Annotated in this window: 95 protein-coding genes (2 of these 95 cut by a window edge); 49 read left to right on the top strand and 46 right to left on the bottom strand. The window is 67.7% G+C overall.

Going from position 1 to position 115,343, the window contains the following annotated elements; all coding sequences use genetic code 11:
- Both ACJH71_RS03845 and ACJH71_RS03840 read right to left on the bottom strand, forming a co-directional pair.
- Positions 1-853: the start of a fatty acyl-AMP ligase gene (locus tag ACJH71_RS03845; protein WP_406756722.1), read on the bottom strand. 1,037 nt of this gene lie to the left of the window's left edge; 853 of the gene's 1,890 nt are visible here — the first part of the coding sequence; it begins with the start codon at positions 851-853; its stop codon lies beyond the left edge, outside the window.
- A gap of 43 nt (positions 854-896) precedes the next feature.
- Positions 897-1,445 carry a hypothetical protein gene (locus ACJH71_RS03840; RefSeq protein WP_406756721.1) on the bottom strand — a complete coding sequence of 183 codons (549 nt, stop codon included), beginning with the start codon at positions 1,443-1,445 and terminating at the stop codon, positions 897-899.
- Between the two features lie 77 nt (positions 1,446-1,522).
- Here ACJH71_RS03840 and ACJH71_RS03835 point away from each other — a divergent pair, with 77 nt between their 5' ends.
- From ACJH71_RS03835 to ACJH71_RS03810, 6 genes are all read left to right on the top strand, one after another.
- The gene (locus ACJH71_RS03835; RefSeq protein ID WP_406756720.1) at positions 1,523-2,905 is read left to right on the top strand and encodes an FAD-binding protein; all 1,383 of its coding nucleotides are present in this window, start codon (positions 1,523-1,525) and stop codon (positions 2,903-2,905) included.
- Complete coding sequence (locus ACJH71_RS03830) at positions 2,906-3,670, top strand: decaprenylphospho-beta-D-erythro-pentofuranosid-2-ulose 2-reductase (RefSeq protein WP_406756719.1); 765 nt, start codon at positions 2,906-2,908, stop codon at positions 3,668-3,670.
- Positions 3,670-5,535: a galactan 5-O-arabinofuranosyltransferase gene (locus ACJH71_RS03825; RefSeq protein WP_406756718.1), complete on the top strand. Its 1,866-nt coding sequence runs from the start codon at positions 3,670-3,672 to the stop codon at positions 5,533-5,535. Before ACJH71_RS03830 ends, ACJH71_RS03825 begins: the two co-directional genes overlap by 1 nt.
- Before the next feature lie 34 nt (positions 5,536-5,569).
- Positions 5,570-8,767, top strand: coding sequence for an arabinosyltransferase domain-containing protein (locus ACJH71_RS03820; RefSeq protein ID WP_406756717.1), 3,198 nt, complete (start codon positions 5,570-5,572; stop codon positions 8,765-8,767).
- Positions 8,768-8,921: 154 nt separating this feature from the next.
- Positions 8,922-12,200 (top strand): arabinosyltransferase domain-containing protein, encoded by a 3,279-nt coding sequence (locus ACJH71_RS03815; RefSeq protein WP_406756716.1) that lies wholly within the window; start codon positions 8,922-8,924, stop codon positions 12,198-12,200.
- Entirely contained in the window at positions 12,197-15,376 is a 3,180-nt protein-coding gene (locus ACJH71_RS03810; protein ID WP_406756715.1) for an arabinosyltransferase domain-containing protein, read from the top strand. The genes ACJH71_RS03815 and ACJH71_RS03810 overlap by 4 nt, the downstream gene beginning before the upstream one ends.
- Before the next feature lie 78 nt (positions 15,377-15,454).
- On the opposite strand, the gene ACJH71_RS03805 is transcribed toward ACJH71_RS03810, so the two are convergent.
- The 13 genes from ACJH71_RS03805 to glf all read right to left on the bottom strand — a co-directional run bounded on the left by ACJH71_RS03805 (position 15,455) and on the right by glf (position 37,829).
- Positions 15,455-16,888 (bottom strand): MFS transporter, encoded by a 1,434-nt coding sequence (locus tag ACJH71_RS03805; protein WP_406756714.1) that lies wholly within the window; start codon positions 16,886-16,888, stop codon positions 15,455-15,457.
- 212 nt (positions 16,889-17,100) lie between these two features.
- On the bottom strand, positions 17,101-18,393 hold the full coding sequence (locus ACJH71_RS03800) for a PE-PPE domain-containing protein (RefSeq protein ID WP_406756713.1): 1,293 nt from the start codon (positions 18,391-18,393) through the stop codon (positions 17,101-17,103).
- A gap of 233 nt (positions 18,394-18,626) precedes the next feature.
- On the bottom strand, positions 18,627-20,180 hold the full coding sequence (locus ACJH71_RS03795; RefSeq protein ID WP_406756712.1) for an acyl-CoA carboxylase subunit beta: 1,554 nt from the start codon (positions 20,178-20,180) through the stop codon (positions 18,627-18,629).
- Positions 20,177-25,519 (bottom strand): polyketide synthase Pks13, encoded by a 5,343-nt coding sequence (gene pks13, locus ACJH71_RS03790; protein ID WP_406756912.1) that lies wholly within the window; start codon positions 25,517-25,519, stop codon positions 20,177-20,179. The genes ACJH71_RS03795 and pks13 overlap by 4 nt, the downstream gene beginning before the upstream one ends.
- A 24-nt stretch (positions 25,520-25,543) precedes the next feature.
- The gene (gene fadD32, locus ACJH71_RS03785; protein ID WP_406756711.1) at positions 25,544-27,454 is read right to left on the bottom strand and encodes a long-chain-fatty-acid--AMP ligase FadD32; all 1,911 of its coding nucleotides are present in this window, start codon (positions 27,452-27,454) and stop codon (positions 25,544-25,546) included.
- Positions 27,455-27,732: 278 nt separating this feature from the next.
- Positions 27,733-28,689 carry a cutinase family protein gene (locus ACJH71_RS03780; protein ID WP_406756911.1) on the bottom strand — a complete coding sequence of 319 codons (957 nt, stop codon included), beginning with the start codon at positions 28,687-28,689 and terminating at the stop codon, positions 27,733-27,735.
- Positions 28,690-28,898: 209 nt separating this feature from the next.
- A complete protein-coding gene (locus ACJH71_RS03775) occupies positions 28,899-29,792 on the bottom strand; it encodes an esterase family protein (protein WP_406756710.1) in 894 nt (297 codons plus the stop codon).
- 170 nt (positions 29,793-29,962) lie between these two features.
- Complete coding sequence (locus ACJH71_RS03770; RefSeq protein ID WP_406756709.1) at positions 29,963-30,958, bottom strand: esterase family protein; 996 nt, start codon at positions 30,956-30,958, stop codon at positions 29,963-29,965.
- A gap of 285 nt (positions 30,959-31,243) precedes the next feature.
- Entirely contained in the window at positions 31,244-33,268 is a 2,025-nt protein-coding gene (zomB, locus tag ACJH71_RS03765; RefSeq protein ID WP_406756708.1) for a flagellar motor control protein ZomB, read from the bottom strand.
- Positions 33,246-34,169, bottom strand: coding sequence for a decaprenyl-phosphate phosphoribosyltransferase (locus ACJH71_RS03760; protein WP_406756707.1), 924 nt, complete (start codon positions 34,167-34,169; stop codon positions 33,246-33,248). Before ACJH71_RS03760 ends, zomB begins: the two co-directional genes overlap by 23 nt.
- On the bottom strand, positions 34,166-34,738 hold the full coding sequence (locus ACJH71_RS03755; protein ID WP_406756706.1) for a phosphatase PAP2 family protein: 573 nt from the start codon (positions 34,736-34,738) through the stop codon (positions 34,166-34,168). The genes ACJH71_RS03760 and ACJH71_RS03755 overlap by 4 nt, the downstream gene beginning before the upstream one ends.
- Complete coding sequence (locus ACJH71_RS03750; protein ID WP_406756705.1) at positions 34,735-36,630, bottom strand: glycosyltransferase; 1,896 nt, start codon at positions 36,628-36,630, stop codon at positions 34,735-34,737. The genes ACJH71_RS03755 and ACJH71_RS03750 overlap by 4 nt, the downstream gene beginning before the upstream one ends.
- Positions 36,627-37,829 carry a UDP-galactopyranose mutase gene (gene glf, locus ACJH71_RS03745; protein ID WP_406756910.1) on the bottom strand — a complete coding sequence of 401 codons (1,203 nt, stop codon included), beginning with the start codon at positions 37,827-37,829 and terminating at the stop codon, positions 36,627-36,629. Before glf ends, ACJH71_RS03750 begins: the two co-directional genes overlap by 4 nt.
- Before the next feature lie 288 nt (positions 37,830-38,117).
- On the opposite strand from glf, the gene ACJH71_RS03740 reads away from it, so the two are divergent.
- Entirely contained in the window at positions 38,118-38,996 is an 879-nt protein-coding gene (locus ACJH71_RS03740; RefSeq protein ID WP_406756704.1) for a hypothetical protein, read from the top strand.
- Positions 38,997-39,165: 169 nt separating this feature from the next.
- Positions 39,166-40,911, top strand: coding sequence for an N-acetylmuramoyl-L-alanine amidase (locus ACJH71_RS03735; protein WP_406756703.1), 1,746 nt, complete (start codon positions 39,166-39,168; stop codon positions 40,909-40,911).
- A gap of 116 nt (positions 40,912-41,027) precedes the next feature.
- Here the strand turns inward: ACJH71_RS03735 and ACJH71_RS03730 are convergent, their stop codons facing one another.
- From ACJH71_RS03730 to ACJH71_RS03715, 4 genes are read right to left on the bottom strand one after another with little or no spacing between them, the layout of a single operon-like run.
- Positions 41,028-41,858: an HAD family hydrolase gene (locus ACJH71_RS03730; protein ID WP_406756702.1), complete on the bottom strand. Its 831-nt coding sequence runs from the start codon at positions 41,856-41,858 to the stop codon at positions 41,028-41,030.
- Positions 41,858-42,652 (bottom strand): lysophospholipid acyltransferase family protein, encoded by a 795-nt coding sequence (locus tag ACJH71_RS03725; protein ID WP_406756701.1) that lies wholly within the window; start codon positions 42,650-42,652, stop codon positions 41,858-41,860. The genes ACJH71_RS03730 and ACJH71_RS03725 overlap by 1 nt, the downstream gene beginning before the upstream one ends.
- A gap of 3 nt (positions 42,653-42,655) precedes the next feature.
- A complete protein-coding gene (locus tag ACJH71_RS03720) occupies positions 42,656-43,441 on the bottom strand; it encodes a lysophospholipid acyltransferase family protein (protein ID WP_406756700.1) in 786 nt (261 codons plus the stop codon).
- Positions 43,442-43,448: 7 nt separating this feature from the next.
- Positions 43,449-44,237: a lysophospholipid acyltransferase family protein gene (locus tag ACJH71_RS03715; RefSeq protein ID WP_406756699.1), complete on the bottom strand. Its 789-nt coding sequence runs from the start codon at positions 44,235-44,237 to the stop codon at positions 43,449-43,451.
- 83 nt (positions 44,238-44,320) lie between these two features.
- On the opposite strand from ACJH71_RS03715, the gene ACJH71_RS03710 reads away from it, so the two are divergent.
- Positions 44,321-45,880 carry a Rieske 2Fe-2S domain-containing protein gene (locus ACJH71_RS03710; RefSeq protein ID WP_406756698.1) on the top strand — a complete coding sequence of 520 codons (1,560 nt, stop codon included), beginning with the start codon at positions 44,321-44,323 and terminating at the stop codon, positions 45,878-45,880.
- Positions 45,877-46,215 carry a hypothetical protein gene (locus ACJH71_RS03705; RefSeq protein ID WP_406756697.1) on the top strand — a complete coding sequence of 113 codons (339 nt, stop codon included), beginning with the start codon at positions 45,877-45,879 and terminating at the stop codon, positions 46,213-46,215. The genes ACJH71_RS03710 and ACJH71_RS03705 overlap by 4 nt, the downstream gene beginning before the upstream one ends.
- 9 nt (positions 46,216-46,224) lie before the next feature.
- Here the strand turns inward: ACJH71_RS03705 and ACJH71_RS03700 are convergent, their stop codons facing one another.
- Positions 46,225-47,781, bottom strand: a complete 1,557-nt coding sequence (locus ACJH71_RS03700; RefSeq protein ID WP_406756696.1) for a phytoene desaturase family protein — start codon at positions 47,779-47,781, stop codon at positions 46,225-46,227.
- A 67-nt stretch (positions 47,782-47,848) separates the two neighbouring features.
- Positions 47,849-48,433 carry a TetR/AcrR family transcriptional regulator gene (locus ACJH71_RS03695; RefSeq protein WP_406756695.1) on the bottom strand — a complete coding sequence of 195 codons (585 nt, stop codon included), beginning with the start codon at positions 48,431-48,433 and terminating at the stop codon, positions 47,849-47,851.
- A gap of 81 nt (positions 48,434-48,514) precedes the next feature.
- Here ACJH71_RS03695 and ACJH71_RS03690 point away from each other — a divergent pair, with 81 nt between their 5' ends.
- Entirely contained in the window at positions 48,515-48,988 is a 474-nt protein-coding gene (locus ACJH71_RS03690; protein ID WP_406756694.1) for a DUF2834 domain-containing protein, read from the top strand.
- A 57-nt stretch (positions 48,989-49,045) separates the two neighbouring features.
- Entirely contained in the window at positions 49,046-49,606 is a 561-nt protein-coding gene (locus ACJH71_RS03685; RefSeq protein ID WP_406756693.1) for a TetR/AcrR family transcriptional regulator, read from the top strand.
- 4 nt (positions 49,607-49,610) lie between these two features.
- Here the strand turns inward: ACJH71_RS03685 and ACJH71_RS03680 are convergent, their stop codons facing one another.
- Genes ACJH71_RS03680 through ACJH71_RS03660 form a run of 5 tightly spaced genes read right to left on the bottom strand, consistent with a single transcriptional unit; the run spans position 49,611 to position 53,965 of the window.
- Positions 49,611-50,051 (bottom strand): DUF5078 domain-containing protein, encoded by a 441-nt coding sequence (locus ACJH71_RS03680; RefSeq protein ID WP_406756692.1) that lies wholly within the window; start codon positions 50,049-50,051, stop codon positions 49,611-49,613.
- The gene (locus ACJH71_RS03675) at positions 50,048-50,380 is read right to left on the bottom strand and encodes a DUF732 domain-containing protein (RefSeq protein WP_406756691.1); all 333 of its coding nucleotides are present in this window, start codon (positions 50,378-50,380) and stop codon (positions 50,048-50,050) included. Before ACJH71_RS03675 ends, ACJH71_RS03680 begins: the two co-directional genes overlap by 4 nt.
- Positions 50,380-53,325, bottom strand: a complete 2,946-nt coding sequence (locus tag ACJH71_RS03670; protein ID WP_406756690.1) for an RND family transporter — start codon at positions 53,323-53,325, stop codon at positions 50,380-50,382. The genes ACJH71_RS03675 and ACJH71_RS03670 overlap by 1 nt, the downstream gene beginning before the upstream one ends.
- A complete protein-coding gene (locus ACJH71_RS03665) occupies positions 53,322-53,747 on the bottom strand; it encodes an MmpS family transport accessory protein (RefSeq protein WP_125078644.1) in 426 nt (141 codons plus the stop codon). The genes ACJH71_RS03670 and ACJH71_RS03665 overlap by 4 nt, the downstream gene beginning before the upstream one ends.
- Positions 53,744-53,965 carry a hypothetical protein gene (locus ACJH71_RS03660; protein WP_125078643.1) on the bottom strand — a complete coding sequence of 74 codons (222 nt, stop codon included), beginning with the start codon at positions 53,963-53,965 and terminating at the stop codon, positions 53,744-53,746. The genes ACJH71_RS03665 and ACJH71_RS03660 overlap by 4 nt, the downstream gene beginning before the upstream one ends.
- A 152-nt stretch (positions 53,966-54,117) precedes the next feature.
- On the opposite strand from ACJH71_RS03660, the gene ACJH71_RS03655 reads away from it, so the two are divergent.
- Positions 54,118-54,675 carry a TetR/AcrR family transcriptional regulator gene (locus tag ACJH71_RS03655; protein WP_406756689.1) on the top strand — a complete coding sequence of 186 codons (558 nt, stop codon included), beginning with the start codon at positions 54,118-54,120 and terminating at the stop codon, positions 54,673-54,675.
- A 12-nt stretch (positions 54,676-54,687) separates the two neighbouring features.
- Here the strand turns inward: ACJH71_RS03655 and serS are convergent, their stop codons facing one another.
- Positions 54,688-55,950, bottom strand: coding sequence for a serine--tRNA ligase (gene serS, locus ACJH71_RS03650; protein ID WP_406756688.1), 1,263 nt, complete (start codon positions 55,948-55,950; stop codon positions 54,688-54,690).
- 82 nt (positions 55,951-56,032) lie between these two features.
- Here serS and ACJH71_RS03645 point away from each other — a divergent pair, with 82 nt between their 5' ends.
- Genes ACJH71_RS03645 through ACJH71_RS03635 form a run of 3 tightly spaced genes read left to right on the top strand, consistent with a single transcriptional unit; the run spans position 56,033 to position 57,737 of the window.
- Positions 56,033-57,142, top strand: coding sequence for a septum formation family protein (locus ACJH71_RS03645; RefSeq protein ID WP_406756687.1), 1,110 nt, complete (start codon positions 56,033-56,035; stop codon positions 57,140-57,142).
- The gene (locus tag ACJH71_RS03640; protein WP_406756686.1) at positions 57,139-57,489 is read left to right on the top strand and encodes a metallopeptidase family protein; all 351 of its coding nucleotides are present in this window, start codon (positions 57,139-57,141) and stop codon (positions 57,487-57,489) included. The genes ACJH71_RS03645 and ACJH71_RS03640 overlap by 4 nt, the downstream gene beginning before the upstream one ends.
- A 59-nt stretch (positions 57,490-57,548) precedes the next feature.
- Positions 57,549-57,737, top strand: a complete 189-nt coding sequence (locus ACJH71_RS03635) for a hypothetical protein (protein WP_406756685.1) — start codon at positions 57,549-57,551, stop codon at positions 57,735-57,737.
- Here ACJH71_RS03635 and ACJH71_RS03630 read toward each other — a convergent pair.
- Both ACJH71_RS03630 and pheA read right to left on the bottom strand, forming a co-directional pair.
- Positions 57,734-58,423 carry a histidine phosphatase family protein gene (locus ACJH71_RS03630; protein ID WP_406756684.1) on the bottom strand — a complete coding sequence of 230 codons (690 nt, stop codon included), beginning with the start codon at positions 58,421-58,423 and terminating at the stop codon, positions 57,734-57,736. The genes ACJH71_RS03635 and ACJH71_RS03630 overlap by 4 nt on opposite strands.
- Positions 58,420-59,286 carry a prephenate dehydratase gene (gene pheA / locus ACJH71_RS03625; RefSeq protein WP_406756683.1) on the bottom strand — a complete coding sequence of 289 codons (867 nt, stop codon included), beginning with the start codon at positions 59,284-59,286 and terminating at the stop codon, positions 58,420-58,422. The genes ACJH71_RS03630 and pheA overlap by 4 nt, the downstream gene beginning before the upstream one ends.
- A 180-nt stretch (positions 59,287-59,466) precedes the next feature.
- On the opposite strand from pheA, the gene ACJH71_RS03620 reads away from it, so the two are divergent.
- Positions 59,467-60,303, top strand: coding sequence for a DUF2470 domain-containing protein (locus ACJH71_RS03620; protein WP_406756682.1), 837 nt, complete (start codon positions 59,467-59,469; stop codon positions 60,301-60,303).
- Between the two features lie 69 nt (positions 60,304-60,372).
- Entirely contained in the window at positions 60,373-61,125 is a 753-nt protein-coding gene (locus ACJH71_RS03615; protein ID WP_406756681.1) for a CPBP family intramembrane glutamic endopeptidase, read from the top strand.
- Between the two features lie 24 nt (positions 61,126-61,149).
- Here ACJH71_RS03615 and ACJH71_RS03610 read toward each other — a convergent pair whose 3' ends face one another.
- Positions 61,150-63,459 carry a cellulase family glycosylhydrolase gene (locus ACJH71_RS03610; protein ID WP_406756680.1) on the bottom strand — a complete coding sequence of 770 codons (2,310 nt, stop codon included), beginning with the start codon at positions 63,457-63,459 and terminating at the stop codon, positions 61,150-61,152.
- A gap of 189 nt (positions 63,460-63,648) precedes the next feature.
- Between ACJH71_RS03610 and ACJH71_RS03605 the strand changes: the two genes are divergently transcribed.
- A complete protein-coding gene (locus ACJH71_RS03605) occupies positions 63,649-64,839 on the top strand; it encodes an LCP family protein (RefSeq protein ID WP_406756679.1) in 1,191 nt (396 codons plus the stop codon).
- Between the two features lie 126 nt (positions 64,840-64,965).
- Positions 64,966-65,502, top strand: coding sequence for a ferritin (locus tag ACJH71_RS03600; RefSeq protein WP_406756678.1), 537 nt, complete (start codon positions 64,966-64,968; stop codon positions 65,500-65,502).
- Positions 65,503-65,519: 17 nt separating this feature from the next.
- On the opposite strand, the gene ACJH71_RS03595 is transcribed toward ACJH71_RS03600, so the two are convergent.
- Positions 65,520-66,335, bottom strand: a complete 816-nt coding sequence (locus ACJH71_RS03595) for a glycerophosphodiester phosphodiesterase (RefSeq protein ID WP_406756677.1) — start codon at positions 66,333-66,335, stop codon at positions 65,520-65,522.
- A 4-nt stretch (positions 66,336-66,339) separates the two neighbouring features.
- Entirely contained in the window at positions 66,340-67,419 is a 1,080-nt protein-coding gene (locus tag ACJH71_RS03590) for a DUF4328 domain-containing protein (RefSeq protein ID WP_406756676.1), read from the bottom strand.
- A gap of 522 nt (positions 67,420-67,941) precedes the next feature.
- Between ACJH71_RS03590 and ACJH71_RS03585 the strand changes: the two genes are divergently transcribed.
- From ACJH71_RS03585 to ACJH71_RS03535, 11 genes are all read left to right on the top strand, one after another.
- The gene (locus ACJH71_RS03585) at positions 67,942-68,100 is read left to right on the top strand and encodes a hypothetical protein (RefSeq protein WP_406756675.1); all 159 of its coding nucleotides are present in this window, start codon (positions 67,942-67,944) and stop codon (positions 68,098-68,100) included.
- Positions 68,101-68,309: 209 nt separating this feature from the next.
- A complete protein-coding gene (locus ACJH71_RS03580; protein ID WP_406756674.1) occupies positions 68,310-68,930 on the top strand; it encodes a superoxide dismutase in 621 nt (206 codons plus the stop codon).
- A gap of 253 nt (positions 68,931-69,183) precedes the next feature.
- Positions 69,184-69,720, top strand: a complete 537-nt coding sequence (locus tag ACJH71_RS03575; RefSeq protein ID WP_406756673.1) for a peptidase — start codon at positions 69,184-69,186, stop codon at positions 69,718-69,720.
- A 121-nt stretch (positions 69,721-69,841) separates the two neighbouring features.
- Positions 69,842-70,531 (top strand): TMEM165/GDT1 family protein, encoded by a 690-nt coding sequence (locus ACJH71_RS03570; RefSeq protein ID WP_406756672.1) that lies wholly within the window; start codon positions 69,842-69,844, stop codon positions 70,529-70,531.
- A gap of 342 nt (positions 70,532-70,873) precedes the next feature.
- The gene (locus ACJH71_RS03565) at positions 70,874-71,272 is read left to right on the top strand and encodes a transcriptional regulator (RefSeq protein WP_406756671.1); all 399 of its coding nucleotides are present in this window, start codon (positions 70,874-70,876) and stop codon (positions 71,270-71,272) included.
- 64 nt (positions 71,273-71,336) lie between these two features.
- Entirely contained in the window at positions 71,337-71,996 is a 660-nt protein-coding gene (locus ACJH71_RS03560) for a DUF6474 family protein (protein ID WP_406756670.1), read from the top strand.
- Positions 71,993-72,679, top strand: coding sequence for a YcnI family protein (locus ACJH71_RS03555; RefSeq protein ID WP_406756669.1), 687 nt, complete (start codon positions 71,993-71,995; stop codon positions 72,677-72,679). Before ACJH71_RS03560 ends, ACJH71_RS03555 begins: the two co-directional genes overlap by 4 nt.
- A complete protein-coding gene (locus ACJH71_RS03550; RefSeq protein WP_406756668.1) occupies positions 72,676-73,212 on the top strand; it encodes a copper resistance protein CopC in 537 nt (178 codons plus the stop codon). The genes ACJH71_RS03555 and ACJH71_RS03550 overlap by 4 nt, the downstream gene beginning before the upstream one ends.
- 100 nt (positions 73,213-73,312) lie before the next feature.
- The gene (locus tag ACJH71_RS03545; RefSeq protein WP_406756667.1) at positions 73,313-73,792 is read left to right on the top strand and encodes a nucleoid-structuring protein H-NS; all 480 of its coding nucleotides are present in this window, start codon (positions 73,313-73,315) and stop codon (positions 73,790-73,792) included.
- A gap of 6 nt (positions 73,793-73,798) precedes the next feature.
- Positions 73,799-74,272, top strand: a complete 474-nt coding sequence (gene rraA, locus ACJH71_RS03540) for a ribonuclease E activity regulator RraA (protein WP_406756666.1) — start codon at positions 73,799-73,801, stop codon at positions 74,270-74,272.
- A gap of 13 nt (positions 74,273-74,285) precedes the next feature.
- Positions 74,286-75,005: a YggS family pyridoxal phosphate-dependent enzyme gene (locus ACJH71_RS03535; protein ID WP_406756665.1), complete on the top strand. Its 720-nt coding sequence runs from the start codon at positions 74,286-74,288 to the stop codon at positions 75,003-75,005.
- Here the strand turns inward: ACJH71_RS03535 and ACJH71_RS03530 are convergent.
- Positions 75,002-76,471, bottom strand: a complete 1,470-nt coding sequence (locus ACJH71_RS03530) for a flavin-containing monooxygenase (RefSeq protein WP_406756664.1) — start codon at positions 76,469-76,471, stop codon at positions 75,002-75,004. The two genes, ACJH71_RS03535 and ACJH71_RS03530, sit on opposite strands and share 4 nt — an antisense overlap.
- A 76-nt stretch (positions 76,472-76,547) precedes the next feature.
- Here ACJH71_RS03530 and ACJH71_RS03525 point away from each other — a divergent pair, with 76 nt between their 5' ends.
- A complete protein-coding gene (locus tag ACJH71_RS03525; protein WP_406756663.1) occupies positions 76,548-77,183 on the top strand; it encodes a TetR/AcrR family transcriptional regulator in 636 nt (211 codons plus the stop codon).
- A gap of 22 nt (positions 77,184-77,205) precedes the next feature.
- Here the strand turns inward: ACJH71_RS03525 and ACJH71_RS03520 are convergent, their stop codons facing one another.
- A complete protein-coding gene (locus ACJH71_RS03520) occupies positions 77,206-77,628 on the bottom strand; it encodes a hypothetical protein (RefSeq protein ID WP_406756909.1) in 423 nt (140 codons plus the stop codon).
- A 104-nt stretch (positions 77,629-77,732) separates the two neighbouring features.
- Here ACJH71_RS03520 and ACJH71_RS03515 point away from each other — a divergent pair, with 104 nt between their 5' ends.
- A complete protein-coding gene (locus ACJH71_RS03515; RefSeq protein ID WP_406756662.1) occupies positions 77,733-78,593 on the top strand; it encodes an LLM class F420-dependent oxidoreductase in 861 nt (286 codons plus the stop codon).
- A gap of 338 nt (positions 78,594-78,931) precedes the next feature.
- Here the strand turns inward: ACJH71_RS03515 and ACJH71_RS03510 are convergent, their stop codons facing one another.
- On the bottom strand, positions 78,932-79,540 hold the full coding sequence (locus ACJH71_RS03510; protein WP_406756661.1) for a TetR/AcrR family transcriptional regulator: 609 nt from the start codon (positions 79,538-79,540) through the stop codon (positions 78,932-78,934).
- An 87-nt stretch (positions 79,541-79,627) separates the two neighbouring features.
- On the opposite strand from ACJH71_RS03510, the gene ACJH71_RS03505 reads away from it, so the two are divergent.
- The 5 genes from ACJH71_RS03505 to ACJH71_RS03485 are packed head-to-tail and all read left to right on the top strand — an operon-like array spanning position 79,628 to position 83,904.
- Positions 79,628-80,161, top strand: a complete 534-nt coding sequence (locus tag ACJH71_RS03505) for a DUF4242 domain-containing protein (RefSeq protein WP_406756660.1) — start codon at positions 79,628-79,630, stop codon at positions 80,159-80,161.
- On the top strand, positions 80,158-81,204 hold the full coding sequence (locus tag ACJH71_RS03500) for an acyl-CoA dehydrogenase (RefSeq protein ID WP_406756659.1): 1,047 nt from the start codon (positions 80,158-80,160) through the stop codon (positions 81,202-81,204). Before ACJH71_RS03505 ends, ACJH71_RS03500 begins: the two co-directional genes overlap by 4 nt.
- Entirely contained in the window at positions 81,180-81,920 is a 741-nt protein-coding gene (locus ACJH71_RS03495) for an ABC transporter ATP-binding protein (protein ID WP_406756658.1), read from the top strand. The genes ACJH71_RS03500 and ACJH71_RS03495 overlap by 25 nt, the downstream gene beginning before the upstream one ends.
- The gene (locus tag ACJH71_RS03490) at positions 81,917-83,086 is read left to right on the top strand and encodes an ABC transporter substrate-binding protein (RefSeq protein WP_406756657.1); all 1,170 of its coding nucleotides are present in this window, start codon (positions 81,917-81,919) and stop codon (positions 83,084-83,086) included. Before ACJH71_RS03495 ends, ACJH71_RS03490 begins: the two co-directional genes overlap by 4 nt.
- Positions 83,083-83,904, top strand: coding sequence for an ABC transporter permease (locus tag ACJH71_RS03485; RefSeq protein WP_406756656.1), 822 nt, complete (start codon positions 83,083-83,085; stop codon positions 83,902-83,904). The genes ACJH71_RS03490 and ACJH71_RS03485 overlap by 4 nt, the downstream gene beginning before the upstream one ends.
- A 16-nt stretch (positions 83,905-83,920) precedes the next feature.
- Here the strand turns inward: ACJH71_RS03485 and ACJH71_RS03480 are convergent, their stop codons facing one another.
- Positions 83,921-85,372, bottom strand: a complete 1,452-nt coding sequence (locus tag ACJH71_RS03480) for a glutamate synthase subunit beta (RefSeq protein WP_406756655.1) — start codon at positions 85,370-85,372, stop codon at positions 83,921-83,923.
- Positions 85,365-89,978 (bottom strand): glutamate synthase large subunit, encoded by a 4,614-nt coding sequence (gene gltB, locus ACJH71_RS03475; protein WP_406756654.1) that lies wholly within the window; start codon positions 89,976-89,978, stop codon positions 85,365-85,367. The genes ACJH71_RS03480 and gltB overlap by 8 nt, the downstream gene beginning before the upstream one ends.
- 264 nt (positions 89,979-90,242) lie before the next feature.
- Here gltB and glnA point away from each other — a divergent pair, with 264 nt between their 5' ends.
- Positions 90,243-91,667 carry a type I glutamate--ammonia ligase gene (gene glnA / locus ACJH71_RS03470; protein WP_406756653.1) on the top strand — a complete coding sequence of 475 codons (1,425 nt, stop codon included), beginning with the start codon at positions 90,243-90,245 and terminating at the stop codon, positions 91,665-91,667.
- A gap of 111 nt (positions 91,668-91,778) precedes the next feature.
- The gene (locus tag ACJH71_RS03465; RefSeq protein ID WP_406756652.1) at positions 91,779-92,852 is read left to right on the top strand and encodes a MinD/ParA family protein; all 1,074 of its coding nucleotides are present in this window, start codon (positions 91,779-91,781) and stop codon (positions 92,850-92,852) included.
- Here ACJH71_RS03465 and ACJH71_RS03460 read toward each other — a convergent pair.
- Both ACJH71_RS03460 and ACJH71_RS03455 read right to left on the bottom strand, forming a co-directional pair.
- Positions 92,840-93,295: a MaoC family dehydratase gene (locus ACJH71_RS03460; RefSeq protein WP_406756651.1), complete on the bottom strand. Its 456-nt coding sequence runs from the start codon at positions 93,293-93,295 to the stop codon at positions 92,840-92,842. The two genes, ACJH71_RS03465 and ACJH71_RS03460, sit on opposite strands and share 13 nt — an antisense overlap.
- 18 nt (positions 93,296-93,313) lie before the next feature.
- Positions 93,314-94,537 carry a CoA transferase gene (locus tag ACJH71_RS03455; RefSeq protein WP_406756650.1) on the bottom strand — a complete coding sequence of 408 codons (1,224 nt, stop codon included), beginning with the start codon at positions 94,535-94,537 and terminating at the stop codon, positions 93,314-93,316.
- Between the two features lie 201 nt (positions 94,538-94,738).
- On the opposite strand from ACJH71_RS03455, the gene ag85C reads away from it, so the two are divergent.
- Positions 94,739-95,731 carry a diacylglycerol acyltransferase/mycolyltransferase Ag85C gene (ag85C, locus tag ACJH71_RS03450; protein ID WP_406756649.1) on the top strand — a complete coding sequence of 331 codons (993 nt, stop codon included), beginning with the start codon at positions 94,739-94,741 and terminating at the stop codon, positions 95,729-95,731.
- A gap of 137 nt (positions 95,732-95,868) precedes the next feature.
- Here ag85C and ACJH71_RS03445 read toward each other — a convergent pair whose 3' ends face one another.
- Together ACJH71_RS03445 and ACJH71_RS03440 are read right to left on the bottom strand one after the other, a co-directional pair.
- Entirely contained in the window at positions 95,869-96,546 is a 678-nt protein-coding gene (locus tag ACJH71_RS03445) for a YoaK family protein (protein ID WP_406756648.1), read from the bottom strand.
- A gap of 17 nt (positions 96,547-96,563) precedes the next feature.
- Positions 96,564-97,610 carry a S1C family serine protease gene (locus tag ACJH71_RS03440; protein WP_406756647.1) on the bottom strand — a complete coding sequence of 349 codons (1,047 nt, stop codon included), beginning with the start codon at positions 97,608-97,610 and terminating at the stop codon, positions 96,564-96,566.
- Positions 97,611-97,783: 173 nt separating this feature from the next.
- Between ACJH71_RS03440 and ACJH71_RS03435 the strand changes: the two genes are divergently transcribed.
- The 3 genes from ACJH71_RS03435 to ACJH71_RS03425 are packed head-to-tail and all read left to right on the top strand — an operon-like array spanning position 97,784 to position 101,202.
- The gene (locus tag ACJH71_RS03435) at positions 97,784-99,895 is read left to right on the top strand and encodes an elongation factor G-like protein EF-G2 (protein WP_406756646.1); all 2,112 of its coding nucleotides are present in this window, start codon (positions 97,784-97,786) and stop codon (positions 99,893-99,895) included.
- A gap of 20 nt (positions 99,896-99,915) precedes the next feature.
- A complete protein-coding gene (locus ACJH71_RS03430; RefSeq protein ID WP_406756645.1) occupies positions 99,916-100,398 on the top strand; it encodes a hypothetical protein in 483 nt (160 codons plus the stop codon).
- A 48-nt stretch (positions 100,399-100,446) separates the two neighbouring features.
- Entirely contained in the window at positions 100,447-101,202 is a 756-nt protein-coding gene (locus ACJH71_RS03425; RefSeq protein ID WP_406756908.1) for a L,D-transpeptidase family protein, read from the top strand.
- A gap of 84 nt (positions 101,203-101,286) precedes the next feature.
- Here ACJH71_RS03425 and ACJH71_RS03420 read toward each other — a convergent pair whose 3' ends face one another.
- From ACJH71_RS03420 to ACJH71_RS03405, 4 genes are all read right to left on the bottom strand, one after another.
- Complete coding sequence (locus tag ACJH71_RS03420; protein WP_406756644.1) at positions 101,287-101,463, bottom strand: hypothetical protein; 177 nt, start codon at positions 101,461-101,463, stop codon at positions 101,287-101,289.
- Between the two features lie 328 nt (positions 101,464-101,791).
- Positions 101,792-105,313 (bottom strand): carboxylic acid reductase, encoded by a 3,522-nt coding sequence (gene car, locus ACJH71_RS03415; protein WP_406756643.1) that lies wholly within the window; start codon positions 105,311-105,313, stop codon positions 101,792-101,794.
- Positions 105,314-105,455: 142 nt separating this feature from the next.
- Positions 105,456-107,531, bottom strand: coding sequence for an acyltransferase family protein (locus ACJH71_RS03410; RefSeq protein ID WP_406756907.1), 2,076 nt, complete (start codon positions 107,529-107,531; stop codon positions 105,456-105,458).
- 146 nt (positions 107,532-107,677) lie between these two features.
- Positions 107,678-108,478, bottom strand: a complete 801-nt coding sequence (locus tag ACJH71_RS03405) for a rhomboid family intramembrane serine protease (protein ID WP_406756642.1) — start codon at positions 108,476-108,478, stop codon at positions 107,678-107,680.
- Between the two features lie 54 nt (positions 108,479-108,532).
- On the opposite strand from ACJH71_RS03405, the gene ACJH71_RS03400 reads away from it, so the two are divergent.
- Together ACJH71_RS03400 and ACJH71_RS03395 are read left to right on the top strand one after the other, a co-directional pair.
- Positions 108,533-109,174 (top strand): class I SAM-dependent methyltransferase, encoded by a 642-nt coding sequence (locus tag ACJH71_RS03400; protein ID WP_406756641.1) that lies wholly within the window; start codon positions 108,533-108,535, stop codon positions 109,172-109,174.
- A gap of 53 nt (positions 109,175-109,227) precedes the next feature.
- Positions 109,228-109,677: a hypothetical protein gene (locus tag ACJH71_RS03395; protein ID WP_406756640.1), complete on the top strand. Its 450-nt coding sequence runs from the start codon at positions 109,228-109,230 to the stop codon at positions 109,675-109,677.
- 295 nt (positions 109,678-109,972) lie between these two features.
- Here ACJH71_RS03395 and ACJH71_RS03390 read toward each other — a convergent pair whose 3' ends face one another.
- Positions 109,973-110,590 (bottom strand): TetR/AcrR family transcriptional regulator, encoded by a 618-nt coding sequence (locus tag ACJH71_RS03390; RefSeq protein WP_406756639.1) that lies wholly within the window; start codon positions 110,588-110,590, stop codon positions 109,973-109,975.
- Between the two features lie 123 nt (positions 110,591-110,713).
- On the opposite strand from ACJH71_RS03390, the gene ACJH71_RS03385 reads away from it, so the two are divergent.
- From ACJH71_RS03385 to ACJH71_RS03375, 3 genes are all read left to right on the top strand, one after another.
- Entirely contained in the window at positions 110,714-111,160 is a 447-nt protein-coding gene (locus ACJH71_RS03385; protein WP_406756638.1) for an MmpS family transport accessory protein, read from the top strand.
- Positions 111,157-114,111: an RND family transporter gene (locus ACJH71_RS03380; RefSeq protein ID WP_406756637.1), complete on the top strand. Its 2,955-nt coding sequence runs from the start codon at positions 111,157-111,159 to the stop codon at positions 114,109-114,111. The genes ACJH71_RS03385 and ACJH71_RS03380 overlap by 4 nt, the downstream gene beginning before the upstream one ends.
- 85 nt (positions 114,112-114,196) lie before the next feature.
- Positions 114,197-115,343, top strand: the 5' portion of a protein-coding gene (locus ACJH71_RS03375) for an FAD-dependent oxidoreductase (protein ID WP_406756636.1). It continues 203 nt past the right edge of the window; 1,147 of the gene's 1,350 nt are visible here — the first part of the coding sequence; its start codon is at positions 114,197-114,199; its stop codon lies beyond the right edge, outside the window.

Here is a 115,343-nt window from a genome sequence, read left to right as displayed (position 1 = left end):
TGCGCTTGACACACCAGTCGTAGGCGAAGTTGGGTGCGCCGGAGATGACGGCCCCGTGCCGGGACATCGCCTCGAGCCAGCGCATGGGGCGCATCAGGAAGGCGCCCGGCGACATCACCACCGTGGTCGTCCCGACGTACAGCGTCATCAGGACACCGCCGATGAGGCCCAGGTCGTGGTACTGCGGCAGCCAGGTCACCGAACCCACCGGGCGATGGAACACCGGGTTGTCCGGCGTGGGGTTCCAGGTCTGGCGAACGGTCTCCAGGTTGTGCATGAAGTTGCCGTGGGTCAGCACCACACCCTTGGGCGCCTTGGTGGTTCCGGAGGTGTATTGAATCGCCGCAACGGTCGCCGCGGTCACCGGCGGCAGCGCCCAACGGTCGGCAGCGGACTCATCGCCGCTCAATTCTTCGGTGGCGAACCACTGCAGCGGCGCTAAGCCCGCCGCCTGGGCTGCGCGGTCCGCCGCCGCGCGGATCCCCTCTTGGGTTTTCGTGGTGGCCAAGGCAGTTTCGGCGCGCGCATCGGGCACGATTGCCTCGATCCGCGCCGAGGTCCACTGCGCGTCCACCGGAATCGCGATGGCGCGGGCATACAGGCAACCGAAGAAGGCGACGATGCTGTCCAGGCCCGGGCGGCAGAAGATCAATACTCGCTGGCCCGCCGCCCCGTGCTGCTGCAGACCGGCGGCGACGGCCCGGGCCCGACGGTCCAGCTCGCGATAGGTCAGCCGGTCGTGTTCGTCGTCGCCCTCCGGGCAGAACCGGAAGGCGACCTTGTCGTCGTGGCGGTCGGCCTGCTGCGCAAGCAGGTCCACCAACGTAAATGCGCTGGGCTCTGTCGTTGACATCGCCCAGCGCACCTACGGATCGAACGGATTTACTGCTGCTGAATTACTGCTGCTGGCAGAGGTTGTCCAGGACGTCGATCTGACCGCGCAGCTGGTCGCGCAGCGGCTGCTGGACGGCGTCCTCGGGCGAGTGCCCAGCCAGGTAGTTGATGCTCAGCGACTCGAGGGTGTCGGCCATGTCGCCAACGGCCTTCGACAGGTCGGCCGGGGTGGCCGGGTTGGCCTCGAGGTTCTGGTGCAGGAAGGCGCCACCGGCGAACAGCGAAAGCCGCGCGTTGGTGCCGACCGCCAGGTCACCGGCCAGGTCGCCCGGGACCGGGTTCTGCAGGTTGGTGTTGAACTGGGTGCCCTGCCGCACGACGCCCTGCGCCTCGCAGATCTTGCCCTTGGCGTCGGCACGCTGGTCGTCCGAGAACTTCTGGCTCGTCGACGGGTGGAACCAGCCGAAGATGGCCAAGACGATGCCGATCACGGCCAGCGCCAGCGCGGCGATCGTGGGCACCGACAACGCCGACGACGAGGTGGAAGATTGCGGAAAACCCGCGGTCTTGGGCTTGGCAGAGGAGGATTCGCTCGCAGAAGTCTCAGGCATTGCGCGATCGTAGCGGGACAGATCGCATTAGTCACGCTGAACCGGGATCCGGCGCGTTGGCGGTACCCTCATGTGCGATGTTGAGCACCGAGTTGCAGACCACAACGCGCCGCCTCACCGGCTGGGGCCGCACCGCGCCGAGCGTGGCGCAGGTGTTGTCGACCCCGGATGTCGAAATCATCGCCAAGGCGGTGGCTCGCTCGGCCGACGACGGAAGTCGCGGCGTGATCGCCCGCGGCCTGGGCCGTTCATATGGCGACAACGCCCAAAACGGCGGCGGCCTGGTGATCGACATGACCGCGTTGAACCGGATCCACTCGATCTCGTCTGACCGCGGCGTCGTCGACGTCGACGGTGGAGTGAGCCTGGATCAGTTGATGAAGGCGGCATTGCCGTTCGGGTTGTGGGTGCCGGTGCTGCCCGGGACGCGCCAGGTCACCATCGGCGGGGCGATCGCCTGCGACATCCACGGCAAGAACCACCACAGCGAGGGCAGCTTCGGCAACCACGTGGTGTCGATGGAGTTGCTGACCGCCGACGGCTCGGTGCGCCAGCTGACACCCGACGGCCCCGAGGCTGCATTGTTCTGGGCCACGGTCGGCGGCAACGGTCTGACCGGGATCATCCTGCGCGCCACGATTGCCATGACGCCGACCGAGACGGCGTACTTCATCAACGACGGCGACAACACCGCAACTCTCGATGAGACCATCGCCTTTCACAGCGACGGCAGCGAAGCCAACTACACCTATTCCAGTGCGTGGTTCGACGCGATCAGCCCGCCACCGAAACTGGGCCGCGCCACCATCACCCGCGGGCGCCTGGCCCTGCGCGACGAGCTGCCGGCCAAGCTGGCCCGCAACCCGCTGAAGTTCGACGCGCCGCAGTTGATGACGGTGCCCGACATCTTCCCCAACGGGTTGATGAACAAGTTGAGCCTGAGCGCCATCGGCGAGCTGTACTACCGCCGCGGCGGCCACTATCGCGGCAAGGTGCAGAACCTAACGCAGTTCTATCACCCGCTCGATCTGCTGGGTGAGTGGAACCGCGGCTACGGTCCGGCCGGCTTCGCCCAGTACCAGTTCCTGGTGCCCACCGAGGCCGTCGAGGAGTTCAAGAGCATCATCATCGACATCCAGGCCAGCGGGCACTACTCGGCGCTCAACGTGTTCAAGCTGTTCGGACCGGGGAATGAGGCGCCGCTGAGCTTCCCGATGCCCGGCTGGAACGTGTGCCTGGACTTCCCGATGAAACCCGGCGTCAACGAGCTGCTCAACTCCCTCGACCGCCGGGTGCTGGAGTTCGGCGGTCGGCTCTACACCGCCAAGGACTCCCGCACCACCGCGGAGAATTTCCACGCCATGTACCCGCGTATCGACGAGTGGATCGCGGTGCGACGCAAGGTCGATCCCGACGGGATCTTCGCCTCCGATATGGCCCGACGTTTGGAGCTGCTCTAGATGGTGTTCGACGCGACCGGTAATCCCCAGTCGATTCTGCTGCTGGGCGGCACGTCCGAGATCGGTTTGGCGATCTGTGCGCGCTACCTGCGCAACGCCTCGGCCAGCGTGGTGCTGGCCTGCCTGCCCGGTGACCCCGGCCGCGACGGCGCCGTGGCGGCGATGGAGGCGGCCGGCGCCAAGTCGGTGCGGATCGTCGACTTCGACGCGCTGGACACCGCAAGCCACCCGGCGATGATCGACTCCGCGTTCTCGGGCGGCGATATAGATGTGGCGATCGTGGCGTTCGGCATGGACGCCGACGCCGAGGAGCTCTGGCACAACCAGGCCAAGGCGGTGCAGGTCGCCGGGATCAACTACACCGCAGCGGTTTCGGTGGGCGTGTTGCTCGCGGGCAAGATGGGCGCCCAGGGCTTCGGCCAGATCATCGCGATGAGCTCGGTGGCCGGTGAGCGGGTTCGCCGGACCAACTTCGTCTACGGCTCCACCAAGGCCGGGCTCGACGGCTTCTATCTCGGCCTGGGTGAGGCGCTTCGCGAAGACGGGGTGCGGGTGCTGGTGATCCGACCCGGCCAGGTGCGCACCCGGTTCTCCGCGCACGTCAAGGAAGCCCCGTTGACCGTCGATAAGGAAGACGTCGCCGAACTGGCGGTGGCCGCGGCCGCCAAGGGCAAGGAGATCGTCTGGGCGCCAGGGGCGTTCCGCTACGTCATGATGGTGCTTCGGCACGTCCCGCGGGCGATCTTCCGCCGGCTGCCCATCTGATGCGCACCGCGCTGACCACCGTCGGTCAGATGATGCTGGCCGCCACGCTGGCCGTCGTCGTCGCGGTGGTCGCGCTGATGGCGATCGCCCGGGTGCAGTGGCCCGCGTATCCGTCGTCGAACCAACTGCATGCGCTGACCACCGTCGGGCAGGTCGGCTGCCTGGCCGGGCTGGCCGCGGCGGCCATGCTGTGGCGACGCGGCCGCCAGACGTTGGGCTGGCTGGCCGCGGTGGTGTTCACCAGCGCGTTCTCGGTGGTCACGCTGGCGATGCCGCTGGGGGCCACCAAGCTCTACCTGTTCGGGATCTCGGTGGACCAGCAGTTCCGCACCGAATACCTGACCCGGCTGACCGACAGTCCCGCATTGGCCGACATGACCTACCTCGGGCTGCCGCCGTTCTACCCGCCGGGCTGGTTCTGGCTCGGCGGGCGGGCCGCGGCCTGGACCGGCCTGCCGGCCTGGGAGATGTACAAGCCGTGGGCCATCACCTCGATCGCCGTGGCGGTCGCGGTCGCGCTGGTGCTGTGGAACAAGCTGATCCGCTTCGAGTACGCGCTGCTGGTCACCATCGCCGGGGCCGCGGTGACGCTGGCCTACAGCTCCCCGGAGCCCTACGCGGCGATGATCACCGTGCTGCTGCCCCCGGTGCTGGTCCTGACCTGGTCGGGTCTGCGGGCGTCCGGTCGCGGCTGGGGAGCCATCGTCGGCGCCGGTGTCTTCCTGGGCTTCGCCGCCACCTTCTACACCCTGCTGGTGGCCTACACCGCATTCACGGTGACGCTGATGGCGGTGGTGCTGGCGGCGTCCCGGGCGATCAAACGCGCCGGCGCCAAGGCCGCGCTGAGCCCGCTGGGGCGGCTGGCGGTGATCGGCGTGATCGCCGTTGCCATCGCGTCGATCACCTGGACGCCCTACCTGCGGCAGGCGCTCTACCACCCGCCCGGCGAGTCCCGCAGCGCCTTCCACTACCTGCCCGGCGACGGCGCGGAGCTGAGCTTCCCGATGCTGCAGTTCACGCTGCTCGGCGCGCTGTGTCTGCTGGGCACGGTGTGGCTGGTGGCGCGGGCCAGCAAGTCAACCCGCGCCGGGGCGCTGGCGGTCGGCGTCGTCGGCGTCTACCTGTGGTCGCTGCTGTCGATGCTCTCGACCCTGGCCCTCACTACCCTGCTGAGCTTCCGACTCCAGCCGACGCTGACGGTGCTGCTGGCCACCGCCGGAGTATTCGGCTTCGTCGAGGGCGCCCAGGCGCTCGGCCGGGCCGCGCAGGGCTGGCACACCATCGTCTACCCGGTCGCGACCGCGGTGGGGTTGGCCGGGGCGCTCGCGTTCAGCCAGGACATTCCCGACGTGCTGCGGCCTGACATCACCGTCGCCTACACCGACACCGACGGCCACGGCGACCGCGGCGACCGACGCGCACCGGGGGCCGCGAAGTATTACGAGGCCGTCGATGCGGCCATCACGAAGGCCACCGGCAAGGCTCGCAACGAGACCGTGGTGCTCACCGCCGACTACAGCTTCCTGTCCTACTACCCCTACTGGGGCTTCCAGGGGCTGACGCCGCACTACGCCAACCCGCTGGCACAGTTCTCCGCGCGCGCCGCCGCGATCGAGGCCTGGTCCAAGCTCGAGACCTCGGAGCAGTTCACCCGCGCGCTCGACGACTTGGCGTGGCCGGCGCCGACGGTGTTTCTGATGCGCCCCGGCGCCGGCGACACCTACACGCTGCGGCTGGCCAAGGACGTTTACCCCAACCATCCCAACGTGCGGCGCTACACCGTAGAGCTCGATGCGGCCCTGTTCGCCGGGCCGCAGTTCCACGTGCAGAAGATCGGCCCGTTCGTGCTTGCCATCCGCACCTGACGGACGCCATCGGCCGCACCGATAGCATCTGTCCGTGACCGATACGCGCGCCGACTTCCGGATCGCTCGGGCCGTCGCCGTCGTCGCCGGCGTGCTGGGCACCCTACTGGCGATCCTCACCCCGTTATTACCGGTCAAACAGACCACTGCCGAACTCAACTGGCCGCAGAACGGTGTCCTGGCCAGTGTGCAGGCACCACTGATCGGCTACGTCGCCACCGACCTGGACATCAGCGTGCCGTGCCAGGCCGCGGCGGGCCTCACCCCCGCCAAGTCGGTGCTGCTGTCCACGGTGCCCAAACAGGCCCCCAAGGCCGTCGACCGCGGACTGCTCATCGAACTCGTCAACGACGACCTGGTTCTGGTGGTGCGCAACGTGCCGGTGGTGGTGGCACCGCTGTCCCAGGTACTCGGCCCGGACTGCCAGAAGCTGACCTTCACCGCGCACGCCGACCGGGTGACCGCCGAGTTCGTCGGCCTCAAGTACGGACCGCACGCCGAGAAACCCGGCTCCCCGCTGACCGGGACCCGAAGCGGCTACGACTTCCGCCCGCAGATCGTCGGCGTCTACACCGACCTGGCCGGCCCGGCGCCGGCCGGCCTGGACTTCACCGCCACCGTCGACACCCGGTTCTCCAGCGCACCCACCCCGCTCAAGCTGGCCGCGATGATCCTCGGGGTGACGCTGACCATCGTCGCGCTGATCGCCCTGCACATCCTCGACACCGCCGACGGCACCCGGCACCGGCGCTTCCTGCCGGCCCGCTGGTGGTCGGCCTCACCGCTGGACGCGTTGGTCACGCTAGTCCTGGTCTGGTGGCACTTCGTCGGCGCCAACACCAGCGACGACGGCTACATCCTGACCATGGCGCGGATCTCCGAGCACGCCGGCTACATGGCCAACTTCTACCGCTGGTTCGGTACGCCGGAGGCGCCGTTCGGCTGGTACTACGACCTGCTGGCGGTGTGGTCGCAGGTCTCCACCACCAGCATCTGGATGCGGCTGCCCACCCTGGGCATGGCGCTGGCCTGCTGGTGGCTGATCAGCCGCGAGGTGATCCCTCGCCTGGGCCACGCCGTCAAACACAGCCGGGCGGCGGCCTGGACCGCGGCCGGCATGTTCCTGGCGTTCTGGCTGCCGCTGAACAACGGCCTGCGTCCCGAGCCGATCATCGCGCTGGGCATCCTGGCGACCTGGTGCTCGGTGGAGCGGGCGGTGGCCACCAGCCGGCTGCTGCCGCTGGCGATCGCCTGCATCATCGGCGCGATGACGCTGTTCTCCGGCCCGACCGGGATCGCGTCGATCGGCGCGCTGTTGGTGGCGATCGGGCCGCTGCGCACCATCTTGCATCGGCGGTCCAAGCAGTTCGGGCTGGCGCCGTTGCTGGCCCCGATCGCCGCGGCGGTCAGCATCACCGCGATCGTGATCTTCCGCGACCAGACCCTGGCCGGCGAGATCGAAGCCAGCACGCTGAAGTCCGCGGTCGGGCCCAGCCTGGCCTGGTTCGAGGAGCACGTCCGCTACGAACGGCTGTTCCTGGCCACCCCCGACGGCTCGGTGGCGCGCCGATTCCCGGTGCTGGCACTGGGCGTCGCGCTGGCGGTCTCGGTGGCGATGGCGCTGCGCAAGGGCCGGATTCCCGGCACCGCGGCCGGACCCAGCCGGCGCATCATCGGGATCACCATCATCTCGTTCATCGCGATGATGTTCACGCCCACAAAGTGGACGCATCACTTCGGTGTGTTCGCCGGCCTGGCCGGATCGGTGGGGGCGCTGGCCGCCGTCGCAGTGGGGGCCGCGGCCATGCACTCCCGGCGCAACCGGACGCTGTTCACCGCAGTCGTGCTGTTCATCACCGCGCTGTCGTTCGCCAGCGTCAACGGCTGGTGGTACGTCTCCAACTTCGGGGTGCCGTGGTCGAACGCCTTCCCCAAGTGGCATCTGGCGTTCGCGACCATGGGTGTGGCGCTGACGGTATTGACGGCGCTGGTGGCGGCCTGGTTCCACTTCGTCAACGGCGCCGAGCGGCCGCCGCGCTGGACGGCGCTGTCCGGCTATCCCCTGGCCATCGCCTCCTGGGTGCTGATCGTGTTCGAGGTGGTGTCGCTGACCGCCTCGATGCTCGGCCAATACCCGGCCTGGACGGTGGGCCGCTCCAACCTGGCTGCGATTCCGGTGCTGGGTTCCGGGCGGACCTGCGGACTGGCCGACGACGTGCTGGTGGAGCAGGACCCCACCGCCGGGATCCTCACCCCGATCGATGCTCCGGTCGCCGACGCGCTCGGCGCCACGTTCTCGGTCGGGTTCACCCCCAACGGGATTCCCGCCGACGTCTCGGCCGACCAGGTGATCGGCCCGCCCGGATTGGGCCGGCTGGCCGACGACGACGCACAGACCGCCGGCGGCGAGGCCGGTACCGAAGGTGGCACCACCGCCGCCGAGGGTGTGAACGGCTCTCGCGCCCGGCTGCCCTACAAGCTGGACCCGGCCCGGGTGCCGGTACTGGGCAGCTGGCGCCCCGGCATTCAGGTCCCCGCGCTGCTGCGTTCGGCCTGGTACCGGCTGCCCGCCGACCGGGCCGACGCCGGGCCGCTGCTGGTGGTGACGGCCGCCGGCCGCTTCGACCGCGGCGAGGTCACCGCGCAGTGGGCCACCGAGTCCGGCGCCGCGAACGACAAGCCCGGCGGGACGGTCGAGTTCGGTGACATCGGCGCGGTCCCGGCGTGGCGCAACCTGCGCGCACCGATGTCGGCGATCCCGCCCGAGGCCACCCGCATCCGGTTGGTGGTCCGCGACGACGACCTGGCCCCACAGCACTGGATCGCGGTGACGCCGCCGCGCGTGCCGCAGCTGCGCACCCTGCAGGACGCGGTCGGCTCCTCGGATCCGGTACTGCTGGACTGGCTGGTAGGCCTGGCGTTCCCCTGCCAGCGGCCGTTCGGTCACCGCAACGGGGTGACCGAAGTGCCGAAGTGGCGGATCCTGCCGGACCGGTTCGGCGCCGAGGCGAACTCCCCGGTGATGGACAACAACGGTGGCGGTCCCTTGGGCATCACCGAGTTGCTGGTGCGCGCGACCACGGTGCCCAGTTATCTGAACCACGACTGGTTCCGCGACTGGGGCGCCCTGCAGCAGTTGACGCCGTACTACCCGGCGGCCACCCCGGCGCAGCTGGATCTGGGCACCGCCGTGCGTTCCGGGCTGTGGAGCCCGGCACCGTTGCGGCACTGATTTCTTGCCGCCGAGTGGGAATCTCACGACGCTCCGTCGGCGTGTCACGTCGTGAGATTCCCACTCGCGGGGGCTGGAGCGCCCCCGAACGCATTCGACGCCGGGCGGGACGGGTTCCCCGCGCGGCCGGCCGGGTCGCCTAACATCAGGGCTCGTGTCCTCCACCTACGACCAGCCCAAGCAGCGCTATCGGATCGCCCGGCTGATCGCGGTGGTGGCCGGCGTCACCGGCGTGCTGCTGTGCGGCATCACCCCGCTGCTCCCGGTCAAACAGACCACCGCCACCATCGCCTGGCCGCAGGGGCTCAACGCCGACGGCCACGTCAGCGACGTCACCGCTCCCCTGGTGTCCGGTGCGCCGCGCAGCCTGGACATCACCATTCCCTGCTCGGCGATAGCCACCCTGGGCGAAAAGGGCGGCCTGGTGTTGTCGACCGTGCCGGCCGGCGGCGTCGACGCCACCGCGCACGGCCTGTTCGTGCGGGCCAACAAGACGGCAGTGTTCGCCGCCTACCGCGACCACGTGGCCGCGGCCGCCCCCCGCGCCAAGATCGCCGACTGCAGCCAACTGCACCTGTGGGCCAACGCCGGCGAGGTCGGCGCAGATTTCGTCGGGATCCCCGGCGCGGCAGGCACCCTGCCCCCCGAGAACAAACCGCAGGTCGGCGGCGTCTTCACCGAGCTGGAGATCGGCCCGCAGCCCGGCCTGAGCGCCCGCATCGACGTCGACACCCGGTTCATCACCGCACCCACTGCCCTCAAGACCGCGGTCATGGCGCTGGGGGTGCTGGCAGTGCTGGCTGCCATCCTGGCGCTGGCCGTCCTGGACCGCCGCCAGACCCACCGCACCCCGCGCAGCTGGCGGCACTGGCTGCGGGCCAACCCGATCACCTGGCTGGCCGACATCGGCGTACTGGCCACCCTGGCGCTGTGGCACGTCATCGGCGCCATCTCCAGCGACGACGGCTACAACCTCACGATGGCCCGCAACGTCGCGCACGCCGGCTACGTGGCCAACTACTACCGGTTCTTCGGCGCCACCGAGGCCCCGTTCGACTGGTATCCCTCACTGCTCGGCCAGCTGAGCACGATCAGCACCGCCGGGGTGTGGATGCGACTGCCCGCCACACTGGCCGGCATGGCCTGCTGGCTGATCATCAGCCGCCGCATCCTGCCCCGGCTGGGCCGGCTGTCCGGCAACCGGGTGGCGGTGTTCACCGCCGCGGCCATGTTCGCGGCGGCCTGGCTGCCGTTCAACAACGGCCTGCGCCCCGAGCCCCTGATCGCGCTGGGCACTCTGCTGGTCTGGGTGCTGGTGGAACGCACCATCGCCACCCGCCGACTGGTGCCCACCGCGCTGGCGATCGTGGTGGCGGTCTTCACCGTGACGCTGGCGCCGCACGGACTGATCGCACTGGCCCCCCTGCTGACCGGCTCCCGGGCCATCGAGGCGGTGATCCGCAAGCGCCGGGCCACCGACGGCCTGTTCGCACCGCTGGCCGTGCTGGCCGCAGCCGGATCGGTGATCGCTGTGGTGGTCTGCCGGTCTCAGACCCTGGCCGCGGTCGCCGAAGCGGCCCGGATCAAGTACGTGGTCGGTCCGACCATCGCCTGGTACCAGGAGTTCCTGCGGTACTACTTCCTGACCGTCGAGGAGAACGTCGACGCCTCGCTGACCCGCCGGTTCGCCGTGCTGGTGCTGCTGTTCTGCATGTTCGCCATGCTGGTGGTGCTGCTGCGGCGCGGCCGGATCAACGGGGTGGCCAGCGGCCCGGCCTGGCGGCTGATCGGGTCGACCGCCGTCGGCCTGTTGCTGTTGACGTTCACCCCCACCAAGTGGGCGGTGCAGTTCGGCGGGTTCGCCGGGCTCGCCGGTGCGCTGGCGGCGCTCACCGCGTTCACCTTCGCCCGGGTCGGGCTGCACAGCCGACGCAACATGACTCTGTACGTGACCGCGCTGCTGTTCCTGGTGGCCGTGGCGACCTCCGGGGTCAACGGCTGGTTCTACGTCGGCGGCTACGGGGTGCCGTGGTTCGACATCCCACCGGTGATCGCCAGCCGCCCGGTGACGTCGATGTTCCTGGCTGCGTCCATCGCCACCGGCCTGCTGGCCGGCTGGCAGCACTTCCGGCTGGACTACACCGGGCACACCGAGGTGACGCCCAACCGGCGCAACCGGATTCTGGCCTCCACCCCGCTGCTGATCGTCGCGAGCCTGATGGTGCTGCTGATGGTCGGCTCGATGGCCAAGGCCGCCGCCGGGCGCTACCCCGCCTACACCACCGCCAAGGCCAACGCCGACGCGATCACCTCCGGCCTGGCCGGTTGCGCCATGGCCGACGACGTGTTGGCCGAACCCGACGTCAACGCGGGTCTGCTGCAGCCGGTGCCGGGCCAGAAATACACCGAGCTCGGCCCGCTCGGCGGGTCCGACCCCTACGGCTTCGACCCCAACGCCGTCGACGAGGACCTCACCTCGCTGGCCGTGATCGCCAAGCCCGGGGTGCCCAACGCGGACGCCTCCCCCAACAAGCCCAGCGCCAACCAGAGTGACGCGGCGGGCACCGCCGGCGGCAAGATCCCCGACGACGCCCCCGACGGGGTGAACGGTTCCCGGGTGGCGCTGCCGTTCGGCCTGGACCCGGCCGTCACCCCAGTGCTCGGCTCCTACAAGGAGCAGGTCGCGGCGCACGCCACCTCGGTCTGGTACCGACTGCCCGAACCCGACCGCACCGCCACCCGGGCGCCCATCGTCGTCGTCACCGCCGCCGGGGCCATCTGGTCGCACGGCGAGGACGGCAAGCTCGACTACGGCCAGCCGCTGAACCTGGAGTGGGGCACCAGCAACCCCGACGGCACGTTCAAGGCGCTCGGCCAGACCGAACCGATCGACATCGGGCCGCAGAACTCCTGGCGCAACCTGCGGTTCCCGCTCGCGTGGGCGCCGCCGGGCACCGACGTGGTGCGCATCGTCGCCAACGACCCGAACCTGTCCACCGAGCAGTGGATCGCCTTCACCCCGCCGCGGGTGCCGGTGGTGGCGACCATCACCGAGTTGATGGGCTCGCAGACCCCGGTGCTGATGGACATCGCCGTGGCGGCGAACTTCCCGTGCCAGCGGCCGTTCACCGAGCACCTGGGCATCGCCGAGCTGCCGAAGTACCGGATCATGCCGGATCACAAGCAGACCGCGGCGTCGTCCAACCTGTGGCAGTCCGCCGAGGACGGTGGGCCGTTCATGATCACCCAGGCCATGCTCTGGACGACCACCCTGCCGACCTACCTGCGCAATGACTGGTATCGCGACTGGGGTGCGGTCGAGGCCTATCACCGACTGATCCCCGCCAAGGATGCGCCCGACGCCGACATCGAGCAGGGCACCGTCACTGTTACCGGCTGGAGCCGGTCCGGACCGATTCGAGCACTGCCATGACGCCGCCTGTGACCGACCGTGACCTGAAACTGACCCGCTGGGTGGCCGTCGTCGCCGGCCTCGTGGGCTTCCTGCTGTCGGTGGCCACCCCGCTGCTGCCGGTGGTGCAGACCACCGCCACGCTGAACTGGCCGCAGCACGGCGAGCTGGGCAGCGTGACCGCCCCGCTGATCTCGCAGACCCCGATCTCGATGTCGGTGAAGGCGCCGTGCGCGCTGGTGCGCCAGTTGCCCGCCGAGGGCGGCACGCTGCTGGCGACCGCACCGGCCAAGGGCAAGGACGCCGCACTCAACGGGCTGTTCATCACCGTCACCGAGAAGCGGGTGGACGTCACGGACCGCAACGTGGTGCTGGCCACCGCACCGCGGGCCAAGGTGGAAGGGCCCGGCTGCACCGACATCGAGGTCACGTCGTCGCACGCCGGAACGTTCGCCACCATCGGCGGGATCACCCAGCGCTACGGCTGGCCCGACCCGAACCTGCGCCCGCAGATCGTCGGGGTGTTCACCGACCTGGCCGGTCCCGCCCCGGCAGGTCTGGAGTTGACCGCCGACATCGACACCCGGTTCTCCACCAAGCCGACCCCCTTGAAGCGGGCCGCGATCTACGTTGCCATCCTGGCCACCGTGATCGCGGTGCTGGCGCTGTGGCGCCTGGACCGGCTCGACGGCCACCGGATGCACCGGCTGATCCCGAGCCGTTGGCGGTTCTTCTCACTGGCCGACGTGGCGGTGGTGTTCGGGTTCCTGCTCTGGTACGTGATCGGCGCGAACTCCTCCGATGACGGCTACATCCTGGGGATGGCCCGGGTGGCCGATCACGCCGGCTATATGAGCAATTACTTCCGTTGGTTCGGCAGCCCGGAGGACCCGTTCGGCTGGTACTACAACCTGCTGGCGCTGATGACGCACGTCTCCGACGCCAGCATCTGGATCCGGCTGCCGGACCTGGTCGCCGGGCTGGTGTGCTGGCTGCTGCTGAGCCGCGAGGTGCTGCCCCGGTTCGGTCCGGCGGTGGCGGCCAGCAAGCCCGCGCTGTGGGCGGCCGGCCTGGTGCTGCTGGCGGCATGGATGCCGTTCAACAACGGCCTGCGCCCCGAGGGGATCATCGCGGTCGGTGCGCTGATCACCTACGTGCTGGTGGAGCGGGCGATCATCTCCAGCCGGCTGACCCCGGCGGCGCTGGCGATCATCTGTGCGGCCTTCACCCTGGGTATTCAGCCCACCGGCCTGATCGCGGTGGCCGCGCTGCTGGCCGGTGGCCGGCCGCTGCTGCGGATCCTGGTGCGTCGCCACCGCATTCACGGCACCAGGCCGCTGGTGGCGCCGCTGCTGGCCGCCGGTGCGGTGATCCTGACCGTCGTCTTTTCCGACCAGACCATCCGCACCGTGCTGGAAGCCACCCGGGTTCGTACCGCGATCGGCCCCAGCCAGGCCTGGTACACCGAGAACCTGCGCTACTACTACCTGATCCTGCCGACCGTCGACGGCTCGCTGTCGCGGCGGTTCGGTTTCCTGATCTGCGCGCTGTGCCTGTTCACCGCGATGTTCGTCATGTTGCGGCGCAAGCGCGTTGCCGGGGTCGCCAGCGGCCCGGTGTGGCGGTTGATGGGCGTGATCCTGGCGACCATGTTCTCGCTGATGTTCGCGCCCACCAAGTGGGTGCATCACTTCGGCCTGTTCGCCGCGGTGGCCGGGGCAATGGCGGCGCTGACCACGGTGCTGGTATCTCGACAAGTGGTGCGCTGGTCGCGAAACCGGATGGCCTTCGCGGCGGCGGTGCTGTTCATTCTGGCGTTGTGTTTCGCCACCACCAACGGCTGGTGGTACGTCTCCAGCTACGGCGTGCCGTTCAACGCCGACATGCCGCGCATCGGCGGAATCACCGTCAGCACAATTCTGTTCGCCATGTTCGCCGTGGCGGCCGGTTGGGCGGCCTGGCTGCACTTCGCGCCGCGTGATCGCGGCGAGGGCCGGGTGGCCCGGGCGCTGACCGCCGCTCCTATTCCGGTGGCGGCCGGCTTCATGGTGTGCGTGTTCGTCGCCTCGATGGTGGCCGGGGTCATCCGTGAGTACCCGACCTACTCCAACGGCCTGGCCAACGTGCGGGCGTTCGTGGGCGGCTGCGGGCTGGCCGACAACGTACTCGTGGAGCCGGACCCCAATGACGGCGCGCTGACGCCGCTGCCCGGTGAATACGGCGATCTCGGACCGCTGGGCGGGGTGGACCCGGTCGGTTTCACCGCCAGCGGGGTACCGGAGAAGGTGGTCGCCGAGGCGCTGCGGATGCCGATCACCCAGCCCGGCACCGACTACGACTGGGACGCCCCGAAGAAGCTGAAGACGGCTGGGATCAACGGCTCGACCGTCCCGCTGCCCTACGGTCTGGACCCGGCCCGGATTCCGTTGGCGGGCAGCTACAGCACCGACGGCCAGCAGGAGTCCAAGCTGACGTCGGCCTGGTACGCGCTACCCCCCGCTGATGACGGGCACCCGCTGGTGGCGGTGACCGCGGCAGGCACCATCGCCGGCAACAGTGTGCTGAAGGGTTACACCACCGGCCAGGACGTGCAGCTGGAGTACGGGCTGCCCGGTCCCGACGGCGCTCCGGTGGCCGCCGGCCGGCTGGTGCCCTACGACCTGTTCGGCGAGTGGCCGCGGATGTGGCGCAACCTGCGCTACCCGCGGGCCCAGATCCCCGCCCAGGCCGTCGCGGTCCGCATTGTGGCCGTGGACAAGTCGCTGAACCCGCGGGACTGGATCGCGTTCACCCCGCCGCGGCTGCCCGAGGTGAAGACCATCCAGGAGTACATCGGCTCCGACAAGCCGGTGCTGCTGGACTGGGCGGTGGGCCTGGCCTTCCCGTGTCAACACCCGATGCTGCACGCCAACGGCGTTACCGAGGTCCCTCAGTACCGGATCACCCCGGACTACAACGCCAAGAAGCAGGACACCGACACCTGGCAGGACGGAGTCAACGGCGGACTGCTGGGCATCTCCGACATGCTGCTGCGCGCACATGTGATGGCCACCTACCTGAACTACGACTGGGGCCGGGACTGGGGCTCGTTGCGCCAGTTCGACGTGATCACGCCGGCAACGCCCGCGGAGTTGGACCTGGGCAGTGCCACACGTTCGGGCTGGTGGTCACCGGGCCAGATCCGGATCAAGGCGTAATCGGTCTCCCGATCGGGGCCTCCCGCGAGCTGGGGGTACCTCCCGCGAGCGTGCGTGTCTGTACCCCGACACGCCGCGTCAGGCGTCATTCTGTGCACGCTCGCGGGGCCCGTCGGCTTGCCTGGCGATCACAGCCGCCAGCTCACGTTCGAGTTCACCCTGCACTCCGGGGATGCCGGTACCGCGTAGTGAACACCCAAGGGTCTCCGGAAGGAACCGCAGGGCGACCAATCCGAGCACCGCGGCGAGCACCAGATACGCCGCCGGAAAGAGCTGCCACCCGGTGTGCTCGATGACCGAGTCGGCCAACACCGGCGCGGTGCCGCCGAAGACCGCGACGGCCGCGTTGTCGGCGATCGCGAATCCCGCATAGCGCACCTGGGTGGGGAACATGGCCGGAAACGTCGCCGCCACGGTTGCCAACGGCGCTGCGAACAGCACACTGAGCACCGTGAATCCCACCAGCGCGCAGGTGAATCCCTGGCCCATGAGCCAGTACATCGGCAGCGCCAACACGGCGAACCCGATCAAAGAGCCGCGCCACAGCGGTTTTCTACCGATCCGATCCGACCAGGCGCCCGCGAACGGGATGCAGGCCATCATGGCCAACTCCCCGACCAGCACCACCGCCGTCCTGCTGCGCTCGTCCAGGCCGGCCGAGGCGTGCAGGTAGGTCGGCTGGTAGGTCACCAGCGTGTAGTCGATGATGTTCAGCGCGACCAGCAGCGCGAACGTGACCAAGATCGGTCGGGTGTAGTTGGTCAGCAGGTCGACCAGCCGGTCCCAGGCCGATCCCTTGATCGCGTCGCAGGCGACGCACTCGGCGAACACCGGAGTCTCGGGCATCCGACTGCGCAGCACCAGCCCCAGCACACCCAGCGGCAGGGCGAGCAGGAACGGAATACGCCAGCCCCAGGCCGCCATCTGCTCATGGCTGAGCATCGCCTCCAGCGCCAGCACCACGGCGCTGCCGAGGACGAAGCCGCCGACGGCACCGAACTCCAGGAAGCTGCCGTACGTCCCCCGCTTGTCATCGGGTGCGCTCTCAGCCATAAACGTTGCGGCGCCGCCGTATTCGCCGCCGGTGGAGAAGCCCTGCACCACACGCAGGGCGATCAACAGGCCTGGCGCCCACCACCCCGCGCTGGCATAGGTGGGCAGCACGCCGATCAACGTCGTCGCCACCGCGATCAGCAGAATTGTCGCGACCAGGACCGACTTCCGTCCGAACCGGTCTCCGATCGGGCCCCAGATCATGCCCCCCAGCGGTCGCAGCACGAAAGAGACCGCGAAGCCGAGCATGGTTCCGAGATTGCCCAGCGTGTCCGGAAAGAAAGCCTCAGTCAGATACGTGGCGACGACCGCGTAAACGCCGTAGTCATACCATTCGGTCGCGTTGCCGATGGCCGATGCCGCAATTGCTTTGCGTAGCAGCCGCTTACGGTCATCTGGGACACTTCGCGCTTTCCGCGCGACCGGCGCCGACGGCCTCGCCGGCAGCAGTAGACTCATCGCGCCTCGCCGCTAGGGCACACGTCGTCTCCCCCGTCAGGCCTCCGACGGTTCGCACGGCGATCCGGGCAGCCGGAACCACGTTCCGGCCCCGCATGATTGGAACCTCGGCGGCTAGCCCACTATGGGATCGCCTGGGGTAAACGATAATTGGTTTGCAACAGAAGTGACTGGTGTTGCGGAAGCGTTACGCAACACTTACCCGCCCGAGACTAGGAAGCGGCGTCCCAGTAAGCGGGATCCAGGTATTGACCGACCAGCGACTCCCACATCATGTTGGTCAGGCCGTTGAGCATTTCGTCCACCGTCGGGTCGTCGCCGGCAGCGACGCCCACACCGGCCATAGCTGCGAGCAGCCCGTCCAGTGCGGGGTTGTCGAGCACGTCCACTTCCACGTATGTCTTCGGGTCGAGGAGGTCGGAAACGAAAGCGCCCCAGCCGGTCATCGTCGCTTCAACCAGCGCTGTGCCGACCTCGTTCCAGTCGAGGTTCGGCATATCCTCCGTCGCCATGTTCGGGACATCCGCCGGGCCGTCGTTCCACCCGTGATCGATGTTGCCGTAACCCAGGTTCACCAGGATGCGCATGACCGGTTCCAGCAGGTCGTAGATGGGCTTGCCGGTGATCGGGACGAACAGCAGCGGGTACAGCAGCGGAAGGTACTCGCTGGGGATCACGTAGGAGTTGATCATGCTGTCCGGGCTGGACTCCAGCAGGACGGCGTCCGCGATCTGCTCGGGGGTCAAGCCAAGGTACGCAATGTGCTGGATGGCCATGCCCATGATCGCGTTCAGGCTGGACAGCGGGTTGAGGAAGTATTTCGGGAAGTCGGCGTAGCCGTCGTACTCCAAGGTGTAGATGTCGGTGGGGTACAGATCATTCGGGGTCGGGTTGCCCAGGGTGACACCTTGTGACGCCAGGTTGTCAGCGATGCCCGGGTAGTCCGAGAACCCGACGAGCAAGCCGCCGAGGGGGTTTGCCGAATCACCGATCAGCACGAAATGCACCGCCGAACTCGGTACGCCGGCCTCGTCAAGCTGCTGCATGGCCAGTGTCGTGAGGGCGGCGCTCTGCGAGTAACCGAAGACCGTCACCGGGTGGTCCTCGTCCACCTTGCCTTCATCGAGCAGGGTCAGCACTCGGTCGGTCAGAGCCTGCGCGCCCTTGGCCATGGACTCGTCCAGTAAGTAGGCCTCCTGAGGCGTGGTCAGCACCTCGAGCTGGCCGGCGAACCCGTGCGGCTGCAGGAAGAGATCATTCACGGTTTCGGCGTAATGCTCGCTCGGCGTCGGGATCATGCTGGGGCCCATGATCAGCGCGATGCCCGAGTTGGCGAGCGAGCCGCCCTCGGCAGCGGACAGCAGCACTCCGGCATGGTCGGGAGGCGAGGTCAGCGACGTGAGCTGGGGAGCACCGGCGATACCGGCCGCCAAGACGGCGGCGGCCAGCGCAGTTCGCAGGCCTTGCTCGCAGTGACCGGACCGTGCCGCGACTGCATCAAACATCCAGAGTTCCTCGCCAGATTCTCGAGGCCGCACATGAGTGGGCGTTGCCGAACCTGGATGATTTCAATCACACTCTGTTATGTCAAATTCAGGTTCACTAATCCGGAAAAACACCCCCACCAGGAACAAGCCCTTCGAACCCTGAGAACGCGGGTCGGCTAACGTTGCCGCATCCTGAGTCAGGACTTAGCGGCGGCGCGGGACGGCATCGCTCACCACACGAGAAGCACGGGCTAGATGGGCAGCAAGCCGTGCTTGCGCTGCACCTTGGGGAAGTTCTGCTTGTCGCGCAGCAGGCGCAGCGACTTACGCAGCAACAACCGGGTCTCGTGCGGCTGGATCACGGCGTCGATGTAGCCCCGCTCGGCGGCTGTCCACGGGATCGCCATGTTCTCGTTGTAGCCGTCGATGAAGTCCTGCTTGATCTTCTGCACCTCGGGCGCGGTCGGATCCGGGAAGCGTTTCACCAGCAGTTGGGCCGCGCCGTCGGCACCGATCACCGCGATGCGGGCGGTCGGCCAGGCGAAGTTCAGATCCGCGGACAACTGCTTGGAACCCATGACGGCGTAGCCGCCGCCGTAGGCCTTGCGGATGATCACGGTCACCTTCGGCACGTCGGCCTCGACGATGGCATTGAAGAACCGGCCACCGCGCTTGATGATTCCGTTCTTCTCCTCCGATACCCCGGGCATGGCGCCGGGGGTGTCGACGACGAAAACCAGTGGGAGGTTGTAGGAGTCGCAGAAACGGATGAAACTGGCCGCCTTGTCCGAAGCCTCGGTGTCCACGGCCCCGGACATGTACATCGGCTGGTTGGCGATCACCCCGACCGGGTGCCCGTCGACCCGGGCGAACGCGGTGATCATGGCCTGCCCGCGCTGATCGGCGATCTCGAACACGTCACCGTCGTCGAAGATACGCAGCAGGATCTCGTGCATGTCGTAGGCGACGTTGTCGGCGTCCGGAACGATCGCGTCCAACTCCAGGTCGTGCGGAGTGATCTCCGGCTCCAGGCCGGGATTGACGATGGGCGCGTCGTCGAAGTGGTTGGCGGGCAGGAACGACAGGTAGTCGCGCACGTACTGGAACGCCGCCGCCTCGTCGTCGACCACCTTGTGGATGTTGCCGCGCTGCGCCTGGACGTCGGCGCCGCCGAGCTCGTCGAAGCTCACGTCCTCGCCGGTGACGTCCTTGATCACGTCGGGTCCGGTGATGAACATGTAGCCCTGATCGCGCACGGCCACCAAGAGGTCTGTCTGGATCGGCGAATACACCGCTCCCCCAGCACATTTGCCCAAGATGATGGAGATCTCCGGCACCAGGCCGCGCAGCATCTCGTGCCGCCGGCCCAGCTCGGCGTACCAGGCCAGCGACGTCACCGCGTCCTGGATCCGCGCGCCCGCGGAGTCATTGATGCCGATGATCGGGCAGCCGACCATGGCCACCCACTCCATCAGCTTGGCCACCTTGCGGCCGAACATCTCTCCGACCGAGCCCTGGAACACGGTCTGGTCGTGGCTGAACACCCCGACCGGCCGGCCGTTGATCCGGCCATGGCCGGTGACCACGCCGTCGCCGTACAGCGCGTTCGGGTCACCGGGGGTCTTGCACAGCGCACCGATCTCCAAGAAGCTGCCCGGGTCCAGCAGGGCATGAATGCGCTCGCGGGCACTGGGGATGCCCTTCTTCGCGCGCTTGGCGACGGCCGCCTCACCGCCGGGTTCGGATGCCAGCTCCAGCTTTTCGCGGAGCTCGGCCAACAGTTCGGCGGTGGTCTTGTTCGTCACGCGCTCTCACCTTCGGATTGGATCCGGTTGATCGCCTCACTCATATGGGCGCCCACTTTGGCAATGTACGGCTCGTCGATGACCTGGACGTGCTCGCCCCCGATCGGCACGATCTCCAAGTCGGAGATGTATTCGCCCCAGCCGCCGTCCGGCTTGCGGGTCGCGTAGGCGGGCTCGAACACGATGGCGTCATCGTGGTAGCGGTCGGCCATGTACAGCGTGACGTGCCCCTCGTAAGGCTGGATCTCGATGGTGTCCAGGGCCCGGTTGTCCAGGTACGACGTGCGCTGGTGCTCGATGATGCCGCCCGGGATCTGCACCCCGCTTTGCGCGACGACGTCCAGCACGAAACGGACCTGACCCTCGTCGTCGAGCTTTTCCAGTTCCTCGTAGGGGATCTCGGGGACCTCGACGTTGAAGGTGCGCTCGGCAAACCGTGCGTAGCGGTCCCAGCGCGCGCGCATTCCTTCCTTGCTCTGGTCGATCGGCTCACCGGGCAGCACCAGGTCGAGCAGCCCGACGTAACGCACATCGGCGCCGGCCCGCTTCAACCCGATCGCACATGCGTAGGCCAGCGCCCCGCCCAGCGACCACCCCGCCAGCAGGAACGGCCCGTCGTGCAGCTCCAGCAGTTTGGGCACGTACTCGGCGGCGCGCTCCTCGATGGAGCCCTCCACCCGCTCGATCCCGTACACCGGGAGGTCAGCGGGCAATCGCTTCATCAGCGGTTCGTAGACGACGGTCGAGCCACCGGCCGGGTGGAACACGAACAGCGGGATCTTGTTCGAACCTTCGGGCTTCGCGCGCAGCGTGCGGACGAATCCGTCCACCACGCCGTCCTCCAGCTGATCACGGACGATGGTCGCCAGAGCCTCAATGGTGGTCGCCGACTTCACGTCGTCGACCGAGATGATGCCCTCGGCACGCTCGGACAACCGCTCGGCCATCTTGGCCACGGTGTCGTCATCGACGGCGGGCAGTTCGTTGAAGATGCCGCCCGGGGACTTCCCCGTGACAATCGCCCAGGTGGCGAACGTGATTCGCTCGGCGGCGTCACGCGGTGGCACGTCGGCGCCCAACGCCTCGGTGACCGCCTCCTGGGTGAGCACCTTGGCGGCGGCCGCGGCAGCCGTCTTGGTGCTGACACCGCTCGCGTCGACGCCCGGGCCGCTGGGGTCCGTCGGCGGCGGCGGAACCGCCGGGCCGGCCGGGTTGGTCGGCGGCGGCGGGATCGGGATGTCCGAAGCAGGTGGCGCGGCAGCGGCTTCGGCGGCCGGCGCCGGCTCGGCGGCCGGAGCGACTTCCGCACTCGCCGCACCCTTTGCCGCGGCGATCATCGCGGCCTGCTCGGCGGCGATCTCGTCGGCCGTCTGGGTCTGCTGGTGGGCGTGCAGCGCCTCCACCTCGTCGCGGTGCTCGACCGCGTAGCGGATCATCTCCTCGACGTTGTACAGGTTCGCGTCGCGCACCGCGGTCAGCTGGATCGGCGGCATGTCGAAGTCGTACTCGACACGGTTCTTGATCCGCACCGCCATCAGCGAGTCCAGCCCCAGCTCGATCAGCGGCACCTCCCACGGCAGATCCTCGGGCTCGTAGCCCATCGCGCCGCCGACGATCGCACCCAGCCGCTCAGCGACGGTCTCCCCGCTCTCCGGTGACCACTTGGCGAAGCCGGCCGCCAGCCCGGCTCCCGCGGTGAGATTGTCGCTCAGAATCGCGGCGTCGTCGGCCTGCGGCTCCGGTTCGACCGGCGCCGCAACAGATTCCGCCGGCACCGCGGTCCCGGCGCCGACTGCCACCGGCAGGACTCCGGTTGCACCGCCGCGACTCACCAGCGCGTCGTAGACCAGCGTGAACGATTCGCCGATGCGCGAGTGCACCTGCACGGCCGCGCCACCCGGGTGCCGGGTCAGCGTGGTCACCAGCCGGGAACCCTCGCCGGGTACCGCCCGTTGTTCGGAGGCCACCAGGGTCGAATCCGGAATGACTGTTGCGGCAGCGGCTTTCACCAGGGCAGCCAAGTCGGTCTCGCCGCGACCGGCGTACTCGAAGACGTGCCGGCCATCCGGGGTCGCTACGTGCGAGCCGGGCATGACACCGGTGGCATCGCCGGAGAATCGGGCGTCGAGCCAGTGCGGCTTGCGCCTGAACCGCGTCGGCGGGATGTTGGCGAACTCCGCCGGGCTGATCGGCCCCTGCACCTCACGCGGGAACAGCGTGCGGAAGTCGAGGTCGTGGCCGTAGACGTAGAGCTGGGCCATCGCGATGATCATGGCGTCGACGTCGTCGGTCTTGCGGGCCAGCGTTGCGATCAATTGGGCATCGTGGAGCCCGGCGCTGGCCGTCGTCAATCCCACCTGCATGAGCGCCACCGGGTTCGGCGCCAGCTCCAGGAAGGTGGTGTAGCCGTTGTCGACGGCGTTGCGGACCCCGTGGGTGAAGTAGACGCTGTGCCGCATCCCCTTCTTCCAGTAGTCCACATCGTGGATCGGCTCGCCGCCGGGCTTGACGTAGCTGCCCTCGTGCACGGTGGAGAAGATGCCGATGTTCGGGATGTGCGGCTCGATGCCCTGCAGCTCCGCGGAGAATTCGCCCAGCAGCGGGTCCATCTGCGAGGTGTGACCGGCACCCTTGGTCTGCAGCTTGCGGGCGAAGCGGCCCTCGGATTCGGCGCGCGCGACGATCTCGTCGATCTGCTCGGGCGGGCCACCGATCACGGTCTGGCTCGGGGCGGCGTAGACGCACACCTCCAGGCCCGGGAAGTCGGCGAACACCGTCTTGAGTTCCTCGGCGGAGTACTCCACCAGCGCCATGAACCGGATGTACTCGCCGAACAGCATCGCTTCGCCCTCACCCATCAGGTGTGCGCGCGAGCAGATCACCCGGGTGGCGTCGGCCAGCGACAGACCACCGGAGAAGTAGGCCGATGCCGGCTCGCCCAGTGACTGGCCGATGACGGCGGTCGGGCGCGCTCCGTGGTGCTTGAGCACCTCGCCGAGCGCGATCTGGATGGCGAAGATGGCGATGTTGGACGTCTCGATGCCGTAGTCGTGCGAGTCGTCGAGGATCAGCTCCAGCACGGAGTAGCCGCGCTCGTCCTGGACGTGGGCGTCGACCTTTTCGATCCACTCGGCGAAGATCGGGTCGCGCAGGTAGAGGTTCTTGCCCATCTTGCGGTGCTGGGCGCCGAAGCCGGCCATCACCCAGATCGGCCCGTTGGTGACCGGGCCGTCGACGGAGTAGACGTTGGGCTTCTGCTTGCCCTCGGCGACCGCGCGCAGGCCGGCGATGGCCTCGTCGTGGTCGTGTGCCAGCACCACGGCGCGGGAGCGGCCGTGGTTGCGCCGCGACAGCGACCGGCCGATCGACGTCAGCGGGGTGGCCCGGCCCTCTTCGCTGTCGATCCAGTCGGCCAGCTCGGCCGCGGCGGCCTTCTTACGGGAGGTCAGAAATGCCGAGATCGCCAGGGGGATCAGCGGTTGCACAGGCTCTTGCGCCGCCAGCTCGGCCAGCGCTTCGTCGCGTAGCCGCAACGCCTCATCAGTCAGGCCGGGCAGTTCGTACTCGGGTTCGTCGCCGTAGCCGTGCGAACTCTCGGGCGCGATGAACTCGCCGTACTCGTCGAAGCGCGGGGCCTCGTGCTCGATCTCGGGTTCGGAAACCTCTTCGGCGACAGGCGCTTCGGGCTCTTTAGCTTCCTTCTCCACCACGTCGCGCGGCAACACCTCACGCACCACCAGGTGCGCGTTGGCCCCACCGAATCCGAAGCCGGAGACTCCGGCGACCGCATAGCCGCCGTAGCGTGGCCAGTCGCTGACGGTGTCGGCGACCTTCAGGTGGGTGCCGGCGAAGTCGATGTAGGGGTTGGGCCCGGCGTAGTTGATCGACGGCGGGATCTTGTCATGCTGCAACGCCAGCACAACCTTGGCCAGGCTCGCCGCACCGGCTGCCGATTCCAGGTGTCCCACATTGGATTTCACCGCACCCAGCAGGGCGGGCTTGTCAGCGGCACGGCCCCGGCCGACCACCCGGCCCAGCGCCTCGGCCTCGATCGGGTCGCCCAGGATGGTGCCGGTGCCGTGCGCCTCGATGTAGTCGACGGTGCGCGGGTCGATACCGGCGTTCTTGTAGGCCTTGCGCAGCACCGCGGCCTGAGCGTCCGGGTTGGGCGCCAGCAGGCCGTTGGACCGGCCGTCGTGGTTGACCGCGGAGCCGGCGATCACCGCGAGGATCTGGTCGCCGTCGCGGCGCGCGTCGTCGACCCGCTTGAGGATCAGCACGCCGGCGCCTTCGGCACGGGAGTAGCCGTCGGCGTCGGAGGAGAACGACTTGATCCGGCCGTCGGGCGACAGCACCCCGCCGACCTCGTCGAATCCGACCGTCACCAGCGGGGTGACCAGCGCGTTGACGCCGCCGACGACCGCCACGTCGGCCTCGCCGTTGCGCAGCGCCTGCACACCGGCGTGCGCGGCGACCAGTGACGACGAACATGCGGTGTCGACAGTGACCGACGGACCGCGGAAGTCGTAGAAGTAGCTGACCCGGTTGGCGATGATCGAGCTGGAGTTGCCGGTGATGGCGTACGGGTGGGTGATGCTCGGGTCGGACAGCGCCAGGTTCTGGTAGTCGCCATTCGTCGAGCCCATGTAGACCGCGACCGCTTCGCCGCGCAGGCTCGAGGCCGGGATCCGGGCGTGCTCGAGCGCCTCCCAGGTCAACTCCAGCGCCATCCGCTGCTGCGGGTCGACGTTGTCGGCCTCCATCTTCGACAGCGCGAAGAATTCCGCATCGAAGCCTTTGATGTCGGAGAGGTAGCCACCGCGGGTGCGCGCCTTCTTGACCCGCTCGGCAACCCGAGGCTCCTCCATGAACTCCGACCAGCGCCCCTCGGGCAGGTCGGTGATCGCATTGAACCCCGCCAGCAGCTTTTCCCAGGTGTCCTCGGGGGTGTTCATGTCGCCCGGGAATCGGGTGGCCAGGCCGACCACAGCGATGTCGGCGACATCGGCGTCGCGCGACCAGTCCTCGCCGGCCGCGTCGTCCTCCAGCACCGGCTCACCCTCAATGATCACCGTGGCCAGCGCCTCGATCGTCGGGTGCCGGAACGCCACCGTCGCCGACAGCGTGACCCCGGTGAAGTCCTCGATGTCCGACGCCATCGCCACCGCGTCACGCGACGACAGGCCCAGTTCGATCAGCGGAGCGGTCTCGTTGATCTTCTCCGGCGACTGGGAGGTGGCATTGGCCACCCAGTTGCGCAGCCAGGCCCGCATGTCGGCGACGGTCAGGTCGGTGCGGCTGGTGCCGCGCAGGATTGCGTCGTCGCCGTCGCCGGTCATCTGCGGAGCCTCGCTCATCTGGGGTTAGACCTCGTCGGGGTAGGCGTTCGGGCCGGTGGTGCCGCCGCGCAGGCTGCCATCGAGGTAGGCGGCCCGGCAGGCGCGGCGACCGATCTTGCCGCTGGAGGTGCGCGGCACGGTGCCCGCCGACACCAGCAGCACGTCACGCACGGTCACGCCGTGGCGCACCGCGATCGCCGCCCGGATGTCGTCGGCGATGGGCTGGTATTCCAGCTTGTGGGCGCCCGGTGCGCGCTCGGCGACGATCACCAACTGCTCGGAGCTGTCCTCGGGGTCGAACTTCAGCCCGGAATGCGGGTTGTCGAAGGCCGACTGCGGCAGCTGGTTGGCCGGCACCGAGAACGCCGCGACGTAGCCGGCCCGCAGCGCCCGGCTGGCCTCCTGCGCGGAGTACTCCAGGTCCTGCGGGTAGTGGTTGCGGCCGTCCACGATCACCAGGTCCTTCACCCGGCCGGTGATGTAGAGGTCGTCCTGGTAGTAGGCGCCGTAGTCACCGGTGCGCACCCAGAAGCCGTTCTCGTCGGAGCCCTCGGCCCGAGACGGGTTGTTACGCGTCTTGAGCACGTTCTGGAACGTGTCGGCGGTCTCTTCTTCACGGTTCCAGTAGCCGCCGCCCATGTTGTTGCCCTGCAGCCAGATCTCGCCGATCTGTCCGTCGGGCAACTCGGCACCGGTCTCGTAGTCGACGATGATCGTCCACTGGTCGACGCTGATCCGTCCGGCTGAGGCCTGCGCGACGGCGTTCGGCGCATCCTCCGGTACCTCGACCAGGCGGTTGGCGTTGTTGAGCGCTTCGCGGTCGACGTAGATGATCTTGGGCTTCTCGCCGATCGGGGTCGTGGACACGAACAGGGTGGCCTCGGCCAGGCCGTAGGACGGCTTGATGGCCTCCTCACGGAACCCGTACGGCGCGAACGCCTCGTTGAACTTGCGCAGCGATGCCGCAGACACCGGCTCACTGCCGTTGAGGATCGCCTTGACGTTGCTCAGGTCCAGCGGCGGCTCACCCTCCTTGGGCAGGCCGCGCGCCGCAGCGTGCTCGAAGGCGAAGTTGGGAGCCGCCGAGTACACCTCGCCGGTCTCCCCCTCCTTGCGGGCCAGCTCACGGATCCATCGGCCCGGCCTGCGCACGAACGCGGCCGGGCTCATAAAGGTGAACTGCTGACCCATCACCGACGACAGCAGGATGGTGACCAGGCCCATGTCGTGGAAGAACGGCAACCAGCTGACGCCCCGGTCACCTTCGCGGCCCTTGAGTGAGTCCAGCAGCTGCACGACGTTGGTGGGCAGGTTCAGGTGGCTGATCTTCACCCCGGTCGGGGTGCGGGTGGAGCCGGAGGTGTACTGCAGGTAGGCGACGTCGCTCCGGTCGGTCTCGGGCATCACCCAGGTCGAGCCCACCTCCGGCGGCAGCGCGTCGACCGCGATCACCCGCGGTCGGGCGTTGGCCGGGCGGCTGCGGAAGAACTTATTGACGCCTTCGGCGGAGTCGCTGGTGGTCAGCACCGCCGACGGGGTGCAGTCGTCGAGCACCGCGTGCAGCCGGCCCACGTGACCCGGCTCGCCCGGGTCGAACAGCGGCACGGCGATGCGACCGGCGTACATGATGCCGAAGAAGGACACCAGGTAGTCCAGGTTCTGCCCGCACAGGATCGCCACCCGGTCACCGGGCTTGGTGACCTGCTGCAGCCGGGCACCGATCGCCCGGTTCCGCGCGCCGAACTCCGACCAGGAGAGGTCGCGCTCGATACCGTCACGCTCGGTGGAGAAGTCCAGGAATCGGTACGCGATCTTGTCGCCGCGCAGCGCAGCCCAGCGCTCGACGGTCCGCACCAGGTTGGCGTTGTCCGGGAACCGGATCTTGCCGTCCTTGACGAACGGGTTGTGGTAACTGGCCTGTGTTGCCGGGGCCATGCAAAATCTCCTGTCGCGAACATACGTTCTCAGTCAGCTGCCGGGCGTGTCTGGTTACGCCGGTGCGTTACATCGCGCGGGCCCGGAACCTCACAGATGGTAATGGTTTGCCGCCACCCGACGACGCGCTGCTGCCCTGCGGCCATGGACCGCGCCGCTCTTAAATTGCTCTTAATGTTAGAGGTCGGTGCGGCCCATGCCAAATCAAACGGTACCGCGTGTGACGCCGGTCTCCGGGTCACGAGGCGGTACCAGCTTCGCCTCTCCTTCGTCGAGCCTCAGCCGTGCGGCGGACGTGGCGCGTTGTCGATGAGTTCACGCGCCCAGTTCAGCGTCCACTGGGTTGCGGACATGCCGTCCTGGCTCCAGACGTCGGTGGTGCCGTACAGCGCGTGCACCGGCTGAGCAGCACCGCCGGCCAGCGTTGACAGCGTCGCCGGCAGCTTGCCGACGCTGAACGCCTCCTGCGGGGCCGCGCAGACCAAGTCACCGACCGCGCAGATCTCGTTGGTGCGCTTATCGAGGTCGCCGAAACCGCCCTCGCGCGCGCCGGTCATAGTCAGCCCCATCCCGGACAGGATCGGCAGCTCGTGCAGGGTCACCTCGGCGCCCTGACCGGGCGGAGACGGCGGGACGTCTACACCCACGCCGGTCTGGCGGCGGCCGTCAGCGATCAGCGTGACGCCCAGCACCAGGTCCTCGTCGACCGGGCCGCGCCCATTGCCGATGTCGCTGGCGACATCGCCGGCGATCACCGCGCCCTGCGAAAAGCCGATCAGCACGTAGCTGGTCAGAGGGCACCGGTCGTTCATCTCGGTCAGCGCCTTGACGGTGGCGCGGGTGCCTTCGGCTCGGCTGTCGTTGTAGCTCATCTGCTTGTCGGCCGACAGCGGGTTATGGAACTGCGCGGTGTAGGGAACCGTGTAGGTCTGCACACGGGCGGCGTCGAACTGCTGGGCGATCGGGCGGGTGACGGTGAGCAGAAGCGCGATCGGGAACTGGGTGGGGTCGAGCGGGTTGTCCGTCGGCGAGGTCTCCCAGGTGCCGGGCACCGACACCAGCTGCACGTCGGGGCAGCTGGCGTCCTGATAGGCCGGGCGGGGCTTGCGGGGCCGCGACGGCACCGAGCTGGTCGGCGAGACGCCGGCGCTCGGCTGCTCCGCGATCGGCGGTGTGGCCGGCCGGCGGATCCAGATCACCACTGCCACGATCACCAGGGCCACCACCAAGGCCATCGCGCCGGCGGCGATCCAGGCGAGGACGCGGCGCCGGTTGGCTGACGACTTGCGCGGCGACTTCCGGGGGGATTTTCGCGGGGAGCTGGATGTCTTCTTCTTGGCCATATCGCCTTTCACGGTACAGATCGGCGACGGCACACATTGACTCTGCGTCCAGGGCGGCGCTTACTCGAACTTTCCCGCCCTGGACGCAGAGTCAACGCACGTTAGCGGATCGCGCCGACGATGTCGCCGGCCATGGCGCCCAGCTGCGACGCCCACGATCCCCAGCCGTTGTCACCAGCCGAGAAGTCGAAGTGGCCGTTCTTGCCGCGCACCTGGCGGTACTGCGAGTTGAAGTACCGGCCGCTGCCGGCCGCCTGCGACGGGTCGCCGATCATCGCGGCCGGGTTGGAGGCGCCGCCCAGCGGGGCGTAGATCCAGACCCGGGTGTTGTTCTGCGCCAGCAACGTGGCGTGCACGGTCGGGTCGTGCCACTTCCACCGGCCCAGCTGGGGCGCGCCCCACATGCCGTACGGGTCCACCCCGCCGAAGTTCTGCAGGCCGGCGGCGATGACACCGCCCTCGGTGGTGTTGGCCGGCCCCAGGAAGCCCGACATCGAGCCGGCGAAGCCGAACCGGTCGGGGTGGAAGGTGGCCAACGCCAGTGCCCCGTAGCCGCCCTGGGACGCACCGACCACGGCGTGCCCGCCCGGAGCCAGACCCCGGTTGGCCGCCAGCCAGTCCGGCAGCTCGGTGGACAGGAAGGTGTCCCACTGCTTGCTGCCGTCCTGCTCCCAGTTGGTGTACATGCTGTAGGCGCCGCCGGCCGGGGCGACCACCGAGACACCCTTGCCGGCCAGGGTGCTCATCGCGTTGCCCGCGGTGACCCAGTTGCTCACGTCGGGGTGGGCATCGAACGCGTCGAGCAGGTACACCGCGTGCGGTCCCTGGTTGAGGAACGCCACCGGGATGTCGCGGCCCATCGAAGGCGACGGGACCATCAGGTTCTCGAACTGTGCGGCGTGCGCGGTGGAGCTGACGATGGTGCCCCCACCCCACAAGCCCAGCATCAGCACGGCAACGCATAGCGCCCGCAGCAACTTCGACAGTCCGCTCATTTCCACCTCGCTCGTCGGCACAGATTCTCAGATGATTCCACCCGCTGGTCGCGCGCCCTGACCCCGGGAGGTAGTCAATCACACGGCACTCGCGGGCAGGGCAGGAAACGACCGACGGCGACGACCCGTCAGGGTCGCCGCCGTCGGCGGTACATCTTTAGCGTTCTGGACTACTCGCCCGAGCTACTGCTGCTCGCGCCGCCGCCGGGCGTGGCGCCCAGGTGGCTCTGCAGGTCCGGCTTCATGGCCTGCAGCTGCTGGCCCCAGTACTCCCAGCTGTGCGTGCCGTACTCCGGGAAGTTGAAGATCGCGTTGTTGCCACCGGCCGCGGTGTAGAGCTCCTGGAACTTCTTGTTCGCACCGATCATGAAGTTCTGCTCGAGGAACACGGCCGGGATGTTGTCGCCGCCCAGCTCGTTGGCCTTGCCGTTACCGCAGAAGACCCACAGGCGGGTGTTGTTGGCCACCAGCTTGTCGACGTTGACCGTCGGGTCGTTGCGCAACCATGCCGGGTCGTTGTCGTCGCCCCACATGTCGTTCTTCTTGTAGCCGCCGGCGTCACCCATCGACAGGCCGATCCAGCCCTTACCGGTGGACGGGTTCAGGTAACCCGACAGCGAGCCCGCGTAGGTGAACTGGTTCGGGTGGTAGATCGCCAGCGTCAGCGCCGACGAACCGGCCATCGACAGGCCGACCGCAGCGTTGCGGCTCTGGCTCACGCCGTACTCCGAGGCCAGGTAGGCCGGCAGCTCGCTGGTGAGGAAGGTCTCCCACTTGTAGGTGGAGCAGCCCGCCTTGCCGCAAGCCGGCTTGTACCAGTCGCTGTAGAAGCTGGACTGGCCGCCGACCGGCATGATCACCGAGATGCCCGAGTTCAGGTACCACTCGAACGCCGGGGTGTTGATGTCCCAGCCGTTGAAGTCGTCCTGGGCCCGCATGCCGTCGAGCAGGTACAGGCCCGGGGAGTCCGAACCGCCGCTCTGGAACTGGACCTTGATGTCACGACCCATACCGGCCGAAGGCACCTGCAGGTACTCCACCGGCAGACCCGGCCGAGAGAAAGCGTTCGCCTCCGGGGTCCCGCCGACGACACCGACCAGTCCCGCCAGCACGGCCGCGCCGGTGGCGGCGACCTTCAACCTGTCAAGCAGCTTCATTCTTGGCATCCTCATTCGTTCGTTGCCGTACTTAGCTCATAGCGTGGCCCGACTCGGACCCGATCTGTGCGTACCAACGCAACAGTGCCGGTGTAGTCAACCACAAATCGCCCGCCATCGAGATCCCCGGGTTCCGCCACCGGGCCCGCGACCGGGCCCGCAACCGAATTTTGTGACAGTCGGCCCGCTGCGCTCAGGCAGGCATTCCAGCCGGTAGACCCGGCAAGGCGGGTAGCTGCCGGGTCCGGACAATGACGTCCGTCACAATTTTCGGCTGGGACCGGCGCCAGGCAGTCAGGGGACGTCTGGCGACATCCCGGTGTAGGGGGGACGCGTCGGTTCGGGGACGGCCAGCCCACAGCGGATCAGTTCGTCGCGCGGGACCCGTTCGATCCGGTAGCGGGTGAAACCCGGCGAGTGCAACACGTTGGACAAGAACCGGCGCGGGCCCATCGGCGCACGCACCGAGCCCAGCACCGCCGCGGTGTCAGGGCAGCGCATGGCCGCCTCCGCCTGGGCGATCCAGTCCTGGTCCAGATACCCCGGAATCAGCGGGTACCACTTGACCCACGGGCCGTCGGCCACCACCCAGTCCCGGAACAGATCCTTGTCGTGACCGATCCGGCCGTGCTCCAGCCGTTCGGTGTGCGCCGCGATCGGATTGATCAGCCCGATCTGGTCAAGCAGCCGGACGTCGAGGCCGGTGTTCATGCCCAACATCCCCATGTTGGTGAAGAAGACAGTGTGGGGGCCGGTTCCGCCGGGATCGGGATCGGTCGGCACGCCGATCCCCGGGGGCACCGGCAAGATGACCGGCACCACATCCCACTGGTCGTAGTTGCCCGACGGCAGCAGCAACGCCCCGTCAGGGGTCGCGGCGATCGTGGTCAACACCGCGCGCATCCGCGGATAGCCGAGGTAGTCCGCGGCGGTCAGCGGGTGAGCATTGCCGGTCGCCTGGGAGTAGAACCGACGCTCGTCGACGATCCCGGAGTACGTGACGCGGGTGGCGTCATCGCCCATCCCCGGCGAGTTGGCCGCCCACAGCGCCCAGCCGGCCACCGCCAGCCACAGCAGTCCGACCGCACCGCTGAGCGGCAAGCTGGCTTCGCGGCGATAGCGCGCGCCGTCGGGCAGCAGCACCGGAATGACCGCCACCGGAGCCAGCATGCAGAACAGCGGTGCCAGCAGGACGCGCCCGTGCATGAAGTCGCCGCCCTGGCGCACCCAGTAGGCCGCCTGCAGCAGCCCGCTGAACACGAAGAAGCAGACCACCGCACCCGGGCTCTGGACCAGTCGGGCCCACGGGCCGACGCCGGGCGGCACCGGCCGGCGCGGCCGGTAGCGGACGGCGGAGCCCACCCACAGCGCCGCGCCGAGCGCCACCAGCAGCACCGCGGGCACCCACAGCGCGTAGGGGGCGTTGAAGTTGGCCAGATAGATCATTCCCTGCGACCACTTGTCGCCGGCCGCGTCTTTGGCCAGCGCGGTTCCCGGCACCAGCAGGCCGTAGTAGCCCATCCGGAAGATCTGGTAAGCCACCGGCAGGGCGCCGCCGGCGACCAGGATCAGCGCGCGCGGCCGCCAGTCCGCCGCCACGATCAACAGCATGACCAGCGCACCGCCGCCGATCAGCGCCAGCTCGGGACGAACCAGCACGCTGCAGCCGGCCACGAACGCCAGGCATGCGGTGAAAAGGGTTCCGCGAGCGCGGGATCGGGGCATCCGCAGCGCCTGCGACCAACAGACCAGCATCCACCACAGCAGGCCCAGGTAGGCCAGCACCAGGCCCGCCTCCAGGCCGGAGGTCGCGAAGTCGCGCGCCGGCGGCAATGCGATGTAGACCAGTGCCCCGGCCGGCAACAGCAGCGCGCGGCGGCCCTGCAGGCCCGGCGCGTAGAGCCGCGCGGCGCCCAGCATCAGCATCGCCACCCCGGCCAGGCTCAGCACCAGCGCGAAGACCAGCGCCACGTACTCCATGCGCACCGGACCACCGAGCCAGCTGCCGAGATACATCAGGTAGGTCCAGGCCGTGGAGGTGTTGGCCTCCACGCGTTCCCCGACGTTGAACACCGGGCCGTTGCCGGCCAGCAGGTTGCGCACGGTGCGCAACACGATCAGGCCGTCGTCGGAGATCCAGCGCCGCCGCCACGCACCGATGCCGAACATCAGCAGCACCACCGCCACCCCGGCCCACGAACTCAGCCGCACCGAGGGGCTGTAGGAGACCGCGGGCCAGCCCAGCGGCCGGACCCGGGGGTCCGGCGCTCTGCCGCTCGTGGCCCCCCGGGCCGAGCTAGCCGAAGGCGACGGCAGCACCGATGGTCCCGATCCAGGCCAGCGCCATCAGCTGCAGCACCCGATCACGGCGCAGAATGTCCTCCGCTTCGCCGGCCATACCCCCGTCGACGTCCACCGCGTAGCGCAGCACGCCGATGACGATCGGGATGATCGACACCGCGAACCACGACCCCGAACCGCTGTCGCGTTCGAACGCGTACAGGCTGTAGCAGACCAACATCGCGGTGGCCGACATCGTCCAGACGAACCGCAAGTAGGTGCTGGTGTAGCTCTCCAGCGACTTGCGGATCTTCGCCCCGGTTTGTTCGGCCAACTGCTTCTCGGCATAGCGCTTGCCGGCCACCATGAACAGCGACCCGAAGGCCATCACCAGCAGGAACCACTGCGAGAGCGGGATATTTGCTGCCACGCCGCCGGCGATCGCCCGCAACAGATATGCCGACGACACGACGCAGATGTCCAGCACCGCTTGGTGTTTGAGCCCGAAGCAGTACGCCAACTGCATGGCTAGATAGATGCCGATCACCAGAGCCAGGTTCGGCGTCAGCCACCAGGAGATGCCCAGCGAGGTGGCCCCCAGCAGCGCCGCCAGGGCGTAGGCCAGGCCCACCGGCACCACGCCGGCGGCGATCGGCCGGAACCGCTTGGTGGGGTGCGCCCGGTCGGCCTCCACATCGCGAGAGTCATTGACCAGGTAGATCGACGAAGCCGCCAGCGAGAACACCACAAAGGCGATCAGCGACTTGCGCGCCAGATCGGCGTAGTCGTAGTGGACGCCGCCGCCGAGCGCGGCCAGCGGCGCGGCCAACACCAGTACGTTCTTCACCCACTGGCGGGGCCGGATGGCCTTGATCACCCCGGCGAGCAGGTTGGCCGGTGGGCCGAGCTCCGAGGTGCGATCTTGCGTTTCTGCGCTCATGCCGAGTCTCCAGAGTTGTCCAGGCGGATCGCGGCTGCGGCGACGGCAGCGCCAATCAGCGCGCCGGCGGCAACATCACTGGGATAGTGCACCCCAAGCACCAGGCGAGACAGCGCCATCGGCGGCACCAGCGCCGCCGGCAGGGTTCCACGCCGGAGGCCGGCCGCGCGGCCCAGCAGGATGGCCGCCGCCGCGGTGGAGGTGGCGTGCGCCGAGGGGAAGCTCAAGGCACTCGGCGTGCCGACATTGATCGCGATCGCCGGGTGGTGCGGGCGTTTGCGGCGCACGATCCGCTTGATGACGACCGCGGCGGCGTGCGCGGCCAGTGTGCCGGCACCGGCCAGCAGCCAGCTCCGGCGGCGCTGCGGCTGGACCAGGGCGCCCAGCGCCGCTACCGCGAGCCAGCCCAGGCTGTGCTCACCGAAGTGCGACATCGCCCGGGCCACGGGCAGCACACCGGACCGGCCGGTCAGTGCCGACTGCACCGCGACCAGCACGGCGTCCTCACCGTGCGGGGGCACCGAATCAGCCAGATCCATGCGGTCGGGGGCGCTGCCGAGTTCGGTCATGACGAGGTGGCACTGTCGGGAAGCAGCACCGTCTCCCACTGCTGTTTGCTCGCCAGCGTGGGCAGCGCCCGGCGGTAGGCCCGGCGCAGGCTGTCGAACCGGCGCGCCAATTCGTACTGGCGGCGCAGCGATTCGCGCAGCAGCGAGAACATCTTCTCCCGATCGCGTTGCCGGTACACCACTCCGCGCCCGTCGGCGGTGGTGACGGTGACGCCGTCCTGGGTGCACAGCAGGAACCAGCGAGCATCCTGCGTGGGCACGTTGAGCTGCGGTCGGCGATGGTGCTCCGGCTCGGTGGCCTTGAGGTTGTGCAGAATGCCGCGGGCCAGGCGGTAGCCGATCGACAGCGGCTGCACCGGCGGGCGCATTGCCCGACTGCGCCGGGACGGAGTCGGCAGCTCGCTGGCCGCCGGCAGCACCACCGCGTCGGGATAGGTCTTGCGCAGCGCGTGGATGTCGGGCAGTGCCGACTCCAGGATCGAGAAGATGTGCTCGGGGCCGGCCATGAAGTCGTCCAGCGCCTTGTTCTGCACGGCGACCGTCGAGTACTCCAGGCAGGCAAGGTGTTTCAGGGTGGCCTTGAGGTGGCTGCGGATCAGCCCGGAGATCTTGCCGTCCCAATGCAGGGCCGCCACCATCAATCGGTTGCGCAGGTGGAAGTAGGCCTGCCAGTCGATCGCGTCGTCTTTGTCGCTCCAGGCCATGTGCCAGATCGCCGCACCGGGCAGCGTGACGGTCGGGTAGCCGTGCTCGCCGGCCCGGATCCCGTACTCGGCATCGTCCCACTTGATGAACGACGGGATCGGCTGGCCGATCTCTTCGGCAACGGTGCGCGGGATCATGCACATCCACCAGCCGTTGAAGTCGACGTCGATGCGCCGGTGCAGATCCGGAGACTCCGCCAGCGAGTCGGTGGCGAAGTTGTGGTCGTACTCGGTGTGCGGGGCGTTGGTCCACATGAAGACGCCCGAGTCGACGACCTCGCCCATGATGTGCAGGTGCGAGGGCTCCTGCAGGTTGAGCATGTGCCCGCCGATCAGGGTGGGCGTTTTGGCGAACCGGTTCAGTGCCAGCGCCCGCAGGATCGAGTCCGGCTCGATGCGGATATCGTCGTCCATGAACAGGATCTGTTCGCAGCCGGTGTTCTTCAGCGCCTCGTACATGACCCGGCTGTAGCCACCGGACCCGCCGAGGTTGGGCTGGTTGTGTATCGACAGCCGGTCTCCCAGACCGGCGGCGGCCGCGGCGAAGCCGGGGTGGTCGCGAACCTTGCGGGTGCCCTGGTCGGGCACGATGACCGCGCTGATCACCTCGTCGACGTCGGGGTCGGAGGTCAGTGCGAGCAGCGCGTTGACGCAGTCGTCGGGCCGGTTGAAGGTCGGGATGCCGATGGCGATGTCGGCCCGGCTGGGCGCCTCGATCGGGGCGTACCAACCACCGCGGTCCAGCGTGACCGCGGTATCGGTGGTGATGTCGAACCAGATCCAGCCACCGTCCTCGAACGGCTGCAGACCAATCTCGAATTCCACCACCGTCGGGGTGTCGCTGTTTTCGACTGACCCGAAAGGCTTGCCGTCCACGGCGATACGCGCACCGGTCGCTTTGGAGCGGTAGACATCGACGCGCCCTGCCCCGGTCAGCTCCAGCTGCAGCACCACCGATTCGACGATCGACCAGCGACGCCAGTAGGACGCCGGGAAGGCGTTGAAGTACGTGGCGAACGAGACTTCGGACTCCTCGCCGATCTCCAGGCTGGTGCGGGTGAGCGGGTGTGCCCGTCGGCTGTTGGTCTCGGATTCCTCGATGTAGAGCTTGCGCACATCCAGCGGCTCGCCCTGGCGAGGCAGGATGATCCGCGAAAGCCGGCTCACCGCGCGCGAACTGTCGGTCATGCCTTACTGCCCTCCCCCAACGGCACCCCTTCGGACAGGTGCGGCGCCAGGATGTTGTCGTACATGTTCAACGCACTGGCGATGGCCATGTGCATGTCCAGATATTGGTAGGTGCCCAGCCGCCCACCGAAGAGCACCTTCGCGGTGTCCATTTCGGCCTTGGCCCGCGCCCGGTAGGACGTCAGGACCGCCCGGTCCGCCTCGGTGTTGATCGGGTAGTAGGGCTCGTCGGCGTCATCGGCGAACCGCGAGTACTCGCGCATGATCACCGTCTTGTCGGCCGGGTACTCCCGCTCCGGGTGGAAGTGCCGGAACTCGTGGATGCGGGTGAACGGCACGTCGCCGTCGTTGTAGTTCATCACCGGCGTGCCCTGGAAATCGCCGGTGTTGAGCACTTCGAGCTCGAAGTCCAGGGTGCGCCAGCCCAGCTTGCCTTCGGCGTAGTCGAAGTAGCGGTCCAGCGGTCCGGTGTAGACCACCGGGGCGTCCGGGTTGGCTGCCCGGAGTTCGTCGCGGACGTCGAACCAGTCGGTGTCGAGCCGGACCTCGATGCGCTCGTCGGCCGCCATGTTCTCCAGCCACGCGGTGTAGCCGTCGACCGGCAGGCCCTCGTAGGTGTCGTTGAAGTAGCGGTTGTCGAAGGTGTAACGCACGGGCAGCCGGGTGATGTTGGCCGCCGGGAGTTCCTTGGGGTCGGTCTGCCACTGCTTGGCGGTGTAGTCCTTGACGAACGCCTCATACAGCGGGCGGCCGATCAGGCTGATCGCCTTCTCCTCGAGGTTCTGCGCGTCGGCGGTGTCGATCTCGGCGGCCTGTTCGGCGATCAGCGCCCGAGCTTCATCAGGGCTGAAATAGCGGCCGAAGAACTGCGACACCAGGCCCAGGCCCATCGGGAACTGGTAGGCCTGACCGTCGTGCATGGCGAATACCCGGTGCTGGTAGCCGGTGAACTCGGTGAACTGCCGCACGTAGTCCCAGACCCTCTTATTAGAGGTATGGAACAGGTGCGCGCCGTACTTGTGGACCTCGATACCGGTCTGCGGTTCGGCTTCGGAGTAGGCGTTGCCGCCGATGTGCGGGCGCTTCTCGACGACGAGAACGCGCTTGCCGAGCTGCGTGGCTGCGCGCTCGGCGATGGTCAGGCCGAAGAATCCGGAACCCACGACAAAGAGGTCAAAACGAGCGGTCATCGGCGCCAAGGGTAGCCGACCAGCGCCCGCGCGCATCGTCGGCGCCCCGCCGCCCCCGCTTGCACCTTGACTATCGCCCGCCGATTACCGGCGGCTCGGCAATCCGGAGGCGCCGAGGCCGCCGCCGGACGCCGGAGAAGGGTTGATAGCAGTTCCCTCACGATTCGATCTCGTCACTCTTTTCACACGAGTCACACGCGTACCGTCGGTCACGTAGGACAGATGCAAGTGCAGTGAGCGCCACGACGGCCCCGGAAAAGCGCGGGCCCGACGGCAAAACATATTGAGGAGACTTCCGTGCCGAACCGACGTCGACGCAGGCTCTCGACAACCATGAGCGCAGTCGCCGCCCTGGCGGTCGCGAGTCCGTTCGCAGTTGTCGCAGTATCCGAGCTGGCCGCCCACAACAGCGCCCCTCAGCACCACGACTTCGTCGCGGCTTCGTCCGTGGCCGACCTGCCCAGTGAGCTGATCACCGCCCTGACCCAGGGCCTGTCCCAGTTCGGGGTGAACCTCCCGCCGGTGCCCGGCTTCGGCGGCGGCGGCGCCTCGACAGGGATGTACCCCGGCCTGACCTCACCGGGCCTGGGCACGCCGGGACTGACCGACCCGTCCCTGGGTACGCCGGGCCTCACCTCCCCCGGGCTGGGCACGCCGGGCCTGACCTCCCCCGGGCTGGGCACGCCGGGGCTCACCGACCCGTCGCTGACCACGCCGTCGCTGTCGACGCCGCCGCTGGGCACGCCCGGAGTGTCGACCACGTCCGGCCTGACCACCCCCGGTCTGACCACGCCGCCGCTGACCGACTCGTCACTGACCAGCCCCGGGTTGACCAGCCCGCTGACCAGTCCCGGGTTGACCAGCCCTGGCCTGACCAGCCCCGGGTTGACCAGCCCGGACACCGGTCTGCTCGGGTCCGACGGTCTGCCGCTCACCTCGCCGGTGGGCCTGGACCCCGGCCTCGACGGCACCTACCCGATCCTCGGCGACCCGTCCCTGGGCATGCCGGAGGAGAAGGGTGGACTGGTCAGCGACCTGATGAGCGCCGCCAATCAGCTGGGCGCCGGACAGGCCATCGACCTGCTCAAGGGTGTGGTGATCCCGTCCATCGCGCAGGCAGCGCAGGGCGCCGGTCCGGCGGTCGCCGCCCCGGCCCCGCCGCTGCCGCTGCCGTAACAGACACAACAGCGGAGCTGTTCCGCCCAACGGCACCGCAGAGTCAGCCCGCACCCGGCGGGCACCGGAAGACTCTGCGGTGCCGTTAACAATGCCCGGGAATCCGGCCGGAGCCGGCGGGCGCGTGTCGCATCACCAACAACACATGACACATACGTAACATCAGCACGTGCCAACCCGTCGTCGTCCCCCGCCGACGATCAAGCTGACCGCGTCTCTCGCGACCGTGCTGATCCTGCCGTGGGCATTGAACTCCGGGTCGGGCTTCAAGTCGGTTGACGCATCGCAGACACCCCCCAGCGCTGCCGCGACCAAGCTGAACCAGCAGCCACTGCCGAATCTGGAGCCGGGCGTCACCGTCCGCGAGATCAGCCAGGACGAACCGTTCACCATGGTCGCGCTCACCGGCGCCGACCTGAGCGGCACGTCGGCACGGATCCGCGCCAAGCGCGCCGACGGGTCCTGGGGGCCCTGGTATGCGACCGCGCACGAGACCAAACAGGAGACCCCGGGTCCACGGCCTGCCGATGCCCCCGCTCCCGGCCCGGACGGGACCGAGCCGGTATTCGTCGGGCGCACCACGGCGGTCCAGATCGCGGTGACCCGGACCGCTCCGAACGCTCCCGGCAACCCGGCTCAGGCCAACCCCAAGGCCGGATCCAAAGCCACCGGACCCGCCACACCGAAGGGCCCCGCCAAGCCGGGCCCGGTTCCGAACAAGCCCGCCCCGGGCGATCTCGGCTACCTACCGGCCACCGCCGCGCAGCCCATTGCCCAGAATGTCTCCGCGGTGCTGATCACGCCGCCGAAGGCCCCCGCCGACTCGCAGTGGCAACCGCCGAAGGCGGTGCTGGGCCCGGGACAGCCACCCAACATCATCCCGCGCAGTCACTGGGGCGCGGGCGCCTACGGGCGGTGCGGCAAACCCGTGGAGAGTGGCCCGGTCCATGCGGCCGTGGTGCACCACACCGCGGGCTCCAACGAATACGCCCCCGAAGACTCCGCGGACATCATCCGGGCGATTTACGCCTATCACACCCGCACCCTGGGCTGGTGCGACATCGGCTACAACGCGCTGGTGGACAAGTACGGCCAAGTTTTCGAAGGCCGGGCCGGCGGCCTGGCCCGCGGCATCATGGGCAGCCACGCGGGCGGGTTCAACAGAAATACCTGGGGAGTGTCGATGATCGGCACCTTCGACGACGCGCCTCCCCCGCCGATTCAACTCGAGACGGTCGGCCGGTTGTTGGGCTGGCGGCTCGGCCTGGACCGCACCGATCCGCGTGGCATCGCCGAGTTGACCTCCGCCGGCGGCTCGTTCACCAACGTTCCGCGCGGCGCGTCGCTGACGCTGCCCTCGATCATCGGTCACCGCGACCTCGATGCGACGGAGTGCCCCGGCGAGCAGGGCTACGTCGCGCTCAACGAGATTCGCGAGATCGCCTCCCGGTTCAACGAACCGCCCGGCCCGGAAGACCTCGCCCGGGTGATGGAGGGCGGCGCCATCCACACCCGCTGGATGGAACTGGGCGGTACGGAGGGCATGCTCGGCGCCCCCACGTCGCCCGAGGCGATCGGGGAGGGTTCCACCAAGTACGCCACGTTCGAGCACGGCGCGGTGTACTGGTCGCCGGAGACCGGCGCGCAGCCGATCACCGGGGCCATCTACGACGCCTGGGCGTCGCTGGGTTACGAACGCGGCGTGCTCGGACTGCCGACCAGCGCCGAGCTCGCCGAACCCGAATGGGTGGGCCAGAACTTCCAGCACGGCACCCTGAACTACAACCGGGCCAGCGCGACGGTCATCCGGGTCGTCGACGGCAACGCCGAGGTGCTGCCCCCGCCGCCACCGGAGGGCCCGCCGGTACAGCTGGAGCGCTTCTCGCGGGTGATCGACCCGTTCGCAGTCGGCTAACCACCGTTTCGACGCGGCGGTCCAGCTTCACCTCTCCTTCGTCGAGCCTCGCTAACCACCGTTGACTCTGCGGCTATGGCGGGAAAGTTCGAGTAACCCCCGCCCTCAGCGCAGAGTCAACGCAGGAAAATCCGCTCCAGCACCCGCGCCAGGCCGTCGTCGGTGTTGGGTGTGGTGATCTCGGCGGCCGCCGCCAGCACGTCGGGGTGGGCGTTGCCCATCGCCACGCCGTGTCCGGCACGTACCAGCATCGGCAGGTCGTTGGGCATATCCCCGAATGCCACCACCTGCTCGATACCGATGCCCAGCGGCGCGATCAGCTCCTCGATGCCACTGGCCTTGGTGATGCCCGCCGGGACCACCTCGATCAGCCCGTTGTTGGTGGAGTAGGTGAGCTCCGCGGCCGTTCCGATGTGGGCCTGCAGCTGGACCGCCATGTCGGCGCTGGACATCCCCGCCTTGCGGATCAGCAGCTTGATGGCCGGCTGGGACAGCAAGTCCTCAAGCGACACCTCGGTGTTGTCGGGGTTGAGCCAGGCGTGTTCGTAACCCGGTGAGCTGACGAACTGCGGGGTGGCCGCGTCGTGCGCGCTCTCGCCGATGCGCTCCACCGCCAGGCCCGCCCCCGGAATGGCGCGGCTGGCAACCTCGGCCAGCTTGACCAGGCTGTCGGCCGAGAGCGTGCGAGCCGAGACCACCCGATCGGTGGCCGGGTCGTAGAGCACCGCCCCGTTGGCGCACACCGCCATCGGGGCAAACCCGAGCGCGTCGACCACCGGCGCGATCCACCGCGGTGGGCGTCCGGTCGCCAGCACGAAGCGAGCTCCGGAGTCGACGGCCGCGTGCACCGCGGCCCGGGTCCGCGCGGTGATGTTCTCGGTGCCGTCGAGCAGGGTGCCGTCGACGTCGCTGGCGATCAGGGCGGGAGGACCGCCATGGGGCTGCATCAGTGCGAACTCCGTCCGGTCAGCGTCCGCCGCAACCGGCCGCCTTGGGTCTGCTCCATGCGTCTGCGATCACGCTCGGCCAACTCGGCCGCGCGCATCTGCAGCGCCTCTGCCATGGTCGGCGCGCTGCCGCCCAACCGGCGTGGCACCCAGTGCGCCCCGGCGGGGTGGGGGTACTCCAATTGCGTCTCCTCCAGCATCGCCGCCATCGTGTTCCGCAGCTCGAGCGTGGTCGCCTCGACGTCCGCGGAGGCGGCCATCGGCCGTCCGACCTTCGCCAGCACCGGAATATGATTGCGCCACAAATGCTTCGGATGATCCTTCGTCCAGACCCGGTGGATTCCCCAGACGATGACCGGGATCAGCGGAACACCCGCGGCATGAGCCATCCGGGCAGCACCGGTCTTGAACTCCCGCAGCTCGAAGCTCCGACTGATGGTGGCTTCCGGGTTCAGGCCGACCAGCTCGCCTTGGCGTAGCCGCCGCACCGCCTCGTCGTAGGCGCCTGCTCCGGCGGAGCGGTCCACCGGGATCAACTTGATGTGCTTGATCACGTAGTTGACCACCGGGACCTCGGTCATCTCGGCCTTGATCATGAACCGCAGCCGGCGGTGCCGGCGCAAGGCCGCGATCGAGGCCGGATACCAGTCCAGGTAGCTGGTGTGGTTGACCGTGAGCACCGCGCCGCCGCGCTCGGGAATGTTCTCCAGGCCGTCGATCCTCACGTGCGGCCCGTTGGCGTTCGCCAGCCGCGGGACCACGATCTCCAGCGCGCGGAAGAAGGGTTCTGCCATCCTCTATTGCTCCGTGCGCTCCGTCTTCCCTGGGTCTGGCCTCCCGGCACCCGCGCTCTTGCGCATCCGTTCCGCCAGCTCTTGCACTTCTAAAACCCTAGCCTCGTCGGGCGTGGGCGCGCTGCCGCCGAGTCGCCGCGGCACCCAGAACTGACCGGCAGGATGCGGGTAGTCCTGCTGCACCTGAGCCAGCAGCGGTGCCATTCGCTCACGCAATCGGGCGCTGAGCGCCGCGGCGTCACCGGTCGGGGCCAGCGGTTCGCCCACCAGGACGGTGATCGGAATCTTGCTGCGCACCAACCGCGCCCTCGGGTGACCCTTGGTCCACAGCCGGTGGGCCCCCCAGACGATCAGCGGGACGATCGGCACCTGCGCCTCCAGCGCCATGCGAGCCGCCCCGGACTTGAATTCCTTGAGTTCGAAGCTGCGGCTGATGGTGGCTTCGGGATAGACACCCACCACCTCGCCGGAGCGCAGCGCGGCCACCGCGTGGCGGTAGGCGTCGGATCCGGCCCCGCGGTCCACCGGGATGGTGCCGGTGTGGTGGATCAGATAGTTGACCACCCGCACCTGCTGCATTTCAGCCTTGATCATGAACCGCATCCGGCGTCCGCGGTGGTACGCCGCCAGCCCGGCCGGCAGGAAATCCACGTAGCCGGTGTGGTTGATCGCGATCACCGCACCGCCGTGGGCCGGGATGTGTTCCAGGCCGCGATAGTCGATCGTTGCGCCGGCGATCTTCACCGCGCTGCGCGCAGTGAGCTCCAGGGCTCGAAAGACCGGCTGCATGCCAGCTCTACTCCGCAGCGCCCGTCGGGCTCGGCGGCTGCTTCTGGCGGGCGGCCCGCTCCTGCGCTTTGCGCGCAGCTTCGGCGGCGTCCAGCTGGAGCGCCTCGGCAGGGGTGGGGGCGCTGCCGCCCAGGCGTTGCGGCACCCAGAACGCGCCGGCGGGATGTTCGGGGTAGGCGTCCTGCGCCTGCTCCAGCAGGTGCTGCATCCGGGTCTGCAACAGCGCGCGTAGGTCTTCGACCGGCAACGTCGGCGGTATCGGCTCGCCGATGGTCACCGAGACCGGCACCTTGGTGCGACCCAGTTGCTTCGGGTGGTCTTTGGTCCAGATCCGCTGGGCGCCCCACACGATGTGCGGGATGATCGGCACCTGCGCTTCGATCGCCATCCGTGCGGCGCCGCTCTTGAACTCCTTGAGTTCGAAGCTGCGGCTGATGGTCGCCTCGGGGTAGACCCCGACCAGTTCACCGGCCTTGAGCTTGTCGACGGCGATGGCATAGGACTCCGCGCCCCGGCTGCGGTCCACCGCGATGTGCCGGCAGCCGCGCATGATCGGGCGGGTGAAGCGGTTGTCGAACGTCTCCTTCTTGGCCATGAAGCGCACCCGACGCCGCGGCTTCGCGTCATAGGAGGCCACGCCGGCAAACAGGAAATCGAGATAGCCGGTGTGGTTGATCGCGATCACCGCGCCGCCGGTGGCGGGCAGGTGCTCTCGGCCGGTGACGGTGATCTTCAGGCCCTCATAACGCCACAACGTATGTGCAGCAGCAGCGACACTCCCGTACCAAGGCTCCACAGGGTCCAAGCCTAGGCGATGAGGTCGGCTTCCCCGCCGGTAAGCTCGCAGGGGATCTCTGTAAGCGTCGGGAGAAGGTACACGTGCAGGTCACCAGCGTCGGGCACGCCGGCTTCCGGATCGAGACCGCCGCAGGCAGCATCCTGTGTGACCCGTGGGTGAACCCGGCCTACTTCGCGTCGTGGTTCCCCTTCCCGGACAACTCCGCGCTGGATTGGGACACTCTCGGCGACTGCGACTACCTCTACATCTCGCACCTGCACCACGACCATTTCGACCCGCGGCACCTGGCGGCGCACGTCAACAAGGACGCGGTGGTGCTGCTGCCCGACTATCCGGTGCCCGACCTGCGCCGCGAGCTGGAGGCCCTGGGCTTTCACCGGTTCTTCGAAACCACCGATTCGCAGCGGCACACCGTGTCCGGCCCCAAGGGCGATCTGGATGTGATGATCATCGCGCTGCGCGCCCCGGCCGACGGTCCGATCGGTGACTCCGGGCTGGTGGTGTCCGACGGTGTGACCACCGTGTTCAACATGAACGACTCCCGCCCCACCGATCTGGACGTGCTGGCAGCCTTCGACGCGATCGACGTGCACCTGGTGCAGTACTCCGGGGCGATCTGGTACCCGATGGTCTACGACATGCCGGCGCGGGCCAAGGAGGCGTTCGGCACCCAGAAGCGCCAGCGGCAGATGGACCGCGCCCGCCAGTACATCGCCCACGTCGGAGCGACGTGGGTGGTGCCGTCTGCGGGTCCGCCATGTTTCCTGGATTCCGAGCTGCGTTACCTCAACGATGATCACGGCGATCCGGCCAACATCTTCCCCGACGAGATGGTGTTCTTGGACCAGTTGCGCCGCAACGGGCATGACCGCGGGCTGCTGATGATTCCCGGCAGCACCGCGAGCTTCACCGGGGCGCAACTGGATTCACTGAATCACCCACTGGAGGACGCTGACGTCGAGGCCATCTTCACCACTGGCAAGGCGGACTACATAGCCGCCTACGCCGACCGGATGGCGCCGGTGCTGGCCGCCGAGAAATCGTCCTGGGCGCCGGCGGCCGGTCCGGCGATGCTCGAGCCGCTGCGCACACTGTTCGAGCCGATCATGGCCCGCAGCAATGAGATCTGCGACGGCATCGGCTATCCGGTCGAGCTGGTGCTGGACGGGCAGGGCCACACCGAAACCGTGGTGCTGGACTTCCCCAAACGCATGGTGCGCGAGCCGATTCCCGGCGAGAAGTTTCGTTACGGCTTCGGTATTCCGCCCGAGCTGGTGCGGACCGTGCTGCGCGACGACGAACCGGACTGGGTCAACACCATCTTCTTGTCCACCCGATTCAGGGCTTGGCGGGTCGGCGGCTACAACGAGTACCTGTACACCTTTTTCAAGTGCCTCACCGAGGACCGGATCGTCTACGCCGAAGGCTGGTTCGGCGAGAGCCATGACGACTCGGCCACCATCACCCTGGGCGACTGGCAGATTCAGCGTCGCTGCCCGCACATGAAGGCCGACCTGTCGAAGGTCGGGGTGGTCGAGGGCGACACGCTGACCTGCAATCAGCACGGCTGGGAATGGGATCTCAAGTCGGGTCGCTGCCTGACCGCCAAGGGCCACGAATTGCGCTGCGAGAAGCTGTGAGCGGCAACTCCTACGACGACGGACTGGTGGTCCTGGACCGCCGGGCGATCACCTTGCGCCGCTATCACTTCCCCTCCGGGACCTCGAAAGTGATCCCGCTGTCGGCGATCCGCGGCTACCGCGCTGAACCGCTGGGCATGCTGACCCACCGATTCCGGATCTGGGGCAGCTCGGATCTGCGACGCTGGCTGCCGCTGGACATCAAGCGGCCGACGCGGTCCACCCTGATCACCCTGGACCTACACGGCGACCCGTGGCCGCGCCCGGCATTTACCCCGGCGGACCCGGACGCTTTTCGGGCGCTGCTCGACGAGCTTCTGGCAGCCCAGCGGTAGTTGCGCTACTCAGCGGTCAGCCAAGACCTGCTGAGCGGCGTTGTAACCGGGAATGAACGTGATCCCCGGCCCGCCGTGACAGCCTGCACTCCCCAGGTAGAGCCCGGCCACCGGTAGCGGCTGCCCGAGGAAACCCCGCGGCCCGGGCCGGTTGGGGCCGATCTGATCCGGGTTGAGCAGGCCGTGGCAGTAGTCGCCGCCGGGCGCACCGAACATGGTGCCCATATGCCGCGGGGTGAAGGTGGTGTGCCGGGTGATACTGCGCTCGAAATTCGGTGCCAGTCTGGTGATCTTGTCGATCACCCGCCGCCCCATCTCGACCTTCATCTCGCCGTAGTTGCCGTCCCCCTCGATGGGAAACCACAGCGCGAACGCCGACGCCGCGTGCTTGCCGGGCGGGGCCAGCTCGGGATCGTGCAGCGACGGGATCTGCAGCACCACGGTCGGATCGGCCGGGACGACGCCGCGGCGCGCGTCCTCCCACTGCTGCTGTACCTCTTCGGGTGTGCAGAAGATCCCCAACGAAGCCTGCATGGCCGGGTCGTTGAGTGCCTCGTAGGGGGCGGTGAACACCGGCGCCGCGTCCAGCGCGAAATGCATCTGCAGATAGCTGCCGCGGTGGTCGGTGCGGGCGTAGCGGGCGCGGATGTCCTCCGGGACCGAAGCGGCGTCGAGCAGTCCGGTGACCGTGACGTCGGGGGCGATCGCCGACACCACCACCGGTGCGCTCAGGGTGTCGCCGGATTCGGTCCGCACGCCGGCCACCGTCCCATCGGCGACAAGGATCTCCGACACCGCGGTGCGCAGCCGCAGCTGCCCGCCCAGACCGGTGAACGTGTCGCACAGGTGCCCGGTGAGTGCGCCGATTCCACCCCGCAGCTTCTTCATCAGCACGGTGTTCTCGTCGGGCACGCCCAGGCCGTAGGCCAGTGCCGCGGCACTGCCGGGGGTGGCCGGTCCGCGGTAGAGGGTGTTGACGGCCAGCACGGTGAAGGAGCCGCGCAGCGCCGCGTGCTTCTCCCGGTCGGGCAGGTAACGGTCCAGCACCTCGGTAACCGAACCGAACAACATGTCGTCGATAGCCGAACGCTCGAATTCATTTGTGGCGCAGGCATACATCTCGTCAAGCGATTTCGGTGGCCGACCCGCTTCGAAACGGCCCAGCGCCCGAGTGGGCGCCTGGCTCCAGCCCAGCAACCCGGCCATGCCGTTGACCGCCTCGGCGCCATGCACCTCGGACAGGTGGGTGAACAGCTTCATCGGGTCGGTGTACTGGATCAGCGGGTCGTCACCGACGCCGCGCATCGCCACCGACATGACCTCGAGGTCGATGCTCTCCAGACCGTCTAGGCCCAGCTCCGCGCTGACCGCGGCCGACGTGGGGAACTGCACCGAGCCGGCGATCTCGAACCGATAGCCGTCGAACAGTTCCACCGTGGAGGCCATCCCCCCGGCGTATCGACCGGCCTCCAGACACAGCGTGCGTAACCCCGCACGCTGCAGGATGAGCGCCGCGGCCAGTCCGTTGTGCCCAGCACCTATGACAATCGCGTCGTAGTCGGTCATCCATCCGCCCCTTCCCGCTTTCCGGGAACGCTGGCACGGGTGGATAGTTTTGTCAATATTGACGTAACTAAAGACTGCTCAGCGAGTCCAGCGCGGTACGGCACATCCGGGCCAGCTCCGCGAGCGAGCGGTCCGTACCCAGCATCCAGACCTCCATCGCGGCGAACACGGCGGCCGCGATGCAGCGGGCAGTCACGGCAACCCGCAGCGGGTCAGCGGACGCATTCCTCGTGGTGGCCCGCAGCCGCTCGGCCACCGCGTCGCCGAAATCGGTCTCCACCTGCCGAATATGACGCACGATGCGCTCCGGATCGAGCTCTTCTTCGCGCAGCGCGGCGATGCGAGTCACCGCCTCGACGTCGTAGGGAAAAGCGAAGATCGCCGCCTGAACCGCCTCGATCATCGGCTCGGCCGGCGGCCGGGCAGCCAGGGCGCTGCGGAACCACTGCAGCCCGGCGTCGTAGTCGGCGAACAACAGGTCGTGCTTGGAAGTGAAGTGCCGATAGAACGTTCGCAGCGACACCCCGGCATCGGTGGCGATCTGCTCGGCGGAGGTGTCCTCTACCCCCTGCGCCAGGAAGCGGACCAGCGCGGCCTGCCGCAACGCTTCGCGGGTGCGTTCGCTGCGCGCGGTCTGCGGGGCTCGTGGCATGCGCGTAAAGGTACCTCAGCGTCACACCGGTCAGGAATGTCATTATTGACAAAACTTGCTACGCATGGTGAGACTGACCGCATGATCTCGCTCATCGTGCATGCAGTGCTGGGCCTGGCAACCATCTGGTGGATTGTGGCATCCAATCGCGCGGTTTTCGCGAAACCCTCTGGGGGCGCCCCGTTCTCACCCCTGGAGATCGTGTACTACCTGATCGGCATCGCGTCGATCGTGCTGGGCTGGTACTTCAACATCCGCTTCGTCAACGAGTACGCGCACGGCCCCAACCACAATCCGATCTGGGGGCCGGGCAGCTGGACGCAGTACATCCAGCTGATGTTCACCAATCCGGCCGCCGGTTCGGCCAGCCAGGACTACACGATCATCAACGTCGTTCTGCTGCCGCTGTTCACCATCGTCGACGGCTACCGGCGTGGACTGCGGCGCCCGTGGCTCTACTTCGTGTCGAGTCTGTTCACCAGCTGCGCGTTCGCCTACGCCTTCTACTTCGCCACCATCGAACGCCAGCACCGGCACGCCAAAGCTGCGGCGTAGCGGCCGGCGACCCCGACCTCGCGCGATAGGCTGGCCGCGTCGAGGAGGAGGAATGTCGTGGCCAAGCCGGTGGCGGCGCGCGGCTCCGCGCGCGAGCGGGTGCTGCAGGCGGCCTTGGACCTGTTCATCGAACACAGCATCGGTGGCACATCCATGCAGATGATCGCCGACCGGCTGGGCGTGAGCAAACCCGCTGTCTACTACCAGTTCCGGTCCCGCGATGACATCGTCGTCGCGCTGGTAGAACCGATGTTCGACGACATCGTCCGGGTCATCAAGATCGCCGAGGCCATGCCGACCCGGCAGGGCCAGCGGGACGTGACCGTCAGTGGCGTCGTCGAACTCGCCGTCCGCTACCGCCGGCTCGCCTTCCTGTTCTACGACCGCGGCATGGAGCACGCGGTGCGGGCCCGCGACGACTTCATGGCCGTCAGTGACGCCGCGGCGGCCATCCTGCGGGGCCCCAATCCCGATGCCAGAACTCGGGTGATCACGACCACCCTGATGGCTGGAGCCTTCACCGCGGCAGCCGACCCCGAACTGGCAGACATCGCCGACGAACAGCTGCACGAGATCCTGCTGGACACGGCACGGCAGATCATGGCGTTACTGACCTAGAGGGTCAGGTCCAGTTCCACACCCCCATGTCGGCAGCGGGGTACTGCTCGCACACCTCGGTGGCCCGGGCAGCGACCCCGTGGTTGTTGAAGAACAACTTGGCCCAGTTCGGCCACGCGAAAGCGAGCTTCTCGTAATAGATGTCGGTGGCCAGGTTCTCCGAGTAGGCGCGACGGCCCGGGTAATCCATCGAGTAGAACCAGTGAATCCGGTCCTGCACCGCCTCATGGACCTGCGGGGACTTGTTGTTGTAGTCGATCATGTAGCGCTCGTAGTAGACCGGCGCGACATCGCGGGCGGCCGCCATGATCTGTTCGGCGGTGCAGGTGGTGTGCAGCATCCGGTTGGGAATCGGAAAGTTCTCCGTCGCATCCGCCGACGCAGTCCCCGCCGCGGCCATACCGGTCAGCAGCCCTACCGCCAGAGCCCAGCTCTTGCGGTTCATCGAATACCTCCAGCCTGTTCCAGAACGATCAGCTTGTCGGGGCAGTAGGTGCTCAACGCCGTATCGACGAACTGCCAGGCCTGCTGGGAGTTCACGCCCTTGATGTTCTTGCCGACGAAGGCCGCCGACTCGAAGGCGTCATGGTCGACGTCGTTGGTCAACCGTCTACAGGTGAGTTTGCCGAGCCAGGCGTTGTAGTCACGCGCCCCGTAGATGCCGTAGCCATGCAATCGGCCGGCGAAATCGGTATCGACATCGGCGTGCGCGGGCACAGCGAACAGGATTGCCGCCGACACACCCGCCAACGCGCATGCGGCTCCGAACCTCATCACCAACCTCCCCGATGCGCTCCACCGCCGGACTCCACGAGGTCGTCGCTCGGGTTGCGCTGCAACGGCGCCGGCCAGGGTGCGGGCTTGGGACGCAGCCGCGGCACCTGCGGCCACCAGAACCATTTGCCGAGCAGAGTCGCGATCGACGGCGTCATGAACGAGCGGATGATCAGGGTGTCGAGCAACAGCCCCAAGCCGATGGTGGTGCCCACCTGACCGATCACGCGCAGTTCACTGATCGCCATCGTCATCATGGTGAAGGCGAACACCAGTCCTGCGGCGGTCACCACCGAGCCGCTGCCGCCCATCGCCCGGATCATGCCCGTGTGCAGCCCGGCGTGGATCTCCTCGCGCAGGCGAGAAACCAGCAAGAGGTTGTAGTCGGCACCCACCGCCAACAGGATGATCACCGCCATCGCCATCACCATCCAGTGCACCTGCAGCCCGATGATGTTCTGCCAGAGCAACACCGAGAGGCCGAAGGCGCTGCCGAGTGACACCACCACGGTGCCCACGATCACCAGCGCGGCCACCACGGCACGGGTGATGATCAGCATGATGATGAAGATCAGGCACAGCGCCGCGACGCCCGCGATCATCAGGTCGTAGTTGGAGCCCTCCTGCATGTCTTTGAACATCGCGGCGGTACCACCGACGTAGATCTTCGAGCCCTCCCAGGGGGTGGTCTTGATGGCCTCCTTGGCAGCGAGCTTGATCGCGTCGATGTGCTTGATGCCCTCTGCGCTCAGTGGATCGCCCTCGTGGTTGACGATGAACCGCACGGCACGCCCGTCCGGCGACACGAAACTCTTCATGCCACGCTGGAATTCGGCGTTGTCGAAGATCTCCGGCGGCAGATAGAACGAGTCGTCGTTGCGGGCCTTGTCGAAGGCCTCCCCCATCGCGGCGGGATCCCCTTGGGCTTCCTGCGCCTGCTTGGCCAGTCCGCTCTGGGTGGCGTAGGTGGCCTGCATCATGGCCTTGGCGTTCGTCATCATCTGGATCATCGGCGGCATCAGCGTGAGCATCTGCGGCAGTTGCGCCGCCATCGCGTCCATGTCCGGAACGATCTGCTTGAAGTTGTCGGTCATGGTGTCGACACCATCCATGGCATCGAAGACCGACCGCAGCGAGTGGCAGATCGGAATGTCGAAACAGTGCGGTTCCCAATAGAAGTAGCTGCGCATCGGCCGGAAGAAGTCGTCGAAGTTGGCGATCTTGTCGCGCAGTTCTTCGATGTCGTCGACCATCAGGTGCATCTTGCCGACCATGCGCCCCATGGTGGCGTTCATCTCCTCCATGAGCTCGATCATCTTCGTCATGGTGTCGATGTTGACCTGCATGTCCTCTGCTTGGGCCAACATGTCCGCCGTGCGATCTTCGTTGAACTTGCGGGTCATGTCCTGGCTGACCGCCTGCATGCCGAGCATGTAGCCGAAAGTGGAGTGTTCCATCGGAATACCCTGCGGCCGGGTGATGGACATGACGCGTGAGACACCCTCTACCCCGGTGACCCGCTTGGCGATTCGCTCGATCACCAGAAAGTCCCCGGAATTTCGAATGTCGTGGTCTGTTTCGATCATGAGCATCTCAGGGTTCATCCGCGCGGAGGGAAAGTGCCGGTCCGACGCCAGGAAACCCTGGTTGGCGGGTAGATCCGCGGGCATGTAGGCGCGATCGTTGTAGCCGGGCTTGTACCCGGGCAGGGCGAGGATGCCGACCAGTGCGGCCGCAGTCGCGGCGATCAGAATCGGTCCTGGCCAACGGCTCACGGCCGCACCGATTTTGCGCCAGCCGCGTCCCCTGTTGGCTCGCTTGGGTTCCAGCAGGGTGCCGAATCGCCCCGCCACCGCGATGACGGCGGACCCCATCGTCAGTGACGTGATGACGACGATGGTCATGCCGATCCCCAGGGGAATCCCCAACGACTGGAAGTAGGGCAACCGGGTGAAGTGCAGGCACAGCGTGGCGCCCGCGATCGTCATGCCCGAGCCGAGCACCACATGCGCCGTGCTGCGAAACATGGTGTAGTACGCCTGTTCCCGGTCCTCGCCCGCGCTGCGCGCCTCCTGATATCGGCCGATCAGGAAGATCGCGTAGTCGGTGGCGGCCGCGATAGCCAGTGTCACCAACAGACTGGTGGCGAAGGGCGACAGACCGATCAGACCGTGATAGCCCAGGAACGCCACGATGCCCCGAGCCGACGCCAGCCCGGTCACCACCATCGCCAGCGCCAGCGCCACGGTGGTGATCGATCGGTAGACCGTCAGCATCATGGTGATGATGACGACGAACGTCAGCGACTCGATCATGTGCATGCTGCGGGTGCCGGCCTTGTCCTGATCGGCCGCCAGCGCCGCACCGCCGGTCACATACGCCTTCACTCCCGGTGGCGCGGTAACACTGTCTACTGCTTGGTTGACCGCTCTGACCGATTCGTTGGCCAGCGCCTCACCCTGGTTTCCCGCGGTGTAGATCTGCACGTACGCGCTCTTGCCGTCCGGGCTCTGAGCTCCCGCGGCGGTCAGGCGATCACCCCAGAAATCCTGGATGTGTTCGACGTGGGTGGTGTCGGCCTTCAGTTTGTCGATGATCTGGTCGTAGTAATGGTGCGCGTCGGCACCGAGGGGCTCGTCGCCCTCGAGGACCAGCATGACCGAGCTGTTGGAGGTGAACTCCTTGAACACCTCGCCCTGACGTTTGACCGCGATCATCGAGGGCGCGTCGTCCGGGGTCATCTGAACCGCGGCCATCTCGGCGACCTTCTCCAGCTGGGGGACGGTCACGTTCGCCAGAACGATGATCCCGATCCAGCCCAGCATGATCGGAATAGCCAGTCGCCGAATCCATTTCGCCATCGCACCCGGCTTGGGATGCTCCGCGGCAGCGGGGATGGTCTCGGTGGGCGCCTCGGGCGGGAAGTTGTCCGTAGAAGTGCTCATGCAGATTTCACCAAGCAGAAGGTCAGGGCGCTGACGCCGGTGGCGGTTCGCTCGTCTTTGAGCTCGTTGTCGATGCTGATGCGGCAGCCCAGGGTGGAGCCTTTGCCCTGCGCGTAGAGGTTCGGCGATACCGCGGACAGCGTGGTGCTCAGGGTCACCGACCAGGGCAGTGTTGCGGCGTCGACATGCTGGGGCCTGCTGTCGAGATCGAGATATCTGATGTCGGCCGTCGCGCCGGGTTCACCGAAGACCTCGTAGGTGACGACCTTCGGGTTGTACGGCTTGGTGTCGTCGACCTTGGTGCTGATCAGGTGCGAGTTGTCGCCCCCGAAATAGGTGCGCAACCGCAGCACGGTCAGCGTCCCGAGCACCACCACTGCCACGATGAGCAGCGGCATCCACGCCCGCCTCAGCGCCTTCACCGAGCGGATCCGACCTTGCCGGTGGCCTTGCTGACCACTACCAGGACATGGGTGTCGGCCGCGAACCGATTCGCGGTGGCGCCCAGTTCGGCGATCGCATCGAACAACGGGTGGTCCCCGGCCACGATTTCCGGCGCGTCAACCACATAAGCCGTGACGCCCGGGGACAGGGTGGCCTGATCAGAGCGGGAAAGCCTGTGCACCTGTGGGTTCAGCATCGGCGACGCCCTTTCAGTCCAGATCTGCGGTTAAGCGTGACGGAAAGCCAAGTTATACGATCAGTAAAGTAGAATCAAGCGATCGGTCAGCACAACCGTGCGGTGTGGCTCACGCCCGTGAACGGTCGACTCCGACAGCAGGGAGACATGCAGTGGCGAAGACGATGGCGCCGCGGGGATTCGCGCGGGAGCGCGTACTAGAGGCCGCGCAAGGGCTGTTCGCCGAGCACGGGGTGAGCGGCACCTCGCTGCAGATGATCGCCGACCGATTGGGCGTCAACAAGTCCGCGGTGTACTACCAATTCCACTGCAAGGACGACATCGTCGTCGAGGTGTTTCGCCCGGTGTTCGAGGACATCGCCCGGGTGGTCGCCATCGTCGAGGCCATCGACTCCCGCGAGGTTCAGCGCGAGGCCACCATCAGCGGCATCATCGAACTGGCAGTGCGGCACCGTCGCACCACGGCCTTGGTTCACACCGATCCCGCCGTGGTGGGAGTCGTCGAGGCCATCGGAGACTTCCGGGACGCCTCCCGGCGCTTGCAGGCCATCCTGGCGGGACCACAGCCCGACCCAGCCACCCTCATCGCGATCGCGGTTCTGGTGCCCGGAATTCTCGGCGCGGCAGCCGATCCCGCGGTGTCGGACATCCCCAACGAGGAACTGCACCGGATGCTGTTGGACTGCTCGCGGCGACTCTTCACCGCCTGACGCGGCCGCCGGTCAGGAGCCGGCCGGCTCCAGCACCTCCACGCCCACGTAGGGCACCAGCGCCTGCGGCACCCGCACACTGCCGTCGGGCTGCTGGTGGTTCTCCAGGATGGCCACCAGCCACCGGGTGGTGGCCAGGGTGCCGTTGAGGGTGGCCGCGGTCTGCGGCTTGCCGTTCTCGTCGCGGTAGCGGGTCGCCAGCCTGCGGGCCTGGAAGGTGGTGCAGTTCGACGTCGACGTCAGCTCCCGGTACGTGCCCTGGGAGGGCACCCACGCCTCACAGTCGAATTTGCGGGCGGCCGAGGACCCGAGATCGCCTGCGGCGACGTCGATCACCCGATAGGGCACCTCGATACGGGCCAGCATCTCGCGCTGCCAGCCGAGCAGCCGGTCGTGTTCGGCTTCGGCGTCCTCGGGCCGGCAGTAGACGAACCCCTCGACCTTGTCGAACTGGTGCACCCGAATGATGCCGCGGGTGTCCTTGCCGTAGCTGCCGGCCTCCCGGCGAAAGCACGACGACCACCCGGCATAGCGCAGCGGCCCGGCCGACAGGTCGAGGATCTCGTCGGAGTGGTAGCCGGCCAGCGGCACCTCCGAGGTGCCCACCAGGTAGAGGTCGTCGGCCTCGAGCCGATAGATCTCGTCGGCGTGCGCGCCCAGAAATCCGGTGCCGGACATGACTTCGGGACGGACCAGCGACGGGGTGATCATCGGGGTGAACCCGTTGTCGACCGCCAGGCGCACGGCCAGCTGCAACAGGCCGAGCTGCAGCAGCGCGCCGCGGCCGGTCAGGAAGTAGAACCGCGAGCCGGAGACCTTGGCTCCGCGCCCCATGTCGATCAGGCCCAGCGCCTCACCGAGCTCGAGGTGGTCGCGCGGATTCTCGATCGCCGGCGGCTCGCCGATCACGTCCAGCACCGCGAAGTCGTCCTCGCCGCCCGACGGCACCCCGTCGATCACCACGTTGGCGATCGCCATGTGCGCCCCGGTGAACGCCGCCTCAGCCTCGCCCTGGGCGGACTCGGCGGCCTTGACCTGCTCGGCCAGCTCCTTGGCCCGCGCCAGCAGGGCCGGGCGTTCCTCCGGCGATGCCGCCCCGACCGACCGGCTGGCCGCCTTCTGGTCGGCACGCATCGAGTCCGCCGCCGCGATGGCGGCACGGCGTGCGGTGTCGGCGGCCAGCAAGGCGTCCACCAGGGCCGGGTCCTCACCGCGACCCACCTGGGAGCGGCGGACACGGTCGGGATCTTCACGCAGCAGCTTCAGGTCGATCACGGCAAAACCCTACAACCTGGCCGGCTGCATCACTTTCGCATCATTTGTCACGCGCTCGCGGCTGCCTGTCAGAATGGACCCGATGTCAGAGGCAGCCGACCAGGAGAATCCACCCGCCAAGCGGGTGTCTTGGCGACGCACGCTCCAAGCCGCCCCGACCCGCCGTGCCCTGTTGCTCACCGCGCTGGGTGGGCTGCTGATCGCCGGTTTGATCACGGTTGTTCCCGTCGTCGGCGAGGGCCCCGGGGGGCTGCTGGGCCATCTGAACGCCGAGCCGGCGCCGGGGGCGGGCGGCAAGGGCACCGGGCCGGGACTGGGACTCGGCACGGTCAAGGGCAACGAAGCGATCGACCACGCGGTTGCCGGCGACTGCCTGAACTGGCCGGAGAACGACTTGGACGCGGCGACGATCGTCAGCTGCGCCGACGAGCACAAGTTCGAGGTGGCCGGCCCGGTGGACATGAAGATGTTCCCGGGCGCCGAATACGGTCCCGACGCCCCACCGCCGTCGATGGCCCGCATCGAGCAGATCACCCAGGAGCAGTGCGAGTCGTCGGTGCGCCGCTACCTCGGCGCCAAGTTCGACCCGCACAGCAAGTTCGTCGCCAGCATGTTGTGGGCCGGTGAACGCGCGTGGCGCCAGCACGGTGAGCGCCGGATGTTGTGCGGCCTGCAACTGCCCGGCGTGGGCGGCCGGCAGACCGCGTTCGTCGGCAAGGTCGCCGACATCGACCAGTCCAAGGTCTGGCCGCCGGGCACCTGCCTGGGCATCGATCCGGCCACCAACCAGCCCAACGACGTTCCGGTCGACTGCGCGGCGCCGCACACCAAGGAGGTCACCGGCACGGTCAATCTGACCGAGCGGTTCCCCGACGCGCTGCCGCCCGAGGCCGAGCAGGATGCGTTCATCAAGGACTCCTGCACCCGGCTCACCGACGCCTATCTGGACCCGGTACAGCTGCGCGACACGACGTTGACGTTGACCTACGCCACCGTCTCCCTGCCCAGCTGGTCGGCGGGCAGCCGCGAGGTGGCCTGCAGCCTGGGCGCCACGCTGGGCAACGGTGGCTGGGCGGCGCTGATCAACAGTGCCCGCGGATCGCTGCTGATCAACGGCCAGCCCCCGATCCCGCCGCCGTCGATCCCCGCGGAACGCCTGAACCAACTGCCGGCCGGTAGCCAGCCGCGGTGAGTGTCGCGATGGACCCGCGCCGGTTCGACGATCTCGTCTCCGACGCGCTCGACCTGATCCCGGCGGAGCTGGCGGCGGCCTTCGACAACGTGGTGATCCTGGTGGAGGGCCGCAACGCCGAGGAGCCCGACCTGCTCGGGCTCTACGAGGGGGTCGCGCTGACCGAGCGCGATTCGAGCTATGCCGGCTCACTGCCGGACACCATCACCATCTACCGGGATGCGCTGCTGGAGATGTGCGAGTCCGACGACGAACTCGTCGAGGAGGTCCGAATCACGGTGATCCACGAGATCGCCCATCACTTCGGTATCGACGACGACCGGCTGCACGAACTGGGTTGGAGCTGACTGCCCTCCACGCGGCGCGCCGGAACGAGCCTGTCGGCGCGCAGTGCTATGAACGATCCATGGACGACCACTGCCGAGACTGCCGGGCGGGCCTGGAGCACTGCCACGGCACACTCATCCACCACGTCCAGCAGCCCGCGGAGTGCACCGAGGACGGCTGCCCCGGCGAGGTGCTGCCGCACTCGTTCGCCCTGGACTGCGAGGCGGTCGGCTGCCGCTGCGCGCAGGTATACGCGCTGGCGGTCTAGCCCATCGGGTCGGTGTCGGAGCGCAATGCGTCGCCGACCGGGTCCGGGTGCGGTTCGGGATAGAACGGCGGCGTCAGCGAACCCCACTGCACACAGCTCCATCGGCCGTCGGTGATCGGGGCCAGCACCACGGCGGTGGCGTTCTCCAAGTGGTTCTCCAGCACGAAGCTGCCGTCCACCCCCGCCAACGTCGCTGCCGCCAGGCGGATCGCCGCGCCGTGGCTGACCACGACGATGTCTCCGGTCCAGTCGTCGTCGTCGAGGTAACGCATCCGCAGGTCGGTGACGACCGGTAGGTAGCGGTCGAGCACCTGCTCGGCCGTCTCGCCGCCGGGCAACGCGACGCCGGGCTCGCCGGAGTGCCAACGCTGATAGATCGCGTTGAACTCGGCGATCGCGTCGTCGTCACTGCGGTTCTCCAGTGCGCCGGCCTGCACCTCGTGGATGCCATCGAGTGCCCGGGCCGTCACGCCGAGCCGGCCGCTGATCTCCGCGGCGGTCTGAACCGCGCGGGTGGCCACCGAATGGGCGACCAGCATCGGGCGGTGGATGCCTTCGGCTGCGAACGCCCGGGCCTGATCGCGGCCCAGCGGAGTCAGTTCCGAACCGGGCGGGCGGGTGTCGAGTCGACGGTCGACGTTGCCGTAAGACTGGCCGTGGCGCAGCAGCACCAGCCGCCCGCTCACGACGCCGCCTCGCTTCGGCCCGCCGGCTCGATGGGCCAGGAGCCCAGGTAGCGAACGTCCGCGCAGCTGCGGCGCAGCGCCGCCAGCGCCTCGGCGACCGCGTCGTCGTCGATGTGTCCGACGCAGTCCAGGAAGAACAGGTAGGTGCCCAGCTCGGTCCGGGTCGGGCGGGATTCGATGCGAGTCAGATCGATACCGCGACTTCCGAACTCCGTCAGGGCCGCCGCCAGGGCGCCGGGCGCATTGTCCAGACGCAGCACCACCGACGTTCGGTCGGCGCCGGTACGCACCGGTGGCGGCGCCGGGGCGCCCACCAGCACGAAGCGCGTGCGGGCATTGGGTTCGTCGATGACGCCCTCGGCCAGCGTCACCAAACTCCGCTGCTTGGCGGCCAGCGCGGTGCTCACCCCGGCATCCACCTCACCGGCGCAGACCTGCTGCGCGGCAGCGGCATTGGAATTGGCCGGCACGACCTGGGCCTGCGGCAGGTGCTGAGCCAACCAGCGCCGAACCTGGGCGCCGGCAACCGGGTGAGCGGCCACCGTGCGAATGTCCGCCTCGCCACGTCCCGGCGCGACAACCACCGAGAACGAGACGTTCAAGGCGGTTTCGGCGAATATCTGCAACGGCGAGCCGACCGCAAGCCCGTCCAGGGTGGGTGTCACCCCGCCCTCAATCGAGTTCTCGATCGGCACACACGCATAGTCGGTGGCACCGGTGCGCACGGCGTCGAGAGCGGCCGGGGTGCTCTCGGCCGGCACCGGTTGAGGGTCGGCGCCGGGAACCCGTCCGGCGCCGGTCAACGCGAGCAGCGCCGCTTCGGTGAAGGTCCCCGCCGGGCCGAGATAGCTGATGCGGGTCACCGGACAACCCTATCGGCCGCGACCGTCCGACGCGTCCTGCCAGGTTCACATTCGACCCTCGAACGTGCCGCCACCGTCACGTTCGGCGGCGGTGGCACTCGCGATCGGATTCCGCAATTCCTGTTGCGCCCACCCGAGTCATTAATTAAGTTAGGCTTACCTCACTTCGAAAGGTGATCGATGGCCACGACTACAGCAGCAACCGTCCCGACGTCCGCCGAGCGGATTCGCAGCGCCTGCATCCGGGGTCAAGCCCTCGTGGCGATCGCCGACGCCGCCGACGCCGCGCCCGTCAACGCACCGGTCTGCCATCTGCTGCGAGATGGATCCGTGGTGGTCGCGGTCCCCGTCGAGGACCCGGTCGCGCAGGCCGCCGAGTCCGGCGTGCAGGCGATGCTCGAGCTGACCGATCACGCGCCGTTGCGACTGCGCGAACGCGTGCGTGCCCTGGCCTGGCTCCGGGGCCTGCTGCGCCCGGTGCCCGACCGTGAGATCTCCGTGCTGCTCGACCGGATCGCGGCGGTCGACCCGAACCCGGCTCTGCTCCAGGTCGTCTCGCCTCGCTCGGCGTCGCGTGGCCGCGATATCGGTGCTCCCGACGACAGTGATTCCGACGTCGACTACGCACTGCTGCGGCTGACGCCCGAGTCGGCGGTGCTGGCCGACGCCACCGGAGCCGAGGCGGTCGACGTACGTGAGCTGCTGGCAGCCCGTCCCGACCCGTTCTGCGCGATCGAGGCGCATTGGCTGCAGCACCTCGACTCGGCGCACCCTGACATGGTCGCCCGGCTCGCCGCCGCGAAACTGCCGCCACAGCTGCGGCGTGGCCAGGCCCGTCCGCTTGCCGTGGACCGCTACGGCATGTGGCTGCGGGTAGAGGCCCCCGACGGGGACCGCGATGTCCGACTGAGCTTCCCGCAGCCGGTCGAGGATGTGCTGAGCCTGAACCGGGCCGTGCGCGCACTGATGGGCTGCCCGTTTCTCAACGGGCTGCAGGCCCGACGCCAGGAGCAGTAGCGGCGATTGCAGGCGCGGCGAAGCCGGGCGCAGCAGGTCGCCGCCAGAAGCAGTAGCTACCGTGGCGAGGTGACCGACCTGCAGGCCCCGCGGCGCGCACTGCGCCTGGAGATCCTGCTGGTCCTGGCCGTCACCTATGGGCTGAGCGCCGTCACCGCGATTCTGCAGCTCGCCGACGCGGTGCTGCGTGACCTCAGCGCCCAGCGGATCGCCCTCAACCCTCGCCGGTCCTATTTCGACCTGATCGACCTCGGTCTCAACGCCGCCTGGGCCGCACAACTGATCGCCTGGGGCGCGCTGGCGCTGTACCTGCTGTGGCGCAGCGGAATCGGACCCGCCCGTATCGGGCTGGGCGGGTGGCCCCGCCGCACCGACCTGGCCGGCGCACTCGGGCTGGCGGCCCTGATCGGACTGCCCGGACTGGGCCTGTACCTGCTGGCCCGAATCCTGGGGCTCAACGCCGACGTCATTCCCGCGGCGATCAACGACAGCTGGTGGCGTGCGCCGATGCTGATCGTGATCGCGTTCGCCAACGGGTTCGCCGAGGAAGTGATCGTGGTCGGCTACCTGTTGACGCGGCTACGGCAGCTGCGGGTGTCGCCGTGGGTGGCGCTGGCCTGTTCCGCGCTACTGCGCGGCGCCTACCACCTTTATCAGGGGTTCGGCGCCGGGCTGGGCAACATCGCGATGGGCCTGGTGTTCGGCTACACCTGGCAGCGCAGCAGGCGGCTGTGGCCGCTGATCCTGGCGCATGCCCTGATCGACACCATGGCCTTCGTCGGGTACGCACTGTTCGCCGACAAGCTGGGCTGGTTGCGCTGAGCGCTACGGCAGCCCGCGCAGACCTCAGCCCGCGGCCCGGGTCACCGTGACGGTGATGGTGCCGGCGCCCGCGTTGGATTCGATGACCAGCACCGAGGCGTTGTCCGCCGAGACGACCTGCCCGCCGGTGACGTTCACCTGGTAGCCGTCCGGGAACTGGATGTCCGGGATCGAGATCCGGGTCTCCGACCCGGCGTCGAAGCTGCCCCCGCCACCGGCCATCGCCGTGGAGTAGCTGAAGGAGAAGACCCCGTTCTCGAACGACCAGCTGTTCGGGATTCCGGCGATCACCTGGGGGTAGGGCTGGGCCAGCGTCGCCACGATGGCCTCGTTCACGTTGTCGCCGGTCGGCGGCACGCTGGGGTCGTGCACCAGCGAGCCCGTGTCGTTGTAGCCCCAGTACAGCCAGCCGAACTTGTGCGGGTTGATCGAGTTCAGCTGGCTGGCGATGGTGTCGGTGTTACCGGTGGCGCCGAACTCGGTGACCACGCCGGGAACGCCGTAGCGGTCGACGTAGCGCTGGGCGTTTTCCATCATCATCCCGTCCCAGAGCGAGCAGCCGGCGGAACTTCCGGCGCCCAGGGCGTCGAAGATGCAGTAGTCGTGGAAGGAGAACACGGCGTTGTCGTCGTCGACCCCGCCCATGTTGATGCCCGCGGTGGCATTGCCGAACAGCACATTCGGCTCGTAGTACACCGTGGTGTTCGGGTCCACTGACCGGATTGCCGAGATCACCTGGTCGTAGAACGGCGTCAGCGACTGGTTGTCGAAGTGCGAGTTGCCGAGCAGGCTGCCCAACCACGAGGAGCCGGCCCACGGCTCGTTCATGATCTCGTAGCCGGCCACGCCCGGCGTGCCACCCATATAGTCGGCGACGGTCTGCCACATCCGGGCGTAGTAGTTCTGCAGCCCGATACCGTCCACCTTCTCGTTGGCCCAGAACGCATCCCAGGCCTGGTTCTGCGCCGGGTTGAGTGCGTAGGCGAACGGGAACGGCTGCGTGGTGTCGTTGTCGTCCGGGTTGAACATCGTCGCCCAGTCCGGCGCGCCGTGCCCACCGATCTCCACACCGTAGAGATCCTGGTGCATGTCGAGGATGCTGACGATGCCGTGCGACTTGAGGATCGCGATGGTCTCCCGGACCGAATCGAGGTAGGCCCAGTTGTACACCCCCGGCTGGGGTTCAATCTGGTCCCAATACAGGCCCACCCGCACCGCGGTGAATCCGTTGGCAGCCAGGAACGCCGCATCGTCGGCGCCGAAACCGTCGCCGCCGGGCGTGAACGGCGGCGACTTGTACACCTGATTGACGCCCTGCAGGATGACGACTCGTCCGTCGTTGTCGACGATCCAGCCGCCGGCGGTGCTGAGTTCGGCCGGTCCCTTCTCCGGAGCCCCGTCCAGCGTGCCGAAGTGGCCAACCGCGCCATGGGTGCCCAGCGAGCCGGCCAGGCCGCCGGCCCCGCCCAGGGCGGGCAGATCCCCCTGGCCCAGGTAGACGCCGTCGCCGCCGTCACCGCCGGCGCCACCGCCGCCGAACCAGATCGACCCGTTGCCGCCGTCACCGCCGTTGCCACCCAGGTGGGTGCCGTCGCCGCCGTCGCCGCCCGCCCCGCCGATACCGAGCATCCACCCGCGTCCGTCGCCACCTGCTCCACCGATGCCACCGTTGACGCCGTCGCCACCCGCACCACCGGCGCCACCGACGCCCATGTACCACCCGCCGACGCCGCCGGCACCACCACTGCCGCCTTCACCGCCTTCGCCGCCGGCGCCACCGTTGCCGAAGAACCCGGCCGATCCGCCGGCTCCACCGGTACCACCGACCTCGGTGTTGTCCCAGCCGGCCCCGCCGTCACCGAACAACCAACCGCCCGCACCACCGGCGACATGCTCGGCCGTACCGTCCGCGCCATCGCCGATCATCAGGCCCAGACCCAGTGCCCCACTGATCTGGTTGTACACATCGACGACCGGTTCCATCAACGAGTTGCTGACCAGCCAGTCGATACCGGTGTACAGCGGGTTGTAGACCCAGTTCTGGACCAACGCCGCAACGTCGGGGTACAGCAGGTTCTCCAGGGCCGATGACGCAGCCGCGGACCCGGCGAACGCATCCCAGGCCGCCGGACTGAACACCGCATCCCAGTCCAGGCCGCCGGTGGTGGTGTCCATAAACGGCGCCAGCACCTGGTCGAACATGTCCTCGAAGCCCTCAGCGGACGCCGCCGGCGCAGCAGCCAACGGCATCACTCCGAACGCCAGAAACGCCCCCACTGCCGTGCCCAGCCCGGCGACCCGGCGGTTCCGCTTCGTGCTGCACTGACGAGTCATCTGCGGGTAGACCTCTCTCCACAATCGCGGCGACAACGTGGACAAGATAACGATTTCTTCGGAAAATTTCTAACAATCCCTGAGAAAAACGTGGCGCGTCGGCCATGAACTGTGATGTTCGGCGCCCACCGGCCAGGTCAGCGCGCTGGGGAGATCGCCCCGACGGCGCGTGATACGTAGATTGGGCGAGTGAACGGCGATCGCGGGCCGGGTCAGCCCTGGCACACTCCTCCGCCGCGCCGTGAGCCGCCGCCGCTGTTGTACCGCGTCCCGCAGGGCCGGCCGGCCTCGCCGACGCCGCCACCGCGAGCCATCCCGAGGCAGGTGCCCCGCCCCGCACCACGCGTCGCGGAACCGCGTCACCGCCCGGCGCCTCCGCCCGCGCCGCGTCCGCCGGCGCCGCGCCCACCCGTTTCGCGCCGGCGGCGATCCTGGCCGCGCCGACTGGCAGTGCTGGCTGTGCTGGTGGTGTTGCTCGGGGCAGCGGGTTCGGTGGGCGCCGCAGCCTGGCTCGACACCGCGCTGCAGCGAACCGCGGCGTTCTCCGATTACGCCGACCGCGCGGCGCCGGGCCGCGGGACGACGTGGCTGCTGGTCGGTTCCGACAGCCGTGCCGATCTCACGATGCAGGAGCAGCGGGACCTGAGCACCGGCGGGAACATCGGCGATGGACGCACCGACACCGTGCTGCTCGTCCACCTGCCGGGCGCGGGATCAGCGTCACCGGCCACCGTGGTGTCGATCCCCCGCGACTCCTACGTCATGATTCCCGGCTACGGCAAAGACAAGATCAACGCCGCGTACCCCCTCGGCGGCGCTCCCCTGCTGACCCGGACGGTGGAGCAGGCCACCGGCCTGCGCCTGGACCACTATCTGGAGATCGGATTCGGCGGTTTCGCCACGCTCGTCGACGCCCTCGGCGGCGTGACTTTGTGCCCGGACGAACCGATCGACGATCCGCTGGCCGGACTGAGTCTGCCGGCCGGCTGCCAAAAACTGGCCGGGGCGACCGCGCTGGGCTATGTGCGTAGCCGGGCCACACCGCGCGCCGACCTGGATCGGATGGCCCACCAGCGACTGTTCCTGTCGGCGCTGCTCGCCCGCGTCGCCGATCCGGCGGTCTGGCTCAATCCGCTGCGCTGGTACACCGTGCCGCACGCCGCCGCACACGCAATGACCGTCGACGCCGACTCGGGCGTCCTGGACCTGGCAGGCCTGGGCTGGGCCCTGCGCGGTGCCACCACCACGCTGACCGTGCCGATCGGTGAATTCATCACGACCGACGCCGGCGACGCGGTGGTGTGGAACCACGTCCAGGCCGACCGATTATTCGAAGCATTGCGTAGCGATACACCACTCACGTCGAGCTTCGATAATTGAGTCAAACCTAATTTCCGCGCACGATTGCGCTATTTCAGCCTACCCTATCTTTACTTAGGCAATGCTGACCTGAGTAAGCCTCGCCTTGGATGCAAACCACCGCTGACCAGGGGTAGCATCGCGTTCATGATCGAGACCGACAGCCACAAGACGAAATTCCACGCGCTGCTTCAAGAGCAGATCTACCACGAATTCACCGCGGCGCAGCAATACATCGCGGTTGCGGTTTATTTCGATGGTGAAGATTTACCACAATTGGCGAAGTTCTTTTACGCCCAAGCCGTCGAGGAACGCAACCACGCGATGATGCTGGTGCAGTACCTGCTCGACCGCGACATTCGCGTGGAGATACCCGGCGTCGACGCGGTGCGTAACCAATTCGACGCCCCGCGGGATGCGCTGGCGCTCACGCTCGAACAGGAGCGCACCGTCACCGAACAGATCAGCCGGCTGACCAGCGCCGCGCGCGACGAGGGCGATCACCTCGGCGAACAATTCATGCAGTGGTTCCTGCGCGAGCAGGTCGAGGAGATGGCCCTGATGACCCGGCTGCTCCGAGTCGCCGACCGCGCCGGGCACAACCTGTTCGAATTGGAGACCTTCATCGCACGCGAGATCACGGTGGGCCAAGAGACCGGCGCGCCGCGTATCGCCGGCGGGTAAACCCCCTCACCCGCTGATCAGCCCGTCCGCAACCGCGCCTTGGTTCGGGCGGGCTGATTCGTTGCGATCCACGCGACCCCGACATCGCGACAGAAGTCGACATCCTCGTTGCGGTCGACGGTCCAGCAGTACAGCGCGCGGCCCCGCGCAGCAGCCTGATCCACCAACTCCGGATGCTCCCGCAGCGTCTCGATCGACGGACCGATCGCCGTGGCACCGACCGTCGTCGCCGCGCCGCCGCCCAGATAACGGGCACCCGACCCGAGCAGCACCGTCGGAAGTAGGGGCGCGGCCCGGCGAATCCGCCATACCGCCGCTGCGGAGAACGACATCACCACCGCACGCGACCGCGAGGCCGATGCCGGTGCGGCGATCCCGAATCGCTGCAGTAACCCCAGCACCTCACGCTCGACCATCGAGCCGTATCGCACCGGATGTTTGGTCTCGATGAAGATCTTCACCGGCCGGTGCCAGTCCAGGACCAACGCAACCAGCGCATCGAGGGTGAGCAGGCCCGTGTCGCCGAAGCCGTCGAGCTCCGGTGAACCGTTTCGCCCGCCGCGGTGCCAAGCGCCGTAGTCGAGGCGCTGCAACTGCGACAACGTCATCTCGCTGACCACCCCGGCCCCACTGGACGTCCGATCCACCCGACGGTCGTGCACGCAGACCAGGTGACCGTCACTGGTCAGCCGCACATCGCATTCGACACCGTCGGCCCCCTCCTGCAACGCCAAGTCGTAGGCGGCCAGGGTGTGTTCCGGACGGTCGATAGACGCACCCCGGTGTGCGACCACGAACGGGTGTTCCGAGACGACATCGCCGGCCGGTGTCATGGGCTTATGCTGCCGGTTCCCGCCCGTCGGGCTCACGAACCGGGGCCGGTGTCGTGGCTTCGTCCGGCTTCGCCGCGGCCGCCGCAGGGGGAGGCGATTCGGCGGCGGTATCGCGGCCATCGCCCACCACCACCCAGTGGTGGGCCGGGCGCCCCATCGAGCGACGCTCGAATCCCTCGACCACCCGTGCTGCAGTCACCACTGCGGCCAGGCCGAGAAGGTACGCCACCACCGTCGCCACCATGTTGTTGGCAATGTCCTGGGCCCCGTCGGCCCAACTGGTGGCGGTGGCGAAGATCGCGACGGCGGTGCTAGCCGCCCACACCGCCCACCACACCACGATGGGTCTGCGCAGCCGGTCCAGGCGGCCCTCCCACTTGGCCAGCTCCATGACAAAGACCGGCGCCCAGGCCAGGTTGACCACCGGCACCAGGCACCCAGCCCACACCGCCCAAGCCGGGCGCGTCTCGGGCAGATGCAATCGGGCGAAGGTCACCGAACGACGGGCGAGCAGCCACCTGGTCAGCACCACGGCACAGGTGACCACCGCCGCGATCGCGGCCAGTCCGGCCAGCCGGCCCAGCCACACCGCGCCGCCGGCAACCAGGGGATTCAGCAGCATGGTGCGATTGACGATCATCAATACATAGATCAAGACGTGCACCAGGGCCGCCACGCCCAGCGCGGCGATCGCGGCCGCGAGCGTCTTCTCCAGCGAGCGCGCCGTGGGCGCCACCCGCTCCCCCGTTTTCGACTGTGCCGCAGCGCGAATCGGGCCGCCCATCAGAGTCCAGCGGGGCATCACCGAGTAACGCGGGGTGGGTCCGAGCGGACGCCGGGCAGGCGCCTGCGGCGGCGGCGGGCCGGGCCGTACTGCGATCCAGCGGTAACCGGGTCCCAGCCGCGGCGGCGCTTCCCCGGCTGGTGGCGGCGGCGCAGGGGGCCCGGGTTGGGTCCACTGCAGCTCGGCTTCTTGCTCGGGTGTCAACGGCGCCCACAGCGCACCGTTGCAGCGTGGGCACCAGGCCCGCTGGCGGTCGCGCACGTTCCACCGCGTGTTGCAGCGGGAACACACCTGGATCACGGCACCAGCCTAGCGGCGACCGCAAGGTCGGCGGAGCCGACCGCAGTCGGGTCGACGCCATCAACACCGCGGCGACCGCAAGGTCGGCGGAGCGACGGCCAGCGCCGGCGGGAATTGCGGGCGAAGACGTTCCTTGCCGCCCGCCTGGGCTCCGACAGCTACCAACAGCTATCCACAGTTTCCACAGGTTTATCCACACACCCATCGACAGCCACACGCGGCGTGATGTGCTTCTTATATACCGAAAGACGCATTGGTTGTGGATAACGCAGCGTCGTCGAAGCGAACCGATTAACAGCGCCGAGCGAAATCGCTTGATCGGCTAAGCAGCCGTGCGCTGCAGCGATCAGCGATATCAAATCCCGCCGGAACGCATCCGTGCAGGTAAGTCGGGTTATCGCATCGAATTTTTCCACTGGGCGCACAAAGCGCTATGATCGCCGTCACAGAACTGATGTGATGCGCCTCACGGGGGTGGGCGCGCGGTGAAGTTGGGGGCACAGGGATGTTGAGGGCAGGGGAATGACGGCACGCCCGATCGGACCCGGATCCGTCGCAACAGCGACGGGCTGGCATGCGGGATCGTCCACCTACAAGCGCGCCTATCTGCTGGCGTCATTGCGCGCGGGAGTGATTGCACTGGTGCTGCTGTCATTCCTGCTTGCGCTCGTCCTGACCTGAACCTCAGCCCGAGCATTGTGGTCGGCGGGCGCGGTGCGTCAGCTCGACCCGTTGTTGCGGTACACCCAGTGTTGGAGCAATGTGGGTGAAGGTGGCCCGATCACACCGCGACCGTGCTGGCAGTGGGGTGCCGCTAGACCGTCAACGCCTCTCGACAATGATCAACGGTGATCGACACCGGATCAGTACTGACCGAAGGAAGGAACCCCGTGGCCGACTACACCTTGCCGGACCTGGACTGGGATTACGGAGCTCTTGAGCCGCACATCTCGGGTCAGATCAACGAACTGCACCACAGCAAGCACCACGCCGCCTACGTGGCCGGCGCCAACTCCGCACTGGAGAAGCTCGCGGACGCTCGGGCCAACGACGACCACGGCGCGATCTTCTTGAACGAGAAGAACCTGGCGTTCCACCTCGGCGGGCACGTCAACCACTCGATCTGGTGGAAGAACCTGTCCCCCAACGGTGGTGACAAGCCGACGGGCGAACTGGCCGCGGCCATCGACGACGCGTTCGGCTCGTTCGACAAGTTCCGGGCGCAGTTCACCGCGGCCGCCAACGGCCTGCAGGGTTCGGGCTGGGCGGTGCTCGGCTACGACACCCTCGGCGGGAAACTGCTGACCTTCCAGCTCTACGACCAGCAGGCCAACGTCCCGCTGGGCATCATCCCGCTGCTGCAGGTCGACATGTGGGAGCACGCCTTCTACCTGCAGTACAAGAACGTCAAGGCGGACTACGTCAAGGCGTTCTGGAACGTGGTCAACTGGGCCGATGTGCAGTCGCGTTTCGCGGCCGCCACCTCGAAGACGTCGGGGCTGATCTTCTAGCCGCACTGCCGGCACGAGTGGGGCGTCGCGCCATTGGCGTGGCGCCCCACTTGGTTTTATGCGGCGGTTCCAGCTTCGCCTCTGCTCCGTCGAGCCTCGCTAAACCGCCGGGTTTTCACCGTTTCGTTATCTACCGCCCCGCCGTGTCACCTTGAATCCGCCGTGTGGGTGCCGCATGCTGCCAGACAACCCACCCGCTGAAATGCGAGCAGGCGAATCAGCCAAGAAGCCAAAGTGTCGCGGAGGGTGCGCGATGGAGACGACAGGGTCCGGCCGGGCGATCGAAGTCGCCCCGTTTCATTCCCGTGGCGAGCTGCACGGATTCGTGGTCTTCGGCCGCTGGCCCGAGTCGACCAAGGAATGGGCCCAGCTGCTCAGCATCGCGGTTCGTGTCGCTTCGATGCCCGGATTGCTGCCCACCACAACGGTGTTCGGCACACACGAGGAACTCCCCGACAACCCGGGGCCGGGCACTGTCGGATTGCTGCTGGCCGAGGGCACCGTGACCGGCGAATCGGCGATCGCACCGGGGTACTTCGCCGGCCGCCAACCCTCTGCACTGCTGATGCTGCACCCGCCCTCGGAGACCATTCCCTCACTGCCTGAATGCCGGGGCGCGGCGTCCGGATGCGTATTGCTGCCCGGCCTGCCCTACTTGGGACTGGAGCACCGGGCCGCCTGGGTGGAAGCCGAATCCGACGGCACCGTGACTTCGATGGTGAGCCGGGTGGGCGTCGACCCGGTCAGCCATCCCGACACGGCGATTCTGGCCATGCTGCTTGCCGCGTAAGGGAATTCGTCCCGGGTTGTCCTGTTCCCGGATCATCGAATTCGGCCCACCGAAATTCCCTGCCGGCTGGCGGCCGGGCCGGGGAGTCACTAGCCTCGGCAGCGACGAAAGGGCGTCCCGCATGCTTGCCGCCATGCTGATCAGCCTGGGCGTGGTCTTCCTCGCTGAACTCGGCGACAAGTCGCAGCTGATAACCATGACCTATGCGTTGCGGCATCGCTGGTGGGTTGTTCTCGGCGGGGTGGCCATCGCGGCGTTCGCCATCCATGGCATCTCGGTGACGGTGGGGCATTTCCTCGGGCTGACGTTGCCCGCCCGTCCGATCGCCGCCGTCGCCGGCGTCGCCTTCATCGGTTTCGCGGCGTGGACATGGCGCGAGGGAACCAACTCCGGGACCGGGGAAGCCACCGTCCGCGAGCCGCGATTCGCGCTGTTCGCGGTGGTGTCCTCGGTGCTGTTGGCCGAGCTCGGCGACAAGACGATGCTGGCGACGGTCGCGCTGGCCAGTGACCGCAACTGGCTGGGTGTATGGCTTGGCGCGACGATCGGGATGGTGCTGGCCGACGCGGTGGCGATCGCGGCCGGGACGGTGCTGCACCGCCGGCTGCCCGAACACCTGCTGCATGCCGCGGCCGCTCTGCTCTTCCTGGCGTGCGGCCTGTGGATCCTCTTCGATGAGGCGCTGGGCTGGCGGCCGGTGGCCATCGCCTCGGTCGCCGGATTGGTGTCGGTGGCGGCGGGATCAGCGCTGTGGCGGGCTTCGCTCCGGTGTTCCGGCCAGACCGCCGGAGACGATTCCGCCACGCGTTAGCAAAGCCCGCCGAAAGCTCAGTGCACGGTTCAAACTTCACTTCACCGGAGGTGCTTCCAGAGGCGAGGACCAGCAGAGGAGTATTGGTGGAATTCCTCGCTCACCGATGACGACGCAATTGTGTTGGCGCGTCACGAGAATCCGGCCGCAGTGGCCTCTCCGGCCGGCCGAATGAACTGCACCAAGCCCGATCTCATGCATCAAGATCGAATTCGCTACGGAAACACCCTTGGTTGTGTCGGTAACTATCGCTACGATGATCAGCAAATCATCAGGCGCTACCGCATGCCCCCTCGCGGAGCGCCTGTCGACCGCCTGCCTACCCCCCTGGAGGTCCTATCGATGAGCGCGACGTTCGCTGTCCGCTTGAATCGCCTTTTCGATGTGGTGTATCCACCCGGCCGCGGACCGCATACGTCCGCCGAGGTAATCGCGGCACTCAAAGCTGAGGGCGTCACGATGTCGGCCCCCTATCTCTCCCAGTTGCGCTCGGGTAACCGGACGAACCCGTCCACCGCCACCATGGCAGCACTGGCCAACTTCTTCCGGATCAAGCCGGGGTTCTTCACCGACGACGACTACTACGCCAAGCTCGATGCCGAGTTGTCGTGGCTGGACAGCATCCGCGATGCCGGGGTGCGCCGCATCGCAACCCAGGCCGTCGGGCTCTCGCCCGAGGCGCAGGAGGACGTCCTGGCCCGCATTGATGAGCTCCGCCGCAAGGAGCACCTCAGCGCCTGAGGCGCCGGCGCCGCGATTAGGGTGGCTTGATCGGTTCCAGCGAGACACCGGGGAGGCGGCCGCGATGGGCCTGTTCAGAAAACGCAAGAGCCGCGCGACCCGGCGCGCCGAAGCGCGGGCGCTGAAGGCCGGCGCCAGGCTCGAGGCGCGGCTGGCCGCCAAGGGCGAGGCGAAACGTTTCAAGGCCACCCAGCGCGCGGAAGCTCGTGCGCTCAATGCCCAGATCAAGTCGGACCGCAACCGCGATCGCACCGCGCGCAAGGCGGCCGAAAGCCAACTCAAAGCCGCTCGCGACGGCCGGCTGCTGTCTCCGGCGCGCGTCCGCCGGACGCTGGTCGTCACCCGAATGCTGGCTCCGGTCGTGGTGCCGCTGGTGTACCGCGCCGCGATGGCGGTACGCGGCCTGATCGACGAGCAGCGCGCCGCCCGGCTCGGGGTGCCGCTGGCCCGCATCGGCGAATACTCCGGCAACGGAGCACGGCTCTCGGCACGGATCGCCGGTGCGGAGAAGACCCTGCGCCTGGTGCAGGACCGCAAGCCCAAGGACTCCGAGACCAAGCAGTTCGTCGCGGCGATCACCGAACGGCTGTCGGACCTGTCGACGGCCGTCACCGCCATCGAGACCATGCCGGGCGAGCGGCGCCGAGTCGCCTCCGCCTCGATCAGTGACCAGCTCGACGGGATCGACGCCGATCTGATGGCCCGGCTGGGGCTGCCGTCATGAGCGCGCGGACACGGGCCCTGGCGCTGGCCGCGGCGATCACCGCGGGTTCCTTCGCCGGGGCCACGCCGGCCTGGGCACATGTGCACGCCAGCAGCCCCGGCGCGGTCCGGGGCAACTTCGCGATGGTCACCTTCGAGGTTCCCAACGAGTCGCCGACCGGTTCTGCCACAACGGAACTCACCGTGACACTGCCCGACGTGGCCGCGGCGCGCACCGAGACCAAGCCGGGCTGGACCGCTCGACTGGACCGCGACGCCAAGACCGGCGTGGTGCGGTCGGTCACCTGGACCGCGGCGCCGGGCGCCGGCATCGGTGCCGACCAGTTCGGGCTGTTCCAGATCAAGATGAAACTTCCCGACACCGAGACCGTGGACTTCCCCTCGGCACAGGGCTACGCCGACGGGACCGTGGTGCGCTGGGACCAGCCCCCGCCGCCCGGCGGCGGTGAGGCGGAGCACCCGGTGCCCTCGCTACACCTGGCGAAGGGGCCGGCGCAGCCACCCGAACACCATGCGCACCACCCGGCGCCGTCGGTCTCCGCCGCACCGGCACCGACCGACCAATCGCAGGCCGGTGAGCACCCGGGCGGGCACGCCGACAACCCGGCCCGGCTGCTCGGGGGCGCCGCGCTGCTGGTCGCTGTGCTAGCCGCCACGATCGCGCTGGGTAGGCGGCGAGCGTGAGCCGGGCGCTGCGCGGCGCACTGGCGGGAGTGTTCCTGTTGGGGATGTTGTTCGCCGCAACCGGGGTAGCCGCCGCGCACGCCGTGCTGGTGTCAACAGACCCGGCCCGGGACGCGCAGCTTTCGCGTGGGCCAGAGCGCGTCAGCGCCACCTTCAACGAGCAACTGCAGTCCGACTTCGCCGCCATGACGGTAGTGGGGCCCGACGGGCACCTGTGGTCCACCGGGGACACCCGGGTAGACGGCGCGGTGGCCAGCGTCGCGGTGCGTCCACTGGGGCCCACCGGCACCTACACCGTCCACTATCGGGTCACCTCCGCAGACGGACATGTGGTGTCCGGTTCCTGGCCCTTCGAGCTCACGGTGGCCGGTACCGGGGAGCCGGGCCCCGCGGTGACCGACCGCAATGAGACGGCACCCGCCGTTCCGCGCCGCTACGCCGACCCCCAGGGTGACCTGCCGATTTGGCCCTTCGTGGTCGGCGCGGCGGCACTTGTCGGGGTCGGCCTGTGGTTCAACCGGCCGCGATCCTGACTTTCGGCCAGCGGTCGCCGCTGGCAGATGCTGGCATGATGGGAACGTTGCCGGTGTCGCCGAGTTGATCTGAGACGAAAAGCCGCAGAGGAGCTGCCGTATGACCGAACCGCAAGGCCAGCCCGACCACGAACCCGCCGCTGCGCCCGAGCCGGTTGCTCCGGCTGGAGCTGACCTGCCGGCTGACCCGCCCGGTCCGGCGCCGCAGAAGACTCCCGCAAAGAAGGCACCCGCCAAAAAGGCGCCGGCGAAGAAGGCGGTCGCCAAGAAGGCTCCGGCCAAGGCCGCTAAAAAGGCACCCGCCAAAAAGGCGCCTGCCAAGAGTGCACCCGCGGCGCCTGCCACCCCCGCCGCGGCCCCCACGCCGCCCGCGGTTGCCGCCAACGGCTCGGGCCAACTCACTGAGCGCGCCAAAGAAGCGGCTGCCCAGGCGAAGTCCACGGTGGACACGGCCCGCAATCCGCTGACCCCGTCGGTGTCGCCGGCACGACGTTCGCCCGGCCCGCTGCTGGCTGCCGGAATCCTCGGTGTGTTCGCACTGTTGCTGCTTCGCCGGCTGCGGCGCGCGCGCCGAGGCTGACCGGCGGTGACGGCTCGCTTCCGGCCCACCGCCGACCTGGTCGACGAGATCGGCCCCGACGTACGCAGCTGCGACGTTCAGTTCCGCCAACTCGGCGGCCGCACGGAGTTCGCCGGCCGGATCAGCACCGTGCGCTGCTTCCAGGACAACGCGCTGCTCAAATCGGTGCTCTCCGAACCGGGCGACGGCGGGGTGCTGGTGATCGACGGCGGCGGCTCGCTGCACACCGCGCTGGTCGGTGACGTCATCGCCGAACTGGCCCGCAGCAACGGCTGGGCCGGGCTGATCGTGCACGGCGCGGTGCGCGACGCCTCGACCCTGCGCACCCTCGACATCGGCATCAAGGCGCTGGGCACCAATCCCCGCAAGAGCACCAAGACCGGTGCCGGCGAACGCGACGTCGTCGTCGAGTTCGGCGGCATCGCCTTCGTGCCCGGCGCAACCGCCCACAGCGACGACGACGGCATCGTCGTCGTCTAGGACCGGCACACCGATGGACGCCACCTTGCGGGCGCGCTGGGAACAGCTCCGCGCGCGCGTCGACGACGCGTGCCGGGCGGCAGGGCGTTCGCCGGATGAGGTCGATGTGCTGGCGGTGAGCAAGACCTTCGGTCCCGAGCTGATCCGAGAGGCCGTCGAGCTGGGCTTGCACCGGTTCGGCGAGAACAAGGTCCAAGAGATCAAGGATAAGGCAGGGCCACTGTCCGACTGCGGAATCGACTGGGTGATGATCGGGCACCTGCAGACGAACAAGGCCGGCGTAGTGGCGCGGCTGGCCGCCGAGGTGCAGTCCCTGGACCGGCCCAAGCTGGCCGTGGCGCTGGACCGTCACCTGCGCGCCTCCGGCCGCGTCATCGACGTGCTGGTGCAGGTCAAGACCTCCGACGAGCCCAGCAAGTACGGTCTGGATCCCGACCAACTGCTGCCGTTCCTCGACGAGCTGGCCGGCTACTCCAACATGCGGGTCCGCGGCTTGATGACGCTGGCCATCAATACCGACGACCCCGAGACCGTCCGCGGCTGCTTCCGCCGGTTGCGCCGGCTACGCGATAGCGCCGCCGGACAAGGCCACGACCTGCCGCGGTTGTCGATGGGAATGAGCGGCGACTTCGCGCTGGCGATCGCCGAGGGCGCTACCGAGGTGCGGATCGGGACCGCGCTGTTCGGGTCCCGACCCTACCCCGACTCCTACTACTGGCCAGAGTCCAGCTAGACGCTCACCGGCGCGCGGTGCTTGCTGAACTTCAGCGACTTCTCGTCCACCTTGCCGTGCCGGATCAGCCGCAGGTCCAGCAGATAGTTCTGCTTGAGCCGCCACGGGGCCTCCGACCCGGACCGCGGCAGGTCGTCCATGGCCCGGCGGAAGTAGCCGGGGCTGAAGTCCATGAACGGCTCTTCCTTCACCGCGGCACCGGGGTGCTGGGCCTCGACCCGGTCGAAACCGTTGTCATCCATGTAGTTGAGCACCCGGCAGACGAACTCCGACACCAGGTCGGCCTTGAGCGTCCACGACGCATTGGTGTAGCCAAAGGTCACCGCGGCGTTGGGCACGCCGGAGAACATCAAGCCCTTGTAGGTCATCGCCTTGGGCAGATCGATCGGCTCGCCGTTGCGCAGCAGCGACGCCCCACCCAGCAGCTGCATGTTCAGGCCGGTCGCGGTGATGATGATGTCGGCCTCGAGTTCCTGGCCGGAGTTCAGCCGGATCCCGGTCTTGGTGAACGTGTCGATGGTGTCGGTGACGACGTCCGCCTTGCCGCTGCGGATGGTCTTGAACAGATCGCCGTTGGGCGCCAAGCACAGCCGCTCGTCCCACGGGTTGTATCGCGGCCCGAAGTGCTTCTGCACGTCGAAGCCTTCCGGCAGCCGGTGCTTGGCCATCGTCATCAGCGTCTTGCGCATGTACTTCGGGAACTTCCGCGCCAGCTGGTACTGGAGCGTGCTGAAGCCGATCGCCTTCCAGCGGTTGGCGAAGTGCGCCGCTTTGGTCGGCAGGAACCGGTTTGCCTGCACCGCGAACGGGTCGACCAGGGGCAGCGCGCCAATGTAGGTCGGTGAACGCTGCAGCATCGTCACATGTCCGGCTCCGGAATTGGCCAACGCGGGAATCAACGTCACCGCGGTGGCGCCGCTGCCGATCACCACGATCTTCTTGCCGGCGTAGTCCAGGTCCTCCGGCCAGTGCTGCGGGTGCACGATGGTCCCGGCGAAGTCCGCGGCGCCGGGGAACTCCGGCGAGTAGCCCTCGGCGTAGTTGTAGTAGCCACTGCACGCGAAGACGAATGACGCGGTGATCTGCTCCTGCTTGCCGTCGTTGTCGACGGTGACCGTCCACTGGTTGTCGGCGTCCGACCAGTCAGCCGAAACGACCCGGTGGCGGTACCGGATGTGCTTGTCGATGCCGTTCTCGGTGGCGGCTTCGTTGATGTAGTTCCAGATGTCTGCGCCTTCGGCGATCGAGTGCGCCGACCGCCATGGCTTGAACCGGAAGCCCAGGGTGAACATGTCGGAGTCCGAGCGGATGCCGGGGTACTTGAACAGGTCCCAGGTGCCGCCGAGGTTGTCCCGGCTTTCCAGGATCGCGTAGCTCTTGTTCGGGCAGCGGTCCTGCAGGTGCCAGGCCGCGCTGATGCCGGAGATGCCGGCGCCGACGATCACAACATCGAGGTGTTCAGTCATGGCGCCACGCTATCAACGGCGTGTTGAGTCAGTCAACACCCTGTTGATTAACTCGACATCGTGTAAAGTAGCCGCCATGGCCAGCCCGAATGCGACCCGTCATGGACGCCGTGGGACGCGGCCGTCCGGCGACGATCGCGAGCAGGCGATCTTGGCAACTGCCGAACGGCTGCTGGAGGAACGCCCGCTGGGCGAGATCTCCGTCGACGACCTGGCCAAAGGCGCCGGAATCTCGCGACCCACGTTCTACTTCTATTTCAAGTCGAAGGACGCGGTGCTGCTCTCGCTGCTGGAGCCGCTCATCGCGGCGGCCGACTCCGAGTTCGTCGGAGCGGTGCAACGTCTGCCGACCGACCCGCGCCGGATCTGGCGCAACGGCATCAAAGCGTTCTTCGTCGCGTTCAGCTCGCACCGGGCGATCGCCCGGGCCGGCACAGAGGCGCTGGCCACCAGCCCGGAGTTCCGGGCGACGTGGAACGCCTTCATGCAGAAATGGATCCACCAGACCGCCGCGATGATCACCGCCGAACGCGACCGCGGCGCGGCACCGACAACCATCGACGCTCTGAATCTCGCGACGTCACTGAATCAGATGAACGAGCGGACCATGATGGCCGCGTTGATGGCCGAGCAGCCGTCAGTGCCGCACGATCAGGTGGTCGAAACGCTGACCCACGTCTGGGTCAGCAGCATCTACGGCCAGGCGTCCTGACGCCGACGGGAACCAGGCGCGTTCAGAAGCCGCCGACGCCGAACCCGGCCAGCAACACCGCAAAGCCGCCAACTTCGCCGATGATCAGCAGCACCATGCCGACGTGCAGACGCCACCCGAGGTGCTCGAACTGATTAGTGGTGTCGCGCAAGGCGCCGTGCAGCATGTAACTGCCGATCGCGACGACGAAGAAGAACACGATGACCATCGCCGCGACCATGTTCACCCAGGTCGGCCAGGCGCTGAGCTCTACGAACACCGCCACCAGCATGGTCGCGAAGGAGTACATCAGCGCCGCTCGATGGGCGATGTCAACGTAGACGTGGGCCTGGCGATTCTCCGAGGTAGCGATCTGTTGGTACTTCCACACACCCAACAACAGCGCGAGCAGAAAGATCAGGCCCGCCGACAACAACGTCACCTTGGTGTCGATGTCCAGATTCATGACCACCGGGTGAGCCTACTTCCCGCCACCCGAGTTTGCGGCTCCGCAGGCCTTCCGATCGCCGCTGGACTCACGGCCCTCGACCCGCCGCTAAGCTCGGCTGGATGCGCTTCGCGTTCAAGACCTCACCGCAGAACACCACCTGGGCTGACATGCTGGCCGTCTGGCGAGCCGCGGACGACATCGACGTCTACGAGTCCGGCTGGACCTTCGACCACTTCTACCCGATCTTCTCCGATCCGACCGGGCCGTGCCTGGAGGGTTGGACCACCCTGACGGCGCTGGCCCAGGCCACCGCTCGGTTGCGCGTGGGCACCTTGGTGACCGGCATCCATTACCGTCACCCCGCCGTACTGGCCAATATGGCCGCCGCCCTCGACATCATCTCCGGCGGACGGTTGGAGCTGGGGATCGGCGCGGGCTGGAACGAAGAGGAGTCGGGGGCCTACGGCATCGAGTTGGGCAGCATCCGCGAGCGCTTCGACCGCTTCGAGGAGGCCTGCCAGGTCCTCATCAGCCTGTTGAGCACCGACACCACCACCTTTTCCGGCACCTACTACCAACTCACCGACGCCCGCAACGAGCCCAAGGGCCCGCAGCGGCCACACCCACCGATCTGCATCGGCGGCAACGGCGAGAAGCGCACGCTGAAGATCGCCGCGAAATATGCCCAACATTGGAATTTCGTCGGCGGCACTCCCGCCGAGTTCGCCCGCAAGCGGGACGTGCTGGCCGGCCATTGCGCCGATATCGGGCGCGACCCGGAGCAGATCACCTTGTCGGCGCACCTGCGTTTGCAGCCGGATCTCGATTACGGGCGAGTGATCGAGGACGCCGCAGCACTCGGCTCCGAGGGTTTGGACCTGGCGATTGTCTACCTGCCGACGCCCCACGACCCGGCGGTACTGGAACCGTTGGCGGAGGCGATCCGTGATTCCAGCCTGATGGCTCCGATTACGAATTGATAACGGTCAGCAAACTCTTCCCGGGAGCTAGCGCCGGCCGCCTCGGGTTCCTACGTCGCGAAGCGCAAGAGTTCGTCGGCGGTGACCAAGCGCTCATGCTTCGCGGGGAACTCTCGGCTCCTGCGCGGATGCCGCAGCAGTGACCAGGCCATACGGCCCATCCGGTATCGGTATATCGGGTTGATGTACACGGCGCTGACCCCCGCCCCGGCTCGGACCAGATTGGAATAATGCGGACCATGTTAACACGCCGTTAACGTGGATCACATAGCTAACCATTAGACACCCGGCACATGGCAAACAAAACACGACGCGCCGACGCCTGGGGCAGAAGTTGTTTAAGTGGCTTGTGAGGCTGTAGCGCCGATTCGCTCGGCGGCCAGGCCGCGCGCCCGGACGATCGGCGCAACGGAGCGCTCGACCTTGGAGCCGACCAGCGCGCCGTCATAGAGCAACTGGAGGTCGCCCGCGCGTTCCAGCGCGTCGGTAACACCGGCTTGAGCAAGGAGCTCCGCCAACGTCGTATGCATCCAGCGACGATGGGCAACCACCGGCTCAAGTTCGGTACCGGCGTACGCGCCGGCCGCGTTGACGTACAGGCACCCGCGGTAGCGACGCTTCTTGGCGGCCGCCGCGGCCAGATCGAAGAACAACAGGATCTGCTCGATGGGATCGTCCAGTCGAGCCGCGGCCCCGTGGTATCGCTTGCGATCAGCCTGATCCAAAGCGGTGAGGTAGGCCAGCACGAGCGCTTCCTTGGAGCCGTAGAGGCTGTAGAGGCTCGCCTTCGCCACCCCGGCTTCGGCCAGGATCCGATCGATACCCACTTCCCGAATGTCTTGTGCTGCAAAGAGTTCTGTCGCTGTCTCGAGAAGACGTTGCGCGGGCGGGACGCCACGGGTGGCCCGCGAGGCCTGATCCCGGCCCGGTCCGGTCGTGCGCGTCATGGCAGCAGATTAACCCAGTCGCCTCGATAGACAGGGTTGTCTATCGCTGGCACCGTCGTAGCCATCCGACGGCGAAAGGACAACCCCATGACCCTGTACCTCTACGAGATCGCTCCGCTGCGCCTCGACCGCTCCGACGCCGACCGCGCGATCAAGGAACTCGACGCTGTCATCCATCAAGGCGGGGGTGAACTGATCGAGGCCCAGGTGACCGGTGAGGCACACCGGATCTTCGCGATCGCGGAATTCGGCTCCTGTCAGGCGCCTTCGATCGATGCGACCACCCTGTCGGTGGCCGAGGTCAGCGGCCCACACCCGGTACGGCTGGTCGGCGCCGAGGTCGCGCAACTCAAGGCCGCCCGCCCCGCCGCCGGCTATCTCGTCGAATGGGACCTGCCCGCCGATCTGGACATGGACACCTACTTGGCCCGTAAGAAGGCCAAGTCGCCGAAGTATGCCGACGTCCCCGAGGTGACCTTCTTGCGGACCTACGTGCGCGAAGACATGGACAAGTGCCTGTGCTTCTATGACGCCCCCGACGAGACCGCGGTCCGCCGCGCTCGTGAAGCCGTCACCACTCCGATCGACCGACTGCACCGCCTGGAAGGCGAGCAGCGGTGAGCGCTCCGGTGCGCTTTGTGCACACCGCGCTGGCCGACCTCACGGCGATCGTGGCGGACCGTGCCGAGGCGCTCGACTCCGGTGGCCTCGACGTCCGCGCCGACCTGGCTCTGTTCGGGTCGGCCGGCTTCTTCGAGGCGGCATTGCGCGACGACGGTCTGCCGGAGCTGGTTTCGATGATCGAGCACACCGCGGCGGCGAGTCTGGCGGTCGGATTCTCGTTGTGGGCGCACACCATGGCGGTGACCTACTTGGCCCACGCACCGGCACCGGCACGTGCGGTCCGCCTGAAGGCGCTGAGCAGCGGTGCCCGCGCGGGAGTGACGGCGATGGCGGCCGGACTCAAGCAGGTCGCCGGCCTTGGCCCGGTTCCCCTGGTCGCCGACGGTTCCGGTGACGACCTGCGCGTCACCGGGCCGATTCACTGGGCGTCCAACGTCTTCGATGATTCCCTGATCGTGTTGCCGGCCCGCCGCCCCGATGGAGCAACCCTGGTAGCGGTGGTCGATGCGAATCATCCGGGCATCACGATCAACCCGGCTCCCGACTTGATGGCGCTGGGAGCCACCGCCTCAACCTCGCTTCGCCTCCACGATGTCCCGGTCCCCCCAGAGCAGATCCTCACCAACGACCTGGCTTCCTTCGTCAGCACCATTCGACCGACATTTCTGTTGCTGCAGACGGCCTTCTGTGTCGGAGTGGCTGCCGCCGCGATCGAGGGCGCGGGCCAAGCCGGCGGCAGGCTGGCCGAGCAGTTCGGCGCCGAGCACGCCGAACTCGGCCGACAGCTTCACGGGTTGCGCGACAAGCTGTTCACACTGACCGGCCGCTCACACGCGGCCGGCCTCGCCGACATCATCCGGCTGCGCCTGGACGCCGCGACGACCGCGGTCGACGCCACCCGGCTGGAGTCGACGTTGGCCGGCGGTGCCGGCTACGCCACCCGCAGCGCGGCCAACCGACGCTTCCGGGAAGCGGCTTTTCTCCCTATTCAATCGCCATCGGAAGGACAACTGCGGTGGGAACTGAGTCGGTACGAGTAGCCCAGGGCAGCAAGCGGTTTGGATCCGTCACGGTCCTGCGCGATATCAACTTCTCGGTCGGTGACGGTGAGTTCGTCGCGGTCCTGGGGAGCAGTGGCAGCGGCAAATCGACACTGCTGCGGGTGTTGGCCGGGCTGGAGTCACTTGACGGCGGCACCGTCACCTGGAACTCCGACGGAAACCGGCCACGCACCGGTGTGGTGTTTCAGCGACCGCTGCTGATGCCGTGGTTGAGCGTCGCCGACAATGTCGCCTACGCACGACGCTTCGCCGCCCACCGCGCGGACTTCGACCAGGCGCGTGCCACTGAGTTGATGACCCGCTTCGGTGTCGACCAGCTGGCCGACCGGTATCCCGATCAACTGTCCGGAGGTCAGGCGCAACGCGTGGCCATTCTTCGTGCGGCGGCTACCAACCCGCGGTTGCTGTTGCTCGACGAGCCTTTCAGCGCACTGGATCCCACCACCCGCACCGACTTGCAGGGCTGGCTGGCCCAGTTGGCCGCCGAGCTACGGGTGACCGTTGTGCTGGTGACGCATGATGTCGACGAGGCACTACGACTGGCCGAGCGGGTCGTGCTGCTCGGCGCCGACGGGCGGCTGCGAAGTGAGTGGTCGGTCGGCAGCACAGCTCCAGGCGATAACACCGGCCTGCGCCAGGAGATCCTCGCGCACTACGACGCCCAGCCCATCGGCGTCGCCGGGGTGCGGTCGTGACCGCACTGACCCGACGCAGGTTGCTGATCGGCGGGGCGGCAGCTGCGGCGGCCGGCGGTGCCTTCGGCATCGGTGACCTCGCCCGCAGCGCAACCGTCGGCCGCGCCGCCGACACCGGCGGCCCGCTGCGTATCGGTTACCTGCCGATCACCGACGCTGCGCCACTGTTGCTGGCGCACAGCGCGGCGTTGTACCCGGCTGGGCTGGTCAGTTCAGCCAAACCGGTGCTGTTCCGCAGCTGGGCAGCGCTGGGCGAGGCGTTCGTGACGGGCAAGGTGGATGTGGTGCATCTGCTGATGCCGATGGCGGTCCAGCTGCGCTACGCCCTGGGCGGTGGAGTTCGGGTATTGGGCTGGAATCACACCAACGGTTCGGCGCTGACCGTGGCACCGCACATCGAGGATCTGGCAGACCTGGCCGGTACCCAGGTCGCGATCCCGTTCTGGTGGTCCATCCACAACATCGTGTTGCAGCAACTGCTGCGCGCACACGGCTTGCAACCGGTGGTGCGGCGCAGCGCTTCTCGCTCGGCACGCACCGTCGAGCTGATCGTGATGAGCCCGTCGGACATGGTGCCCGCGCTGGCCAACCGCTCGATCGGCGGCTACGTCGTCGCGGACCCGTTCAACGCGGTCGCCCAGATCAAGAAGATCGGCCGGATCCACAGCTTCCTCGGCGACGTGTGGCGTGACCACGCCTGCTGCGTGCTGATCACCCGCGACGACGTGATCGCCCAGCGGCCCAACGCCATCCAACAGGTGACCGACGCCGTGGTCGGTGCGCAGCTGCTTCTGAACGACGACCGGGTAAAGGCGGCCAAAGCACTGGGCGGTGGCCACTACCTGCCGCAACCGGTGCCGGCGGTTCAGCTGGCGCTGACCTATCCCGATCCCCCGTATCCGCTGGCACATCCGGACTGGCAACCGCAACGGCTCGGCTTCACCCCGTTCCCCTTTGCCGGCTTCACCCACCGCCTCGTAGAAGCGATGGGTGAGACGGTCATCGACGGCGATCGCCGCTTCCTGGACCGATTGGACCCGGCCCGGGTGCACGCCGACCTGGTCGACGACCAGTTCGTGCGATCCGCCTTGGCACAACACGGTGGGCCGGGGGCGTTCGGCCTAGCCGCATCACTGGACCGAGAAGAACAGGTACATGCCTCATGACCACCATCGCAGTGCAGCCCAATGACCAGCCGGCCCCAGATGCCGATACGGGTGCACGGTCACTGTGGTGGCCGCGGGTGTGGCCCCCGGTCGCCAGCGTCGGCGTGGCCGTCACGCTGTGGTGGGCCGCGACTTCGGTGCTCTGCGCCCCGGCGTCGCTGCTGCGACAGACCGCACCGCAGCATGTGGTTGCGGCACTGGCGGACCTGGTCGGTCGGGGCGTACTGGTGTCCGACACCGCGGTAAGCCTCTACCGCCTGCTGATCGGTCTGCTGATCGCCGCCCTGGTCGGCATCCCGGCCGGCCTGCTCATCGGCCTGAGCCGCACCGCGGAGCGGGCGGCCGGGCCGGTGGTGGCGTTCCTGCGGATGATCTCGCCGCTGTCGTGGACCCCGATCATCGTGGCGGTGTTCGGGATCGGCAGCCAGCCGGTGATCTTCCTGATCGCCGCCGCGGCGGTCTGGCCGGTGCTGCTCGGAACGGTCGCCGGAGTGCATGCAATCGACCCGGGCTACCTGCATGTCGCGCGGTCGTTGCACGCCAGCCGGTTCGAGCAGTTGACCGCCGTGGTCCTGCCGGCGGTCCGCGTGCAGGTACAGAACGGTCTGCGACTGGCCCTGGGCATCGCCTGGGTGGTGCTGGTGCCCGCCGAAATGCTCGGCGTGCGATCAGGACTGGGGTATCAGATCCTCAACGCCCGCGACCAGCTCGCCTACGACCAGGTCGTCGCGGTGATCGCCGTGATCGGCGTCCTCGGCTACCTGCTCGACCTGGCCGCCCGCATCCTTCTCGCGCCGCGCCGGAGCGCCGCGAGCTGAATGCGGGCTGGCCGGCTCAGCGAAGCGGCGCCGCCGTCGCGGCGATCGGCGACGGCAATGCGGTGCGGCCCATCAGATACCGGTCCACACTCGCAGCGGCACCACGCCCTTCGGCGATCGCCCACACGATGAGGGACTGGCCCCGGCCCATGTCGCCGGCGACATAGACACCCGGCACCGCGGTCGCGTACTCCGCGTCGCGGGCCACGCTGCCGCGTTCGGTGAACTCCACGCCCAGATCGGCCAGCAGCGGCGAACGTTCCGGCCCGACGAATCCCATCGCGAGCAGCACCAGATCGGCTTCGAGCTCGAAGTCGGTGCCCTCCACCTTCTCGAAGCCACCGCCCCGGCGGCGCACCTCGTGGGCCCGCAACCCGGTCACCCGGCCGTCGCGGCCGGTGAACGCCTCGGTGTTGACCGAGAACACTCGGTCACCGCCCTCTTCGTGCGCAGACGTGGTCCGCATGATCAACGGGTACGTCGGCCACGGGGTGGAAGGATCACGGATCTCCGGAGGACGCGGCATGATCTCGAACTGGTGCACGCACGTCCCGCCCTGGCGGTGCACCGTGCCCAGACAGTCGGCGCCGGTGTCACCCCCACCGATGATGACCACCTTCTTGCCGTGCGCGGTGATCGGCGGCTCGGCCAGGTCGCCGGCTTGCACCCGGTTCGCCCACGGCAGGTATTCCATCGCCTGATGAATGCCGTCGAGCTCCCGGCCCGGGACCGGCAGGTCTCGCCAGGCGGTAGCGCCGCCGGCCAACACAACCGCATCGAACTCTTCGCGCAGCTGCTCGACCGTCAGATCCACCCCGACGTTGACACTGGTCTTGAATAGCGTTCCCTCGCCGGCCATCTGCTCCAAACGCCGGTCCAAGATGCGCTTCTCCATCTTGAATTCCGGTATGCCGTAACGCAGTAGCCCACCTATACGGTCGTCGCGCTCGAAAACCGTGACCGTGTGCCCGCCCCGGGTGAGTTGCTGGGCGGCGGCCAACCCGGCCGGTCCCGAGCCCACCACCGCGACCGACTTCCCGGTGCGGACCGACGGCGGGATCGGCTGCGCCCAGCCCTCGGCGAAGCCGCGTTCGACGATCTCGTACTCGACCTGCTTGATGGTCACCGGCTGCTGGTTGATGCCCAGCACACAGGCCGGTTCACAGGGCGCCGGGCAGAGCCGCCCGGTGAAGTCCGGGAAGTTGTTCGTGGCATGCAGCCTGTCGAACGCCTCACGCCAGCGCCCGGTGCGCACCAGGTCGTTCCACTCCGGGATCAGGTTGCCCAACGGACAGCCATGGTGGCAGAACGGGATACCGCAGTCCATGCAGCGTCCGGCCTGCTTGCGCAGGGTGTCCTCGGCGAAATCCTGATACACCTCGTTCCAGTCGCCCACCCGGTCTGAGACCGGACGGCGCAACGGCAGGATGCGCTGGGTGTTGGTGATGAATCCTCTCGGGTCAGCCATGAGCCGCCGCCATAATCGCCTCCTCTGGATCTGTGCCGCTGGCTTTCGCCTCGGCGACCGCGGCGAGAACCCGCCGGTAGTCGCGCGGCATCACTTTGACGAAGTCCCGTCCGCGGTTGGCCCAATCGGCCAGGATCGCGCGAGCGGGCACCGAGTCGGTGGCGGCGATATGCGCCGCCAACACGTCACGCAGCCAAGCCACATCGTCGGCGTCGAAATCGTCGAATGTGTCGAGGTCCACCATCTCGGTGTTCAGCCGGTCGCCCAGCTGCCGGTCCGGGTCATAGACGTAGGCCACTCCCCCGGACATGCCGGCGGCGAAGTTGCGCCCGGTCGGACCCAACACCACCACTTTGCCCCCGGTCATGTACTCACAGCCGTGGTCACCGACTCCTTCGACCACCGCCACCGCACCGGAGTTGCGGACCGCGAACCGTTCCCCGACCACCCCGCGCAGGAACACTTCGCCGGAGGTGGCGCCGAATAGAATCACGTTGCCGCCGATGATGTTCTCTTCGGCGACGTAGCCGTCTGGCGCGTCCAGCGGGGGACGGACCACGATCCGACCACCGGACAGCCCCTTGGCGACGTAGTCGTTGGCATCGCCGAAGACCCGCAGGGTGATCCCCGGAGGCAGGAATGCCCCGAAGCTGTTGCCGGCCGACCCGGTGAAGGTGATGTCGATGGTCCCCTCTGGCAACCCCTGAGCACCATAGGCTTTGGTGACCTCATAGCCGAGCATGGTGCCGACCGTCCGGTTGACGTTGGATATCGCGCTGGTGAACTTGACCGGGGCTCCCGCGTCCAGAGCCTCGCGACTCATGGCGATCAGCTGCTGATCCAGAGCCTTGTCCAGCCCATGGTCCTGACTGGAAGTGCAGTACAGATCCTGGTTCATGAATGCTGACTCCGGTTCGTGGAGGACCGGTGCGAGGTCGAGCTTGTGGGCCTTCCAGTGGGCCCGCGCCAGCGTGGTGTCCAGCGCGTTCACCTGGCCGACAGCCTCGTTGAGGGTGCGGAACCCCAATGCCGCAAGGTACTCGCGAACCTCTTCGGCGATGAACCAGAAGAAGTTCTCAACGAACTCCGGCTGGCCATTGAAGCGTTCACGCAACTGTGGGTTCTGAGTTGCCACGCCCACCGGGCAGGTATCCAGATGGCAGACCCGCATCATGATGCAGCCCGACACCACCAATGGCGCAGTGGCGAAACCGAATTCCTCGGCCCCCAGCAGCGCCGCGATCACCACGTCGCGTCCGGTCTTGAGCTGGCCGTCCACCTGCACCACAATTCGGTCCCGAAGCCCGTTGAGCAGCAAGGTCTGTTGGGTTTCAGCCAACCCCAGCTCCCACGGCGCTCCGGCGTGCTTGAGCGAGGTCAGTGGCGCTGCACCGGTTCCCCCGTCGTGGCCGGAGATCAACACCACGTCGGCGTGTGCCTTGGACACTCCGGCCGCCACGGTTCCGACACCGTTTTCGGCGACCAGCTTCACGTGGATGCGGGCCTCCGGGTTGGCGTTCTTCAGGTCGTGGATCAGCTGCTTGAGGTCCTCGATGGAGTAGATGTCGTGGTGCGGCGGCGGGGAGATCAACCCGACACCCGGGGTGGCATGACGAACCTCGGCGATCCACGGATACACCTTGTTGCCCGGAAGCTGACCACCCTCACCGGGCTTGGCCCCCTGCGCGATCTTGATTTGCAGATCGGTGCAGTTGACCAGGTATTCGCTCGTCACGCCGAATCGCGCCGAGGCGACCTGCTTGATCGCGCTACGTCGCCAGGAGCCGTCCGCATCGGGAAGGAAGCGGCCGGAATGCTCGCCGCCCTCACCGCAGTTGGAGCGGCCGCCGATCCGGTTCATCGCGATCGCCAACGTTTCGTGTGCCTCGGCGGAGATCGAGCCGTAACTCATCGCGCCGGTGGCGAACCGCTTGACGATCTCGGTGGCCGGCTCCACCTCTTCGACGGGAACCGGCGGCCGCTCACCGGCCTTGAATCGCAGCAGACCACGCAGCGTGGCCAGGCGTTCACTCTGGTCGTCGACCAGCTTGGTGTACTCCTTGAAGACCGCGTACTGGCCCGTCCGGGTGGAATGCTGCAGTTTGAACACCGTCTCCGGGTTGAACAGGTGGTGTTCGCCTTCGCGTCGCCACTGGTACTCCCCGCCCACCGGCAGTTCACGGTGCGCCCGCTCTTCCGGGCGATCCAGGTAGGCCAGCGCGTGGCGGGCGGCGACATCGGCGGCGATGTCGTCGAGGGTGATCCCGCCGATCGGGCAGTACAGACCGGTGAAGTATTGGTCGAGGACGTCTTGGGAGATGCCGATCGGCTGGAACAGTTGCGCCCCGGCGTAGGACGCCCGCGTCGAGATCCCCATCTTGGACATGACTTTCAGCACACCCTTGCCGGCGGCCTTGGCGTAGTTGGACAGGGCCTTGTCGCGGTCGAGGCCTTCGATCAGGCCCCGATCGAGCATGTCCTCGACGGACTCGAACGCCAGGTACGGGTTGACCGCGGCGGCGCCGAACCCGATCAGCGCCGCCATGTGGTGCACCTCGCGGGCGTCACCGGACTCGACCACCAGGCCGACCTTGGTGCGGGACCGCTCGGCGACCAGGTGGTGATGTACGGCCGCGGTGGCCAACAGCGACGGGATGGGAGCCATCGTCTCGTCGGACTCCCGATCGGAGATCACCAGGAAGCTGGCGCCCTCGGCGATCGCCTCCGAGGCTCGGGCGCATACCTGCTTGAGCGCTGCGCGCAACCCGGCACCGCCCGCGGCAGGCGGATACAGGCAGCTGATGACGGCCGTAGACAGGCCGTGCGGGCCCCGGGAACCGATCCGCTGGTCCGGGCTCAGCTTCACCAGCTTCGCCAGCTCGGAGTTGCTCAAGATCGGCTGCGGCAGCACGATCTGCCGCCAGGTGGGTTCGTCGGTGTTGAGCAGGTCGCCTTCCGGGCCGAGCGCGCCCTGCAGGCTGGTGATCACCTCTTCGCGGATGGCGTCCAACGGAGGGTTGGTGACCTGGGCGAACAACTGCTGAAAGTAGTCGAACAGCAGCCGAGGCCGCGCCGAGAGCACCGCCACCGGGGTGTCGGTACCCATGGATCCGATCGGCTCAGCGCCGGCGCGCGCCATGGGTGCGAGTACCAGATTGAGCTCTTCGTAGGTGTAGCCGAACATATGCTGCCGCAACAGAACCCGGTGATGTTCCATCCGCGGTGCGTCACCGGGGGGAAGCTCGTCGATTCCGATCAGGCACTCGTCGATCCACTGCTGGTACGGCCGCTCACCGGCCAGCGTCGATTTGACCTCGCGATCAGAGATGATCCGCCCGGCGGCGGTGTCCACCAGGAACATCTTGCCGGGCTGCAACCGCTGCCGGTGCACCACCGTGGCGGGGTCCAGGTCGAGTACCCCGGCCTCGGACGCCATGACCACCAGCCCGTCCGCGGTGACCCAGATACGTGATGGCCGCAGGCCGTTGCGGTCCAACACGGCGCCCACCACGGTGCCGTCGGTGAAGGTCATCGAGGCCGGGCCGTCCCACGGCTCCATCAGCGAGTCGTGGTACTCGTAAAAGGCCCGCGTCGGCCCATCCATGCTTTCGTGGCGTTCCCAGGCCTCCGGGATCATCATCAGCACCGCGTGCGGCAGGCTGCGGCCGCCCAGATGCAGCAGCTCGAGCACCTCGTCAAACCGGGCTGTGTCGGAGGCGCCCGGCGTGCAGATCGGAAACAGCTTGTCGACTGTGCTTTTCGCGTTCCCGGAGCGTCCGGAGCCGAAGACCTCGGTGCGGATCAGCGCCTCCCGGGCGCGCATCCAGTTCTCGTTGCCGGTGACGGTGTTGATCTCCCCGTTGTGCGCGATCCGACGGAACGGGTGCGCCAGCGGCCACGACGGAAAAGTGTTGGTGGAGAACCGGGAATGGACGAGGCCCAACGCGCTCTGCATCCGCGCGTCGGCCAGATCCGGGTAGAACGCCTTGAGCTGCGGCGTGGTCAGCATGCCCTTGTACACCATGGTTCGGCCGGAAAGACTTGGGAAATAGACGGTTTCCCGTCCCGGCCCGTCCTGACCCGGGCCCTTGCTGCCCAGCTCGTGTTCGGCGCGCTTGCGCACCACATAGGCACGCCGCTCCAAAGTCATGCCAGACGCCCCGCCGATGAACAGCTGCCGGAAGCCGGGCATCGCGTCACGGGCCAGCGCACCCAACGACGAGTCGTCGATCGGCACTTCGCGCCAGCCGAGTACCTGCAGGCCCTCGGCTTCCACGATCTTCTCGAGGCCGGCGCAGGCTGCCGCCGACTCTTTGGCCGACTGCGGCAGAAAGGCGATCCCGGTGGCGTAGCTGCCTTCGGGAGGCAGCTCGAAATCGGTTACGGCCCGCAGGAACAGATCCGGGATCTGGATCAGAATCCCGGCGCCGTCGCCGCTGTTCGGTTCGGCTCCGGCTGCGCCTCGGTGCTCCAAGTTGAGCAGCGCCGTGATCGACTTGTCGACGATGTCGCGACTGCGTCGGCCATGGATATCGACCACCATGGCCACCCCACACGCGTCATGTTCGAACGCGGGGTTGTAGAGCCCCACCCGACTGGGTGCCATCGCCACCTAACCCTTCGCACATCCCTGCCCGTTGCCCTCTATGGACAAGCGGTCAAGGGGATTGGTCCGTGCGACGTTGAACGGCGTTCCTGCCTGAAAAATCTCACAGGCAACGCCACGATATACCCCGACCCAGCAAACGTGCTAGTTCGCTGGACAGCACGCTTGCCGTGAGGTTTGTGTTACGCCAACGCAATAACTGGATGATGTCCAGGAAATGTGCACTGCCTATCGTTTGGCTGTCTGCACGCGAAGGAGACCAATATGGCCGCCGACATTTTCAAGCTCGTCGCCGACGAGTCCGTTGAGTACGTCGACATTCGATTCTGCGACCTGCCGGGGGTTATGCAGCATTTCTCGATCCCGGCCGCTGCGCTCGATGAAAGCGTATTCGAGGACGGCCTCGCCTTCGACGGTTCGTCGATCCGCGGCTTCCAGTCCATCCACGAGTCGGACATGCTGCTGCTGCCCGACCCGGAAACCGCCCGCATCGATCCGTTCCGGGCCGCAAAGACGCTGAACCTCAACTTCTTCGTCCACGACCCGTTCACCCGCGAGCCTTACTCACGCGACCCACGCAACATCGCGCGCAAGGCCGAGAGCTATCTCACCAGTACCGGCATCGCCGACACCGCCTACTTCGGCGCCGAAGCCGAGTTCTACATCTTCGACTCGGTGAGCTTCGACTCACAGATCAACGGGTCTTTCCACAAAGTGGATTCGGTGGCCGGCTGGTGGAACACCGGCCGCACAACCGAAGCCGACGGCAGCCCCAACCTCGGATACAAGGTTCGCCCCAAGGGCGGCTATTTCCCGGTCGCGCCCACCGATCAATACGTCGATCTACGCGACGCAATGTCGACCAATCTCACCAACGCCGGGTTCACCGTCGAACGCGGCCACCACGAGGTCGGAACCGGCGGGCAAACGGAGATCAACTACAAGTTCAACACCCTGCTGCACGCCGCCGATGACCTGATGCTGTTCAAATACATCATCAAGAACACCGCCTGGGCGCACGGCAAGACGGTGACATTCATGCCGAAGCCGCTTTTCGGGGACAACGGTTCAGGTATGCACGTCCACCAGTCGGTATGGCAGGACGGCGAGCCGCTGTTCTACGACGAGATCGGTTATGCCGGACTCTCGGACACCGCCCGGCACTACATCGGCGGCATCCTGCACCACGCGCCGTCACTGCTGGCGTTCACCAACCCCACCATCAACTCCTACAAGCGCCTGGTTCCGGGCTACGAGGCGCCGATCAACCTGGTCTACAGCCAGCGCAACCGCTCGGCCTGCGTGCGCATCCCGATCACCGGTACCAACCCCAAGGCCAAGCGGCTCGAGTTCCGCTGCCCGGACTCCTCCGGCAACCCGTACCTGGCGTTCTCGGCCATGTTGATGGCCGGCATCGACGGCATCAAGAACAAGATCGAGCCGGCCGCCCCGGTCGACAAGGATCTCTACGACCTTCCGGCCGACGAGGCGGCCTCGATTTCGCAGGCGCCGACCACCCTGGCCGAGGTGATGGACAACCTCGAGGCGGACCACGAATATCTCACCGAAGGTGGGGTTTTCACCCCCGATGTGATCGAGACCTGGATCAACTACAAGCGGGACAACGAGATCACCCCGGTCAACCTGCGCCCGCACCCCTACGAGTTCGCGCTCTATTACGACTGCTGATCGGGGCGCAAGCGCGACTCGGGCTGGGCTGCCCGGCGATGGGCGCTTCCGCGACTAGGCTGCGGTGTTGATGGGCCGCCTGGCCGTGCCGCCGTATGCCTCGAGGAGCCGATGAACGCAGAGGACGACTTCCTGCGGCAGCGGATGCCGCCGCAGCAGCAACAGCCCCGGCCCTGGACGCCGCCTCCGCCGCAGCCGCAGCCGCAGCCGCAGCCGCAGCCGCAGCCGCAGCCGATGGCGTCGTACCCGCCGCCGGGCCCGATGCCGCGACCGCAGCCTGCCCGCGGCTGGCGCCGGGTGGTCCTGTCCGCGACGCTGGGGCTGGTCAACCTGGGCCCGTCACCGGCCGAGCGGGAGGAGACGGCCTACCAGGCGGCCATCCGGTCGCTGCCCAACGGCAGCTACAAGGTGGGCGTGCTGGGCAAAGGCGGCGTCGGCAAGACGACGGTGGCGGCCAGCGTCGGTTCGGTGTTCGCCGCGCTGCGCCGGGCCGACCATGTGGTGGCCGTGGATGCCGACACCGCGTTCGGCCGGCTGGGCAGCCGTATCGACCCGCATGCCACCAGCTCCTACTGGGATCTGGCCGCCGATCAGAGCATGCAATCGTTCGCCGACATCAGCGGCCGAGTGGGCGCCAATGCGGCGGGACTCTACGTCCTGGTGGGCGAGCCGGCCGCGGGCAGTCGCCGGATCCTTGACGCGGCGTTGTACCGGGAGGCCGCGCTGCGCCTGGACCGGCACTTCACCATCTCGATCATCGACTGCGGTTCGACGATGGACTCGCCGGTGACCCAGGAGGCGCTGCGTGACCTGGACGCCCTGATCGTGGTCTCGTCACCGTGGGCGGACGGTGCCGGCGCGGCCGCCAAGACCATGGAGTGGCTGGCCGACCGCGGCCAGGGCGGGCTGTTGCAGCGCACCGTGGTGGTGCTCAACGACTCCGACGGCCATGCCGACCGACGCACCCGCTCGACACTGACTGCGCAGTTCCTGCAGCACGGCCAGGCCGTGGTTGAGGTGCCGTTCGACCCGCACCTGCGCCCGGGCGGGGTGATCGACGTGATGAGCGAGATGGCGCCGGCGACCCGCCGGCGATTCCTGCAAATCGCGGCGATCGTCGCGCACTACTTCGCGTCCCGCCCCCAACGCCGGGACGCGAAGCCGGGCCGTACTCAGAGCACGTAGCGCACGACGCTCTCGGCGACGCAGGCCGGCTTGGCATGGCCGTCGATGGACACCGTGGTGGAGAAGGTCACCTGGTGGGCGCCACCGCCGACATCGGCCACCTCGACCAGGGAGGTCTCGGCCCGGATCTTGGAGCCGACCGGCACCGGCGCCGGGAAACGCACCTTGTTCAATCCGTAGTTGATCGCCAGCTTGACCCCGTCGAGGCGACTGATCTGCGCCATCAGTTGCGGCAGCATGGCCAGTGTCATGTAGCCGTGGGCGATCGTGGTCCCAAAGGGCCCGGTGGCCGCGCGCTCCGGATCGACGTGAATCCACTGATGATCACCGGTCGCGTCGGCGAACAGGTTGACCGCGTCCTGGGTGATGGTCACCCAATCGCTGTGGCCGATCACCTGACCCTGGCATGCGGCAAGCTCATCGATCGATCCGAAAGTACGCACTTGGTCGGAGCTCCTTTGCTAATCCGTTGCCACCGCGCCGCTTTGGCGCAGTCGGTCGATATCGTCGGTGCTCATTCCCAGTCGGTCCGCCAGCACCTGTCCGGTGTCGGCACCCAGCGCAGGTGCCGCGACGGCCGGGGGGTGGGAGCCGTCGATCGACGCCGGCAGGCCGGCCGCCAAGTACTCCCCCACCCGGGGCTGATACAGCGTGGCGAACATCGGGTTGTCGCGCAGGCGCTCGTCGGCGGCTACCTCCGCGAAGCTGCGGTAGCGGTCCCACAGCAGCGATGTTCTCGCCAGGGCGGCTTCGATCTGCGCCGCCGGTCGCTCGGCGAACCACCCGCTGAACAGCCCGGTCAGCAAGTCGCGGTGCCGATAACGCTGTCCTTCGTCGCCAAAATCAATGCCGCGCGCTTGCGACAGTGCGGCAAGGACTTTCGTCGATCCGGTCAGCTCGGCCAGATCTCGGAAGTGCCGATCGGTCAGCGTGACGACCATGAACGAGACCCCGTCACCGCTGGCGAAGCTCTGCCCGTACTGGCCGTAAACCGCGTTGCCGATGCGTTCCCGGCGGGTGCCGTTGACCATGGCCTCGGTGAGGAAGCCCAGGGCACTGGCGGTGCCCAGTGCGACGTCCTCCAGCGCCAGGCTTATCCGGCAGCCCTCGCCGGTGTGGTCCCGGCGGTGCAGCGCGGCGGACACCGCCAGCGCGGCGTGCAGCCCGCAGGCGATATCCCAGGCCGGCAGCACGTGGTTGATCGGGGCGGCGTAGTCCCCGGGCCCGGTGACCAGCGGAAAGCCGACACCCGCATTGATCGTGTAGTCCACCGCGGTCGAGCCATCGGCACGTCCGAGAACCTCGAGGTGGATCAGGTCAGGACGCATCGTTGCGAGCGTTTCGTAGGAAAGCCATTGCCGGCCAGCCATATTCGTCAGCAACACACCACTGTCGGCGATCAGTTGCTGCACCACGCGCTGCCCCTCGGGCGAACGCAGGTCTGCGACCACCGAGCGCTTGCCCTTGTTCAGGCCCGTCCAGTAGATAGAGGTGCCGTCGTTGGTGACCGGCCAGCGCCGGTAGTCGGCCGCACCGCCGATCGGGTCGATACGCACCACGTCGCAACCGAGCTGCGCCAGCGTCATTCCGGCGAGCGGGACGGCGACGAAGCTGGCGATCTCGATGACACGCACCCCGGCCAACGGAGCCTCAGCGGTCCCCAAGGCCCGAGCACTCGCCTGCATGACCTGCCCTTCGTCGATGAATTACGTCGACTATATGCCCACCCACAAGGCCACCCGGCCGGTGGCGAGTCCGCGCCGAATCTCAATCGTTGCCGAACCGCGATATGAAAACCCGTGGCGGCGAACAGGACACGACGGCGCACCGTGTTTGACTCCGTTCAGAAGGGCTAGACCGCACGACATTGGGATGGGACAAGGGCTATGAAGAGCGTTGAGAAGTTGCGTAACGCGGCGAGTCGGCTACCGCGCCGGCTGATGGTCGCGGCGGTGGGGGCCGCGCTGCTGAGCGGCCTCGTCGGGGCTGTCGGTGGTACGGGTAACGCGTCCGCGTTCTCCCGCCCGGGCCTGCCGGTGGAGTACCTGCAGATCCCCTCGGCTGCGATGGGCCGGGACATCAAAGTCCAGTTCCAGCCGGGCGGCACCCACGCGGTGTACCTGCTCGACGGGCTGCGCGCCCAGGACGACTTCAGCGGCTGGGACATCAACACCCCGGCATTCGAGGAGTACTACCAGTCCGGGCTGTCGGTGATCATGCCGGTCGGCGGTCAGTCCAGCTTCTACTCGGACTGGTACCAGCCGTCGCAGGGCAACGGCCAGAACTACACCTACAAGTGGGAGACCTTCCTGACCCGGGAGATGCCCACCTGGCTGCAGGCCAACAAGAGTGTCTCGCCTTACGGCAACGCGGTGGTCGGCCTGTCGATGGCGGGCGGATCGGCGCTGATCCTGGCGGCCTACTACCCGCAGCAGTTCCCTTATGCAGCGGCGCTCTCGGGGTTCCTGAACCCCTCCGAGGGCTGGTGGCCGACCTTGATCGGGCTCGCCATGAACGACGCCGGCGGCTACAACGCCAACAGCATGTGGGGCCCGTCGTCCGACCCGGCCTGGAAGCGTAACGACGCCATGGTGCAGATCCCGCGGCTGGTGGCCAACCGCACCCGGATCTGGGTCTACTGCGGCAACGGCACACCGAGCGACCTCGGCGGCAACAACCTGCCCGCCAAGTTCCTGGAGAGCCTGACACTGCGCACCAACCAGCAGTTCCAGCAGAACTACGCGGCGGCCGGTGGCAACAACGGCGTGTTCAACTTCCCGGCCAACGGGACGCACGACTGGCCGTACTGGAACGAGCAGCTGGTCGCGATGAAGCCCGACATCCAGCGGGTGCTGGGTGCGGGAGTCGACCCGACCTAACCAATCCCCCAACACCTCGGCGGCAGTGCAATCCAGCACTGCCGCCGACGTGTCTGTGGGAAAGGGTGAAACGAAGCCGACGTTCGCAGACAAGGACCTGCAAACGGCTTCGGCGCGGGACTAGGAGGAGCGAGCGGTCAGCGCCACAAGCCGCGGCGGTCGACATAGCGGTGGCTGTACCAGGTGGCCATCAGGCAGATAACCGTGGCGGTAGCCAACATCCAGGTACCACCGACGAACACGCTGATGATGCCACCGACCACCGCCCCGGAGATGTATCCGGTCAGCAGCATGAAATTGAAGAACCAATCGTGGATGCTGCCGCCGCTGATGTGGCGCTCGATGCCCTGCCCCAGTTTCACCACTGTGCCGGTCACGTAGCTCAAGGGGATCGACACTTCGCCATCGCGGACGAACGTGGTGTTCAGTGCGCCCACCCCGAACGCGACGAGCAGGATCGGCAGCAGGGGGACCGGCAGCGCGGGCCCGCCCTCGATCCAGTCGGTCACGGTGGCGGCCAGTAGCGACACCCCGGTCAGCCGCAACGCGCCGTGCGGTCGGCTGCGCCAGATGTGGCGGTGGCACAGCGAGGCGATCACCACGCCGGCGATGAAGGACACCAGCAGGGCGGCCGCGGAAATCGACATCCACTGGCTGTCGGTGAACAAGCCCAGCGCCGCACGCCCGGCGTTGCCGGTCATGAAGGTGACGAAGTACCCCTCGGAGTGGGTGTACGCCGTGGCGGCCAGAACCCCGGCAAGCCCAGCAAGAACCCACGACAGTCTTGCTTCACTGCCATAGCGTTTATCTAGCACGCGCGCCTAAATATGTGTCAGCCGACCGGACCTGGAACCAGGGTCACGGTTGCGCTGTGTTCTCCGCCGCCCGGGTTGCGCCACGTCAGCGTGACGGTGTCGCCCGGGTGACGCTGGTCGAGTACGTCGGTCAGGTCGGTTGCCGAGTTCACCGGCCGGCCGTTGACCGAGGTGATGATGTCGTCGCGGGCGATACCGGTGGCCGCGGCCGGGGTGCCGTCGAGCACCTGGGCGACCCGCGCGCCGCCGATGTTGTCGATCACACCGACACCCATAAAGGCGGTCTCACCGATGTGCACGGTGTTCGACGAGATACCGGCCCGGATCTGACCGGCAATGGCCATCGCCTGGTCGATCGGGATGGCATAGCCTTCGCCGCCCGGTTGGGCGAACTTGTAGTTGTCCGACGCCGCGGTGTTCATCCCGATCACCTGTCCGGCGGCGTTCACCATCGGACCGCCCGAGTCACCGGGACGGATCGCGGTGTCGGCCTTGATCATGTTGGTCAGGGTCTCGGTACTGCCGGTCAACTCGTCGGCGGCCGAGACGGTCTGGTTCAGACCGATGACCCGTCCCGGCACCGCGGTCGGCGCACCGCCATGGCCGCCGGCGTTGCCCAACGAGACCACCGGGTCACCGATGGCGACCCGCGAGGAGTTGCCGATGTTCGCAGCCGGTAGGCCGCCGGCGCCGCGCAATTGCAGTACTGCGACGTCGTGGCTGCGGTCGAAGCCGAGCACGTCGACCTCGTAGGTCTGGCCGTTGGCAACCGAGACCGCCGTGAGCCCGGTGGCGCCGGCGATGACGTGGTTGTTGGTCAACACCACGCCGCCGGGGTCCAACACGATCCCGGTTCCGGCGCCGACTGCGCTCTGGTAGCCCATCTGGGCATCGATGTTGACCACTGCAGGACCGACCTGCGCAATCATCGCCGCAGGGTCGAGCGGAAAAGCGGGCAGAGTAGGCGACGCTTGGACCGGCGCCGCCACCAGCCCGGCCGTGGCGATCGCCGCGGTCACCGCACTGAGCAGCCGCCACCGGACAGGGCGATGCGCTCCGCTCATTCGTCGTACCTCCTGCAGTCGTGCCGCGGGACTCGCGAAACAAGAATCCCCAGCTTACCGGAACCGCCAATCCGGCTGGCAAACGCTATACGCCGGCTGGGCAATCGTCGCCGCGGCGCAACTCTTGTGCTCAGCGACCGTTGAGGGAAGGCTGATCTGCGGAGGAGGCTGCCATGGCAGACAAGACCGGAACAGCACGGGGCGCCGGTTCCGCCCCGACCGCGGCCAGTCCGGCCGCCATCCGCAATGTCGCGCTGGTCGGTCCACCCGGCTCCGGCAAAACCACACTGGTCGAGGCGATGCTCGTGAGCGCTGGTGTCTTGACCCGAGCCGGATGCATCGCCGACGGCAGCACGGTCTGCGACTACGACGACGCGGAACTCCGTCAGCAGCGTTCGGTCGGGGTCGCGTGCGCCTCGTTGGAGCACGACGGCGTCAAGATCAACCTGATCGACACTCCGGGCTACGCCGACTTCGTCGGAGAACTGCGTGCCGGGTTGCGGGCCGCCGACTGCACACTGTTCGTGATCGCGGCCAACGAAGACGTCGACGACGCGACTGCCACGCTGTGGCAGGAGTGCAGTCGGGTCGGTATGCCGCGCGCGGTCGTCGTCACCAAGTTGGACCACGCACGGGCCGACTTCCCCGCCCGCCTGGCCGCGGCCCAGGCGGCGTTCGGCGATACGGTGCTGCCGCTGTATCTACCCGCGCCGGGCCGGGGCGACGGCGTGATCGGGTTGCTGGCAGCCGAATCCGTCGATTTGCCCGACGCCGAGCAGCAGCGTGGCGCGCTGATCGAGGCGATCATCGAGGAGTCGGAGGACGAGTCTCTGCTGGACCGCTACCTGGGTGGGGAGCGGATCGAACCCGCGGTGCTCGCCGCGGATCTGGAGCGGGCCGTGGCGCGCGGCTCGTTCTTCCCGGTCATCCCGGCCTGCGGCAGCACCGGCATCGGCGTCCCTGAATTGCTCGAGGTCGTCTCGACCGGCTTTCCCGCGCCGCCGGAACATCTGCTCCCGGAGGTATTCAGCCCGAACGGCGTGGCTCGTGCCGGGCTGAGTTGCGACCCGGACGGGCCACTGTTGGCTGAAGTCGTCCGGACAACATCGGACCCCTACCTCGGCCGGGTCAACCTGGTGCGGGTGTTTTCTGGAACCATCAAGCCCGACAGCGGGATTCATGTCAGCGGTCATTGCGCCGGATTCTTCGGCGACGGGACAGGTCGCACCGACCATGACGAAGACGATCGGATCGGGACGCTGGCGTTTCCCCTCGGCAGGCAGCAGCGTCCAACCACCGTGGTGATGGCCGGCGACATCTGCACCATCGGCCGGCTGAGCCACGCCGAGACCGGGGACACGCTGTCGGGCAAGGACGAACCGCTGGTGTGCAAACCCTGGTCCATGCCGGATCCGCTCTTGCCGGTCGCGGTCATTCCGCACGCCAAGACCGATGAGGACAAGCTGGCTGTCGGGTTGGCCCGGCTCGCCGCCGAGGACCCCAGCCTGCGCATCGAGCGGAACCCGGAAACCCACCAGACGGTGCTGTGGTGCATGGGCGAGGCACACTCGGGAATCGTGCTTGATGCGCTGGCCCACCGCTACGCGGTGTCGGTGGATACCGTAGCCCTGCGCGTGGCTCTACGAGAGACGTTCTCCAGCAAGGCCAAAGGCCACGGCCGCCATGTCAAGCAGTCCGGTGGCCACGGCCAATACGCGATCTGCGACATCGAAGTGGAGCCGGTGACTCAAGGCGCCGGCTTCGAGTTCGTCGACCGCGTGGTCGGCGGAGCCGTGCCCCGCCAATTCATCCCCAGCGTGGAGAAGGGCATTCGCGCCCAGATGGAGCGCGGGCTGACGCTCGACGCCGGCGGCGGTTATCCGGTGGTCGACATCCGGGTAACCCTGATCGACGGCAAGGCGCACAGCGTCGACTCGTCCGACTTCGCCTTCCAGATGGCGGGCGCCGCCGCCCTACGCGACGCCGCGGCGACCGGCAGGGTGCGGCTGCTCGAGCCGATCGACGACGTCACCGTGGTGATCCCCGACGAATTGGTAGGCGCGGTGATGGGTGATCTGTCCGCCCGCCGCGCCCGGGTCCTGGGCACCGACAAGGTCGGTGCGGACCGCACAAGTGTGAAGGCCGAAGTACCCCAGACCGAGCTCATCCGGTACGCAGTCGACCTGCGATCGTTGACCCACGGTGCCGGTTCTTTCACGCGCGGCTTCGCCCGCTATGAACCGCTGCCGGAGTCTGCGGTCGCGCATGCTGCCAGCACCGCCTGATCGTCGGAGAGAGGACGTCCATGTCGACAATCGCCGGGTTGCCCGCGCACGTCGTACTGCTGCACGTGGTGGTGTCGTTGGTGCCACTGACCGCGATACTGCTGATCGTGTGCGCGGTATGGCCGGCGGCCCGGCGGCGACTGGTCTGGCTGGTGGTGACGTTTTCCGCCATCACGCTGCTCGTGACGCCGCTGACGGTCACTGCCGGCGAGTGGCTGGCCGACACCGGTAAGTTCGCCGGGTCACCCGAGCTGGACGCCCACATGGCCGCCGGCGAGTACGGCCTCTACATGGCCTTGGGCCTGGCCGTCGCCGCGGCGTTGCTGGCCGGACTGCATGTGGCGCTGTCACGCGGCAGCAAAGTCGGTTCACTGCTGCGACTGGGCATCGTCACCGCAGTGATCGCGCTGGCCGGCGGGTCGATGTTGGCGATCCACAACATCGGCTCGACCGGGACCGAGGCCGCCTGGGGAGACCTGCTCACCGCGTCGGACGACGGCTAAACCTGCGCTGATGCCGTAGCTGTTGGCACAATGGATGCCATGCGCAATGTGAGGCGGGGAATTGTGGCGATTGCCGGGTCGATGGCCCTGGCACTCGTGTCTGTTGGGGCGTCGGCCGGAATCAGCGAAGCGGCTCAGACGTCGCCGGCACGGGGGCTGGCCGTCGCGGCGATCGAGCCGGCCGCCGGCTCAGTGGTCGGGGTGGCCTACCCGGTGATCGTGACCTTCAATGGACCGGTCGGGGACCGGGCTGCCGCCGAACGTGGGATCCACATCAACTCCACGGGCAATAATGCCGGCCACTTCGAGTGGACGAGCAGCGATGTCGTGCAGTGGGTCCCGGATGGCTACTGGTCACCGCACAGCAAGATCGACGTCGACGCGCACGGGATGTCAACGGGTTTCGAGACCGGCGACGCCGTGGTGGGGCTCGCCGATATCTCGGACCACACCTTCACCGTCAGCGTCAACGGCGAGATCCAACGAATCATGGCGGCGTCCATGGGTAAACCCAAGCGCCCCACGCCTGTCGGGTCCTTCACCGCACTGTCGAAAGAGCGCACCATCAAGTTCGATTCGCGCACCATCGGCATCCCACTCAATGACCCGGAGGGCTACCTGCTCAACGGCGAGTACGCCGTTCGGGTTACCTGGAGTGGCGTCTACGTGCACTCCGCCCCCTGGTCGGTGGGCTCACAGGGCTACTCGAACGTCAGCCACGGATGCATCAACCTCAGTCCCGACGACGCCGCGTGGTATTTCAACTCGGTACACCTGGGCGACCCAATCATCGTGCAGGCCTAGCACTTAAGGCCTAAGGCAGTCGTAGACGCGGCGATAACTCGCCGCGTCTACGACTGTCTTGGCTCTAGCCTGGGACGCACCGCGTCAGCAGGCGCCGAGGACCGCCGTGGGCATGTGCGCCACGTAGCGCTGAGCACGCTGCTCACGACGCATTTCGCGACGAGCGGCCATCCGGTTGCGCAGCCGGTTCACCATGCGGTTTCCCGCCTGGTGGTTCGTCGAGCCGTCGAGAGCCAGAACACTGATGGTGATGAAAGCCATGATTTTCTCCTGCCGGGAAACTCACCGGCCGGCACAACCCGTACGGGTCGGCGGAACTCGTGGTTCAGGCCACAACGGAGGCGCCGGAACCGGTGAGGTACAGATCGATCGTGGAACACGGATACGGATGCGGACCGTCACTAGAACTCACTTCGCCCTCACCTCCTTCCGGTCGGGACACACGGGCATGTCGTGGCATTGTTCACCATGGTGTCATCGAAATACGGGACCGTCAAACGCAAACGGGTTCCGATGGTGCCGGCCGCCCATGACGGCGACCAGCACCTTCCCGAAACCCCTTCGCAGCAAGCGCTATTCAGCGCTTCCCTCAGAGCAGCCCGAGCAGTTGCAGGTCGGTGACGTACTTGACGATCACCGCCGGCGTGACATGCGGGATGTCGGGATGCTCGGGGTCAGGCCCGATCCCGGCCGACTGCACCGCGGCCCGGAACCTGTCCGTCGGTGCGATCGATCCGCAGATCGGCGGCTGCGGCTTCTGGTAGTTGTGCAGCAGCGGCAACAGCGATGCCTGGCGCTGGTTTTCCGGCAGCGCGCGCAGCGTGGTCTCGAACCGCTGCAGCCAGTCGCCGTAGTCGGCGATCCGCCGAATCGGGTAACCGGCTTCGATCAGCCAGTCGACGAACTCGTCCATCCCCAGACCGTCGTCGTACGGGTTCATCACGTGATAGGTGGTGAACCCGCCGCTCGCGAAGGATCCCAGCGCGGTGGACGCCTCGGCGATGAACTCCACCGGCAGGCCGTCGTAGTGCGCGCGCTGTCGCTGACCGTCGGCGCTCAGTTCGTAGAACGAACCGGGCGCTACCCCGGCAGCAACCAGGCTGAACATCATCCGGGTGAACATGTCGGGCAGGTTCAGCTGGCCGGCGTAGCTGGTGTCGGCCAGGATCATGTCGCAGCGGAACACCGCGACCGGCAGGCCGCACAGGTCGTTGGCCTCACGCAGCAGCACCTCGCCGGCCCACTTACTGGTGCCGTAACCGTTGGCGTAGCCGTCGTTGATCGCCCGGACCGCACTCATCACCCGGACGTCGGCGTCCTCGGTGAACTGACCCAGCGGAATCTGGTCGCCCACACCAATTGTGGAGAAGTAGGTGAACGGCTTGATCTTGCTGGTGAGCGCGACCCGGATCAGCTCGGCGGTGCCGAGCGCGTTCGGCCCGAACAGTTCGCTGTAGGGCAACACGTGGTTTACCAGGGCCGCCGGGTCGACGATCACGTCGACCGTGTCCGCCAACCGCTGCCAAACCTCTTGGTCCAGACCAAGATTCGCTTCACCCTTGTCACCGGCGATCACCTCGAGATGCTTGGCGGCCAGTTCGGTGTAGCGGGCCAGCAGCTGCGCATCTCCGCTGTCGAAGACGTTGTCCAACCGACGGCGGGCATCCTCGTCGGACTTGCCACGCACCAGGCAGATCAGTTTTCCGTCCACCGGGGCCAGCCGCTGCAACCACTCCAGCGCCAGGTAGCGACCGAGGAAGCCGGTTGCGCCGGTCAACAGCACGGTGCGCACCTGCTCGGAGGGGCCGGGCAGCGACGGTGCCGCGGCCAAGGTCGCCTCGTCGAGGAACTTGTCCAGGGTCAGGTCCGCGGCAGCCACTTCGACCGCGTCGCGGCCGTGCACCGAGGCGAAAGTCGGCCGTTTGGAGCCGTTGCGCTCGGCGGTGATGTAGTCGGCGATGGCCGCCAGATCGTTGGCCGGGCTGACGATCACGCCCACCGGAACGTCGACGTCGAAGATGTCGCGCAGCAGATTTCCGAACGTCAGCGCCGACAGGGAGTCGCCGCCCAGGTCGGTGAAATGTGCCTCCGGGGCCAGGTCGCCGGCCGAGGCGCCCAACAGCGCCGCGGCGGCACGACTGACGGTCTCCAACGCCGGACGCTGAGCACCGTGCTGACGCAGCTCGCTCAACTCACTGGCCTGCCCTTCGGCCAGCTCGGCGTAGCGGCGCTCAAGGCGATCGCCGTAGTGCGCCTTCAGCTTCGGCCAGGCCAGCTTGCGAATCCCGGTCAGCAGTCCGTTCTCCAGGGTGAACGGCTCGGTCTCGACGATGAAGTCACGCGGAACTTCGTAGGACTGCAGGTCGGCGTCTTTCGCCACCTGCTGCAGCGACTCGGCGATCCCGGCCTTGAGGGCGGCGTCGGAGTCGAAGCGGTCCGCAGCTTCCGGGGTCGGGACCACCACGGCCAGCAGGTAGGGCTGCGCGCTGTTGCCGTAGACGTAGATCTGGCGAACCAGCGGGCTGTTGCCGAACACCGCTTCCAGCTTGGCCAGGGTGACGAACTCGCCCTGGGCCAGCTTGAGCACGTTGTTGCGCCGGTCGACGTAGACCAGGTGGTCCGGCGCGATCTCGGCGACCACGTCACCGGTCCGGTAGTAACCGTCGGCGTCGAACACCTCGGCGGTCACCTCGGGACGCTTGTAGTAGCCGGGAAACAGGTTCTCGGTCTTGAGCAGCAGTTCGCCGCGCGGGTGCGGGGTGTCGGTGCCGAAATAGCCCAGATCCGGCACATCGACCAGCTTGTAGTCCAGAACCGGCGGCCGCTGCACTTCGCCGTCGAAGAGCACCATGCCCGCCTCGGTGGAGCCGTAGCCGTTGAGCACATGCTGCTCGGTGAGCTGGTCGACCCAGGACCGCAGCTCGTCGGAGATCGGCGCCGAGCCGGTCATCGCGAACACACACCGCCCGCCGAGCAGTTCGGCGCGCATCTGCGCCAAGACCTGCGCTTCGGCGGCGGCCCGGTCTCCGCTCACCCCATCGAGTTCACTGCGGAAGTGCTGGTAGAGCATCTCCCAGATCCGGGGGACGAAGTTCAGTTCGGTCGGGCGAACCAGGGCGAGGTCTTCGAGGAAGGTGGACAGGTCGCTGCGTGCGCTGAAGTAGGCGGTGCCGCCGTTGCCGAGGGTGCCGTACAAGATGCCTCGGCCCATGATGTGACTCATCGGCATGAAGTTCAGCGTGATCGAGACGGCGGTCGGGCCGAACCAGTTCTTGGTCGACCGCACCCACATCCGGGACACGTTGCTCTCGGGGTACATCGCACCCTTGGGGGCGCCGGTGCTGCCGGAGGTGTAGACGAGCAGTGCCAGTGGGTTGGCGTCGTCGCCGGCTTCCGCAAGCGCCTGGGCCGGCAGGGTCAGGGAGTGACCGCGGGTCAGCAGGTCGGCCAGCGGCTCGACCACCACCTCGACACCGGCCAGCCGCGCCCGCGCATCGGCAAGCGCCTCGCGGTGGTCATCGACCTGCTGGTGGTAGTCGAAGACCACCAGGCGGGTGGGGGCCGGACCGGTCAGCACCAACTCGACCGCATCGGGCAGCGAGTCAACGCTGGCAGCGATTACCCGGGGCTCGGTCTCGGTCACGATCGGCACCAATGTGTTGATCGCCGCCGAGGTCTGCAGCGGCACTGAGACCGCACCGATCTGGCCCAGCGCTACGTCGATGACGGTGTAGTCGACGCTGGTGAAGCCCAGCACCGCAACCCGGTCACCGGGCCGCACGGCGCCGGCGGCCAGGGCGGCAGCCACAGCGCGGACGCGCTCACCGAGTTCTCCGTAGGTGATGGTTTCGTAGCGCGGCAGCAGGGCTGCGGTGCTGCGACCGGTGGCCGGATCGGTGACGTACTCGACGGCACGCTGCCCGAGCGCCGGCCGGGCGGCGTAGCCGTCGAAGACGGTCCGGGCGATGTGCGCCAGCCGCGACTGCCCTTCGATAGCGGCGGCGACGGCCGGGTCGGGCCGACCGGCGGCGAATTGCGGGTCGGTGGCGACCAGGTCGGCGATGCGGCGGGCGAGTTGCTCCTCGTCAGCGGTGGTGGAAACAGGCGACATATCGAACCTCTAACGGATATTTCGTGAAAGTGATTTTCAGGGGCGCGGTCTGCGCCGATGTAAACTACGTTAGCAAAACTAACTTAATTTAGGACCCCTGAACTGGTGTGACGTTGCACTCACGGCTGTTTGCCAGTGAGCGTCAGCTCAGCGATTCCTCCAGCCACGGGAGCAGCCACTTCACCCCTTCGGGCGTCAGGTGAATGCCGTCGCTGCGGACCTTGATGCCGTCGACTTTGGCGGTGTAGGTGCCTGCCGGCCCCAGCTTCTTGTTCAGGTCCATCACCGTGACGGCTTCTCGCCCGGCGACCTCCCGGCGCAGCAGGGCGTTCCAGCGGTCGACGCGCTCGGGTTTGTCTTCAGGCCACAGGCTGCCGTCGGGCCGCTCACCGTAACGGCTGTACGGCACGGTCGTCACCACGACCCGGCTGCCGGCGGCCTGGAGCACGTCGAGCGCACGGCGCAGCTCCGCGGTCAGATAGGCATCGAAGGTCGGGTCACCGATGCGCGACCACTGACCCTCGTTGACCCGGTCCACGGTTTCCCAGCGGCCGACGAACAACAGCACGACATCGGGCTGGTCGGCCTTGACCTGCCGAGTCCAGCGCGCCGGCCATCCGTCGCACTCCTTGCCCTGGTCGATGACCTTGCCGGCCCAGCGGTATGGCCCGGCGCGCACAATGCTGCAGCCGACGACGGTGTGGTCGATGAAGTCGTAACCGGGGGTGTCCGGCAGATAGTGCATCAGGGTCCAGCCGATCGAATCACCGAACACCGACACGGTGCGCGGCCGGTTGGGGTCGCGTCGCGCGGCCTGCGGTGGTGGCTTTTTGACCTCCGAAAGCCGCGCAGGCGGCGAGGGGGACACCGCGGCGGCCGCGGCCACATCCGGGGTCACACCGTTCTCGGCTGTGGGACGCTCGACGACCGGGACCACCAGCACCGTGACTGCCACCGCAGTGCCGCTGACGGCGGCCCCCAGCGGCAGCAGCGACACCCGCGCCGGCCGCCAGCGGCGGATCGGCTCCTCAAGGACCCACCATGACACCGTCGCCAGCAGCAGCGTGGCGGCGCACCGCACGGCGAACAACGCCCACCCCGACCACCCGGTGCGCTGCCCGTTGAGGACCAGGAAGACCGGCCAGTGCCACAGGTACACGCCGTAGGAGATGGTCCCCAGCCACACCAGCGGCGACCAGGCCAACGCCCGGGCGACCAGACCGCTCTGATGCAGCGCGATCGGGGCGATCACCGCGATCGCAGCGACGGCCACCAGCGTGAGCAGGCCGCCGTGGAACTCCGCGGCCGTGCCGGTGGCGCGGTGGGCCGCCATCGCCAGTACGGCCAGCCCACCCAGCGGCAGCAGGCGAGCGACCCACAGCGCGCGGCGGGTGCGCACCACCGACCAGCCCGCGGTGAGCGCCGGCCAGTCCCCCACCAGCAGGGCCGCGGCCGCGGCACCGATCAACAGGGCCTGCGCACGAGTGTCGGTGCCGAAGTAGACGCGATCGCGGGTGGCGTCTGAGGCCAGCATCTCCGCGGCCGTCGCCGAAGCCGCCGCCCCTGCGCTGGCCAACAGGAAAACCGTCAGCCGCACCCCGCCGACGGTGGCCCACCCGCCGCGGCGCCGGGCGCGGGCCCCCAGCAGCAACGCGATCGCGATCAGCAGCAGCGGCCATAAGAAGTAGTACTGCTCCTCGACGCCCAGCGACCAGGTGTGCTGCAGCGGCGACGGCGTGCCGGCTTCGGTGAAGTAGTCGGTGTGCTCAGCGACGAACCGCCAGTTGGCTACCCAGAAGAAGGCGGCGATCGCGTCCTCGCGCAGGCCCACCACCGCCTCCGACGGCAGCAGCTCGTGGGCTATGGCGACGGTCAGCACCATGAGCACCAGAGCGGGCAGCAGTCGGCGGATGCGCCGGATCCAGAAGCCGGTGAGGTCGATCCGGCCGGTCCGGCCCAGCTCGTCGATGAGCAGCGAGGTGATCAGGAATCCGCTGAGCACAAAGAACAGGTCCACACCCAGGAACCCGCCCGACAGTCCGGGGATGCCGCCATGGTCGGCCAACACCAACGCGACGGCTATCGCGCGCAGACCGTCCAGGGCGTGAATGCCCGGGCGTCGCCGCTCCCGCCGAACCCGATCCGCGGCGCGCGCGGTGGTCAACCGGGCGGCACGCGGGGCCGGCGCAACCCAGCGCGATTTACCCGAGGTGCGCATCGAGGTGGCCTGGCGAGTCCGGTTCCCGGCCGGTCGACTCATGTCATCTTGGTCGCCGTTGGCGCCGATTGGTCGATCCTCTCGCTGGTGGACCACCGAAAGCTTAGGGGGCGAGCGGTCGTCTCAGCCGGATGACACGCTCGCGATCAGTAGACCAATTCGGCAGTGCGCCACCAGATCAGCGCGATGAACAGTGCCAGCAGCGCAAGGCTGGCCGCCGCCTGGATCCGGGTCCGGCTCGCCTGCGGCGGATAGACGTAGGCGAACGCGACCAGCACCCCGGTGATCAGACCACCGACGTGCCCCTGCCAGCTGATGTGCGGAATGGTGAAGGTGAAGATCAGGTTGACCACGATCACCGCGCCCACCGCGCGGACGTCCATCCGCAGACGGCGCCCGATGACCAGCGTGGCGCCGAACAGGCCGAAGATGGCGCCCGAAGCGCCGGCGGTCGCGGTGGTGATCGGTGCCAACAGGTAGACGGCAACCGAGCCGCCCAGTGCGCTGAGCAGGTATAGCGCGCTGTATCGCACCCGACCGAGCAGGCCCTCGAGTTCGGGGCCCACCACGTACAGCGCCCACATGTTGAGCAGCAGGTGCATCGGTCCGTAGTGCAGGAACGCCGACGTCAGCAAGCGGTAGATCTGCCCGTCTGCCACCGCCGGTGTCCAGAGCACCAACTCGGACTCCAGCTCACGCGACGCCAGCTGTGCCAGGAAGGCGAGCACGCTCAGCGCGATCAGCCCGTAGGTGACCACCGGCGCTCCCGAGGCCGCGCGGACCAGGGGCCGCGCCGCCCGGCGCACCGGCGTGCCGCCCGCCTGCGCGCAGTCCACGCAATGCTGGCCGACGGCGGCGCTGCGCATGCAGTCCCCGCAGATGTAACGGTCACACCGGGTGCAGCGCAGCGCGGTGGCCCGATCGGGGTGCCGGTAGCAGACGGTCATGGCTATACCCTCTCAGAGCACGTTTGCCGGGGCGCTGCCGGTAGATTTCACATCATGTCGTCCCAAGCTCCACGCCAAGCGTTCAATGACGTCGTCACCCGGTTTTGGAGCTTCGCCGCTCCGGCCTACGACGCCCAATTTCTGCAGCGTTGGGTCTACCGTCCGGCCCAGGACGAGCTGATCGCCGCGCTGCGGTCGCACCAGCCGGCCCGGGTTGCCGACATCGCCTGCGGCACCGGCATCCTGGCCGACCGCATCGAACGTGAGCTGTCCCCGGACGCGGTCTACGGGGTGGATATGTCCGACGGCATGCTCAACGAGGCACGGGAGCGCTCGTCGCGGGTGCGGTGGCTGACCGGGCCCGCCGAGCAGCTGCCGTTCGAAGATGGCGCGCTTGATGCGGTGGTCACCAGCTCGGCGTTTCACTTCTTCAACCAGCCGGCCGCGGTGCGCGAGTTCTACCGGGTGCTGGCGCCGGGCGGGATGGTGGCGGTCACGGCGATGAGCCCCCGGCTGTCCGATCCGCTCAAGACGCTGACCGGAATCCGGTGGAACCCGGCACGCCAGCCGACGCCCAGTGAGATGCGCACGCTGTTCACCGACGCCGGTTTTACCGTTCCCGACCAGCATCGCGTGGCCCGTCCGGCCTGGACACTGGTCGTGTCGGACCTGATCACGGTCGGGGTGAAGCCGTAACCAGCTGACGACGACCCGTCCCCCGCAGCTCCGTCGCGGTACCTTCGTTAGGTATGAGATCGATGAAGCTGGCCGGGATGACGGCGATCGCGCTGGCAACCTGGTGCACTGCGGCCGGGATCGCCGGAGCCGATCCGGCCCCTCCTCCCCCGCCGGCGCCCAAGCAGGTGATCGACGGCGATGGCACCTTCGCGGTCGGCAAGGACATCGTGCCGGGCACCTATCGCTCCGACGGCCCGCGTGACGGCGCCGCCTGCTACTGGCGCCGCATCGGCGGCGACAAGACCCTCGACAGCGCGATGACCAAGAAGTCCCAAGTCGTGCTGATCGAGCCGAGCGACACCGCGTTCCGGACCGACCGCTGCCAGACCTGGCAGCTGACCGAATGCCCGCCCACCTGTGCACCGGTGCCACAGCAGTCGGTGGGCCTGCCCGATGTGCTCAAAGGCTTCGTCCCGCAGGCTCGGCCCCCGGCCCCGAGCCCAGCCCCGAGCGGCGGCTAACGCTCCAGCCGCCGGCTCCACGCGCGAGTGTGAAACTCACGACGCGACACGCCGTGGATGCGTCGCCAAATTCCCACTCGACCGGGCGGCTGGATCAGGCGACGATCAGGTCAGGTCCTGCAGGGTGCCTCCGACGGCCAGTCCCACATCTTGGCCGGCGGTCAACGGCACCGCACGTAACACCAGTTCAGGGCGGGCTAAGCCTATGGCCGCCTGAGCTGAGCATTCGATGAAAATCGCCTGTAAGTCTGCGGGATAGCGCCGCTGCGACGGACAGGTACCGATGACCGTCAACTCAGACGGGTTCGGCCTCGGCCAGCAGTAGGGTGGCGCCGTCAACCAGCGTTCCGATCACCTCGTCGGTGCTGAAATCGCTGAGCCACAGATTCGGGGCGTCGGTGCGGTGCAGCATCGCGACGCCGTGCAGTGCCACCGACAACGCCGCGGCAATCCGGTCCGAATCAGGATCCGAGTCCGAATCCGGCGCCTCCCCCCGGCAGGCCAGCAATCCTCTGGTCACCACGGCCAGTGCGCGGCGGGCCGCCGGCGGGGCGTGACCGTCCTGGGTCATCAGCGCGTAGCGCAGCGGATGGCGCTGCGCGAACGAGACATACACCCGACAGCCGATGAGCAGGCGTTCCCGCGGGTCAGTGGCCTGCTGGACGTGCTCGGCGATCTCGTCGGAGACCTGAACCCAGCTCGACTCGGTGACTGCCTCGAGCACCCGGTCCAGATGGTCGAAGTGCGCATACACCGAAGGTGCGGCGATGCCGGCCTCGCGGGCGATGCCGCGCAGCGAAACCTCGGCTTCGCTGTCCGCGCCGTCGATGACCCGAACAGCGGCAGCCAGGATCTCGTCGCGCAGCAGCGCGCCGTGGCCTCGCAAATTGCGCCGACGAGGGGGAGTGGGCACGCGGTGATCCTAACGGTTTGTTAGCTGTCCTCACTTGCGTTCTGCATAACATCTCGCGCGCAAGTGTGAGCTGGCACTGTTTAACTTTACACTCGTTTCTTTACGGTCGTAAGGTTAACGGTCATGAGCGCAATGAAGAAGCTTCGCGGGCCGCTTGAGCGACTGTGGATCGTGCTGGTGATCGTCCCGGTCGCCGCGATCGGTGGGCTGGTCATCTACCGGTTCCACGGCGTCTTCGGCGCGGACGGGGCGGCGGTCGCCGGCGGCACCGGTGGCGAAATCGTCTCCACAGTGCCGAAGTACGTCACCTACGAGCTCTACGGCCCCGAGTCGACGTCGGGCATGGTCAGCTACGTCGACGAGCGCGCGCAGTCCCAGGAAGCCCAGTTCCACTCGCTGCCCTGGTCGCTGACGTTGACCACCACGCAACCGAGCGTGTTCGCCAACGTCATGGCCCAGGGCGACAGCCGCGAGCTGGGCTGCCGGATCACCGTCAACGGCGAACTGCGCGACGAACACCAGGCCGACGGCCACAACGCCGCGACGTTCTGCGTGGTGAAAGCGGCATGAGCGGCCACCACACCCCCGTCGGCACAGGAGCTCCGTGGTTCCCGCGGCTGATCCGCGCGTGCGCCATCCCGATCATCCTGTTCTGGCTCGCCGCGGCGGCAGCGACCAATCTGCTGGTTCCGCAACTGGAGGTCGTCGGCGCGCGCAACGCCGTCTCGCTCTCCCCGCAGGACGCGCCGTCGGTGATGGCGATGAAGCACATCGGCGAGAAATTCGGTGAGTTCACCAGCGACAGCGTGCTGATGATCGTGCTGGAGAGCGATGCCGAGTTGGCAGAGGACGCCCACCGCTACTACGACCGGCTGGTGGCGACGCTGCAAGCCGACACCGTGCACGTCGAACACGTGCAGGACTTCTGGGGTGACCGGGTCACCTCGGCGGGCTCGCAGAGTGAAGACGGCCGGGCCGCCTACGTGCAGGTGCACCTGGCGGGCAACCAGGGTTCGGCGCAGGGCGTGGAATCGGTCGACGCGGTGCGCGACATCGTCGAGGAATCCGACCCGCCGGCCGGACTGCGCTCCTATGTGACCGGGCAGGCGGCCCTGGTCGCCGACACCAACGAGGCCGGCGACGCCTCGATGGTGAAGATGACCGGCATCACCATGGCCGTCATCGCGGTGATGCTGCTGGTGGTCTACCGGTCGATCGCGACCACACTGATCGGACTGCTGGTGGTTGTCACCGAGATGAGTGTGGCCCGTGGCCTGATCGCGGTGCTGAGCAACTCCCACGTCTTCGCGATCTCGACTTTCGTGGTCAGCATCCTCACCGCGCTGGCCATCGCGGCCGGTACCGACTACTGGATCTTTTTGATCGGCCGCTACCACGAGGCACGCAATGCCGGCGAGGAGCGCCAAACCGCGCAGAACACAACACTGTCCAGCGTCAGCCACGTCATCCTGGGCTCCGGCCTGACCATCGCCGGGGCGATGCTGTGCCTGCACTTCACCCGGCTGAACTACTTCAACACCCTGGCGGTGCCGTGTGCGCTGGGCATGTTCACCATCCTGGCGATGGGGCTGACCTTCGCTCCAGCGGTACTTGCGGTCAGCAGCCGATTCGGACTGCTGGACCCTAAGCAGGCCACCAAGACCGGCGGATGGCGCAAGGTGGGCACCGCCGTGGTGCGCTGGCCACTGCCGATTCTGGCCGCCGCCATCGCAATTGCGGCCGTGGGCGTCCTGGTGCTGCCCGGCTATCAGACCAGCTATGACAACCGGCACTACATCCCGGCCGACGTCCCGTCCAACATCGGCTATGCCGCAGCCGAGAAGCACTTCAGCTCCGCGCGGATGAACCCCGACATGTTGATGGTGGAGTCCGATCACGACATGCGCAATCCCCGCGACATGCTGGTGCTGGACCGAATCGCACGCAACATCTTCCGGGTGCCGGGCATCGAGCGGGTGCAAAGCATCACGCGGCCGCTGGGACCACCCATGGAACATGGATCGGTGCCGTTTCAGATCAGCGCACAAGGCGTGACGATGCGGGAGAACCTGCAGTTCCTCAAGGCTCGCCTCGACGACACCCAGACGATGGCCGACCAGCTCTCCTCGATGATCACGGTGATGGACCGGCTACACGGACTGACCGTGCAACTCTCCGATGCCACCCACGGCACCGACGAGGCCGCCCACGATATGCAGGGCACGATGGAGGAAGTCCGGGACCGCATCGCCGACTTCGACGACGAGGTCCGGCCGCTGCGCAACTATTTCTATTGGGAGCCGCACTGTTTCAACATCGGTGTGTGCAACGCTTTCCGCTCGATGTTCGACGCCACCGACGGTTTCGACAAGCTGGCGGAGAACACCGCGGCATTGGCCGGTCAGTTGGACCGCGTCGATGAGATCACGCCGGCGATCGCCGACCAGATCCCGCCGATGATCGCCATCACCACCAACATGCGCGACCTGATGCTGACCATGCACAGCAGCTTCAGCCAGGTGGTGACCCAGCTGGAGCAGATGACCGACACCGCTGCGGTGATGGGCCAGGTGTTCGACGACGCCCGCAACGACGACATGTTCTATCTGCCGCCGGAGGCGTTCGACAGTCCCGACTTTCAGCGCGGGATGGAGCTGATGATGTCGCCGGACGGCCAGGCCGCACGCATTCTGATCACCCACGACACCGACCCGGCGACCGTCGACGGGATCTCGCACGTCGGCGCCGAGCTGCAGGCCGCCAAGGAAGCCGTCAAGGGCACGCCGCTGGCCAAGGCGAAGTTCTACCTGGGCGGCACTGCCGCCACCTACGCCGACATCCAGACCGGGGCGCACTATGACCTGCTGATCGCAGCGATCGCGGCCATCGTGTTGATCTTCGTGGTGATGCTGCTGATCACCCGGGCCCTGGTGGCCTCGATCGTGATCGTGGGGACCGTGGTGCTGTCACTGGCCTCCTCGTTCGGATTGTCGGTGTTGCTGTGGCAGTACGTGTTCGGTATCGAGCTGCAGTGGCTGGTGATCGCGATGTCGGTGATCGTGCTGCTGGCGGTGGGCTCCGACTACAACCTGCTGGTGGTCTCGCGGATGAAGGAGGAGATCAACAGCGGATCTGCGACGGGTCTGCGCACCGGACTGATCCGGGCGATGGGCGCCACCGGCAAGGTGGTGACAGCAGCCGGCATGGTGTTCGCCTTCACGATGATCGCGATGATCGCCAGCGACCTGCGGTCGGTCGGGCAGATCGGCACCACCATCGGGCTGGGCCTGCTGTTCGACACGTTCATCGTCCGCAGCCTGATCACCCCGTCGATCGCGGCGCTGCTGGGCAGGTGGTTCTGGTGGCCGATCAATGTGCACCGCCGCCCGGCCCCGGAACCGGCCGCCCACCCCGCCGAGCGTGAAGTTGGCCGCACGTTAGACGACGAGCGTGAAGGCACCTTCACGCTCGCGCCGGAATCGCCGGCGCTCGAACCGGCATCGCCGATCCCCGCGAGCTAAGAATCTTACTGTTACGCCAAGATACTCTTATTTTTCTTAATTTATCTGTATCGTGGGTCCCTTGCGTCATGGAGAGGGGCTTGCGATGGTCAGTTCGGATAGGTCAGCGGTCGTGCTGGGAGCCGGGATGGCCGGCCTGCTGGCAGCGCGGGTGGCCTCGGAGTCCTACGCCTCCGTCACGGTCGTGGACCGCGATCGGCTCCCCGATCACCCCGCTCAGCGCAAGGGGGTACCGCAGGGGCGGCATCTGCACAGCTTCCTCACCCGCGGCACCGGCATCCTCGGCGAGTTGTTTCCGGGGATCCTCGACGAGCTCGCCACCGCCGGCGCGGTGGTGATCGACAACTGCGACCTGTCTGGGCGGTATGCGCGCATCGGCCGTCATGAGTTGAACCGCACGGGCACACTCTCCGATCCCCGGGCCCTGGCGATCTACAGTGCGAGCCGGCCGTTCATGGAGTTCCACGTGCGCCAACGCGTCGACAAGCTCACCAACGTCGCGTTCCTCGACGGCCACGACGCGATCGAACCGGTGCACGATCGAGGGGTCGTCCGCGGCGTGCGAGTGACGAATCGGGACAACAAGCTCACCCAGGTGCTGCACGCCGACCTCGTCATCGACGCGACCGGGCGGGCCTCGCGGACTCCGGAGTTCCTGGCCGGACAGGGCTTCGGCTGCGTACCGGACCACCGCCTACGCCCCGCGTGGGCCTACTCCAGCCAGCTGCTGCGCATCCCACCCGGACGGCTCGAGGACCGGATGGTCTTCGTCAACTCCGGGCGCGCCTATCCCGGTCTGCTGCTGGTGGCCTACGAGCACGACACGTGGATGCTGTCCATTGCCCGCCACGGTGACTATGGCTCTCCCCCAAGGAATTTCACCGCCATGCGGACCGCGGCCAAGCAGCTTCTTCCGGAATCCATCATGGCCGGCTTGCGAGCTGCCACACCGGCGGGTGACATCGCGGTCTCGCACGACACCGGCGCACTGTGGCACCGCTACCACCAGATGCAGCGCTTCCCCGAAGGACTCGTGGTGGTCGGCGACGGGCTCTGCCGACTCAACCCGCTGCACGGGCAAGGTATGACCGTGGCAGCACTGCAGGCGCTGGCGCTGCGCGACTGTCTCCGGGACGGCGGTCCGGAACTGTCGCAGCGCTTCTTCCGCGCGGCGGCTGCCCAGATCGCACCGATCTGGGCAGCGAACGCGGCCCAGGATCGTCCCGCTGCCC

The organism is Mycobacterium sp. SMC-15, assembly GCF_045310925.1.
Taxonomy (GTDB): domain Bacteria; phylum Actinomycetota; class Actinomycetes; order Mycobacteriales; family Mycobacteriaceae; genus Mycobacterium.
Note: the sequence above shows the minus strand (reverse complement) of the source record. Positions and strands in the feature narration are given on the sequence as shown.

Bases quoted from the DNA above. Each gene is read 5' to 3' on its own strand.
- ag85C (WP_406756649.1), top strand. From the start codon at position 94,739: ATGAAGAGCGTTGAGAAGTTGCGTAACGCGGCGAGTCGGCTACCGCGC.
- ACJH71_RS03530 (WP_406756664.1), bottom strand. From the start codon at position 76,471: ATGACTGAACACCTCGATGTTGTGATCGTCGGCGCCGGCATCTCCGGC.
- pks13 (WP_406756912.1), bottom strand. From the start codon at position 25,519: ATGACCGGCGACGGCGACGACGCAATCCTGCGCGGCACCAGCCGCACC.
- ACJH71_RS03515 (WP_406756662.1), top strand. From the start codon at position 77,733: ATGCGCTTCGCGTTCAAGACCTCACCGCAGAACACCACCTGGGCTGAC.
- ACJH71_RS03545 (WP_406756667.1), top strand. From the start codon at position 73,313: ATGACCGAACCGCAAGGCCAGCCCGACCACGAACCCGCCGCTGCGCCC.
- ACJH71_RS03770 (WP_406756709.1), bottom strand. From the start codon at position 30,958: ATGCCAAGAATGAAGCTGCTTGACAGGTTGAAGGTCGCCGCCACCGGC.
- ACJH71_RS03660 (WP_125078643.1), bottom strand. From the start codon at position 53,965: ATGCTGAACCCACAGGTGCACAGGCTTTCCCGCTCTGATCAGGCCACC.
- ACJH71_RS03730 (WP_406756702.1), bottom strand. From the start codon at position 41,858: ATGCAGCCCCATGGCGGTCCTCCCGCCCTGATCGCCAGCGACGTCGAC.
- ACJH71_RS03525 (WP_406756663.1), top strand. From the start codon at position 76,548: ATGGCCAGCCCGAATGCGACCCGTCATGGACGCCGTGGGACGCGGCCG.
- ACJH71_RS03755 (WP_406756706.1), bottom strand. From the start codon at position 34,738: ATGACCGAACTCGGCAGCGCCCCCGACCGCATGGATCTGGCTGATTCG.
- ACJH71_RS03645 (WP_406756687.1), top strand. From the start codon at position 56,033: ATGTCAGAGGCAGCCGACCAGGAGAATCCACCCGCCAAGCGGGTGTCT.
- ACJH71_RS03635 (WP_406756685.1), top strand. From the start codon at position 57,549: ATGGACGACCACTGCCGAGACTGCCGGGCGGGCCTGGAGCACTGCCAC.
- car (WP_406756643.1), bottom strand. From the start codon at position 105,313: ATGTCGCCTGTTTCCACCACCGCTGACGAGGAGCAACTCGCCCGCCGC.
- glnA (WP_406756653.1), top strand. From the start codon at position 90,243: ATGGCCGCCGACATTTTCAAGCTCGTCGCCGACGAGTCCGTTGAGTAC.
- ACJH71_RS03570 (WP_406756672.1), top strand. From the start codon at position 69,842: ATGCTTGCCGCCATGCTGATCAGCCTGGGCGTGGTCTTCCTCGCTGAA.
- ACJH71_RS03405 (WP_406756642.1), bottom strand. From the start codon at position 108,478: ATGACCGTCTGCTACCGGCACCCCGATCGGGCCACCGCGCTGCGCTGC.
- ACJH71_RS03465 (WP_406756652.1), top strand. From the start codon at position 91,779: ATGAACGCAGAGGACGACTTCCTGCGGCAGCGGATGCCGCCGCAGCAG.
- ACJH71_RS03680 (WP_406756692.1), bottom strand. From the start codon at position 50,051: ATGAACCGCAAGAGCTGGGCTCTGGCGGTAGGGCTGCTGACCGGTATG.
- ACJH71_RS03805 (WP_406756714.1), bottom strand. From the start codon at position 16,888: ATGAGTCTACTGCTGCCGGCGAGGCCGTCGGCGCCGGTCGCGCGGAAA.
- ACJH71_RS03575 (WP_406756673.1), top strand. From the start codon at position 69,184: ATGGAGACGACAGGGTCCGGCCGGGCGATCGAAGTCGCCCCGTTTCAT.
- ACJH71_RS03435 (WP_406756646.1), top strand. From the start codon at position 97,784: ATGGCAGACAAGACCGGAACAGCACGGGGCGCCGGTTCCGCCCCGACC.
- ACJH71_RS03750 (WP_406756705.1), bottom strand. From the start codon at position 36,630: ATGACCGACAGTTCGCGCGCGGTGAGCCGGCTTTCGCGGATCATCCTG.
- ACJH71_RS03800 (WP_406756713.1), bottom strand. From the start codon at position 18,393: ATGTTTGATGCAGTCGCGGCACGGTCCGGTCACTGCGAGCAAGGCCTG.
- ACJH71_RS03560 (WP_406756670.1), top strand. From the start codon at position 71,337: ATGGGCCTGTTCAGAAAACGCAAGAGCCGCGCGACCCGGCGCGCCGAA.
- ACJH71_RS03510 (WP_406756661.1), bottom strand. From the start codon at position 79,540: ATGACGCGCACGACCGGACCGGGCCGGGATCAGGCCTCGCGGGCCACC.
- gltB (WP_406756654.1), bottom strand. From the start codon at position 89,978: ATGGCACCCAGTCGGGTGGGGCTCTACAACCCCGCGTTCGAACATGAC.
- ACJH71_RS03825 (WP_406756718.1), top strand. From the start codon at position 3,670: ATGCGCACCGCGCTGACCACCGTCGGTCAGATGATGCTGGCCGCCACG.
- ACJH71_RS03720 (WP_406756700.1), bottom strand. From the start codon at position 43,441: ATGCAGCCGGTCTTTCGAGCCCTGGAGCTCACTGCGCGCAGCGCGGTG.
- ACJH71_RS03835 (WP_406756720.1), top strand. From the start codon at position 1,523: ATGTTGAGCACCGAGTTGCAGACCACAACGCGCCGCCTCACCGGCTGG.
- ACJH71_RS03675 (WP_406756691.1), bottom strand. From the start codon at position 50,380: ATGAGGTTCGGAGCCGCATGCGCGTTGGCGGGTGTGTCGGCGGCAATC.
- ACJH71_RS03725 (WP_406756701.1), bottom strand. From the start codon at position 42,652: ATGGCAGAACCCTTCTTCCGCGCGCTGGAGATCGTGGTCCCGCGGCTG.
- ACJH71_RS03695 (WP_406756695.1), bottom strand. From the start codon at position 48,433: ATGCCACGAGCCCCGCAGACCGCGCGCAGCGAACGCACCCGCGAAGCG.
- ACJH71_RS03555 (WP_406756669.1), top strand. From the start codon at position 71,993: ATGAGCGCGCGGACACGGGCCCTGGCGCTGGCCGCGGCGATCACCGCG.
- ACJH71_RS03830 (WP_406756719.1), top strand. From the start codon at position 2,906: ATGGTGTTCGACGCGACCGGTAATCCCCAGTCGATTCTGCTGCTGGGC.
- ACJH71_RS03535 (WP_406756665.1), top strand. From the start codon at position 74,286: ATGGACGCCACCTTGCGGGCGCGCTGGGAACAGCTCCGCGCGCGCGTC.
- ACJH71_RS03760 (WP_406756707.1), bottom strand. From the start codon at position 34,169: ATGAGCGCAGAAACGCAAGATCGCACCTCGGAGCTCGGCCCACCGGCC.
- ACJH71_RS03440 (WP_406756647.1), bottom strand. From the start codon at position 97,610: ATGAGCGGAGCGCATCGCCCTGTCCGGTGGCGGCTGCTCAGTGCGGTG.
- ACJH71_RS03775 (WP_406756710.1), bottom strand. From the start codon at position 29,792: ATGAGCGGACTGTCGAAGTTGCTGCGGGCGCTATGCGTTGCCGTGCTG.
- ACJH71_RS03620 (WP_406756682.1), top strand. From the start codon at position 59,467: ATGGCCACGACTACAGCAGCAACCGTCCCGACGTCCGCCGAGCGGATT.
- ACJH71_RS03410 (WP_406756907.1), bottom strand. From the start codon at position 107,531: ATGCGCACCTCGGGTAAATCGCGCTGGGTTGCGCCGGCCCCGCGTGCC.
- ACJH71_RS03600 (WP_406756678.1), top strand. From the start codon at position 64,966: ATGATCGAGACCGACAGCCACAAGACGAAATTCCACGCGCTGCTTCAA.
- ACJH71_RS03420 (WP_406756644.1), bottom strand. From the start codon at position 101,463: ATGGCTTTCATCACCATCAGTGTTCTGGCTCTCGACGGCTCGACGAAC.
- ACJH71_RS03585 (WP_406756675.1), top strand. From the start codon at position 67,942: ATGACGGCACGCCCGATCGGACCCGGATCCGTCGCAACAGCGACGGGC.
- ACJH71_RS03520 (WP_406756909.1), bottom strand. From the start codon at position 77,628: ATGAATCTGGACATCGACACCAAGGTGACGTTGTTGTCGGCGGGCCTG.
- fadD32 (WP_406756711.1), bottom strand. From the start codon at position 27,454: ATGGCCCCGGCAACACAGGCCAGTTACCACAACCCGTTCGTCAAGGAC.
- ACJH71_RS03610 (WP_406756680.1), bottom strand. From the start codon at position 63,459: ATGACTCGTCAGTGCAGCACGAAGCGGAACCGCCGGGTCGCCGGGCTG.
- ACJH71_RS03565 (WP_406756671.1), top strand. From the start codon at position 70,874: ATGAGCGCGACGTTCGCTGTCCGCTTGAATCGCCTTTTCGATGTGGTG.
- ACJH71_RS03485 (WP_406756656.1), top strand. From the start codon at position 83,083: ATGACCACCATCGCAGTGCAGCCCAATGACCAGCCGGCCCCAGATGCC.
- ACJH71_RS03430 (WP_406756645.1), top strand. From the start codon at position 99,916: ATGTCGACAATCGCCGGGTTGCCCGCGCACGTCGTACTGCTGCACGTG.
- ACJH71_RS03455 (WP_406756650.1), bottom strand. From the start codon at position 94,537: ATGCAGGCGAGTGCTCGGGCCTTGGGGACCGCTGAGGCTCCGTTGGCC.
- ACJH71_RS03780 (WP_406756911.1), bottom strand. From the start codon at position 28,689: ATGGCCTTGGTGGTGGCCCTGGTGATCGTGGCAGTGGTGATCTGGATC.
- ACJH71_RS03670 (WP_406756690.1), bottom strand. From the start codon at position 53,325: ATGAGCACTTCTACGGACAACTTCCCGCCCGAGGCGCCCACCGAGACC.
- ACJH71_RS03700 (WP_406756696.1), bottom strand. From the start codon at position 47,781: ATGACCGACTACGACGCGATTGTCATAGGTGCTGGGCACAACGGACTG.
- ACJH71_RS03400 (WP_406756641.1), top strand. From the start codon at position 108,533: ATGTCGTCCCAAGCTCCACGCCAAGCGTTCAATGACGTCGTCACCCGG.
- ACJH71_RS03505 (WP_406756660.1), top strand. From the start codon at position 79,628: ATGACCCTGTACCTCTACGAGATCGCTCCGCTGCGCCTCGACCGCTCC.
- ACJH71_RS03690 (WP_406756694.1), top strand. From the start codon at position 48,515: ATGATCTCGCTCATCGTGCATGCAGTGCTGGGCCTGGCAACCATCTGG.
- ACJH71_RS03395 (WP_406756640.1), top strand. From the start codon at position 109,228: ATGAGATCGATGAAGCTGGCCGGGATGACGGCGATCGCGCTGGCAACC.
- ACJH71_RS03480 (WP_406756655.1), bottom strand. From the start codon at position 85,372: ATGGCTGACCCGAGAGGATTCATCACCAACACCCAGCGCATCCTGCCG.
- ACJH71_RS03595 (WP_406756677.1), bottom strand. From the start codon at position 66,335: ATGACACCGGCCGGCGATGTCGTCTCGGAACACCCGTTCGTGGTCGCA.
- ACJH71_RS03380 (WP_406756637.1), top strand. From the start codon at position 111,157: ATGAGCGGCCACCACACCCCCGTCGGCACAGGAGCTCCGTGGTTCCCG.
- ACJH71_RS03385 (WP_406756638.1), top strand. From the start codon at position 110,714: ATGAGCGCAATGAAGAAGCTTCGCGGGCCGCTTGAGCGACTGTGGATC.
- ACJH71_RS03810 (WP_406756715.1), top strand. From the start codon at position 12,197: ATGACGCCGCCTGTGACCGACCGTGACCTGAAACTGACCCGCTGGGTG.
- ACJH71_RS03840 (WP_406756721.1), bottom strand. From the start codon at position 1,445: ATGCCTGAGACTTCTGCGAGCGAATCCTCCTCTGCCAAGCCCAAGACC.